Here is a 94,589-nt window from a genome sequence, read left to right as displayed (position 1 = left end):
TTCAATACTTAAAAATCCAAACTCATCTACTACTTTACCATACATACGATAAACACCTTTATGTCTAAGTTTATATTTTTCTTGTACAGGAGGAAATAACACTGTATCAAATACATCACCAAATTGGTCTAAAAAAGTTCCAAAAGCCATACGTTTACCTTTTGAAGTCTTAGTATTCTTCATAGCTATTAGATACCCATAAATATCAATTTTTTTATTTAAGTACTCTTTTAATTGATTAGCTCTGTTTTGATTTACAGGTTTAGTTACCATTATTTTATAATATCCGCATATAGGAAACCCAAAGGATTCGATTTGTTCAAAAGCATTTTCTAATTGACAAGTTTTGAATTTTGGTAATTCATATTCAGTACGTTTTTCGCAAAACAAGAATGGTTGTTGATAGTTTGGCGGAGTATTGTTTAATTTAAAATGTGCTTCCCATAATAATTCATGCTTGTTTTTTTTAGTAAAAGCAAAAGCATCTATTTTAATGAGTATACTAATTTGTTCTATACCTATAGATACTCTATTCATAAAATTATCTAACGAAGAATATCTCCCGTGTTGTTTTCGCTCTAATAGTATGAATTCTGATATTTTAGAATCTAGATTTCGTAATATACTTAAACCAAGGTATATTATTTTTTTATGTAAAATATGCTCGTGTTTACTGGTGTTTATACACGGAGTTATAATTTTTGCTCCAAGTAATTTAGCTTCGTGTAAATAAACTTCAGGTCGGTAAAACCCTCCACCATTATTTAACGTGGCTACTAAATATTCGAGAGGGAAATAAGCTTTGAGAAATAGACTCTGGTAACTTTCTACGGCATAAGATGCAGAATGCCCTTTTGGGAAAGCGTATCCGGCAAAACTTGCTACTTGATTCCATATTTCAAAAATTAATTTCTCTTCATATCCTTCAGCACGACAATTCTGAATAAACTTGTTTTGTACATCTTTAAATTCTTTTCGAGATCTAAATTTACCACTCATTCCTCGGCGTAGTACATCTGCTTCATCCAATGTTAGTTTAGCAAAAATATGTGCTACTTTGATTACATCTTCCTGATATACCATAATACCATAGGTTTCATTCATTAGCTCAAGCATGATTGGGTGTGATTTTTTTCGTCTTTCTGGATCATGTTCTCTTAAGATATATTCACGCATCATCCCACTTTTAGCAACTCCAGGTCGTATAATGGAACTTGCAGCAACTAAACCCAAATAGTTATCAGTTTTAAGTTTGCTAAGGAGCATACGCATAGCAGGGGACTCTACGTAAAAACAGGCTAGACATTTAGCTTCTCTAATAAGCGCATTAACATTAGGGTCTCTTTTAAATTTCTCTATATCGTGAATATCGAAATTGGCTTTTTCTGGTTGATTATACTGGATAATATTAATTGCTTCTTTGATTTTTGCTAAACCACGTTGTCCTAATATGTCAAACTTATATAAACCCAGATCTTCTGCAATGATCATATCAAATTGAGCAGTAGGAAAACCTTTTGGTGGTATATCTGTGGCAATATAAGAGTGAAGTGGTTTTTCGCTAATCAGTATTCCGCTGGAGTGAATACTAATATAATTGGGCATTCCTTTTATGAGTTGACTATAAATGACCACTAGTTTATGAATATGATCTAAAGAATTATAGTCATAATTACCTTCGCTTAGTTTATCAATCTCAAATTTGGGTAATCCAAATACTTTGCCTAGTTCTCTAACGGCTCCTTTATAATGAAAAGTAACATATGTTCCTAATAATGCTACATTATCAAATTCATCAAAGATAAATCGTGTAATATCTTGTCGATCTCTCCAAGAGAAATCTATATCAAAATCTGGAGGACTAGTACGATGGGAGTTTATAAATCGTTCAAAGTATAAGTCTAATTCGATCGGATCTACATCTGTGATTTTTAACAAATATGCTACAATACTATTGGCACCACTACCACGTCCTACATAATAATATCCTTTCTTTTGAGCATAGGAAATGATTCTCCAATTAATCAAAAAATAGGATACGAAATTCATCTTGATAATTAAGGCAAGTTCTTTTTCTAATCTATCGTATACTTTTTTACCTGGATTTGTATAGCGATAGGGAAGACCTTCTTTACACAGTTTTTTTAATAATTTGTTATCCTCTTTAATACTGTCAGTATACGTTCTTTTATTTAGTGAGGGTTTGTTTTTAGAAAAATCGAAGTTGATAGAACATTCGTTGATAATATTTTCAGTGTTTTTAATAATGAAATCAAATTCTCTGAATTGATGTTTGATTTCATCATCTGGAATCATTTTTTCTGAAAAACAAGCTTGCTGACCCTCAGGTAATCGGCTAAGTAAAATATTATTATCAATAGCGCGTAATAAACGATGCGCATTAAAATCTTTTTTAGTTCTAAAAGTTACAGACTGGAGTATCACCAATTTGTCTTTTAATTTTCTGTAAGGTGAAAGTCTAAGTTTTGGAATTTCTTTTATAGAAATGCCAATAAATTCATTTGATGAAAACTTGTTTTTTTTTGTTTCTATAATTTGTTTTAAAGGGTATATAATAAACACATTCTTTAATTTTGGAGCCTTTATAGGGAAATCAAGTTTATTGTGAGAATGATGAGATAAGAAAATATTTAGCTCTTTATATCCTTCATTATTTTTGGCTATACCTACATATAATTGTTGATGATTGTTTCTGAAATCAATACCTACGATCGGTTTTATCTGATAATCTTTTGCTTTTCGGATGAAATTAAGACAGGCAGTTGTACTATTAATATCAGTTAGTGAAAGACAATTAATTTTCTTTTCTTTAGCTAATTCTAATAGGTCTATTTCGGAAAAAGTTCCAAATCTTAAACTATAATATGAATGACAGTTTAGGTACATCTTTTATAATTATGAATTCAGAGTCATGAATTAGGAATTTTTTGATTGTTAGGTTTTTGCATCAGGGATAGAAACGACATCCTTTTTTATGTATCCTGAGCGTAGTCGAATGATACATAAAAAAGATATAGTGTATAGCCCGCTCGGATGCCATAATTTTTATATTTATTATTGTTTGCGATGCGCTAATACAATAGGAGGTTGGCCATTAAAAGGATTTTGCATTCTACCAATAGTTTTGGATCCCATTGCTACAGCTCTGATAACACTTCTATCTCCATATCGATCCCGAATATGATCTAAAGCTTTATATAGATTGAGTTGTTTTTCATTGTCTTCAAAGAGGTTAATCTGATAATTTCCATTTACTAAATGACTGAATCTGATTCCTATTAATCGAACTAATAACCTTTTTTGATATAGTTTTTCGAATAATCCTAGAATTTTAGGAATTAAGATATGATCAGCACTGGTATAGGGAATCTTAAGCTGTTTGGAGTAGGTATTAAAATCAGAATATCTAATTTTTACGGTAATACAAGCAGAGAGCTTGTTTCCTCTCCGTAATTGATATGATAGATTCTCTGTCATGGCAACAAGAATATTACGTAGTTTATATATATCTATGGTATCTCTATCAAATGTTCTTTCTGTGGAAATGGATTTACGTTCAGAAAAGCTAATTACTGGTGTATTATCTATTCCATTTGCCCTTTTCCAAATGGTTAATCCATTCACACCTAATACTCCTTTCATAACATCAACAGGCATCTCTTGTATGGTTTTTACCTGACGTATACCTAAGTTTCGTAGTGTCTGAAAAGTTTTATCACCAACCATAGGTATTTTTTTAATTGACAATGGAGCTAGAAAAGGTTTTTCTGTACCAAAATCAATCTTTAATTGATTATTAGGTTTGGCTTCATTGGTTGCTACTTTAGAAACTACTTTATTTTGGGCAAATCCCAGAGAAATCGGTAAACCGGTTTCTGAGATGATTTTTTGCCTGAGCTCTGATGCATATTTATATGCACCAAAAAATTTATCCATTCCTGAAAGGTCAGCATAAAATTCATCAATACTAGATTTTTCGAAGACAGGAACCTTTTCTTTAATAATTTCTGTCACCAGATCGGAGTATTTGCTATATGTTCCGGCATTTCCTTTTATGATAGTGGCTTCTGGACATAATTCTTTAGCTATTCTCATAGACATTCCTGAATGTACACCAAATATTCTGGTTTCGTAGCTACAAGCTGCTACAACACCACGATCACTAGTGCCTCCTACTAATAGAGGTGTATTCTGTAATGTGCTATCTATAAGACGTTCTACCGATACATAAAATGTATCTAGATCAAGGTGTAGTATAGTTCTCAATTTTTACTTTTTGGAATAATTCCAAATTTATGGAATAATTCCATATAGTTGATTGTAAAACCTTAAATTTTATTCACAATGGATAAAAAAAAACGGTATCTTGGATAAGATACCGTTTCTGAAAAATTTTATTTTGGGGCTACAAAATAAAATTCAATTGTATTAATTTTCTGTATATCCAGCGAATTGCTTCATAGCACTTTTAGTAAGCTCTTTAGCTCTATCCACATAGAAACTTTTCGTGTCGTTTAATGTTTCGTTTTTCAGATCATTTTCACTTCTTAGATATCCTTTCTGAGATTCAAATATTGATTCATCATCAAGAACGATACTTAATTCTTTAAGAGCACTTTCTAATTTCTGTAAGGCTTGCTCTGCTTTTACTTTTACTACTGTTTGTTCCTTTAATTCAGCTGCACGTTGTGCTTCAAATTCTGTTTGAGCTTTTTGTTGCTCGGCAATTTGCTGCTGTAATTTCTGTTGTTCGATTTCTAATTGACGTTTTTTCTCCTCTAATTCTTTTTGCTTTTGTGCTACTTCTCCTGATGCAATTGCGATTGCTTCTTCTTCTGCACTTGCAACGTCTCCAATATAAGAATCACTACTACCATTATTAGCTTGGCAATCTGTCAATTGTTCTAATAATTTAGGTCCAAGATCTTTAGCCTGCTTAGCATAATATCTACTACGCTCATAAGTATCTTGGTCTAAAGAGCTCACCATGTTTGTTTTAGCTTCGTATGCTGTTTCATTAGCTTCTGCACAACCACACTTATCTGAAAGGTTTTCTACTTTTTCAAAAGCTTCTATAGCTTTATCGGCATATTCCTGAGTATGAAATACGTTATTTGCTCCGTGTGCTTTTTTAGAATGCGAATATGCATAGCTAGCAGCTGTTAAAGCATCTTCATAAAGATCCTGAGCATTAACCTGAGCAACAAGACAAAGTAAAAATAATATTGGTGAAATTCTTTTCATTTTTATGGGGCTTTTTAATGAACAGTACAAGTATACAATATTTTCTGAGTAACCTCCAAAAATAAATGTCATTAATCGATGAAATGCGCACTTTATCTTGATTTTTATGGCTAACCCATAAATAAAGTGATAGATATCCTACTGTTTTCTAGGACATTCATCATAATGATTTTTTGATAACGAGGTTTGATCCATGGTATTGTATTCTTATACACGTAAACAATAAATTTAACGTTTTGTCAAAGTTGTTATGTAAGTTTATTATGTATATTACGTCCATATTATTTATGAAAGAACTCATTATATCTTCAATTAACCACAACCTTAATAACGCTATTGCTTTATTAGACGCAATAGATTCAGAAACTTACTGTGATACTTCTGTTGGTCCATATTATTCTAGTATAGGTTCTCATATTAGGCATACATTAGATTTTTTTGATTGTATTATTAATGGATTAGACACTAATGATATTGATCTTACTGCACGTAAAAGAGATGAAATTTTATCTACTAATATAGATGCAGCAAAGGATCATATTTATATGCTTCAGAAGACTTTAGTTTCTTATGTGGACGTAAATACGGATTATTTAATTCATGTGACAGATAACATGGGACAGGGAAAAGTAACTGTAAATTATACTCTAGAAAGCATTCTTGCACACGCTAATAGCCATGCTATACATCATTATGCGACAATAGGATACGTACTTGATCAATTAGGGATAGAATTAAAAATTCCCGGATTTGGTTATAATCCTACTACTCCTGTTAATAAAAGGGAAGGAATTTAATATCAGATATTTTCTATCTAATATATTTGCACTGTTTTTTATGTAAGATACTCTTACTTTTATATTGTATTAAATGTAGTATGTATCTTTTATCTAGGACAAGCTTATCCTAATTAAAATTTATCTTTATATTTGAGTATATTTAATAAAAAGATATGTTTTCTAGGGCTTGTGAATATGGTATTAAAGCTTCTATTTATATAGCACAGCAATCATTACAAAAAAAACTCACCAATCTAAAAGCCATAGCTAATGAGATTGATTCTTCAGAGGCTTTTACCGTAAAAATACTTCAAACATTAGTAAAAAATAAGATTTTGAGTTCTAAGAGGACCTAGAGGAGGGTTTCTGGTTGAAGAAAAAGGAATAGATCAGATAATACTAGAAGACATTGTATATGCAATTGATGGTGATTCGATATATACTAGTTGTGGATTGGGGGTTGAAAAAATGCAATGCTCGTAAGTATTGTCCAATATATGATAAAATTTAACTAGTTAGAAAGGAATTAGAAAAGATGCTTACAAATACAAGTCTATATGAATTGGCTAATGGTTTAGCGTTAGGAGTAACTTATCTGAATCGATTATAGCATATGTAAATATTAAATAACCAACTATGACTACACACAAATCATTATGTATAATTTTTATCTTTTTCATAGTCTTCAGTCTTCATTCTCAGAATGAACAAAAGTACTTTGAAGAATGGAGTGCAAAGATTGATACAATTCAAAACTTAGACATTCAAGTAAAGTTTAGTATTGCTTTTATTTCAAAAGTAAAACCTGAAGACAGAATTGATATATATTCATTTTTAGGAAATGTTTACGGAAGAAAGCTACAAATGGACTCAGCTATGTATTATTTGGATAAAGCTATTTCTTTAAGTAAAAATACAGGAGAAGAAGAAAAACTAGCTTTTGTGTATTCCAGAAAATCAAATATACATATAGCAAAAAATGAATTTGAAAAAACCAGAAACCTTTTAGAAAAAGCTAGAAACTTATTAATTAAGTATCCAGAAAGTTCGAGTTGGTCATTATACTATCAACAACTAGCTCAATTAGGATATATTGATGGGGATTTGCGTCAAGCTGTTTCATATATGGATTCTACTATCATTGCGAGGATCAGAAGTAATGATACTTTGGAGCTTTATGATTCATATGATAAACTAGGCTTTTTATGTAGTAATTTGGGAGAATATGAAATAGCAATAGAAAGTTTATCAAAAGCGCTGAATATTCTTAAAAGAATTGATGATAAAGGAGGGATAGCCGATAATTATATTTCTATGGGGCAATGCTATAATTTATGGGGACAGTATGAGACAGCAAAAAGTTATCTGGAGAAAGCAATTATTATAGCAAAAGAAAATGGATATGATTTAAGACTGTTGAGAAGCTACGTCTGTTTGTCAGAATCCAATAGATATTTAGGGCATTCTGAAGATGCAATTTCTGCCGCAGACTCCGCATTAAAATTGGCTCAAAAGCATGGCTCAAAGAGTAGGATTTCTAGATCTTTTCGTGAAAAAGGAGAAACGTATTTATATAATTATCAGGACTATGATAAAGCAGAAGAATTTTTTTTAAAGGCTTTTGAAGCCTCGAAAGATCCTAAAACCAAGTTTCATAGTATACCAAGTATACAAGGTATTGTAAAAGTGTATCACAAAAAGCAAAATTATACGAAGGTTAAAGAATATTTAAACTTATGGGAGGAGAGTATTAAAGAATCCAATCGTCCTAAGGACCTTATGGATTTTTATAAATCATACAGTGAATATTATGAAGTGATTAATCAACCTAAAAAGGAGGTGTATTATTTGAAAAAATATCATAAAATTCAAGATTCTATTTCTAAAGAAAAGGTATATTCCAAATTGGCTGATCTAGAAACAAAATATGATACCAAAAAGAAAGAGTTAGATATAGTTACTCTTAATAAGGAAAAGGAAGAGCAACAACAAATAACGAAACAGGCTAGAGCTCAACAGAATTTATATTTATTAGCAGCAGGGTTTTTATTATTCTTATTAGCAGCTGGTGCTTGGGCTTTCAGAAAGTTAAGAAAACAGCAGAAGGAACTAGTTTCTATAAATCAAGTTAAAAATCGTCTTTTTTCGATTATTGCTCATGATTTAAGAGGCATGATCATTCCATTTCAGCGATCAGGTAAAATATTGAAATATCATATAAATAAAGGAAATCATGAAAAAACAATAGAACTATCTCAAGCATTAGAACAAAACTCAGAAAGCCTTTCTAATATGTTGGATAATTTATTGAATTGGTCGTTAGGACAAATGAATGGTTATAAGATGAACCTCCAAACGATGTCAATAAGTGAAGAGTTGAATGACATTGTATTAGGATATGAACAACAAGCTGCGTATAAGAAAACTAAGATTGATTTAAAGTATGAAGAGGATTTATGGGTTAATCTGGATAAAGGAGCTTTTCATGTAATTTTCAGAAATCTGATAGGTAATGCTCTAAAATATACAGAAGGTGGAAATATTCGAATAGAATTTACAAGTGAAGACGATATGTTTTTATGCTCTATAACGGATACAGGGGTGGGAATGTCTCAGGATCAACTAGAGCATCTTTTTTCTCTGGAAGAAAAAAAATCAACTATTGGTACGCAAGGAGAAAAGGGTACAGGATTAGGATTAAATCTTGTATATCGATTCATAAAAATGCATAAAGGAACGATTCAAGTCTCTTCAGAAAAAAGAATAGGTACCCGATTTGATCTTAAGTTTCCAATGATGAATTATCAATTTAATGAAAAGAAAGAAAGAAAGTCTCTTTCTGCATAAAAGAAGAGATAATCAAATGTAAAAGCTACTACTATGACCCGATACAGATTATTACCATTACTTTTTGTTTTTATGGTTACACTGACAATGTATTCACAAACTGAAAAAGAATATTGTGAACAATGGAGAGTAGAAAGAGATACAATTTCGGATATAGATTTTTATTTAGAATATAATAAGATCATGATGACTAAGGCAGATGAAACTTGTTTGACGGATATTTATATGTCTCAAGCTAATATATATGGGATGAAAAAAAATATAGATTCTAGTTTATACTATTATGATAAGGTTGCAATATTAGCCAAAAACACAGATTCAGAAGAATTATTATTGTCTACATATTTATATAAAGCATATGTGTTGTTAAGTAATTATAGAAAAGATGAAATAATACCAATATTGCAAAAAGCCAGATCAATACTATCAAAAGACCCTGATAATAATAGTTGGCATTTTTATTATACATTAAAATCGATATCTGCAAGAGAAGATCGTGAGTTCGATAAAGCTATCAATTACATAGATTCAAGTATTGTTGTTTTGAAACGCACTAAAGATACTGTCAATTTATTAGATGCATATCAGAATAAAGGAACATATTACCTTCATTTAAATAACTATACGAAGGCAGCAGAGATTTTTCTTCAAACTATAGGAACGGATGAAAAACCATCTGATCTATTACGTTTAATAGGTACATATTATAATCTTGGTTTTTGTTATGTGAAATTGGATAAATCTGAAACTGCTATAAAATACTTCAATGAAGGTATTTTAAGGGCAAAAAAAATTGGTCATGATTATGAGATTGCTTCATTTCACTTGGCTTTGGCAGGAAGATATAGGGACTTAAAAGAATATGACAAGGCTATTGATAATGTAGACTCAGCATCCGAGATATCTCAAAAAATGAAATACAATGATTTAATAATTGAAGGTCTGCAGAAGGAGGGCATGATTTATTATGACTCTTCATTAGACTATGATAAAGCCGAAACTTGTTTTATTGAAGCTTATAAAATGTCTAAAGAACTAAATATCGGAAAAACACTACCTAGTCTTTTTGGTATAATCAAGATTTATCTTAAAAAAGGAGAATACAATAAAGTTAAAGAATATCTAAAACCTTTTGAAGAAACTGTAAATAAAAATAGAGAATTAGATTCTAAAAAAGAATTTCATAAAATATATAGTGAATATCATGAAAAAACAAAACAATTCACTTCGGCTTTGGAACACTTTAAGAAATATCACGCTATAAAAGATTCTATATCGAGCCAAGAAGTACAAACTCAAGTCGCAAATCTTGAAAAAAAATATGAAACTAAAAAGAAAGAATTAGCTATCGTTACTCTTAACCAAGAAAAAGAAGAGCAGCAACAAATAACGAAACAGGCTAGAGCTCAACAGCATCTATATTTATTAGTAGCTTGTTTATTATTACTATTATTAGCAGCTGGTGCTTGGGCTTTCAGAAAGTTAAGAAAACAGCAAAAGGAACTAGTTTCTACAAATCAAGTTAAAAATCGTCTTTTTTCGATTATTGCTCATGATTTAAGAGGCATGATCCTTCCATTTCAGCGATCAGGTAAAATATTGAAATATCATATAAATAAAGGAAATCATGAAAAAACAATAGAATTGTCTCAAGCTTTAGAACAAAATTCCGAAAGTCTGTCTAATATGTTGGATAATTTATTGAATTGGTCACTAGAACAAATGAATGGTTATAAAATGAATCCTGAAAAAATATCAGTAAGTGAACAGTTAAACGAAATTATATCAGGATATGAGCAACAAGCTACATTTAAGAAAACCAAAATTGATTTAAAATATAAAGAAGATTTGTGGGTTAATTTTGATAAAGGTGCTTTTCATGTTATTTTTAGGAACTTGCTAGGTAATGCATTAAAATATACAGAAGGTGGAAATATTCGAATAGAATTTACAAGTGAAGACAATTTATTATTATGTTCGGTAATAGATACCGGCGTGGGAATGTCTCAAGAACAATTAAATCATCTCTTTACATTAGAAGATAAAAAATCTACAATAGGAACAAAAGGTGAAAAAGGGACAGGGCTAGGACTCAATTTGGTTTATAGGTTTGTAAAAATGAATAAAGGTATTATAGAAGTTTCTTCAGAAAAGAGAATTGGTACTCGCTTTGACATACAGATACCAATTATAAAAAATATTTATCATCCTATGTTGAAAAACCAAGAATCATTATCAGCTTAATTCAAATCTAATAAATAATGGAGAAGATAAAAACATTCCTTTTTGTATTATTATTTGTTAATACGAATATACTTGCGCAAAATAATAGCGAATATTGTGAAGTATTAGATAAAGAATTGAATACTATTTTAAATTGGGATCATAAAATTACATTCTTAAAAGAAGCATTTAATGAAGCTGATTGGGGTTGTAAGGTAAATATTTTTATAGAAATTGGCTATATATATGGCCTTGAACAAAAAAATGACTCCGCTCTTTATTATTATGATAAAGCTATTAACCTAGCTAAAAGTGTAAAAAATGATAAAGTAGAATCAGAAGAATTATTGGCCAATGCGTATTCAAAAAAAGCTAAGAGGTTGTCGGAAATAAAAGAAAATGATGAAGCCGAAAACCTGCTTATAAAAGCAAGAAGATTATTTGCAAATTACCCTGACAATAGTGGATGGAACACATATTATCATACCTATGCTACTATTGCAACTAACAAAGCAGAACATGAGAAAGCGCTAAAATATATCGATTCTACCGTAATATTTTCTAAAAGAATTAATGACACGGTAAGTCTTCCTAGTAATTATCATAATAAAGGAGTTTATTTACTTAGGCTTTCTAGGCATAAAGAATCTTCAGAAAATTTATTATTAGCCCTCGAACTAAAAGAGAAACAAAAAAATCCAAGTCAATTAGCTGCGACATACTTTGTATTGGGAGTAGCCTATATTCGTTGGGATCAACCACAAATAGGAATTAAATATTTGAAAAAGGCAGTAGCAAGAGCTAGGAAAGAAAGTAACGACTATACACGATTATTAAGCTATTCTCAAATAGCACACGCACAAAGGAAACTAAAGGATATTAAAAATTCTCTTAAGTTTATAGATTCTGCTCAGGTGTTAGCCATACAACTTGATAATAAATCCCAATTGGCGCAGGCTTATATAGAAAAAGGATGGCTTTATTTGAAAAGTTATAAAGAGTATGATCAAGCGGAAAACTATTTTTTAAAAGCTTATGACCAAGCAAAATTAGGAAATAATGATCTTACCCTATATCCTTCAATAAGAGGAATCATAGAATCCTATCTCTACAAAGGAGAATATAAAAAAGCGAAAAAATATTTTACTCCATATAAAGAAGTAACAGAAAGAATAGGAAGTCTAAGATATACACAAGAGTATTTTAAAAGGTATAGTGAGTATTATGAAAAAGCAGGAAAACCGGATTCTGCTATGAAATACTTAAAAAAATATTTTAAAATCAAGGATTCTATATCTGATACTAAAGTAAAAACTCAGGTAGCTGATCTAGAAAAGAAGTATGATACCAAAAGCAAAGAATTAGATATTGTTAAGTTAACAAAAGAAAAAGAAGAACAACAGTTAGTGGTTCAAAAAGCTAAAGCGCAGCAGAATTTATATTTATTAGCAGCCAGTTTTTTATTACTTTTATTAGGAATTGGAGCGTGGGCCTTCAGGAAATTAAGGAAACAACAAAAAGAATTAACTTCTACAAATCAGGTAAAAAATCGTCTTTTTTCGATTATTGCTCATGATTTAAGAGGAATGATCATTCCTTTTCAGCGATCGGGTAAAATTTTAAAACATCATATAGATAAAGGTAATCATGAAAAAACAATAGAACTTTCTCAGGCATTGGAGCAAAACTCTGAAAGCCTTTCTAATATGTTAGATAATTTACTAAATTGGTCTTTAGAGCAAATGAATGGATATAAAATGAATCTTGAAAATCTATCTATAAAAGAAGAGTTAAGTAAGATCATATTAGGATATGAACAACAAGCTACTTACAAGAAAACGAAAATTGAATTAGAATATCAAAACGATTTTAATATTAAATTTGATAGAGGAGCTTTTCATGTTATTTTTAGAAACTTGATAGGAAATGCATTAAAATATACAGAAGAAGGGAGTATTAGGATAAAATTTACAAGTAAAAATGATATGTTTTTATGTTCAGTAATAGATACTGGAGTTGGAATGTCTAAGGACCAACTAGAAAATCTTTTTACTCTGGAAGAAAAAAAATCAACCGTTGGTACACAAGGAGAAAAAGGAACAGGGCTAGGGCTTAACCTCGTATATCGATTCGTAAAAATGTATAAAGGAACTATTCAAGTTTCCTCAGAAAAGAGAATTGGCACACGTTTTGACTTAAGTATGCCCATAACCATATCGCTGACCAAAGAAGATGGGGCAATTTCTAAACCTTTATCAGCGTAAATAAAGCATACAGATCATGAATATTTATGTAGTAGAAGATGACATGTTTCATCTAGAGGATATTAAAATCACCATAGAAGAATTAGGATACTCGTGCGTAGGTAATTCCGATGATCCTTTTGAGGCACAAGAACAAATAGGAACGCTAAGACCGGATGCTGTTATATTAGATATTCATCTTAACGGCAAGGAATCAGGTATCATGCTGGGTCATAAAATTAAGGAGTTATATGAAATCCCTGTGTTTTTTGCTACTTCAGATAATAATAAGGATATCATTAATAAAGCTGCTGATATTAATCCGGCTGCTTATCTAACAAAACCGATCGATAAAGATGATTTACAAGCAGCATTGATTCTTGCTAAGAAACAGGACATAACTTCTGAAAAGGATAGTACTGACCAACCTGGAAATATATTTGTAAAAAGTGGTAATAAGTTAGTGAAAGTAAATCTAGACACCATTCTTTTTGCACATACGGACTCTAAAAATTATTGCTCAATAGTTACTGCAGATAATAAGAAACTTTCTGTGCGGTATTCTATTTTAAAACTTTGCAAAAAACTTCATAGTTTAGAATTCGTACAGACTCACCGATCTTATATTATTAATTGGAACAAAATAGATTCATTACACGAATATGATCAAACTATAGAAATACAAGGACATCATATTCCTATTGGTAGAACTTTTAAAGATTTAGTATATAAACGCCTTAAGGTGATATAATAAGCAAACTACTCAATAAAAGTAATTACATAACTTATTGTATAAAAATACATCAATAACCATATATCATAAAGTCATTTATTACTTCTAATAAATAACAAATGAATATCTATTATGGCAAACCATCAGAGCCTACTGGTAGTGTTTTTGTAGATTGATCGCATGTGATTGAAATAGGTATTGTCGTTGGACATTGTAGACTAGTTGTGGTATTTATGTTATTAAATCCGCCTGTAATCTGCTGAGGGTTGTCTAATCTAGCAATCTTTATTTTTTCTAAGCCAAGTTTTTTCGTATTCTTATTGTTCATTTTTTTATCGTTTTACTAACGAATAATTGAATGTGATATATACAATATGTCAAGATAGAATTCTATTAATAAATAGTAAATCAATATATTATCTATTAAGGTATACCATCAGAGCCTACTGGTAGTGTTTTTGTAGAAACACTTAGCTCACATACTAGTGGGTGGGTTTTACATATTTCTGGATCAGTTGCGTTAGGCACTCTTCCTAATCCTCCCTTAAATTTATCTAGATTATCTAATTGAGCAATTTTAATTTTATCCAGACTTAGTTTTTTTATTTTTTTATTTTTCATTTCTCTAAATTTATGTTTAGCCGGTATAGCTATAGATACTTCCTTACTGTGTTTTTATAATTATTTAAACCAACCTTTTGTATATCTATAATTTTCAAAATATAGTGTTTGGTTTCAATAGTATGATCAATACTATGTTTTCTTAATCAGAAGAAGAAATTGAAATATTAAATTATAAATCATTAGGGTCGATCATACCGCTTCCAACGGGGAGCGTTTTCGTAGAAGTCGTATTTTGATCCGTAAATGTCAAAACATTAATAGATGGGAGATCTACTATATCCGGTTCTATACCAGAAAGTGAACCTCCAACAACAGCTCTCATATTGTTTAATCCGGCAATTTTAGTTTTATCCAGACTTAATTTTCCCTTATCACTTTTTTTCATTTTAATATTTCTTAAGTATTACCAGCAATTTGCAGAATCACTTGCTGGTAGCGTTTTCGTAGAATGACTTGTTTTTCTATCCTCTGTGTTTTTGGTACAAGTAATAGTTGATACATTTTGTTGTGTCGGAATTATAGAACCGCCAATGATTGTTTGTGGGTTGTCTAATTTTGCAATTCTAATTTTATCCAAACTTAATGGTTTTCTCCCTTTCTCTTTCATTGCATGAATTTAATTTGTTTCTCACAATCTACAATATTAGCAATGAAAATACACAAAAAGCTTCTTTAAATTTATAAATTTAAAGAAGTGTATAAGTGTTTTTAATTTGATTATCAGTTATTTATATGTTTTATGAAATAAGAAGGGTATATTCCTGTTTTTTTATGAAAAGCAGAAGAAAATGATTGTGCATTTTTAAAGCCTACTTCTTCCGCGATGGCTTGTATTGTATAAGACCTTAATGACTTATTGGAGCTTAGTTGATCAACAGCAAAATCAATTCTTAAATTATTAAGGTAAGTTGCAAAATTTACATTTTTGTACACATTTATGATTTTAGATAAATAAGCACTGTTTGTATTTAATTCCTTTGCTAAAGAATTAAGAGTGTAATGTTTTTTTGAAAATTGGTTTTTATCTTCAAAATCGTGAAGCTTTTTTAATATAGTTTCTATAACATCTGAAGGAATATCAATCTCTTCTTTTTTGGTGAGATCGTTACTAATTTTCGTTATAACCTCTAATTGATTTGTTTTAGGCTTTTTTTGCTGTTCGAGAAGTTTCTGAAACCGTATTTTATTTAAGTAACTTTTTCTTAGTCCATATATCGCTATTAGAACTAATATAATCGATAATATGATGAGGAATGTAATCGTATTATCTTTTAAAAAAGTGTCTTTTTCGAATTGTTTTATAAGCCGTTCTTTTTCGGAGATGAGTTCGGCAGCGTCATATTTTCTAGTAATGTTTCTGGTTAAATATACTTGATTAGCGTGCTTAATACTATCCAACTCCAGTTGCATATTGATATATTCTATTTGTAATTCGTAATCGTTTTTTGATTTTGAATATGTTCTTAAATAGTCATAAACATCAGTAATATCAGGTATTATGTCTTTTGTTTTTCTTAGAATTGTGTCTGTTTTTTTAAAGTAAGATATACTTTTTTCTTCCTCACCGAGATCTTTATAACTTCGACCAATGTAATAATCACAAGTTGCTATTCTTGTTTCTAAAGGGTCAAGTTTTTGTATTATTTTTTTTCCTTTCTGTAAACTATCTATTGCTTTCTGATAATTATTTAATAAGTATTGATGTATTCCAGAAGTTACTAGAATATATGAATAGACTACAGAATCGCCTGTTTTTATAGTTTTTTTAATTCCTTTGTCGATAGTTATTTCAGCAAGTTCTAGTTTTTTGGTATGTATATAAGAATCTGCAAGTGCAAACAATCCTCTGTTGTAATTGAGTGTATTTATATACTTCGGGTTTTGTTCTAGAAATTCTATATACTCCGCAAAAATAGTTTGTGCTTCTTCTCGATCACCAGACGTGTTTTTTAGTAGCCCAATATTGAATTTAGCGGAAAGGTATAATCTATTGTTTCCGCTTTTTTTAGCCGATTCAGAGGCTTTCACATAAAATTCTAAGGCTTCTATATAATCCCCTAATTCAAATTTTATATTGCCCTTATACAGATATCCCAGTGCAGGGTATCTAAAATAATTTTTCTTTTCTGTAAAAGCGATAATACTATCTATGTATGCTACCTTATCTTCAAGTATAATTTCGGATAAGATAAAATATGCATTTGCTCTGTTTAATGTATCGGATTTGCTGATAGCACGATCAAGATAGGTTTTCGCAATTTTCATTTTTAAAGAATCTACTTTCTCTTTAGTAACTAGTTCTTTTAATTCAATATAATTATCCTGAGCAATCACCGCATGTTTTGATAATGACAGGATAATTAAAAATATTATTGCGAAACATTTCATCTTCATCTATAGAGGACTTTTTTAGGGTATATCTGTTTGCGATATATTACATTACGAATGTAAAGATTTAATAAGTATCAATAGAAATAATCTAAGGAATTTATAAGAGTTGATATTTATAAATTTCAACATTAGATTTATAAATATGAGGAATAATACTTTGCATTGTACAATAGAACTGAGTTAGATTTGAGAAAGTGAACAATAAAAAGCAGATGACATGGATACTTATAATGTAGATGCAAATGATTCATATTTAGAGGAATTAGATATTGATATTAATGATCTCAAGAATGCATCCTTGAGTAATTTAGGTAGTTCTCTTACCGTACAAAAGCAAATAATTAAACATACTCCAGATGGGATAATTATCGGATTTTATATTCGGTCAAAACATGCTAGTTTAGGATTGACTAAAAAGGTTAATTCACTTTATAAAAATCCAATGCAGTTTCCTACCTTTCAGGAAGAAGTTAAAACAGAGAAAAAAGAAAAGAAACAACCTTCTTACTTATTTGTTAAATGCGGTAATAAGTTGATTAAAGTAGCTATGGATACTATAATTTTTGCGCATACGGATTCTAAAAATTATTGTTCCATTATTACTTCGGACGGAAAAAAACTTTCTGTTCGTCATTCCATAACTAGTCTATTAAAAGCATTAAATCGTGATTTTTTTATTCAGACACATCGGTCTTATATTATTAATTGGCATAAGATAGATTCATTTTATGAGCAGGATCAAACTATAGAGATTCAGAAGTATCATGTTCCTGTTGGCAGAACGTACAAGGAAGAATTATACAAAAGGATACGGGTGATATAATCTTGTTAAAGATTCATCAAACTTTAATATAAGTTTGATGAATCCTACTAACACACAAAATACAAACCTCCCCAATTATAGGGATACGTTAATTTCTTTTTCCGTCGAATGATACTCTCATGATTTCGCCATCTATTTCCAGGTCGTCAAATGCTATATCTACTTCTATTGCAGATGAATATTCTCCTTCTACAATTACCGAAGCGTATTCATCAAAATCATTTTTTCTTCCAAATTGTACATCGTAGATAGAAGGTATTCCATTGCTAAAATCTAAGCGATATGTTTTACATCCGGTTTTAACGATAGTGCATATCCCTTTTCTGGTTTCTGTACCATAGGTTTTTAATTTTCCTTTATAAATTCCTACCACATTTTTTGGTAGTGTACTAATTTCGCTGGAACCACAATCTATTAAGCTTCCATAGTTATGATTGTGATCAATAATACAGCTTCCGTTATGGGTATCATCATTAGAATTTATAGCAATTCCGACGTTTCCTGTTCCTAAGGATACATTTCCATTTTCTATTAGAATCCCATTATCTCCAGAGCCAATTGATATAGTGCCATTACTTGTTTGGATTCCTGCATTTCCTGTTACGATACTGGTTTGATCTCCATTAATAAAAATTCCTGTATTTCCGGTTTCTATTGTTACGTCTTCTGAATAATCAGTACCATCGTGATCAGTATCATCAAAATCACCATTCTCTATACTTCCAGAAAAAGCAAGAGCTCCTATTGATGTAGCTCCAATGGACAAGTCTCCTTCTTCATCTAGACTAACAGCAAACGTTTTTCCTTTGTAAATAATAGTAGACGTGTAAGTGTCATCATTCTTCATAAATTTTACACTTGTAATAGGAGCGATACCGTCGCTAAAATAAAAAGCATACGTTCTATACCCTCTAGTTTTGATGGTACAGCTACCATTAACATTTACTTTAGTTCTACTACCTGTACTGGTAAGCACACCTGTGTATTTGGTTATCAAGTAATCCGGTAATTTGGAAGATGCTTGTGCAGAAACAGAAGAAATTTGAAATCCGAATAAAACTATAACTATAATGGAGATTATTTTTTTAAGTGATTTAATTTTGTGTGTATTTTTCATAATTTAATTTTTGTTATTAAGTATTGTAAGCTTGGTATACGGAAAAAAACAGAATTATGTCATATCAATATGTGTAATTTGTATACTTAAAACTATACATTCGATTCTTTTTAAAAATGATCTTGTGGAGATTTGGTATATAAATGAGGACAAAAACCTGAAATATTGATGCTAACTGATTTTTTGATTGGCGCTCTAACCTAAGTACTGTTTATTTTATAATTAATTTGATTCCTAAACCTGCATAGAGCGTAAATTCTCCAATTTCACTATTAAAGTGATAAGTCTCATTTAATTTAATATTTATGGCGACTACTGGAGAAACAAAAAGATCAGCATCCAGACCTGCATATGCTCCATAAACTATGGTATTTGTTTCCACATTAAGGATTTGATTGATATCTATATTTGGATCATCATTATTGATCGTTTCGTACCCTACAGTGCCACCGGCTCCTAATGATAGAGCAAAAGTTCTGGAATTATTTCTTAAAATATCAAAAAAGAAACCAGCATTAAAAGAATAAGTATCTACAGGTATATCTATATTATTTTGTTCGAAAGTAGCATAACTAGCTTGTAGATTAAATTGAAGGTAATCAAACTCATTTACTTTATAGTCTCCGGTAATCATTCCGCCAAAACCATCTTGAACCACACCTCCGGTTAGAGAAAGTGCTATTTTATGACTTTGAGCAAACAATGTATTGGAGCATAAAAATAAAAGTAGTAATGCTATCCAGGCACTGGACACTGGATTTTTCCTTTGTATAAGATGATTCATTAATAATGCTTTTGAGTTAAATCTTTGTTTTCAAAAATTAATAGAATATTCAAAAAGACGAATTAAGCACTTATTCTAAAGTAAAATAATGGTTTGAGGATTTTGGTGAACATTTTATGGATCAATGTATTGTTTTTTGGGTTTTTCGTCTGGAAGCAGGATAGTGCTAAGGTTAAATATAAATGTGAATTCATTCCCAAAACATATTGCCAATAAAACAGATGTCAGTTAGCTAGGATTAAATATATCTACATTCATCCACAAAATATGGTCATTAGACCACTCGTGGAGTTGTATGATAAATTTTTCGGACATATTTGTAATATAAGAGATTAGTATATAATTAAATATAAGATTTATGAAGAGTTTATATTTGAGGGTTTTTATATTATGTGTAGGTTTATTAGTTTCCTGTACTAAAGAAATAGACGAGGATCTCATTACCGTTGTCATTGAGGATGATTTTGAGAATGTAAATAGTGTACTTTTAAAAATAATAGAAGATAATCCTAATAATACTTTGAATTGGGATGGTAATCTGGATAATATTAATAATTGGGAGGGACTCGTAATAGAAAATAACAAGCTAATTGGGTTAAGTATTGAAAATAAAGGTATTACCATACTTACTCCAACTATCAATCTATTAGAAGATTTAACAATATTGAGACTAAAAGATAATGGACTCACCAGTATCCCTAATGAATTGTTTGATTTAAAAAAGCTAGAAGAACTATCATTATCTGGTAATAGTGCTATCATCGAATCGGATGATTTTTTACCAGGTTTGTTTTCTTTATCGAATTTAAAAGAACTTGTTTTAGATCAGTTTGGAATTGGAGAAATAGAAGGAATTGGAGCCTTGACTAATTTAGAAAAGTTGTTTGTAGAAAACACTTCATTAGATAATATTCCTAGTGATATAGGCCAGCTTTCTTCATTAGTGGAATTAAGTTTTATCAACGGTAATTTTTTCGAGATTCCAGAAGGATTTTTTGCGTTAAATAATGTAGAATCGATTATACTAAGGGATAACGAAAACCTAACGACTCTACCTGAAGGCTTTAATTCATTAGAGAAGCTAACTTCGTTGACAATTACCGGAAGCCAAGGCATACAAACTTTTAATAGAAGTATTTTTGGTGCCAGTTCGCTTAAGAAATTAGATTTATCAAATAATAATATAGGGTTTCTAACGACTGTAGATGGCATTATACCGGACGAAATCGGTATGTTGACTCAATTAACAGATTTAAATTTAGAAAACAACCATATTAATACAATTAGCACTAGGATAGGAGAGTTAATAAATCTTAAAACGATCAACTTAAGTAATAATATGATTACAGATGTACCTAAAGAATTAGGAGCACTTACTATTTTGGACGTTTTAGACATATCCGGGAACCTACAGCTTAATGAAATTCCGGAGGAAGTCTGTACATTAGAAGATCTTGGAGCTATAATTATTAGTGAGGGTGAGTGTGGTGATCTAAGAGTAAGTTCTGAGTATAGTTATATTGAATCGGAAGTAGGAGTTATTGCTCTATTCTTTATTGATGTTACTTTAGATGCTGTTATAGATCCTATTTTTATAGAAGGAGATGGTCCATTCGACGTTGATTTTGGAGAGATAGGTTTTCAGATTCATGAAGTAAATATTTCTGATGTCTTAATAAGAGAAGATACACCAGATCAGGTGCTTGTTTTTGAAAGTGCTACGCAACAATTCATCAATGGAACTAATAATTTGTCATTCGAATTGATATCACCATCGGTTCCAAATAAAGATTTAGCAGAAGGAAGAACATACCGGGTTCGATTATTTAATACAGAATTTAGTAATGTAAAAACGTATTTGCCAGCGTATGAACTTATGGTTTTAGACTAATATTAAATATCATCAATCAATTATAAAAAACCCTCATCTATTTTTAAAAATAGATGAGGGTTTTAATCCGTTATTCTCAATTAAAAAATAACTAACTATTTTCTTTTAGTTACAAGGTCTATATGGACAGAAAAATGGCATATTGGTAACCACTCCGCAATCACATCCATCATAACCACCATTTACAGTTTTCTGAACTTCTTTTCCGAGCACTTTAACTCCTTCTAAGTTTAAAATGTTTTTTTTCATTGTGTAAAAATTTTAATTATTATAACGTTTTGTATTATCTTAAAACACATAGTCTACCGAATGGAGAACTAGGAACGGCAACACACTGATAATTATAACTAGCAGTAAGATCTTCACAATCTCTATTATTATGGCAAGGTAAGAGTAACCCTCCATTGATTGTTTTTTGTTGTTCTCTGGTTAAAGCTTTTCCTAAGTTTGATAATTTGTTAATCATAATGTAAAAAATTTAAGTTCATTTATTACACGATGTAATAAGTATATTTAAGGTATTATTTAGAAACAAGATACTATTTGTATAGTGGAACTTTGGTCTAAAATTGTGGATAAACAACAGATTGATGTGGATGTGCATAATAGGTTGTATAACTTAAATCTGGATTGTGAAATTTAGTGATGAAATGTTGAATACGAAAATTAACAATACCTCAAAGAAGTAATAGGATTTCTAATACATAAAATTAGTTAAATACTAAAAAAGCTATTATCATCAGAAGGTCTTGGTTTTTTTGAACTACTACTGTTGTTTTTAGGTTTTGATGGAGTAGGAGTGGTTGTTGATTTTTTATTTGTACCAAGTTGTTCTCCCATGACTAAAGAAGATTTATTTTCTTTCTTAGGTTTTGTTGTCTTCCCTAGATGTAGGAGGTTAGTACGACTAGTTTTATCTTTAGTTGGTTTTTTTTCAGCTGGTTTTACAATAGTTTTAGCTGTGCTAGGTTTTTGTTTTTCTGTTTTTAATTCTTCTGCCGATGTTTTAAACCGTTTAAGTGGAGAAGTAGAGATACTTGATTTTTTTTTGGCTGTAACTCTAGGAGTGGATTTTAATTTTCGTTCTTCTTTTGGAATTGAAATATCTCCAAGGATAATCGAAGGTTTTTTGGTCTTTTTTACTTTTGATACTACACTTCTATAAGAATCTACTTTTTTTACAGGAGGCTCTTCTTCTCTTAAAAGATACCCATCTTCTTCTTTAAATTCTAGGATTTCATCTAAGGTGAAGTTTTGTATTGGGACATCCTCGAAGCCTTCAAAACCAGATATGTCGTATTCTTGATATATTTTTTCTATAAAAGCTAAACATTCTTCTTTGGTGACATATCGCTGTCTGTGTAAAGTATCTGGTACGACGGGATGATCAATCAACCATTTGTCTTTTTCTAACCATTTAAAGATAACCACCTCATCATGCACATCTAGAAAACCTATGTAGGATTTAGAATCATCCGATAAAGCCTTAAAATAATCTTTCGCATCAATTAAATCTATCGATTTGTTTTCGAACGTTACTTTTCTAAGGGTATCATTATAATAGGTTTTCATTGTTTTTTCGTTTCGACTTTTCAATTTCTTATTAATAATTACTATTTGTTGGAAATTGGCTTTAATAGCTACTGGTTTTTAGAATTAACTAGAACCTATCTAAATATTAAAAATTATTCTGAGTCAATAAAAAATTTAAAGTATTCTTCAAAAGATTCAAAAACCAAATTAGGTGCTTTTAATTGAGATTTAAAGTCAATATCAACGCTAAATACCTTGCCTTTTGTTTGTCTTATATCTGATGATACTTCTAGAAGATAATAATTGTCATCCTCTGCATATTCTAAGACTGCATATTTTTTATCTAAATTATGATGTTTTCTTGCGAAAATAGTATCAGCTAAAATACTTCCTCTAGATTCCATATTATCCCATTTTAAAAACAACCCAGAAATAAATGTATCCGCATAACCACACGTACCACATTGCCTTAAAAAACTAACGTATTCATTTGGGAATTTTATCATCAATTGTTTCTCTGTTTTTTTGATTTCATCAATGTGAACTCCTCCAAAAATTTCTAAATCTTTGTTTTTTTCTTTAACGTTTAATGCAAATTCTAAATACTTCATAATTAATTTTATTTTCCAAAATCTTTAGCTCGTTCTTTCCAATAATTCTTTTTAAAATTATTATATGAATTTTTTAATTCTTTATTATTTCTAAAACTATTTCCATCTTCAATCAATCCGTGTAATTCCTTATGAAATTTTTTATGAGTTGTTGCTGTTAATTCTACCATCGCTCCAGGTTCTTCTCCTGTAATATGATGAAGGTTAATCTGCTTTCCATCTGGTCCAATAGGAGCATTTCCAGCATTCATTAAATCTAAATTTGTTTCACCATTGTTGATTCTTTCTCTAATAGAAGGATGAACACTTGAATCCACTATTTCTGGTTTTCCAGGTGTGACATCTTTATTGTTTTTATAAACCTTACGACCATTAACTGTTTCTGCTTTATATTTTTCATCAAGCCCAAAAACATCGATCCAAGTATTACTATCATGAGTATACGCATAAATATTAGGATTGTTTCCTGATAACCTGATTGGATCTTGGGAAATATATGTTCCAGAATCTGGTGAATAGTATCTAAATCTATTATAATATAGATTAGTTTCAGTGTCTTCATACTGTCCTTGATATCTATATGGGCAATCATTCAACGAACCTGTAACAAGTTTACGAACTTTTCCATATATGTCGTACTCTACAGCCCAAGTTTTTTTACCTTTACTATCGTACATTTCTATAGGGGTACCTAGGTGGTCGGTAATAATAGAATAGGTTTCATCTTTAGTTATTTTTGCTGCGGGTTTAAAAGTTCCTTGATCAAATACCCAAGTAATTAATTCTTCTACAGGTTCTTTTTTATCTTTTGAGATGTTTCCTGACTCGTCGATTATCGTTTTGGGTCGGTGTTTTAGATTGTATTTCCATTCATGTAGCGGTACATTTCCATCCCAAATCCATCTTGTAATTTTATCATCTCCTGACTCTTTTTGAGATGATAGTGTTTTTTTTGTGATTCGTCTACCCAGAGGATCGTACTCAAATACTATTTGGGTTTTGTCTGGTTTGGTAACGCTATGTAACATTCCCCCAGCTTCCCATTGGTATTTCCAGAGACCTTTTGGGGTATCTTTTTGTATTAAATTTCCTTCTTCATCATACCTATATGTTGTTCCTCCCGATCGTAGGAGTTTACCACTTTTACCATATTCTTTGTCATTCTTACCTTTGGTGCGATATAGGTTTCCAACTTCATCGGGTAGTTTATAATCGTAACTGCCATCTTCGTACTGAGCAGAAGCTAGATTGTTAAAATCATCATAACTAAATTGAACAATTCCTCTAGTTAAGTTATCTGTAATTTTTTTTAATTTATTATTGACATCCCAGTTATAAGAACGGTTTCTTTGTTCTCCGCCTTGGTTTCTTACTTTTTGTAGTAATGGTCTACCAGCGCTATCGTAATTCCAAGTACTGGTTACACCGCCAGAAAGTATACGTTCAGTTTCCATTCCTAAACTGTTATACTTATAATCGGCTTCCCAGGTTTTGCTTTTTCCGGTTTTAGCTGTTGTTTTAGTTCCTTCACCTATAGCAGAATGCCCGAAGTTGATATCAGCACCTAAACTACTCTTAATTGCTGTCCGTATTCCTAATTCTCCATAATCACTAGTTACTACATGTCCATCTTGATTTTCTGATAGTATTCTTCCTGCTTCATCTCTAAGAATTTTTAATTGACTGTTTGGATTGATAGCTTCTATTAGTAACCCTTCTTTATTATAGCTATATGTAGCCCAACTTCCATCATGATGTTCTACTCGAGAAATGCGGCTGCCTTTATCATACTCATAAATACTATATTTATTATCAGGACGCTCTACTTTTAATACTTTACCTGCTTTGTCTCTACTAAAATAGCGTGTAATATCATCATACCCTTGTTCTCTAATTATATTACCCTTGGCATCGCGTGTAAAGTTATAAGATTCTCCTTGGCGATTGATGACTCCAAGTAATTGGTCTTCATTATCATATCTAAAGTATACTTTTTTACCATTTTCTTCTCGCGTTTTGAGACTACCAACAAGTGTATATTCAAACTTTATAGTACGGTGTTTGTCTATTACTTCAACTACCTGTTCATATCCATTGTATTTTAACTTAATGGTATTGTTATCAGGTAATTTTACTTGGGTAACTCTTCCTAATATATCGTAATGAAATTGTTGTTTGTGTTTCTCCGGATTGATGGCGGCAATACATTGTCCCCATTCATCATATTCCCACGAAGAAATAGCACCATTGGGCAATTTAATTTCAATTAGATTTTTATCCTCATCATAAAATAAGTGGGTTTCATTATCTAGATTATCGAAAACTTTGGTAATTAAACCTTCTTGGTCATATTCAAAGGTTGTCATTATTCCGTCTGGAGAAATAATACAATCTAATCGGTTTTTTTTGTAAGATTTTATAAGACTTCCACCTTCAGGAAACGTTTTGAGTTGTAGGCGCCCTTTATTATCATAAGTATATCCTGAAGAAGCCCCATCGCTATACTTTACTTCTATAATATTACCTTTATCATCATAATCATAATTTGTTTGATTACCTTCTTCATTTATAAATTTAATAAGGTTTTGATTCTTATCATATTTCTTAGTGATCTCACCACCTAACGGATCTACAACTTTGGTTGCTAGATTACCTTCATAATAATATAGAGATTGATGCCCTAAAGAATTTGTAATAATATTACATTCCGGACCATATTCTATTGTATAATCCAAAACACCACCATCTCCCCAAGTATGTACACATTTCGCACCTGTTTTAAAACCATCATATTCCCAATAATAAGTTTGCCCATTACGATCCGTTTTAGAAAACATCAAATGATTTTTATAAGTTACTCTAGTTGTTTGTCCCAGAGCATCTTCAATAGCCATTATATCTTTAGCCTCATTATACGTATAACTTACTAAGGTTTTCTCTTTCCCTTTATGATGAAGTGTGATTTTTGTGATCAATTCATGCTGATCAACATGAAGTTTGATAACTCTTCCAACAGTATCAATAATTCTATGTAATCTTGTATTAATGTATTGAAAATGTATAGTAGAACCGTCACTATTATAAATTTTTGAAAGTTTTATTTGACCGGTTCTATTTTGAAATTTGTAAGTGAGTTGCGCTTCATGGTCGAATAGTTCATAAGTTTCATCCTTTGCTAAAGTCAGTGTTAGTTTTTCCTTTACATTGTAAAACTCTCTAGTGTGCGTATCTATGATGGGGAAAAAAGCAGGTCTTCCATCCGGTAATATCACTTTTAAATTATGTTTTAATTGTTTTATTCTTATATCATAGCTATGATGAACACCATGACCAAGAGGTCCTAAGTATTCAGAATCTGAATACCAATTACGTTCCCATTTTAAAGGTATTATTCCCGGAATTTCAAAATCTACATAATCATATACCACGACTCCTGTTACAATATCCACAGGATCACCGCAACTTTGATTCTTTTGTTTGTTTTTATCGCATATAGCGGTCTCTTTTTGTTTTTTTGCCTCCTCAGCTTTTTTAGCTTCTTCCGCTTCTTTCTTTTTTCTAGCCTCTTCTGCTTCTTTCTTTTTTTTTCTTGCAGCTTCTTCTTCAACTGATGCGGCTTTTCCTTTTTTGGGCTTAATTATGTTGTTAATTGTTTTTACAGGTCTTTTTAGACCTTCAGGAATTATTTTACTAACATTTGTAGAAAGTATAGACCCATTAAGGGCCGATGGGTCTGCTGCAAAATCTTTTGTAGCTCCCCAAGCATTTTTCACATCATCAGCTTTACTTTTTAACCAACCTCCTGCTGCTTGTCCTATACTACTACCTACTTTTCCTGGTAGATTCTTTAAATTATCAAACATGTCGCTACCCATTTGTTTGTAATCTTCAAAACTAGCGTTAGAAAGTGTTTCAAAAGTATCTGGAGCTGCATCCCAGGCTTCTCCAGCCTTTTCAATACCCAAAACACCTATGTCTTTAACAGTTACTCCCAAATCATAAATGTCTGTAGTGCCTGAGGCAACTATATCTTGTCCTCTATTAATAATAAAATCTCTAGGAATAGCAATAAGGCCATCAATAATTTTAGGAGGAGGAAAACAACCCCTCATAAAATCTATACCTGGGATTGCATGTGTAGGATTTTCTACTAAACATTGAAAACCAATATCAGAAAAGGTTTTGTTGTTATTCTCTCTAATATAATCTTGATTGCTAGCAATATCAAGTCGTAACTCATCATCGACAAGATATCTAAATCCTTTTTCATCCGTTTTATCTATTATTGTTTGGGGTAAATTCGATAGATCTTCTTCTGGTTTCGACTTGTTATTACCAGAACCATTTCCACTTGACTTTCCGCCAGCTCCAGAGCCTGATCCATTAGAACCTGTTTCGCCTGAACTTTTGTCATTACCGGACAACATACTATCCTTTTCTTTAGTAAAAGTCACATTTAGATCTATCTCAATTTTTCCTCCTTGACCACACATTGAGAAACTATCACTTAGTAAATAGTTACTTCCAGAAACCGTAGTTAATGACGATACATTCTCCCATTTTGAAGGAGCAGGCACACACGTTTTTAGTCCATTTTTACATTGTCCAAAGCATGGGATATTTATTTCTGGAGCAATGTCAGCCATTGAAGCCATTTTTTCTCCATAAAGTTTTACATTTTTATTGTTGGTCACTTTGATTTCTGCAGGAACACAAGAAACTGCATTGCTACATTTCAAAGAGGTACCTTCTGGTACATATTCTAATGCGCTCATCTCTCTTTTTTTATAAGGTTCGTCTTTATAGCGTGCCTGATAAGATATTCTGGTCCTATTTGAATTTCCTGACAATTAACTTTTTCAATCATCAAAAAAGAAGAATTTAACTCACAAGTTTCAAAAATATTTAAGTTGATTTCGACGGGCATATTAGGGATATCATATATTTCTCTTAATTCTTTTTTTATTGGTTGTCCATCAAATTTTTCATCGTTTAATTTCCCCATTTGAAGTATTTTCACTAGACTTTTATTTTTATCTAAGGTCATTGTTCCTGTCATTTGTATGGGCATTTCAATACTAGTCATAGGTTCTCTAACTTTATTATTATTAATTAGTTGCTTCCCAAATTCTAGATGATATATATCTGGAAACAGTGCTTTCATTAAATAATGATTTTTGATATATTCTAAAAAATGCTTCTTTTCAGAAAGCATATTTTTTATATTAAGAATAGTTTCTTTTGAAGAAAGGTCCTTTTTATACTTTGAAATCAATTTATCCATAGCTGTATCCCATTCTTGTTTAATAAATGCACTATTTACTACATCTATTATTTGTCCATGAATATTTGTATATAAAACTAAGTTATGATGTATAATAGAAAGCTCTTTCACTTGTGTAATATTTGGATTACTATTTGTGTAGGTATCTTCTTCTACTTTAATACTATATAAAAAACCAATCTCATCAACCTTAATTAATTCTTTAGTAGTCTTGTATGAAAAAAGTTGACTACTACTATTTCCTCCAATAATCACCTCTTCTGCTATTTGGATATCATAACGAAGTAGTATAGGAGTTTTAGGTAGCGAAATACTTTGTTTTTCTATTACTTCCATAATGATATTTTTTGTTAATTGATCTCAACATTTCCTCCTTTTACTTTAACATTACCTCCAAAAAACTTAGCAGTAGCGCCAGCTACAATACCTATACCTAACGACGCAAGAGACATTGCTACTCCGGCCTGTATATTCGCCATTACTGATGCAGTAATAGAAATTCGTTTTCCACTAATAGAAGTAGTTTTTCCTTTAAGTGAGGCTTTAGAACCCCCACTAGCACTAAAATTAGAACCTCCATCCAAGCTCATATTGCTTGAAGCACTAGCAGCAATATTACTACCTGCATTCATCGTTAAGTTATTGCTAGCTTCTATAGCAATATCAGTAGAGGTGAAGGTGATTTTATTTGGTGCATTAATCGTGATTTCTCCATTGCCACCCATGACAATTGTATTTCCGCTTGGGTCTGCTATGGTTACACTACCATCTGCATCATTTAATGTTACTTGATTCCCACTTCGGGTTTTGATTGCTTTAAGGTGATTATTCCCACTCTTAAAACTCTCAGGTACAGAAGAGGCATTGGTTACACTACCTTTTACAATCGGTGTTTCTGCATTTCCTCCTTCGTGATCAACAATAACTTCATCTCCTTTTTCTGGTACAAAATACATTCCTTGCCCTGGACCTCCTGCAAGACTGGCTTGTCTGATCCAAGGCGAAGTTTCTCCTGTTTCTTTTTGCCAGGCATATTGTATTTTTACGCGTCCCATTCCTTCAGGATCTACATTATCAACTATAACAGCTGTCTGAGATTTACCTTTCGGGAATGCTTTGATAGACGTTTTAGGATAGGCATCAGTTTCTGCGGTAACGGCTTCAAAAGTGTTTTCGTATCTGCCATTTTCAGTACAACTGTGTTTTATTTTTGTAATTCTGTAACCACCATAGGATGAGGTTTCTCCGTCTATTACTATAGTACTACCTACTGTAATACTTGGGTTGCTACTTTTTCCTGTTACCTTTATCTGATTAACTTCGTTAGCTTGTTTTTGATGTAATATCTGATCATCAATTCTGGATTTCATTTGTGGATCATCATGAGCACTTACAAAAACCTGGGTTTCCTTCCGAAATAGTTTATCGCTTTTTTGACTAACAGTGGATATAAATCCTTTTGTGTTAGAATTTAGTTCTTTTGTTTTCACTTCATGATACCCATCTGTTAGGTAATCATTGGTGAAATATTTGAAATTATTAGGAATGGCTTCTAGCTTCATTGATAATTCAAGAAGGTCATATCCATAACGCAACTTTACGGGATCTTTACCTTCAGGTTTGCCAAAAACTAATTTAGTACCATTATAATAAAACCATTCTCCATATTGAGCTGCTAATCTACTTGCATATTGGAAAGCACTCTCTTCTTGTTGTACACTATAGTGAATAGGAGTTGCTTTTTTTGGAGAAATATTACATTGCAAAACCCCTTTATCGTATCCTGAGAATGTTTTTTCTAAAATTTCTGATATTCCAATGTCTTGATGAGAAGTATAATGAGGTCCGTCATCAGCAATGATACTGCAACTTTTACCTAAGATATGGACAAGGTCTCCCGTTTTTTGATAGAATCCCTTAACAGTATTTACAGTAGTTACAATCCCTTTAAATTCTAATATTTCATCATCAGAAAAACCATTAACTGACTGAATTTTCAAAAGAAAAACTGCTCCTAAAAAATTAGCGCTCTCTCCGGTTATATTATCTGTGACATTTTCTAATACATCTTTTCGGCAGGTTAACTCAAAACTATGATGTGCATCAATTTCTTGATGTAACGATAGATTTTGAAACGCCGGAATTTGTTCTCCGTCTATAAATATTTGTACTTGTGTATCTGTTGCCATAGTATTTTTGTGTTGACATAGAGCATACTCTATTTGTTCCATTAAATTAATATTAAGTATTATTCTAAACTAAGGAGTGGGGACGAATGGTAATTATCTAAGGATGTTTGTAGGGGATTTTGTGGTCTTTAACGAAATGAATACTTAAAGATTTAGCTTGTAATAGGATGATCGACTTCTTACAAGGTCGTTGTTCAGTCATAATCAAAAAATATATAGAGAAATTGCATTGCTCCTTTCAAATTAGCTGTTAGTCAACAAAATTGGTTCGAATGTCCTCAGTAAGATTTTATTTGAGGATAAGACTTCTAAGTTTACAGCTGATTTAACAATTTATTTCAAAACAAAAAAGTAATGAAAAACCAAAACAATTTTTTTAAAAACTTAGGAAAAGCAACATTAGTAGCATCTGTTTTATTCATAACCTCTTGTGGTAGTGATGATGCTCAAGATTTGATAGATGACGTGGCTTGCGAAAATCAGACTTTGGCTTCTAAACTAAATGTTGAAGCTGCAATTACTGCATATAATGCGAATCAAAATCAAGGTACTTGTGAATCTCTTAGACAACTTATTGAAGTGTATAGAGATTTTGACTGTATTGCCGATGATGTATTTGCAACAGAGTATGATGCTTTACCAGATGATTGTGCAGATGCAGGAGCAGGGAACTAATACAGATAGTTCTTATATTAAATAATATTTTGAGAAAGGGTGGTTTTGGAATAAGATCACTCTTTTCACATTTTTAATAAGTATCGTATTAAAAATAGCATTTATTTCTTACCAAATATGGAATCCATAATTGTTTTTAACCCTCTAAACGCCATAAATATGGCAAAAGCCGCTCCAGTCAGACCTAAAATTAAAATAGGAATATAGTAAGGATGATCTTGATTCTTAAATGCAGAGTGTATAACAACTGGACTAATAAACATAAATATCAATGCAATTGCCATACGCTGCACTCCTTTACCAAGTAATTCTTTATCCGTTCTTTTAGGCTCCATAATTGTTTATTGCGTTACGAACACTACCATATTTTTCTAATAGTTCTGAAGCTACTGCTCTTTCAATTTTCAATTCTTCCATGATCATCCGTGTACCACGATCGACCAGTTTATTATTGCTGAGTTGCATATCGACCATTTTATTGCCTTTTACTCTTCCTAATTGAATCATAGTAGCAGTTGATATCATATTCAGCACTAATTTTTGAGCAGTACCAGCTTTCATACGTGAACTTCCAGTAACAAATTCTGGTCCAACAGTAACCACAATTGGATATTGCGCGGTTGTTGCTAATGGACTTCCTTCATTACAGGTAATACAACCAGTAATTATATTAGATTCATTACATTTTTTAAGAGCTCCGATGACATAAGGTGTTGTACCAGAAGCTGCGATACCGATAACAATATCTTTTTCGGAAATTTTATAAGTATCTAGGTCTTTCCATCCTTGCTCTGTATTATCTTCAGCGAACTCTACTGCTTTCCTAATAGCAGGATCACCACCTGCAATTAAACCGATCACTAACTCATGAGGAACTCCAAAAGTAGGAGGGCATTCACTAGCATCTACTACACCTAATCTACCACTAGTTCCTGCTCCCATATAGAAAAGTCTACCACCATTTTTTAGTTTCTCAACAATTTGGGAGACTAATGCTTCGATTTGAGGAATAGATTCTTCTACAGCTTCAGGAACCGTTTTATCTTCTTTATTAATATTAGATAATAATTGTGAAATGGTCATCTTTTCCAGATGATCATAGTTTGAAGCTTGTTCTGTGATCTTGGTAAATGTCATGCTTCAAAAATACTGATTTTCATGATTACTCTTCTATAGTAAATTGAAAACGATTTGCTTCCGATAAATTAAAGTATCCTAATGCAAAATTATTAGGATTCGTGGTATTAATAATATTTCCTCGTATTTGTACAGGAGGTGTCTGAAAAGGATTTCCTCCTTCTTGTTCGCTTTGTTCTATTAGTATGTTAGAATAGTTATAGTATCGCTCGTCAATGCCGAGAATTTTGATAGTCACTTCTTCGCCTCCTACCATATCTTCATAAAAATAAGAGAAATTAAAAGCCTCGCCTTGATAGAATCGATCTTCACTAGGGAGGTATAAATTAAAATCAAAATCGAATAAATAAAAATCATCTCTGTTACCATCATCTGTAAAGAAAACTATGATTTCAGTTTCATCTCCTTCGAACAATGTTCCGTCTCCTTGCTCTATATTATCTATAGCGGTAGTTGGGATAAGCTGAGTTATAGCTTTATATGTTTCTCCTTCATAAATAACGGTTAGTTCATAATCTGTATCAAATTCGGGGATAATATTAAAGTCTTCCGGAATAAAAAGTCCAGGTTCTGCTAATGATTCTACAAAATTAAAGATATTGTTATCAGAAAGATTAGTAATGAACACAGTGGCATTGCTTACTGTTGGGACATCATCATCAAAAAAAGGAGCAGATAACGTAAGTCGTACACCTCCTAATGCATCGATTGGGGTTTCATCTAAATAAATTTCAAAAGAAGCGTCAATAACTAATCTTGGTTCACCATTAGGAACATCCACATCAATAACATCTTCACAACTCGTAAATATGGCAAGTCCGATTATAATATATATTAGTTTTTTCATCTTACTAAAATTTAAAGTTATAAGTTACTGCAGGTACAATTCCGAAAATAGAAGTCCTTACCGCCTCATTAACCCGAGTTTCTGTGTTTTGACTAAAGGTTATTGAGGCAGCGTTTCTACGATTATATAAATTATAAATACTAAAAACCCATTCTCCTTGCCATTTCCTATTTTTATTTTTTCTTGGTGTTAATGTAGCTGAAACATCCATACGATGATAAGCTGGTAAACGTTGGTCATTACGTAAGCCATCAAAAATAGGTACCACTAACCCTTGAAACTCAAACTGTCCAGACGGATAATTCGTAGGCTGTCCTGTTTGAAATAGGAAATTTGCATTAAATTTCCATTTTTCATTCAATTCATAACTCCCATTAAAAGAAATATCGTGAGTTTTATCAAAAGGAGTATTATACCATTCTCCATCGTTAATACCTGTTTCTACAGGTGTTCTTCCTGGAGTTCGTTGTTCTGATTTAGATAATGTGTATGCTAACCATCCTTTAAACTTGCCCTGATTCTTTCGGATTAATAATTCTAAACCATAAGCTCGCGCTTCTCCATTAAGGATCTCTTGTTCGATTGCATCGTTTGCAATAAGCTCTGCGCCATCGATATAATCAATTCTGTTTTCTATATCTTTATAAAACACTTCAGCTTCTAAAGAATAGGCATCATCTTTAATACTTTTGAAGTATCCTAACGCATATTGGTTTAATAATTGAGGCTTAACATACTTCCCACTTGGTGTCCAAACGTCTAGTGGAGTAGGAGAGCTGGTATTAGATAATAGATGCAGATATTGAGCCATTCTATTATAGCTTGCTTTTATAGAAGTGTTATCGTTAAAAGCATAAGCTAATGCCACTCTAGGCTCTAGATTAGTGAAATTTTCTATTTGATCACTTCTACTAATTCTCTCGGTTCCGATTGGATCTGCAGCCTCATAAATTTGAAGTTCCTCATCAAATAAAAGTGGATTATCATTTTCGTAGATATTCAATTCATCTTGCCCTAATCTGGTGAAGTTACTAAGTCTCACTCCGTATTGTAAAGAGAGGTTATTTGAAATTTTATGTTCAGCATCTATATAAACTCCTAATTCATTTGCATATTTATCAATAAGTTTATCCCTTGTGATTCCAGAATCATCACGATTTGGTTTTATCTCACCCGGATTGAAACGGTAGTAGATATCATTAATACCATAATTAAGCTGAAAATTATCACTTAAGTAATGTTTTAAGTCATATTTTACATTTAAGTTTCTAATACCAGAGTCCCATTCGAACCCTACAAAATCAAGTTCTAACCCATAGAAGTAATCTGAATATATTAAAGATAAGTTGGAGAATAGTTTGTCTGAGAACAGATGATTCCATCTTAGATTTAAAACTCTGTTTCCATAAGTGTTTCTAAAACTTTCGCTAATAGAGAATACATCACGCCCGAAATAACCGGATATAAATATATTGTTATTCTCATTAATCTTATAATTGAATTTTGCATTTAGATCATAAAAATAAGCTACGTTATCGTTACCATCATCTAATATAGGGAGAAAAAGATGGGCATAAGATGCTCGGCCTCCAACAAGAAAGGCTCCTTTATTTCTTTTTATAAAAGGTCCTTCAGCCAATAATCTACTAGATACTAACCCAAGACCTCCGTTGAAATGAAAATCTTTGCTATTTCCTTCTTTTTGATAGATATCTAGAACCGAAGACACTCGGCCTCCATATTTTGCAGGGATGCCTCCTTTATAAAGTTTGATATCCTTAATAGCATCTGGATTGAAAACCGAAAAGAATCCAAAAAGGTGAGAAGAATTAAATATTGTAGCTTCATCTAATAGTATTAGGTTTTGATCCGCCGCACCACCACGAACGTTAAACCCTGAAGCGCCTTCACCACCGCTAGTTACACCTGGCAGTAGTATGATAGATTTAATAACATCTGCTTCCCCCAGAACTACCGGAATTTGTTTAATAGTTCCCGCTGTTAGTTTGTTAAGACTCATCTGCGGATTCTTAATATTTACTTTTTCAACGTTTTCGGTGATTACTACTTCGTCTAACATTTCTGAAGCTTCCGATAATTGAAAATTCAGTTTTTTATCTTCATTCAAGGTGATTTCCTGAATAATGTCTTTAAATCCTAAGTAGCTAATTTGCAGTTTATAAGTTCCTTCGGGTAAGGTGATAGAGTAAAATCCATATTCATTGGTGACGACTCCTTTACCGATTTCTGGAAAAAGGACATTAACACCGATTAGAGTTTCATTACTGGATTGCTCAGTTATAGTACCGTTAATAGTGAATTTTTCTTGCCCAATAGAGGAATAATGAACTAGCGTGCATAGCATTACTAGCAGTGTGTGAATAGATATATGTTTTTTCAAAAGATATGTTTTTCAGATAGGTGTATAAAGGAGACTGTAAAAGTACGAGACTTGTTACAGCATTTTTTATTTTATAAATCTACAGACAATTTGGATATACAGATGTTATTTAATTATTAAAATAAATACTTTGAAAACCAAAGAGTGTTTTTCCTAATTAAGATTTCCAGCAAAAATTAACGGGATACCATTCTTGGGAGTGTAAAGAATTACTATTTGCGGATTTAGTACTTGATTTGCGTTTAAGATATACTTGGCTGTTGTCTGAAAATACATAGTTAGTATCAATTTTTTTGGTTTTTATAATAACTTTAGTTTTCATTTGGGGCTTTGGTAACATTTCTTTTTTATACAAATTCATTGTATCAATTTTTATGCCTAATTATATTTTATTTAATTTACAGATATTTTAAAATGACTGTTATTTTTTGTAATCATTTGATAATAAGTATTTAATAGATCTTTTTTAGAGATTTATTTTTTTGGAGCTTTTTTCTTATATCTGTTTCTACCAAGATTAAAAACTCCTACTTTGACCCCGAACCCCGCAGAAAATCCATTGATTCGATCTATACCACTAGGATGGATATTAAATTTACTCGAGAATCTATATTTTACACCGGCTTCTAGTTGTAGAAATCTAGACACATTAAATAGTAGATTTATTCCAGGTTCTGCTACGAACAATGCATCCGAGTCATAATCATTCTCGTCAAATTCATCGTTATCGTTGAATTGACGATCTATATAACCAGCAACACCAAATCCAATTAGTAAAGGAAATGATAGATTAACTCTAGATTTACTGAATAATATGGGTTCTAAGTGCATACCTGCATATGCTCCAATTAAGTCTTCATCATTAGAAATAGATATCCCGGGCAGGTTTTGTTGAGAGTAAAAACTTTTCATACCAAAACCTACTTCGAATTGTCTGTTGGCTACATATGCCAACTTAAAGCCAATTAATGCTGTATTTCCCCCATCAATTTCTCCATAACTCGCACTAAAACCAAGGTAAACTCCGTGTACAATATTTTTACGATCATTAAATTCTATATAATCTTCATCTTTTGGTTCTTGAGCACTGATTTGATATATACTAATCAATAGAAAAGTAATTAGTAATTTGATTGATTTTTTCATGAGTATTGATTTGATTATTGATTTGATAAATGGTTTTGATTGTCTTTTATTCTTCTTTTAGGATGATAACTCCTTTTATACCAGTTATATGAAAGGCACCTTTGTTAGAATCTATTCCATAATTAGCTTTGATCTCTCGTATTCTTTTTTTAGTATCTATTACCGTGTTTTTAATGTTTTTAAATGTCTTAGGGATTCTCAATAGCCCTTGTTCCAACGAAGCACTGAAATCAAAATTAAGATCAGATATGTTGATGCTTAGTTCAGAAGATTTTTGGTTAATATTAATATTTGCATTCGGTTTTAGAATGTTTTTAATCTTAAAATCTGCTACATCCATTATGAGATCTACCTCATTTCTTAAGTTTTCCAATATGATATTTGAAAACTTTAGTTCTCCTTTTATCTCTTCAATATTTTCTATGGTGATTTTATCTTTACTAGAATAAATTTCAAGATCAGTAACTTGGTCAATCATAATGGTAGATCCACTACTTATAATTCTAAGGTTTTTAGAAGTTTGATGATCAAATTCGCTATTTTTTAATGCTATCTTTCCATATGAGATAGACTTGGTTTGTAATTTGCCAAATTTCATTTCGATATTAGCATTAATAATGTCGTTATTAATCCACATATCGCCGTGTTGTAAATTTGTTTTTAGCTTTCCATTCCAATCATTGATAACAATATCCCCAAATTTATTTGTTACTTGAATCTCTGCATTACTAGGTAGACTTATTCGGTAATCTATCTGGATGCTTCCTTTGTCAAAATCAAAAGGGTTTACACGATTAAATACTTTGGAGAAAAAGCTGTCACTTTTCTCTTCAATGTTAGAGAATATGATTATAGACTGATCTAAAGTTGTTATGGATGGTTTTATCCTCGCTAAAAGATCTTCGGCATCATCTTTATCTTTTTTGTTAACTACAATGTCTATAGAAACTTTTATCTTGTTCTGGCTCCATCCGTTAATAATAATGTTACCGTATTTATTTTCTAGTTGTAGTTCTCCAGCATTAGTAAAATCATAAATCTTTTCAATCGATTTCGATAGTTCTTCTTGTGCATTTATAGAATGTACAGTGAAGATTATCAAAAAGGAGAGTATTAATTTTTTATAAAATATATCCTTCATTATCATCGGATTTTTTTGAATCTTTAATTTGCTCTAAAAGATTTTCTATTAATTCAATTCTTTTTTTATAGTTCTGAACTATGGCTTCCAAGATGTATTCATTATTAAGGTTGGCGACCATTTCTTCTTTTAACAATAGATATTCTTTGTCCAACTCGTCCATAAAAGAGAGAAATTCTTCTTTATCTTCTAAGGATAGTTTAGCATTGTTTTTTACTAATTCTACTTGAAATGAAACAAGACCTTTATAATAAGTGTCAATATCGTTTAACTCTTGATTAGCGAAATCATTTGACTCATTTGAAGCTGTGAAAATAGTTGTCAAAGAAAATACCCCAATTAGAATGATAATTGTAGCGGCCATTTTAATAAATGGAGATAGCCAAAGCTTCGCAATTTTTTCTTTAGAAGTAACGTTAAGTTCTGCATCAATATGTCGCCAAAGTTTTGCTCTATCTGGCTTATGATCATCAAAAAGAAGTTTATTTTCTTTAATATATTTTTCAAAATCATCCATCTTATTCTAGTGTATTTATAATCTGAATTAGTTTTTTCTTTGCTCTATGATATTGTGATTTAGATGTAGAACTAGAAATTTCTAGTATCTCGGAAATCTCAATGTGATCGTATCCTTCAATTAGGTATAGATTAATAATCTGTTTATATCCATCTGGTAACTGTGCTATGCCTTTTTTGATTTTAGTTATATCCATTGTTTTAACAGATTCATTAACTTCTTCACCTACATAATATTCATGTTGATCTAATGGTGTGACGGGTACTTTTTTTAGTTTTAAATGATTTATACTTTTATTGATTACTATTCTTTTTAACCAGGAACCAAACGTACTTTCATATCTAAAAGAGGTTAGGTTTTTAAAAGCGTCAACAAAACTATCCTGAATGATATCCTCTGCATCTTCCCTGATACCTAATATCCTTATGCTTACGTTATACATAGCATCTACATATAGTTCATATAGCTTATATTGCGAATTCCGATCACCAGATTTGCTTTTTTCTATAAGATCCTTATGTGTATAAAGAATATTAGTTTTCAATTATTTATTGTTGATTGTAAGTTTCTTTAAAGTTACTTTTCTTTTCTAGTTATTACTATTGACAAAACAAAAAGTAAAGGGTTGCATCATGTTTGCATTTTTTTATTTATGGCAATAAAAAAAACCTATAAAGATGGCGTTTTATAGGGGTATGCATATGCTAAAGATGTACTTTATGATTTACTTATGGGTGAAGCATTGAAGGTTTCCCTCGTTACATATGGTTAGAATTAATGTCTCATTTTTTTTCTGTAACGTTGTGGTGCCGCGAGTATCTCCAATTACCGAAAAACCACTTTTACTTACTGGAATAGTTTCAAAATCACCTGTTCCATCACCTAATAATACGGTACCGATACTTGCATCACTTTGTCCCATTTCCACATCAGTGTGGTAATTGTTTCCGGTTAAAATAAGATCTAGGTTTCCATCTTTATTCATATCTAAGGGTAAAATACCGCGAACTTCAGAGAATTGTGCTGATTTGGGTAAGTTGTGAGTCTCAAATGTTCCATTGCCTTTGTTTTCAAAATAAGCACTACTAAATGTATGTACTGAAAATTGCAATGCATCTTCCATTTCCTTTTTAGAAAACATGGAATCCAGCGTTGCTTGCGAATACTTATGATATCTTCTAAATTTCTTTTTGATATCTGGATACTGCGTCGCTACTTCATCTAAAACGTGTTTTGGATAACTCTTTCCATCACTGAAATAATAAAAAGGAAATGCATCGATGCGCCCATTATTGTCAAAATCTTTAGCATAGATAATCGCAGGTTGATCTTCTGAAGCTTTATAAAATGAATTTTCACCGCGATTTCCAGCAATCAAATCGAGATCACCATCCTTATCTATATCTGCTGCCTCAATTGTATTCCACCATCCCGCTGTTTTTAAAAGACCAGCTTGCTCTGTAATCTCAGTGAATTTCGAGTTATTATTCTTTAAAACAGTGATTGGCATCCATTCTCCAGCCAGAATCAAGTCTTTATTTCCATCATTATCATAATCCATCCAAAGTGCGTCATTTACTATTCCAAGATTTCCATTATTTGGTAGAAGATCAGTTGCATTCGTAAAATTACCTCCATTATTTATAAGGAATTGGCTTTGCTCTCCAAGCGGGTAGGATAGAGGTTTAGTTCCACCACCAATAAAAAGATCTAGATCGCCATCTCCATCAATATCATGTGCTGCAATACAAGTTCCGTTTTGAAAATTATTTGGTACCGCATTTTCAGCTTTACTAAAATTACCTTGTCCATCATTTAAGTATAATCGGTCTTGATATAATGAAGAACTAGATGTTAAGGCATAGCCACCACTTATTACAAACAAATCAAGATCTTGATCGTTATCAATATCAAAAAAAAGAGCTTCTGCGTCTTCATAAGCTTTATCTATTTCAAAAGCAGTACTCTTCTTTTGTATAAATTTTCCTTGATTATTTTGAACATACAAAGTTCCAGAATATCCGTTTGCGCCCCCAATATATAGATCTTCTAGTCCGTCATTATCGATGTCTGCTTTAGAGATGAAAGGACCTTTATTAGATAATTTATGTTCTAGTAAGGGTTCTTGCTTAAAATCTATATAATCATTTTCTTGATGTTGGAATTCAGGAGAAAAAATGTTTTTAACTTTGGTTAGGAAAGCTTTTTCAGCCTTTGCTATAGGAGCTTTATCAATTGCATCCTTAATATTTAATTGTATGCGTTGATTGGCAGTAACGTTATTAAGTTGTTGGTATTTCCCATTTGGCCATACTACAGATACAGAAGTAATTCTTTTGTTTAATCCTACTCCAAAATGTAAAATGGATTCTCCAGAGCTAAGGTATCCTCTATATGGAGAACATTCTTGATATTGTATACCATCTGCTGTGGTAACTGTTACTTTAGCTCCGATACCAGAAGCGTTATTTTTGTCGCCATTTAACTGAATAGATAAATATTGATGATTAGATTTTAGTTCTCTACTATTGTTTTTGTATAAAAACGCCTCTTGATTAAAATTGTTAGTAATCAGATCCAGATCACCATCCTGATCTAAATCTGCGTATACAGCACCATTAGAAAACGAAGGTTTGTCAAATCCCCATGAAATAGACTTTTTGGTAAATGAAAGATCGCCATTATTTTTATAAATATAGTTTGCTACTGGAGTTGAAGATATTAAGTTTAATAAACTCATGTTGTTAACCTTTTTAGAACCTCCTCCAGATGCAATAGCATTATTAGAATCATATTTTAAAAAATCCATATCGGTTATATTCCTATAGAACCCATTAGATATGAATAGATCTTTAAAACCATCGTTGTCATAATCAGCAAGTAAAGGTGTCCAACTCCAATCTGTATGTGATACTCCGGATAACTGACCAATCTCACTAAAGGTGCCATTACCATTGTTTAGTTGTAATGTGTTACGCATCACTTGATGACCTAAACCAAACTTTACAGCGATATGATATAAATCATAAGGACTTTGCCCTTTTAGTTGTTTTTGGCGATAGTTATGTTCTGCCATCATATCCAGATTAATTACATCTAAGTGGCCGTCATTATTAAAATCAGCTATATCTGATCCCATAGAGTTTCTACTCATATGAAAAAACATGTCGTCTATAGTATCCGTGAATGATCCGTCTCCATTGTTTATATAAAAATGATCTTTGTCCAAGTAATCATTTGCCACATATAAATCGGTCCATCCATCCTTATTAATATCAGTAGGAGTAACACTTAACCCAAAAGCTTTATTGAGTAAGCCTGCTTTTTTGGTAACATCCGAAAATGTTCCGTTTCCATTATTTCGGTATAAACGATCACTAACATCTTTGTAATTAGTGTCTTTATATAATATTGTATTGCCTTCTTTGTCTTTAGTTGTTTTTATATTTTGAGCATCTATAAAATCTACACGATGGTTAAGCAAGTACATATCCAGATCTCCATCATTATCATAATCAAAAAAAGTAGCCTGGTTCGAAAAGCTTTGATCATTTAATCCATATTCAGCCGCTTTATTTGTGAAAGTGAGATCTTGGTTATTAATAAGCAAAATGTTTTCTCGTAGTTCAGGTTCTCCAGCTAGAGAACGGCAGATATATATATCTTGATAGCCATCATTATTGATATCTATCATAGAAGTACCAGTGCTAAAACCAGTATGTGATACACCCGCAGTTTTAGAGATTTGTTGAAATTTCAGATCACCTTTATTTAAGAAAAGGCCTCCACCAGATAGATTTCCCGAAAGAAAAACATCAGGTAATCCATCATTATTAATATCGCCAACAGAAACACCGCCACCACCATAGATATATTCATAGGTTATAATATTAAACGTTTCATTTTCTTTAAGCTTGTTAACAAAATATAAGCCAGTTTCTTTAGGATCTGTTAATGTGAATAAGGTTTCTTCTTGTTCTATTTCTTTATTAGTACTGTCAATAGCATCTGTTTTCTTTTCATTACAAGATATTATGACTATTAAAAAGATGAAACTAAAAAGTCTGAATGATTTAACAAGTTGCAACATGGGTTTTTGGTCTATAAAAGTTCTGGTCTGTGTTGAAAGTTGGTGATACTTTCTTTGGTAAAACTAAACAATTTTAAATCTCTTGTTTGTTTAGTAGCGTATCTTTTTTAATATTTTGAACATATAACTTTATAAAAAAGCGCCATATAAAATTTATTATATGGCGCTTTTCTTATATAAGAAGATTCGTTTATCCTATAATCTTATTCAATGTTTGGCTAGGACGCATTGCCTTAGCTACTTTAGTAACATCTGGCCAGTAGTAACCACCCATATCCACTGCATTTCCTTGAGCATCATTTAATTCTTGGATTATTGTAGTTTCATTATCCGCTAATTGCTTTGCGATTGAACTAAACTCCGTTTGAAGATCTGCATCTTTATTTTGTTCTGCAAGTGCTTGAGCCCAATACAAAGCAAGATAGAAGTGACTACCTCTATTATCTAATTCGTTCACCTTTCGAGAAGGGGATTTTTTGTTTTCTAAAAATGCTTCTGTAGCTTGATCTAATGCTTCGGCTATTATTAAAGCTTTCTGATTATCATTAGTTTCTCCTAAATGTTCTAAAGAAACAGCTAGTGCTAGAAACTCTCCTAAAGAATCCCAGCGTAAGTGGCCTTCTTTGTTAAACTGTTGTACGTGCTTAGGAGCAGATCCACCAGCACCAGTTTCGAATAAACCTCCACCGTTCATCAAAGGAACAATAGAAAGCATTTTGGCACTGGTTCCGAGTTCTAGAATAGGGAAGAGGTCTGTGTTATAATCACGTAATACATTTCCTGTTACCGAAATTGTATCTTTTCCATCTTTTATTCTTTCTAAAGAGAACCTAGTAGCCTCTACAGGAGACATGATTCTAATATCAAGTCCCGTTGTGTCATGTTCTGGTAAATACTTATTTACTTTCTCTATTAAACTAGCATCGTGTGCTCTATTTTCATCTAACCAGAATATTGCAGGAGTACCTGTAGCTCGAGCTCTGCTTACCGCTAATTTTACCCAGTCTTTTACTGGAGCATCTTTGGTTTGACACATTCTCCAGATATCGCCTTCTTCTACTGCATGTTCAATTAAAACAGTGCCTGTTGCATTTACCACACGTACTGATCCATTTGCTTTAATTTCAAAAGTTTTATCGTGAGAACCATATTCTTCAGCCTTTTTAGCCATTAAGCCTACATTGGGTACAGTTCCCATAGTAGTTGGATCAAAAGCCCCGTGTTTTTTACAAAAATCTATCGTTTCTTGATATATACCAGCATAACTACTATCAGGAATAACCGCTTTAGTATCTTGTGTATTACCATTTGCATCCCACATCTGACCCGAAGTACGAATCATAGCGGGCATAGAAGCATCGATAATCACATCACTAGGAACGTGAAGATTAGTAATTCCTTGATCAGAATTTACCATAGCTAATTCAGGTCCGTTTTCGTAACAAGCTTTTATGTCAGCTTCGATCTCAGTTCTTTTAGCGGCATCTGGTATTTTCTTCAATTTATTAACAAGATCTCCGAAACCATTATTTACTTCTACACCAATTTCTTCAAGTATTTCGCTATGTTTTGCAAAAACATCCTTAAAGAAAACTTCTACAGCGTGTCCAAAGATAATAGGATCTGACACCTTCATCATGGTAGCTTTCATATGTAATGAAAATAATACATTTTTCTCCTTAGCATCTGCAATTTGCTCTTCTAGAAAGGAAATCAATGCTTTTTTACTCATAACAGATGCATCAATGATTTCACTAGCAAGTAATGCAGTTTTTTCTTTTAAAACCGTAGTATTTCCATTAATATCTACAAATTCGATTTTTACATCACCGGCATCAGCAACTGTGACAGACTTTTCATTAGAACGAAAATCACCACTAGCCATTGTTGCTACGTGTGTTTTAGAATCACTACTCCAAGCACCCATAGAGTGCGGGTTCTTTCTGGCGTATTGCTTTACAGGTTTAGGAGCTCTACGATCAGAGTTTCCTTCTCTTAAAACTGGATTTACAGCACTACCTTTAATTTTATCATATCTGCCTTTAATTTCTTTTTCGGCATCATTCTTAGGTTCTTCTGGGTAATTGGGAATATTAAAACCTTGTAATTGTAACTCTGCTATTGCAGCTTTTAACTGAGGAACAGAAGCACTAATATTAGGAAGTTTGATGATGTTAGCTTCGGGTTTTAGCGCTAATTCACCAAGTTCTGCTAACGCATTAGCCTGGCTTTGTTTGTCTGAAAGATTCTCTGGGAAAACTGCTAGAATTCTCGCTGCAAGAGATATGTCTTTAGTCTCTATTTCTATACTGGCAGCTTTTGTGAATTTTTTTACAATAGGTAAAAAAGAATAGGTAGCTAATGCAGGTGCTTCATCAGTTTTTGTGTAAACAATTTTAGAGGATTCAATTCCCATATTTTTTGATTTTTGATAAGATATTCTTTTGAGCTTAATATCTTATGTATTATACGATATATTAAGGAAATAATTAGTCGTTTAACTTTTCTTGGACAAATAATATTACCTCTTCTTATTTATACTAGCGGAACACTTTATGTTATCTAATATTATTTGCTGTAAGATTTTCCGAGCGCGAAGATACAAATATAGGGAAGCAAATGCAACCTGTATATTGTTAGTTTTGCGTTAAAGGAATTGAATTATAAATCTTTAAAAAAGAGAGGGTAGAAAAAACGGTAGTCGTAAAAAAAAGCGCTTCATTTAGGAATAGTTGTAAAAAATAAAAAGCCATATCATAATACGAATACCTTGATATGGCTTTTGTTCAGAAATAATAAGATTGTTAGCTGTTTTACCCGCTATGAAATAATAACTTTCGTTGATTTATACCAATATTTTTATTTCTGTTTTGAGTAGATTTAAATTTGTAAAAGAAAATACGATGTTAACCTAAATACTACTCGGAAAGACTATTGCGAACACTTTTGTATCTAAATTACGAATGTAATTTTTCGTTTTTTTATCCGAATAGTCAAATGCCACTTAAAATTAAAAAGTTGTCAAAACTTAATTTTTTCTTTTGAATTTCATTCTGAAACGATTTTAAAGAGAACCCTTAAATTTATTTCAACGATGTACTCAAAAAAATAACTTTCGTTTTATATTTATCCTAATCTTAAGATGGTTTATGTAAATGTTCAAAGAACGTGTTTAGAAAAAAAATATACCCAGAATCCTTGTGTCATCTCGAAATTGATATATCATTTCTTATATAAAAATAAGTAAAATGAATAGATAGATCAATTTTTTATATAACTTTAGTTATCAACTGGTTATGAACTAGAGTTGTTAACTTTTGTTCATAAAAAAAAGTTGTCATTCGACAACCTTTTTTTATGATATAAGAAGTAAGAATTAGCTTCTCTTTTCTTTGATACGTGCTTTCTTACCAGTAAGTTCTCTAAAGTAGAATATACGTGCTCTACGAACTTTACCTCTTTTGTTAACTTCAATTTTCTGAAGTGCAGGTAAATTTACTGGAAAAATACGCTCTACACCTACAGTTCCAGACATTTTTCTAATTGTGAAAGTTTCACTAGAACCAGAACCTCTTCTTTGGATTACAACTCCTCTAAAGAACTGTGTACGTGTCTTGTTTCCTTCTTTAATTTCGTAATATACTGTGATTGTATCACCTGCAGCGAATTCAGGTAAATCTTTTCTTGTAACAAATTCGTCTTGTACGAATTTTACTAAATCTTCCATTTTTGAGATAGTTTACTTATTTTTTATTAAAGCAACGTTCACGATTCTCGCCAGAGGTTGTTTTAATCAGGCTGCAAAAATAAGTATTATTTAGTGATTTGCAAGTATTTTTTATAATTATTCTTTTTAGGTAATAAAGGCTTCTTATGTTATTGAATTTCAGTTAAATAAAATTGGTTTTAGACTAAGTGTTATCTGAATAAATAAGTAGAAAGAATAGCGTTTAATCATCCAATAAATCAGGTCTGCGTTCTTTAGTTCTTTGATATGCTTGTTCCTCTCGCCAAGCTTCGATTTTTGGGAAATTCCCAGATGTAAGTACTTCCGGAACTTTCCATCCTTTATAGTCCGCCGGCCTTGTATATATGGGAGGTGCTAGTAGATCATCCTGAAACGAGTCTGTTAATGCGGAAGTTTCATTACCTAGAACCCCTGGAATTAGTCTTATAATTGCATCACACAAAATCAGAGCACCTAATTCTCCTCCAGAAAGGACATAATCTCCAACCGATATTTCTTTTGTAATAAAGTGGTCTCGAACTCGCTGATCTACGCCTTTGTAATGACCACATAAAATAATCAGGTTACCTTTTAGTGATAGTTGATTTGCGATACTTTGATTTAGGGTTTCTCCGTCTGGAGTCATATAGATGATTTCATCATATGTCCTTTTAGCTTTTAATCCAGAGATACATTTATCGATTGGTTCCACCATCATTACCATACCGGCACCACCACCAAATTGATAATCGTCCACTTGCTTATAATTGTCAGTGGTATAATCTCTAAGATTATGAAAATGCACTTCTACTAGTCCTTTTTCTATAGAACGCTTCATAATGGAAGCTTCAAAAGGGCTTTTTAAAATGTCCGGTACTACCGTTATTATATCTATTCGCATCTTTTTTAATTAAGATTTGCAAAGATGCAAAACAATACATTAATATTCCAGAAAATTGATATTACTTCGCTCCGGTTTTACGTTGTTTGTTGATTTCATCCTGAAGCTTACGCATTACTTTTTGTTCTCTTTCTAAAGCTCTACGTCTGTGATCTTCAAATTCTGCTTCGGTCTCCGCTAACGCTTTTTTAGCTTGAATGGTAACAGAGTTACTATTCTTAAATTTAAAAACAAAGAAGGCGAGTAGTGCTAACAGTCCTCCAACGATGGTCCACATCATCGTTTTGTAACTACCTTTGGTAAATGATATCCCAAGAAAAGTCATACTATCTTTTTCTTCGGTAACAGCAGAAAGATCTCCATTTGTTTTTGCCAACGAAGTTTCTAGATTTGATATAGAGGTTTGTTGTTCAGCAATTTTTTGATTAGAGCTATTTAATTTAGCTTCTAATGTTTTAAGAGAATCTATGGTATTTCCTTTTAACTTATCAAGCCAAATCCGTTTTACCACCTTGTATTCTTGATACCTTCCGGATTTCTTGATTACGACATCAAATTGCGTCTGAATATTTTCTTTCTGTAACGCTTGTTCTGCCGTTAGGTTTTCTTCTTGTGCCTGAATGGTTTCAAAAAAGGGGAATAGAGCTATTAAAACTAATAGGTACTTTGATAATTTCATGTGTGAATTTTAATTGTTTTTAATGGTCGATTAAAACCTTAAGTTTGATGAAATAAACTTCACGGTACTTGCTGAATGAAGTTGTTCATTATTCTAAAAGCTTTATTCTTTTTACGTCAGTCTTTAATTAATTTTAACGTTAATAAAGATACGATATTGTGAATAATTTAAAAGATTTAATGTGTGATATCTTAGTTTTCTAAAAATTTAAGATTGAACATTGATTAACTAGTTTGCTGTGTTGAAATTAAAAAGACTGTCTTTTTTTGACAGCCTTTTTAATTTTCTATATATAATTATGTTCTCTAGTAATAAGTGTAACGTCTTACTTTGGCAATATATTTTGATAATCTAATTACCTGATGACTATATCCATATTCATTATCATACCATACATATAAGATTGCGTTATTACCCTTAGCATCTACAATGGTTGCATTACTATCATATATGGATGGTGCAGATGAACCTACAATATCACTTGAAACTAATTCATTATCCAAAGAATACTTGATTTGTTCTACCAAATTCCCTTCTAAAGCATATTTTTTTATAATAGCATTCATACTTTCTTTAGAAGCTTTTTTATCCAAATTAAGATTAAGAATTGCTAGAGATCCGTTTGGTACCGGTACTCTAATAGCATTGGAGGTTAATTTTCCTTCGAAACTTGGTAATGCTTTTGAAACTGCTTTTCCTGCTCCTGTTTCTGTGATCACCATATTTAAGGCAGCAGCGCGACCTCTTCGGTATTTGTTGTGCATATTATCTACCAGATTCTGGTCGTTGGTATATGCGTGTATGGTTTCTAGGTGACCATTTATAACTCCAAAGCTTTCATCTACTGCTTGTAAAATTGGGGTAATTGCATTGGTAGTACAAGATGCCGCAGAAAAGATATTTACTTTATCAGGATCATTTTCTTTATGGTTTACTCCGTGTACAATATTTGGAATTCCTTTTCCTGGTGCGGTAAGCAAAACTTTATCAATTCCTTTGGCAATCAAATGTCTGCTTAAAGCTTCTTTGTCTCTAAATGCTCCAGTGTTATCAATTAATAGTGCATTGTCAATTCCGAAAGAAGTATAATCTATATCTTCAGGATTATTAGCGCTAATGATTTTTACTGTAGTTCCGTTTATGATCAAAGAACTGTTTGCTATATCGGTTTCTACTAAACCAGAAAATTCGCCATGAACAGAGTCATTTCTTAATAATGAAGCTCTTTTTTCTAAAATTTCTTCTGTAATAGATCCTCTGGTTACGATAGCTCTTAATCTTAATTGACTTCCTTTTCCGGTAATAGTCATAAGTTCTCTCGCTACTAAACGTCCAATGCGTCCGAAACCATAAAGAACCACATCTTTAGGAGAAATGTTTTTAAACTTCTTTGCATCTTTTAATTTGTTCATCACAAAACTAGTGGCAGAATCAAATTCATTCCCAGCAAGATGATACTCATAAGTAAGTTTACCAATATCTAATTTGGCAGGAGGTAAATCCATTAACTTAATAGCCTGGGCAATTTCTACAGAGTCAAAAATCGAAATTGGTTTTTGAACAAACTCACCGGCGTATTCGTGTAAATTAAGAATTTCACTTACGTTTTTATCAATTAACTGGTTACGGAATAGTACTAATTCGATAGAATTGTCGTACCATAGATCACTTACAGTTTTAATGAAAGCCACTGTTGCGCGGCGTCTGTCTGCCTGAAAGGCAAGTTCTTTCTCATAAACTTCGTTAGAACTCATAATGTGTTGTGTTTTACAATCTTGAAATTTCGCGCAAAATTATGAATTTCAAACGTTTTCGTAAAGCTTTTTGAATAAAAAAATCCCATTACTTTTTATGAGTAATGGGATCATTGATTTTATATGGTATTATATCTAATTCTGGAAAACAAACTCACGTTTTTCTCCATCTCGATCTATTAAGCTAATAGTGATATCTTCTTCAGGATATTTATTTTCTATAATCTGTTTTACTTGTAAAACATTTTTAACTTTTTTGCCATCAATTTCACTGATGATTAATCCTTCTAGATTGTAGCGTTGCATTTTTTGACTTAGAGCTTTGCTAATTATTACACCGTGATCCAGATTAAATTTCTTTAGGTATTCTGGATTAGGATTAGCTACTTCTACACCGACATCTTCGATATTATATCGTTGGATTACATATTTAGATAAAGTAACAGGTAAATTTAATTCACTGCTGTTACGTTTAATTTTTACATTAATTACATCATTAGGATTTTTGGTATTTACATAACCAGTTAGATCAGAGAATTTTTTGATTCTTATACCATCTATTTCTTTAATAATATCTCCGACTTTAAGTCCAGCTTTTTTAGCACCACTCTCTTCTCCTACATTCGTGATAACTACACCTTGAGTCTCATTTAGATTATACTTTGCTTTAATTTCTGATGTTAGGTTGCCTCCATTTATTCCAAGGATTCCTTTCTGTACATCTCCGAATTCTAAAATATCCTCTACAATCTTACGAGTATTATTAGAGGGTACTGCAAAAGCATAACCTACGTAACTACCGGTTTGAGAGGTGATCGCGGTATTAATTCCGATTAGTTCTCCTTTAATATTAACCAAAGCACCCCCACTATTTCCAGGGTTTATAGCTGCATCTGTTTGGATAAAAGACTGAAAATTACCGTCATATTCATTTAGATCCCTAGATTTTGCACTAATGATACCAGCTGTTACTGTAGAAGTTAAATTAAAAGGATTACCTACAGCTAATACCCATTCTCCTATTTTAGCGTTGTTAGAATCACCAAAAGGGATATAGGTTAATTTTTCGTTAGTATCGATTTTAATTAAAGCAATGTCGGATTGCGGTGCGGTACCTATTACTTCTGCTTTATAGGATTTGTTATTGTTTAGGGTTACCTCCAGATCGGTTGCACCATCAATTACGTGATTATTAGTTACGATATATCCATCTTCTGTTATAATTACTCCAGAACCGGCTCCTTGAATTCTTCTTTCCGTTGTTCCACCGTTCCTAAAATACTCCATAAGATTTCTTGGGCTTTTAGTAATCCCATATTGTTTGACGTGTACTACAGCGTTTACTGTTTTTTCTGCAGCGATCGTAAAGTCTGTATTCGTATCTGCAGTATTTAAATTTGTAGTGGTATAAGTTGCTGGAATTAATGATGTTTTTGGTGTAGTTTCATTTTCTGTAAAAACAATAGCTTCCGGTTCTAAAAAAGTCTTGTAAGCTCCTAATGTAATAACACCTGCTAAAATAGCGACAACCAATAAGTTCAAAAATCTTTTCATCTTCTTTTCTTTTTTTTCGTTTAATTTGACTAGTACTATAATATAGACTCTTAATAACTATTAAAATTACAACTATAGTATATTTTTTTCTGATATTTAACGCTCTATTAACAACAATAATATGGTAACTTTCTTTGTACCTTTGTCCTCTATAATTGAACAAGAATAATGAATCTTACTTTTTATAAATACCAAGGAACAGGTAATGATTTTGTAATCATTGATAATAGACAATCAATTTTAACCAAAAATAATACCAAAATTTTTTCGAGACTTTGTGACAGAAAATTTGGAATAGGAGCAGACGGATTAATGTTGTTAGAGCTTCCTGAAAATGATGAAGATGATTTTACAATGGTGTATTTTAATGCTGATGGGAATGAGAGTTCTATGTGTGGTAATGGTGGAAGATGTCTTGTGGCATTTGCGGCATTTCTTGGTGTTATTGAAGACAAGGCCGCATTTACAGCAATAGACGGAAAACACAAAGCAGAAATTAAAAATGGACTTGTTTATTTACAAATGCAGAATGTTTCAAAGATAGAGCAATATGATTCGCATCTATTCTTAGATACGGGTTCTCCTCATCACGTAACTATGGTGGATAATTTGATTAACTATGATGTTGAAAATATAGGTCGCGAAATTAGGAATGGAGCACCTTATTTCGAAACAGGAAGTAATGTTAATTTTGTAGAGAAAGCAGGAGAAGATTTGTTTACAGTAAGAACATACGAAAGAGGAGTAGAAGATGAAACCTTATCTTGTGGTACTGGAGTTACCGCAGTAGCATTGTCTATGCATACAACAAAGATGACTGATAAAGAAGAGGTGAATATCAAAACTCTTGGGGGAAAATTAAAAGTTACTTTTAGACAGACTGCTAATGGATACGAAGATATATTTCTTATAGGTCCTGCAGAACAAGTTTTTAAAGGAGAGATTACATGTTGACACTTAAAGGTGAACATATTTATTTAAGGGCATTAGAGCCAGAAGATCTTGATTTTGTTTATCTGATAGAGAATGATGAACGAATATGGGAGATGAGTACTACGCAGACACCATATTCTAGGTTTTTGATAAAACAATATTTAGAGAATGCGCATCAAGATATTTATGATGCTAAACAATTACGACTTGTAATATGTTCTTACGATGAAGCTGCAATAGGACTTATTGATTTATTTGATTTTAACCCAACCCACAATAGGGCAGGTGTTGGTATTCTTATTGCTGAAGAAGAACATCGAGGTAAAGGCTATGGAAAAGAAGCTTTAACTCTTATTAAGAATTATGGGAAAACTCATCTTCGTCTACATCAATTATATGCTAATATTGCGGAAGATAATTTAGCAAGCATTAAATTGTTTGAAAAAGAAGGTTTTGAAAAAATAGGAATAAAAAAAGAATGGAACCTTGTAGATGGTATCTATAAGGATGAACTTTTATATCAACTCATATATGTACATTAAGAAATTATTATTGTTAATAGCCGTAATAGGTTTAATTGTAGGTGGATTGTTTGCATATTTTGTGTATCAAGCAGTTTTTTCTCCGAATACAAATTTCGAAACCGAAACAACTACGGTATACATTCCTTCAGGGACGACATATTCTGAATTGCGAGGGATTATATATCCACTAATTAAAAACACTTCAAGTTTTGATAAAATAGCTAGTAAAAAGGGATACACTAATAAGGTAAAGGCCGGAAGGTATATTTTAAAGAAAGGTTTAAATAATAACGAACTTGTTGATCTTTTGAGAAGTAAAAATACCCCGATTCAGTTGAGTTTTAATAATCAAGAAAGATTGGAGAACCTAGCAGGTAGGATTGCGCAACAGATAGAAGCAGATAGTGTATCACTACTTAATGCTTTTAAAGATGAGGCTTTTGTTAAAGAGAAAGGTTTTACGATTGATAATGCTTTAGCAATGTATATTCCAAATAAATATGAGTTTTTTTGGAACACATCAGCAGAACAGTTTAGAAGTCGTATGCTAAAAGAATATAATCGTTTTTGGAATGACGAAAGAAAGGAAAAAGCAAAGAATATTGGTTTGACTTTTAATGAGGTGACCACAGTTGCTTCGATTGTTCAAAAAGAAACTGCCAAGGTCGATGAACGTCCAAGAGTAGCGGGAGTGTATATGAACCGCTATAAAAATGGATGGAAATTGGATGCAGATCCCACGGTTATCTATGCGCTCAAAAAACATAAAAATGATTGGGATATTGTTATAAAAAGAGTGCTGTATAAAGACCTTGAGCTGGATAGTCCTTATAATACTTATAAATATAAAGAATTGCCGCCAGGACCTATTACTATGCCCGATATTTCTTCTATTGATGCTGTTTTAAATTATGAAAAGCATGACTATTATTTCTTCGTAGCTAATGTAGAAAACTTTGGGTATCACAAATTTGCTAAGACTTTAGCCCAACACGGAAGAAACAAAAAACAATATGTGGATTGGATCAATAAACAAGGTGTAAATCGTTAGGATTTACATGATCTTTTTGTAGGAAAAAAAAGGAGTTTTTTCTGATTCGAGAAATATTTCCCATTAATTTATTAACAATATTGTTTGAAATTCTGTGAATTACTTGTGATGTATGCTTTTTACTTTTTATCGACTAAAACTATCTATTTGACGTTCAAATACAAGTTTTAAGACTTTTTATATGTTTTTATGTTAATTTTTAACGTTTTTTTTAGTCTAAAATACTGTTTTTCAGCGTTATAATAAATTTAACATCAGATAGTGTGTTCTTTAAAAGAAAGGCGTATATTTGCACCGCAAAAATTTAAGTAGAGGGGAACGTCTTTTTGATGTCTACTTAGAAATTTTTTATATGATAAAAAGGATAATTGGACTTTTTGTAATTCTTACAATCGGGGGAATCGTTTTAGTAAGTTTTACACCAAAAAATCGCACAGATTTAAGCGCATACAGCACTGCTGGTTTAGATCTTTATTATATCGCTCCTAACTTTAACGAGATAGAAGACGATTTGTTAGACAATTTTATTTACCCGGAATTGGGTAAATCTTATGTTGGTTTTAAAGAAGCTTTAGCTTTTAAAGAGTCACGTGGAGATTATGGAGTTGTAAATCAGTTTGGATATATGGGTAAATATCAATTTGGTATTGGAACCCTTGCGATGATCGGAATAAAAAACAAAAATACTTTTCTTAGTAGTCCTGAGCTTCAAGAAAGAGCTTTTTACGCGAATCTTTCTAGAAACAAATGGATTTTACGCAGAGACTTAAAATGGTTTGTAGGTAAGCGAATGAATGGTATTGTGGTTACTGAGTCAGGAGTATTGGCCGCTGCACATCTTGCAGGACCCGGTGCTGTGAAAAAATATTTACGTAGTGGAGGAGTAGATGGCTTTGCAGATGCATTTGGTACTACAATTCGTTATTATATGAAGCGTTTTTCTGGATTTGATACTTCATTTGTTGTTCCAGATAGAAAAGCAAAAGCTTAATTTTATTCATTGTTTTAAAGATCTCTTTGGATAATAAAGATTGTAGGTTTTTTATGTAACTCTATTTCTTCGTTTTTCCATTCTCCAACAGTTTTAGTAACAATGTATTCTGTGGTTAATGTGATGTCACTGGCAATGCATAATCTGGTATTGGGGTTAAGGATAGTAATAAGGTCTGCGAGCATTTTGTCATTTCTGTATGGAGTCTCAATAAAAATTTGTGCTTGATTCTTTTCTAAAGAATTCTTTTCAAGAGATTTTATTGTAGATTTTCTTTCGCTTTTGTCAATTGGAAGGTATCCGTTAAAACAAAAATTCTGACCATTCATACCGCTACTCATCATTGCTAGAAATATAGAAGATGGTCCTACTAATGGAGTTACTTGAATTCCTTTCTCGTGAGCTAGTCTTACTACTTCTGCACCAGGATCTGCAATTCCGGGACATCCGGCATCAGAAAGAAGCCCTATTGATTCACCATTAAGACAGGGTGCTAGATAGTTAGGTATTTCTGAGGCGTCAGTGTATTTGTTTACAGAATGGATGATAAGAGAGCGTTGAGATTTGCTAGGGCTAACTTTTTTTATAAATCTTCTTGCCGGTTTTTCGTTTTCTACTATGTAGTGATTAACCTGTTCTAAAACTTTTTTTATCGATATAGGTAATACTTCCAGAGGGACATCATCACCTAATCTGGTTGGTATTAAATATAATTTTCCTTTTGGATCTAGGGGTTTGGATTCCATAGTGTTTATATGATGACTAGTTTTTGATTAAATGAATTTTGCTCTATGTCTATTATAATATTGCTAACTGTGATTTCAAATAGCTCAATCCAAATGGATTTATAATTGTTTTTAAGATGCGTCGAATTTGAATAAAAAGTTAAAGTCTTTTTCAATGAATAGTATATTTAAGCTAGATTAACTGTTACTAAATATACAAAAACTTTGTTTTTTATGTTTAATCTATCTTATAGCTTTTTAATTATGTTGTCGCATGCGTTGTTAAGCATGTTATATACATCTTCAAAACCTTGCTCTCCTCCGTAATATGGATCTGGAACATCTAAATTTTCATTAGGTGTTAATTCGTTTAGAATAAGTTTTACCTTTTCTTTGTCATTGTTATTACGAGCAAGTTTTATAATGTCATTATAATTAGATTGATCCATAGGGTAAATAAAATCATAAGTATCGAAATCACTTACTTTAAACTGTGCAGCTCTTTGATTGGTGATGTCAATTCCATGTTTTCTTGCAGTTTCTATAGACCTTCTATCAGGTTTCTCTCCAATATGATAATTACTAGTACCACAAGAGTCTACCTGAAATTTTTCAGAATCCAGTTTAGATGCTAAAATTCCTTCAGCTAATGGTGACCTACAGATATTTCCAAGGCACACCATTAAAATTTTAATCTTCATGTGAATCAAAAAAAATTAAAGGGTAAGTTTTTTGCCAAGATCTTCCACGTATTTTCTAAATTGTTTATCTGTAGAGGATAGGTTATCTACAGTTTTACAAGCGTGAAGTACTGTTGCGTGGTCTCTTTTTCCAATTTGAGTACCAATACTTGCTAAAGAAGCTTTGGTTAGTTTTTTAGCAAAAAACATAGCTAGCTGACGAGCTTGTACAATATGACGTTTACGTGTTTTGGATTGTAATGTTTCTACATCCATTTGGAAATAATCACTAACTACTTTTTGTATATAATCAATGGATACTTCTCTTTTGGTGTTCTTTACATAATTGTCTACAATCGCTTTAGCAAGATCAATAGTAATATCTTTTTTATTGAAAGAAGAATGGGCGATTAATGAAATGATAGCTCCTTCTAATTCGCGAATATTAGTTTTAATGTTATTTGCTAAGAACTCTACAATATCTTCTGGCATTTCAACACCGTCGCGATATAGCTTGTTTTTTATAATAGAAATTCTAGTTTCGAAATCTGGTTGATGCAATTCTGCTGATAATCCCCATTTAAAACGAGAAAGCAATCGCTGTTCTATGTCTTGCATGTCTACAGGAGCCTTGTCACTAGTAAGTATTACTTGTTTTCCGTTTTGATGTAAATGATTAAATATATGGAAGAATACATCTTGTGTTCCTGCTTTTCCAGATAACAACTGAATATCATCAACAATTAATACATCGATAATCTGATAGAAATGTATAAAGTCATTTCTATTATTCTTTTTTACAGACTCTATGTATTGCTGCGTGAATTTTTCAGCAGAAATATATAGTACTGTTTTCTCTGGATAATTGTCTTTTATGTTTACACCAATTGCATGTGCAAGATGTGTTTTTCCTAATCCCACTCCTCCGAATATCAATAAAGGATTAAAGGAAGTTCCTCCTGGTTTATTAGCTACAGCCATTCCTGCTGATCGCGCTAATCTATTAGAATCTCCTTCTAAGAAGTTATCAAAATTATAGCTTGGGTTTAGTTGAGATTCTATTTTTACATTTCTAATTCCAGGGATTACAAATGGATTTTTAAGTTCAGGATTTTTACTCTTAATAGGGACATCTACTTCCTGAGAGCTTACAGCTGTTCTGTTAGAACTTGGTATTTTTTCAGTAAATGGTTTTTTATTACCGTAGGTGTTTTCCATTTTAATGATGTATACCAACTTAGCGGTTTCTCCTAATTCTCTAGTAAGAGATACTTTAAGAAGGTTCACATAATGCTCTTCTAGCCACTCATAGAAAAATTTACTAGGTACTTGAATACTTAAAGCGCTATCCGTAAGCTTTACAGCTTTAATAGGTTCAAACCAGGTTTTAAAAGCTTGAGGGGTAATATTGTCTTCTATGAAAGACAGACAATTATCCCAAACTGATTGCGCAGTTATATTCATTAGAGTGGTTAGATTACTTTTATTAGGTTATTAACGGAAAATTGTTGAAAAAGTTCCTTCTTTTTTTGCTTGACAAATATGTGAACAAAAAATGTAAAAAAAAAACGATTTGGGGGTTGAATTTTAATTATTTTTTTCGCATACTTGAATAGATGTAATTTTACACACTTCACCTTTTTTTTATACAAATACATGTCAATCACTTCCGAAACTTTATTAAAAGTTAGATATTCTGAAACAGATCAAATGGGGGTCGTCCATCACGGCAATTACGCACAATATCTGGAGTTATCCCGTATTGACTGGTTGTCTAGATTAGGTGTCTCTTATAAATCTATGGAAGAAAGCGGTGTTATGCTCCCCGTTTTTGCTTTAGATTTTAAATTTAAGAAATCTGCATTCTTTGACGATGAATTAACTGTTAAAACTTTCCTCAGGAAAATTCCTACAGTTCGAATAGTTTTTGACTATGAAATTTATAATCAAAATCAAGAATTATTAACAATTGCCTCATCTACTTTGGTTTTTGTTGATGCTCAAAGTAGAAAGCCTATTTTATGTCCCCCTTATTTATTGAAAATAATCGAAAAAGAATTTAATGCTCTAATCGTTTAATATCTATTTCGTACAACGTAGAGAAAAGATCATTTATTTCATCTGCTATCGTTTTTCTTACGGAAATAAATAATTTACAGTCTAATTCTAATTTTTGATCAGTAATTTTTAGTTGGCGTTCTTTAATAATGCGCATTACTTTATTCATATTTTTATATTCAAAAGTGATGCAGAATTTAATGTTAATGGTTTTTTCTAGAATATTAGAAGCTTCTAAAGATAATTGTGCAGCGGTTCTATATGCGTTGATTAGTCCGCCAACACCAAGTTTAACACCTCCAAAATATCGGACTACTATAATTAGAATGTTTGTTGTTTCATAAGACTGAATTTGTCCATAAATAGGTTGTCCTGCGGAGTTAGAGGGTTCTCCATCATCATTGCTGCGATATCGAATATTTTCTGTTCCTAATTGCCACGCATAACACCAATGCCGTGCAGCATGATGTTGTTTTTTTAGTAAATCAATAATGGGTTTCACCTCTTCTTCTGAAGTAATAGGAAAAGAATATCCAAAGAATTTACTGTTTTTGTCTTTAAACAGTACTTCTTCTCCAGGAATATCAATAGTCTTATAAGTATCTGTAGTGTTCAAGTGTTTAACAGTTAAATAGAAAAAGTAACCAGCAAGATACTGATTATCGCTAGTATAATTCCAATCCAGTTTTTCAGAATCAACCTTTCTTTGAAAAAAAGGATTCCAACAAATGTAGAAACTAGTAGTATAGCCACGTTATTAATAATAAATACTGTAGAGCTATCTAAATTTTCATTTCGTAATGCTTGAATTAGAAAGTAAATGGAAAAGTAGTTAGGAATGCCTAAGCAAATTCCTGCGATGATATTTTTAGGGGTTATGTTTAGTGTTCCCTTTATGGCGTTATAAGCTAATAAGGGAATTCCTAAAATAGCAGCAAAACCAAAAATAGTTGCAGAAAATATAGGGATATCCAGTTTTGCCACATAATTAGTTTCCATAAATTTTAGACTGGTGTCTATGATACCACCTCCAATGAAAACAAGTAAAGGGTAAATTAGATTCTCTTTTTTTATAGAAATTCCTCCAACTGTTTTCATGGAAGTCATATAGACAGCAATCAATGCTATGATAATTCCTATAATTTTTAGAATTCCGGTACTTTCTTTATAAACAATAATTCCGAATATAACGGGTATCGCAACACTCATTTTACTAGCTACAGCTGCTACAGAAAGGCCATTTTTCTGAGTAGTGATTGCCATAAAATTAAATACTAAAATAAAAATGAACCCTAAAATAATGGTTCCATAAAACCAGCTAGAGTTTGTTATAGAAGTGATGTCTATAGGTTCGGTATATGCAATTAACCCCGAAATACAAGCGACTATGTAATTAACAATAATGGCTTGTAAGGTGTTTACGTTATATTTTGCGAATAACTTGAATGTAATTAAGATCCAACTTGAAGCTAATATACTTAATAATAGATGTGTCAAAATAAGTCAGATTTTATAGCGAACAGCTTTGTGATATCATCTGTTTTTGGATTGTTATTCCATATGTGGATCCCCAGTTGTTTAGCTGCGTTTGTATTTACAAGTGTATCATCAATAAAAATAGTTTCTGAAGGTTTTATCCGATGATTGTCTAAAACAAACTGAAAAATATCCAGATTTGGTTTTCTTAAGTTGATTTCGTGTGATAAGTAAAAAGTGTCAAAACAAGATTTAAAATCATAATAAAAAGATATATTTTCTTTAATCCAATCAATATGTAATTCATTCGTATTACTCAGTAAGATTAATTTATATTCTTTTTCAGTAGCTAATTTTTGAATGAACTCTAAACGATGTTTAGGGAAATCTTTTAGAATAGCATTCCAAGCATCTATTATTTGTTTTTCAAAAGCGTCTGGCAATAGCTTTTGATAATGATTGATGAATTCTACTGTAGTGATTTTTCCAATTTCATAGAGATTATTAATAGATTCTAATTCTTTTGTTAGTGGGAACAAACCTAATTTGGAAAGTTCTGTTTTGGTTGCTGTTTTATCTAGATTGATAAAGACATCCCCAAAATCAAAAATAATGGTTTTAATCATTTTGATATATTCTTAAGGTATCATCCATAATTTTTTCTTCAGAAATTATTGTCCCTTTAATTGCTGGAGCTTCTATTCCTTTTGCAAAAGTGTTTTTTCCAGTAAAAACTCGTGCTTCATCCCAAAGGTTTGTGTCAATAAAAGATTGAATCGTATAGCTACCACCTTCAATAATTATGGATTGAATTTCATGTTTAAAGAGAATGTCGCAGATCTCTTGAACTGTATTGTCTCTTGAGGCGATAGCTTTATATATTGTGTTGTCATTGCTCTGTTTTTTATGGTTGTCAGAGGTGATTACAATTGTTTTTACACTATTATCTACAATTGCCGAATCTTCTGGGGTTTTATTAGAAAAGTCAATCAGAATTCTAATAGGATTTGTGCCAGACCAATCTCGTAAGGTAAGTTTTGGATTGTCTTCTATAACGGTTTTATTTCCTACCAAAATGGCATGCTCTTCTGCTCGCCATTTATGGACTAGTTGTCTGGAGTAGGTATTAGTAATCCATACTGGTGCTCTTTCTGTAGTTTTTTCTGGAGCAATAAAATTATCAGATGTTTGTGCCCATTTTAGGATAATATAAGGTCTTTTTTTATTATGAAATGTAAAGAAGCGTTTATGATGTTTCTGACATTCGTTTTCTAAAACGCCAACGATAACATTGCATCCTGCATTTTTTAGTTTTTCGATGCCTTTTCCAGCAACTTTACTATGAGTATCGATGGTTCCAATTACTACATTAGGTATTTTGTGTTTTATGATAAGGTCGCTACAAGGAGGGGTTTTTCCAAAATGCGAACAAGGTTCTAGAGTCACATATATCGTGGCTTCTTTTAAAATCGACTTGTCTTTTACAGAGTTTACAGCATTTACTTCGGCATGATGACCGCCATAAGCACTTGTGTATCCTTCACCAATGATACTTTGATTATGAACTATGACGCTACCAACCATTGGGTTTGGTCTTGCGCTACCCAATGCATTTGTAGCAATTTGTAGACAACGCCTTATATATGTTTCGTGTATACTCATCCTATTGATTTAGACTTACTTTTTGTTCTTTATCAATTTTGTATGGATAAGAAAAATTCCCAAAATGGTATTTGATATTACCTTTGTACTGAATAAGAAGTGAATCGGTTTGCATCATTTTTAGTACACTGCTCAAAAGATTATTTTTATTCTCTTCATAGATTTTGGATAAAGAAAATGTACCTTCTAATGGAATTGTAAATTCTTTTTTTGAAGGAACATCAAACTCTTTAGAAGATGTAGTGCCTACATCTATGTTATCAACAAAAATATGGATGTCGTCGATAGAAAGTTTTCCTTTTAGATTATTTGGGTTGTTAAAAACAGCATCAGCTTTAATAGTTACATTGCGTATACTGATATTTTTAACATCAATATTTGTTATATATTTAAACTCTGGTTTTTTAGATGTAGAGCAGCTTATTATCACTGCGAATATTGTTGATAATAATAAAAGCTTCTTCATTGATTACTGTATAGATTTAATGTATATTTCATCTGATTAAAAAGATAAAAGATCATTAGTTTTTAGATTAACAAAAGTAGTATTTATATTATAATGAGTGCCATAAAAATTCGTTCAGTTGTTCCGGAAGATAATAAAGCTTTAGCTCAAGTTCTTAGAGATGTTTTAATAGAAATGGGGGTTCCTAAAGTTGGAACCGCATATGAGGATGAAGCTCTAGATATGATGTACGAAACGTACGATGCTCCAAGAAAAAGATATTATGTAGTAGAAAATAATGGAAGGATTATTGGAGGAGCCGGGATTGCTCAATTAGAAAATGAAAGTTCAGAAATCTGTGAGCTACAAAAAATGTATTTTCTTCCAGAAGCAAGAGGAAAAGGGTTAGGTTCTCAAATGATGAACAAGTGCTTGGAATTTGCCAAAGAACAAGGGTTTACTAAATGTTATTTAGAAACAATGCCTTATATGGAAGATGCCAGAAAATTATACGGTAAAGTTGGATTTACATCTCTTGATGCTCCTATGGGTAATACCGGACACTATAGCTGTCAGGCTTGGATGATAAAAGAATTGTAGGTTTTGAAGATTAAAGACCTTAGAAAAGATTTTATAGATGCACTATCAGAATTGTATGAGCCAGAAGAAGTACTATCTTTTTTTTATATGCTTTCTGAGAAAATTCTTGGATTGAGACGTGTTGATGTGGCAATGGCTTTGGATACCGTGATTAGTGGTGATAAATTGTCAGACTTTATGAATGCGAGAAACCGACTAGAGAATCAGGATCCAATTCAATATATTATCGGTGACACAGAATTTTATGGACTATTATTTAAAGTTGATCAAAATGTATTGATCCCAAGGCCAGAAACCGAAGAATTAGTCGATTGGATTATAAAAGATTATAAAAATAAAGAACAAAGCAAGAAGCTAAAGATTTTAGATATTGGAACCGGTAGCGGATGTATTGCTATTTCGTTAGCTAAAAATTTACCTAAAGCAGATGTCTATGCAATTGATGTTTCTGAAGAAGCGCTTAAAATTGCTAAAGCAAATGCAGTTTATAATAATGTTGAAATAAATTTTCTAAAAGAAGATATACTTAGATTGGGTGAGTTAGATGATGTTTTTGATATTATAGTTTCTAATCCACCATATGTTCGAGAGCTCGAAAAACAAGAAATGAAACCTAATGTGTTAGAAAATGAACCTCATGTAGCACTTTTTGTGTCAGATCAAGATCCATTAATTTTTTACAGAACAATTACAGCATTGGCAGAAAAGAGTCTGGCGGATGAAGGTTTGTTATATTTTGAAATTAATCAATATCTTGGAATCGAAACAAAAAATATGATTAAAAAATATGGATTCCAGTCTGTGACCTTACGTAAGGATTTGTATAACAATGATCGTATGATACGAGCTGATTTAATTTAAAAATATACATAGTTTATGAATAAGTTGACTTCTATTTGTGTCTTTTGCGGAAGCAGTGAAGGTAATGATATCAAAGTGATTGATGATGCATTCCTGTTGGGAGAAAAAATGGCTCAGCAAGATATTGCATTGGTTTATGGAGCAGCAAAAATTGGTATTATGGGAAAGGTGGCAGAAGGTGCAATTACCCATAAAGGAAAGGTGATAGGGGTGATCCCTGATTTTTTAAAATTAAAGGAAGTGGTTCATCTAGGACTTACGGAATTGATTACCACAGAGAATATGCACCAGCGGAAAATGAAAATGCAAGAACTTAGTGATGGATTTATTACATTACCAGGAGGTTTTGGGACGTTAGAAGAGTTGTTTGAGATTATAACATGGTCACAATTAGGATTACATCAAAAACCTATTGGTTTGCTTAATATTAATGGGTTTTATGACCATTTGCTACAATTGTTAGAAAATATGGTACGTAATGGTTTTCTGAAAATGGAGAACTATGAATTATTGTTAGTTGATGATGATATAGATCATTTACTGCAAAAAATGCGAGAATTTAAACCTGCTCAAGTACCAAAATGGCTAAAGTCTGATAGAACATAAAACAAGATATAAATAAAAAATACTGATAGCAGAAAACTGATACCAGAACAATGAGTATAGAACAACAGATCAATCAATTAAGAGAGGAGTTAAGACAACATAACTATAATTATTATGTATTAGATGCAGCTACCATAAGTGATTATGAGTTTGATATGAAACTTAAAGATCTTCAAGCTTTAGAAGAAAAGCATCCTGAGTTTTATGATGCAAATTCACCTACTTTAAGGGTAGGAGGAGAGGTTACTAAGAATTTTAATACTGTAGTTCACGAACAGCGTATGTATTCTTTGGATAATTCGTATTCTAAAGAAGATTTATTAGACTGGGAAACCAGAATTAAAAAGTTAGTAGATGGTGATGTAAATTATACATGTGAACTTAAATACGATGGAGCATCTATAAGTCTTACTTATGAAAACGGAGAATTAGTTAGAGCTGTAACCAGAGGAGATGGAATTCAGGGAGATGATGTTACTACAAATGTAAAAACAATTAAATCGGTACCTTTAAAACTGAAAGGGGATTATCCTCCAAAGTTTGATATACGAGGAGAAATTGTGTTACCATATGAAGGTTTTGCAAAGATGAATCAGGAACGAATTGCCGCCGGAGAAGAACCTTACGCAAATCCTAGAAATACAGCTTCAGGTAGTTTAAAACTTCAGGATAGTAGTGAAACAGCTAAACGTCCTTTGGATTGTTTGTTGTATAACCTTGCCGGAGATCGATTAGGGATTTCTTCTCAGTATGAAAGTCTGGAGAAAGCGAGAGAATGGGGGTTTAAAGTACCACAAGAATCACGTTTAGTTACATCTATTGATGGAGTTCTTGATTTTGTTAATATGTGGGATGAAAAAAGAAGAGAGTTGCCTTATGAGACAGATGGGGTAGTTATTAAAGTTAATGATTTACAACAACAAGAAGAGTTAGGTTTTACTTCCAAAGCGCCAAGATGGGCAATGGCTTATAAGTTTAAAGCAGAACAGGTTGTTACTAAACTTAATGAAATTACGTATCAGGTCGGTAGAACCGGAGCTATAACACCGGTAGCAAATTTAGAGCCCGTGCAATTAGCAGGAACAACAGTAAAAAGAGCTTCATTGCACAATGCAGATCAGATTGCTAAGCTTGATATAAGAGAAGGGGATACCGTTTTTGTAGAAAAAGGAGGAGAGATTATTCCAAAAATCATAAGTGTTGATTTTACTAAAAGAAATAAAGATTCTGTTCCTACTCAATACATAACATCCTGTCCTGAATGTAATACTGAATTAATAAGAAAAGAAGGCGAAGCTCAACATTATTGCCCTAATGTTTATGGTTGTCCTCCTCAGATTATTGGTAGAATACAACATTATATTTCCCGTAAAGCTTTGGATATAGAAGGTTTAGGAGGAGAAACTGTTGCTTTATTGGTGAAAGAAGGTTTGATTACGAATTATGCAGATTTGTATGATCTAAAGAAGGAACAAGTGATTCCGCTGGAGAGAATGGCAGAAAAAAGCGCGGATAATTTAATAGAAGGAATAGCTAAGTCTAAGCAAATTCCTTTCGAAAGAGTTTTATTTGGCTTGGGTATCAGATATGTAGGAGAAACTGTAGCAAAGAAACTAGCCAAACATTATAAATCTATCGAATCTATTGTTTCTGCTACAGAAGAAGAACTGGTGAATGTGGATGAAATAGGGATTAAAATAGCACAAAGTGTTCGAGAATTTTTTGATACAGAATATAATAGAGAGTTAGTAAATAGACTTACGCAATATGGAATTCAATTACAAATTTCTGCAGATAAACTTGCTAATCAAACAGATACATTAAAAGGTCAAATCTTTGTAGTTTCTGGTGTTTTTGAAAAAGTATCTCGTAATGAACTTAAGAAATTGATAGAAGATAATGGCGGCAAAGTATCTAGTTCAATTTCTTCTAAAACTTCATACGTCGTAGCTGGAGCTAATATGGGACCTAGTAAATTAGAAAAAGCAAGCAAATTGGAAGTTACAATTATAAGTGAAGATGATTTTCTTAACTTGATTGGTTAATGAAGGTAAGGACACTTATAAAAATATTGTTATTAATCACTGGAGGCTTGTGTGTTCTAAGTACAATATTGCAAAACCCAACCATTGAGTTTTACGTCAAACCAATGACTGTACCTTTGTTTTTCATGTTGTATTGGTTTAATGTTGATAAAGTTGATCCTTTGTTTGTAGTCGTCTTATCGCTTTGCTTTCTGGGAGATATATTCTTGTTAACGGGAATAGAAAATGGTTTTAGGTATGTTTTACTTAGTTATACTCTGTGTTACTTTGTTCTGTTTTATTTTTTATATAAAAATCATAAACCTATAGATTATAGTAGTACAGATGTGATTTATCTGGTTGTCTTCTTTATATTTTGGACTATTATCACTTATGCGATATTTGTAGTTACAAATCAAAATATGGGGGATATAAAACCTTTTGGGATAGCTTATTTAATAATTCTTTACGCTTTGTTAATTGGAGCCATCTTTCAATATATAAATATAAGATCGCCCAAGTCTCTTTGGTTTGCTATTGCGATTTTAAATTTTGTGATTAGTGATGCGTGTTTTGCGTTGGATCGATTTTATGTTCCTTCATTAGAGTTAAGAATTATAAATTCCATATATCAATTATTAGCAGTGTTTTTCTTAGTGAAGTTTAAAATTTCAAGCGCAGATCCCTTAAAAATCAAGAATTAGAAGTTGTTGGTTAGGGTAATTTGATTTATTTGATTGAAATTTAGTATATTAACAAAAGGGAAAATTGTTTAACTCGGCATTTTTAGGGGTATATTCCCTCTATTTTATGCAATCTAAATTTGATGAATGAAGGGAAACTACTAAAATTTTTAATTTCTTTTTTGATTGTATTACAGGTACTAGGGTTTGTGTTTCGAATTCCTTTTTTAAGTACTTACAGTACACCAATGTTATTTGTATTAATCACTTTACACTATCTATGGAGTAGTAAGAAAATAAAGACACTCCATATTGTTGTTCTTTGTGTGTTTTTTATTTCAGAATTGATCTATTCGATTGGTGATATAATTACGGTAAAGCACAAGATGTTGATTAGTATAATCGGTTATATATTGTTGTTTTATTTTTTGTATTATAATCATAAGTCTTTTAAATATAATCGTAGAGATGTTTTTACATTGGTACTGGGAAGTTCTTTGTATACGGTTATATTTTTTATTACATATTCGGTTATAAGGGAGCCGATGGGGGATTTAAATTTGATAGGATTTCTTCATTTGCTATTGCTCTACGGTTTGTTAATTGTCGGAGCAATGCACTATATGAATATTAGATCAGAGAAGTCACTATGGTTTTTTTTGGCAATGCTAAATTTTGCTTTTAGTGATTTTATTTTATTGATAGATGCATTTTATCTTGAGTCAAACGAGTTAAAAGTGATTAGACTAATTTGTTTACCTCTTGCGATGATTTTTTTAGTGAATTATATGATTACTAAATATAAATATCTTAAGTCTGAAGAATTTGAAGGGTTTTAGATTATAAATAAAATACTATTGAGTAAAAGAAAACTTGCATATCAATTATTGTTTATTTCAGGAGCTTTACTGTTGTTAACTGCCATTTTTAAAGAAGAGTGGTTGATCTATACTAAGACCTTGATTGTTTGTTCGGTTTCTTTTTTTTATGTTGTAGAGGTAGAAAAAATAAACTATTTGGTGTTAGTAGCTTTACTACTAATTTTATCAGCAGAAATTCTATCTGTTATAGATTTCAAAAAACATTTTAGGGTAATAAATATTCTTAGCTCATTATATTATATCTTAAATATGATTTTATTATGGAAGAGTCTTCAGAAAGTTAAAATACAGTTTAAGAAAATTTTCACGCTTCAATTGGCAATAACAATGTGTTTGATTACATATGTTGTTTATTCTGTAGCCGATATGATTTCTTTAAATGTTAATGATGACCAAGTGTATCTTAATATTTTGATTGTACTATTTATACTGTTTATTGGTTTTTGTTATTATATATATCTGAACAGTAGGACAGTGGTTAGTTCATCCTTGATGATTGCTGCGTCTTGTTTTCTTATCGTTAATATTCTTACCGTACTCAATAAGTTATATGTTTATCTCGATATTTTTGTTGTTATTACTAACGTTTTACAAGTTTTTGGTCATTACTTTTTAATTAAATTCTTTATCGAACAAAAAGATTTACAACCTAATAATGTGGAGTTTTTTTAGTTTAATTGTTGATTTTTAATATCTTAATCGAGTATTAGGTTATATCAGAAAACTTTTATTGACATTGAGAGGTATTAAGGGGACGCACATATTGTTTTATTTTTCTTTTTTGATTGTTACCTTAGTTGCTATATTTTTAGAAGAAAAGTATTTGGTTTATACTAAGCCTTTGATACCAATATCTTTAATTCTTATTCATATTTTTAATGTTAAATCGATAAGCCTGTATTACGTGGCAAGCATGTTAGTGCTTCTGGTTAATGATACCTTAATTTATATTGATTTTGCTAAGTATTTTGATCTAGTTGCTATTACGGTAATAATATTTTATTTGTTATGTGTTTTTTTGCTAAGAAAATATATAGTTCTAACAGATTTACAAGTAAAAAAAATAGTAACTTTTCCTATAGTAATTAGTTTAGCTCTTATATCATATTTAATTTTTTCAATATCCGAATTGGTACTTCCCAGTCTGATAGATTCTATTTTTTCCTTTTTTGTGATTCTAATAGTGCTTTTGATTTTTGTAGCGGCTTGTTTCTTTATATATATTGTAGATAAGTATGAAGGTAATTTTCGACTATTTATTTCAGCAAGTTGTTGTCTTTTTGTTAATGCCTTATTATTAATCAATTATTTTTATTTTCATACCAGAGTGTTTACGATACTCATTAATATTGCGGAAATAGCAGGACTGTACTTTTTTCTGAGATTTTTGATAGAGGCAAAGCCAATTGATTTAGAATACGAAAAGGAGAAGTATTTTTAGGATATAAGTTATATGCTAATCGCATAATAAAACAGATTGCGCTTGTATTGTTAATTAAATAACTAAAAGTTAAATACTTTCTTGTTTTTCTGTTTTTCTTAGTATTTACAACATACTTTTAAAATGTAAAATAGCTACATTTGTGTCTTAATCTTTATTTATAAATGATTTTAAAGGGTCTTAAAAAAAATGCGCTAAAAAAAAGCATTGAATCTCATATAAAAAAAAGAAAGTCTCTTGCAAAAGAGGTTTCTGGTATAAAAAGTTTGGCAGTTCTAATAGATGCTTCGCAATCTGTGAATGTGCTATCAGTAGTTAAACTGGCTAATGAATTAGGAGTTAAATCAGAACGACTAAAAGTAATGGGATATAAAGAAGATCAGAAAGAAATTTCTGATGATAAGGATGCAGCATATTATAATGATAAGAGTTTTGGTGTAAATGGATCTGTTAAAAGTAATTCGCTAAATGACTTTATAAATAATGATTATGATGTTTTGATTAGCTTCTATTCAGAAAGTAAGTTAGAACTGGATTATGTGGCTGCAGCGTCAAAAGCCAAGTTCAAAGTTGGCTTTGCAGAAATTGATAATCGCATTAATGATTTAGTGATAGGTGCTGCTAACCAAAATATAAATCTTTTTATTTCCGAATTAAAAAAATATTTAAAAATTTTACAGATAATATAATATGAGTGCTTTTCTGAAAGGAACTGGCGTAGCTTTGGCAACGCCTTTTAATAGTGATGGATCAATTGATTTTGCAGGAGTTGGATCGTTAGTTGAATTTTGTATTGATGGTGGAGTAGAGTATCTGGTAGTTTTGGGGACTACCGCAGAGTCCGTAACACTAACAAAAGAAGAAAAAAAGAGTTTAGTAGCACATATTGTAAAAATAAATAATAAAAGGTTGCCACTTATGATAGGTATTGGTGGCAATAATACTGCAGCTATTCTTCAGGAGATGAAGGATACAGATTTGTCTGATTTTGATGCTGTATTATCGGTAGTTCCTATGTATAATAGACCAAGTCAGGAAGGTATTTATCAGCATTACAAGACGATTAATGATCAAGCTTCATTACCGATTTTGTTATATAATGTTCCATCAAGAACCGGTACTAATATGACTGCCGAAACTACACTTAGACTTGCACAATTGGATAAGATTGTAGGAATCAAAGAAGCAACAGGAGATTTTACTCAGGTGCTTAAGATTCTTAAAGATCGACCAAAAGACTTTCTCGTTATTTCTGGAGATGATGCTTTGGCATTGCCCGCTGTCGCAGCTGGAGGAGATGGAGTGATTAGTGTTGTCGGTCAAGGTTTTCCAAAAGAATTTTCTGAAATGATCCGTTTAGGACTTTCTGGAGAAACAAAAAAAGCATTTGAAATACTTTATAAAATGCTGCCAATTTTGGATTACGCTTTTGAAGAAGGTAATCCAGCCGGAATCAAGAATATTTTAAAGGTAAAAGGAATTTGTGAAGATTATTTACGATTACCTTTAATTTCAGTTTCTAAGAATTTGGCTTACAAGATAGAAGAATTCGTAAATAATAACTAATAGGCTTTTATGGCTAAAAGAATTAAAGACCCTGGAATTGGTTTATCTTCTGATGAACAAGCTAAACGGTTTATTAATTCAGATGGTTCTTTTAATATTAAACATGTTAATAGACGTACTTCTATTTCCAGAAGTTATAACTATTTAATTAGTATTACCTGGACACAGTTTTTTGGTTGGGTTCTATTAGGATATGTATTGATAAATTCCTTTTTTGCAATAATATATACCCTGATAGGAATCTCTGCGATTGCAGAACCTACAGGAAGCTTATTTAGAGATTTCCTAAAGGCATTCTTCTTTTCAGCTCAGACGGTAACTACTGTAGGATATGGTGCTATGGCACCGACGGGAGTTATTTTTGGTGTGATTTCTTCTTTTGAAGCTTTAATTGGATTATTAAGTTTTTCCTTTATTACCGGTTTACTGTATGGAAGGTTTTCTAAGCCTAAATCGAGTATTAGGTTTAGTGATATTATGGTGGTTAGAGAACATAAAGGAGTGGATTGTATTATGTTTAGATTAATGAGTAGAAGTACGAATGTGATGATTCGTCCCAAAGTGGAAATGACGTTAGCGTTATCTCAGAAGTCTAAAGACAAAAAGTATATCAATAATTTTTATAATCTAAAATTAGAAAGAAACGAAATTACATATTTACCAACCACTTGGACAGTGGTTCACCCAATTAATGAATCCAGCCCTCTAAATGAGTTTCGTAGAGAAGATTTATCTAGGTTACATGGAGAAATCTTAATATTGGTGACCTATTATGACGAGTCTTTTGCACAAGAACTCCATCAGGTACATTCATATATATTAAGTAATTTAAAATTGGATGAGGCATTTGTTCCGGCATTTCATTATGATGAAGATGGATTCACTATTTTAGATCATGATAAAATTGGTAAAACAAAAAATTATAAATCAGATAGTTAAGCTTGATTCTTTTTTCTTTTTTATTTTGCAACAAGCAGCCATTTATTTAGTTATTTAATAGATGAATTAAAGTTTTTGTAATACGGTAGAAATATCTATTTTTGCCAGATGTTTTTTTAAGATATGAAGAGATTATTGTTTTTGCTGATTTTTGTGTTAACCCTTGGTTCTTGTAGTGAATACCAAAGAGTGCTAAAAGAGGAAGAAGTTGGCCCTAAATATAAGTTAGCAGAGGAATTATATAAAGAAGGGAAGTATAAAAAGGCATTACGTCTTTTTGAACAAATAGTTCCTCAGTTTAGAGGTAAGCCTCAAGCGGAAAGAGTAATGTATTATTATTCTGATACATATTATAATTTAGAAGATTATTATCTAGCTGGATATCAGTTTGAAAGATTTGCTAAATCTTATCCTAATAGTGAGAAAAGAGAAGAAGCTTCATATAAAGGAGCGAAGAGCTATTATTATTTATCACCTAGATATAGTTTAGATCAAAAAGAAACAGATGAAGCTTTAGAGAAACTCCAAACCTATATCAATACGTTTCCAGAAAGTGAAAACCTTGATGAGGCGAATAAACTAGTAGCGGAACTAAGAAATAAAAAAGAGAAGAAGGCTTTCGAGATTGCAAAGCAATATCATCATAGAGAAAATTATAAAGTAGCGATTAATGCTTTCGATAATTACTTAATTGATTATCCTGGATCTGCTTTTAGAGAAAAAGCATTATATTACAAGCTAGAATCACAGTACTTATTGGCTATTGGTAGTTATGAGGTTTTTGTAAAAGAAAGATTAGAAGTAGCTAATGATTTTTACAATAATTATAAGAAATATTTTAAAGAAGGTGAGTTTACTGCCAATGCTGAAGAAATATCAGAAGATATAAAAACAAGATTAGAAAAATATAAATAGAAAATATAGGAGAAGATGGATTTGAAAAAAAGTAATGCCCCAGTAAATACTACTACTATTGATAAGAATTTAGTAGATCAACCTACAGATAATATTTATGAGGCTATTTCTGTAATATCTAAGAGAGCTAATCAAATTAATACAGATATTAAAAAAGAGCTTTTAGAGAAATTAGATGAATTCGCAACATATAATGATAGTCTTGAAGAGATCTTTGAAAACAAAGAACAAATCGAAGTTTCTAAGTTCTATGAAAGATTACCTAAGCCTCATTCTTTAGCTGCTCAAGAGTGGTTAGATGGTAAGATATATTACAGAAATACTAAGACAGATTCAGAATCTCTATAAGTATCTATAAGCATGTCATCGATATTAGGCGGTAAAAAGATTTTAATAGGTGTTACCGCTGGTATTGCTGCGTATAAAACAGCTGCCTTGGTGCGTCTTTTTATTAAAAATGGCGCAGAAGTAAAGGTAGTAATGACTCCTAAGGCAAAAGATTTTGTAACTCCACTTACGCTTTCTACTTTATCCAAGAATCCTGTTTATTCTTCTTTTTATGATGAAGAAGATGAGAATGCAGAATGGAATAATCATGTAGAACTCGGACTTTGGGCAGACTTAATGGTAATAGCTCCAGCTACAGCCAATACATTATCCAAAATGTCAACAGGAAATAGTGATAATTTATTGTTGGCAACGTATTTATCGGCTAAATGTCCAGTTTATTTTGCACCTGCAATGGATTTGGATATGTATAAACATCCATCTACTCACGAAACCTTTAGTAAACTTCTAGCGTTCGGAAATATAATGATCCCTGCAGAATCTGGCGAACTGGCAAGTGGATTAGTGGGACAAGGAAGAATGGCCGAACCTTCTACTATTGTTAGTTTTATAGAAAAAGATATTCTAGGAAAACTTCCTTTAAAAGGGCAGAGGGTATTGATAACTGCAGGTCCTACATATGAAGCCATTGATCCTGTAAGATTTATTGGAAATCATTCTAGTGGAAGAATGGGAATAGAGTTGGCTACATCTGCAGCTAATTTGGGAGCACAAGTAACATTGGTTTTAGGACCATCTTCATTAAAAGTAACACACGATTTTATTACAGTTGTACCTGTTGTCAGTGCAGCATCTATGTACGAAGCTGTCGCAAAAGAATTTGATGATTGCGATATTGCAATTGCATCAGCTGCAGTTGCTGATTATAGACCAAAAGTTATATCGAATCAGAAAATAAAAAAATCAGATACTAGTTTTTCTATAGAATTAGAGCGTACCACGGATATTCTTAAATGGATGGGGTCTGTGAAAAAAGATCAATTTTTAGTTGGATTTGCCCTGGAAACAGAAAATGAAGAAGAAAACGCAAAAAACAAACTAGAAAAGAAAAATTTGGATCTCATTGTTCTTAATTCGCTTAATGATAAAGGAGCAGGATTTAAAGGACAAACTAATAAAGTAACTCTGATTAATCATAAATTAGAAATTAAAGCGTTTGAACTAAAAACCAAGACAGAGGTTGCACTAGATATTTTTAATGAAATTAATGAACTACGCAATGCATAAACTTATTCTTTTTATTACAATTTTATGTGGTATTGGACTTAGTGCCCAAGAATTTAATGCTACTGTAGTAGTTAATGCTGAGCAAACAGGAAATCCTAATTTGCAAGTTTTTAAAACGTTAGAAAGATCTGTAACAGAGTTTGTTAATAATACCAAGTGGACTGAATTAGAGTACCGAACAGAAGAAAGAATAGATTGTAGTTTTTTTATTAATATTCTAAGTAATACCAACGATAATTTCTCTGCTACCATACAAGTGCAAGCATCACGACCTGTATATGGCTCAAGTTATAAGACAACGATTTTAAATATTAACGATAAGCAGTTTAATTTTAATTATCTGGAGTTTCAGCCTTTGAATTATAATCCTAACAATTATGAATCTAATCTTATTTCTGTAGTTGCTTTTTATTTGTATACTATTTTAGGAGTGGATGCAGATACTTATGAATTGAATTCAGGAACTGATTATTATCAAGAGGCTAAAAATATAGTGAATAATGCCCAGGGAAGTAATACCTTAGGATGGAATGGGCAAGACGGTGCACAAACGCGATTTAGGCTTAATGATGATTTATTATCAGGTACTTTTGATGGATATAGATCAGCGTTGTACACATATCACAGAGAAGGTCTTGATATTATGAATAACGATCTAAAAAAAGGAAAAGAGTCTATTCTAGAATCAATGAAAACATTAGAGGGTATGCATAGAACCAGGCCTAATTCTTATATAATGAGAGTGTTTTTTGATGCTAAAGCTGATGAGGTGTCTGGAATTCTTTCAGGAGGTCCTTCACTTAATATTGCCGAGACGATGGCAATACTCGGAAGAATAGCTCCAACCTATACAAGTAACTGGTCAGAGATAAAGTTTTAAGATTTTCTTTTGTGTAATCTTTTTAAAAACTATAGTATATTTACTTCCTTTAATAATAACAAAATATCATCATCTTTTGCTTAGAAGTCTTTCGATAAAAAACTTCGCCTTAATTGAACAATTACAAGTTTCTTTTGATACTGGTTTGATTACAATTACCGGAGAAACAGGAGCAGGTAAATCTTTGCTATTAGGTGCTTTGGGTCTTTTACTTGGTAAAAGAGCTGATCTTAGTAGTGTAAAAGATAATTCCGTAAAATGTAGTATTGAGGGAGTTTTTGATATAAAAAAATATGATCTAGAATCACTTTTCGAAGAAGAGGATTTAGACTACGAGGTAGAAACCATCATTAGAAGAGAAATTTTACCTTCTGGAAAATCTAGAGCATTTATTAATGATACACCTGTTACGCTACATTCTTTAAATAGATTAGGTCTTCGTTTAATTGATATTCATAGTCAGCATCAAACATTAGAAGTAACGACCAATGATTTTCAATTCGATGTATTAGATGCACTGTCAGAATCTAATAGAGAAATACAATCTTATAAACGAGGTTTGTCGCTGTTAAAACAAAAAGAAAAAGAAGAAAAAGTGTTGTTAGATAGTCAACAAGAATTGACTAAAGAGCATGATTATAATTCCTTTTTGTTAAATGAGTTGGAAGAGGCAAAGCTCAAACCTGGAGAATTATCTGAGCTGGAAGAGCGTTATGAAACACTCATTAATATTGAAGAAATACAGGAACGATTATCTGGTTCTGTTTCTTTAATTTCTTCAGAAGAGGTTGGAGCTGGTGATCTTTTGAATACCATAAAAACTAATATTTCTAAAGTAGCTCCATATTCTGGAACATTAAAAGAACTGTCCGATAGAATTCAGAGTGTATACATCGAGATAGAAGATATTAATGATTCATTACAGAATGAGTTAGAGCGATTAGAAGCAGATCCTGAACAATTAGAAGAAGTTGGTCAACGGTTACAGATGATACATAATCTTCAGACTAAACATACGGTCTCATCGGTAGAGGAACTTATAAAAATTAAAGAAGAGCTTCAGGGAAAAGTTTCAAAAACAGAGTCTCTGTCAGGAGATATTGAAAATGTAAGACGAGAGATAGAAACAACAAAAGCTCAATTAGATGAAGTTGCTATCAAAATTCATAAGAAAAGGACGAAAGCATTACCAAAATTAGTGTCGGAATTAGAAGATATTCTAAAATCACTAGGCATGGTTAATGCCAGTTTTAAAACCTCATTAACGTTACAAGAAAAGTATCTTTCTAATGGGAAAGAAGTGTTGGAATTTTTGTTCTCGGCAAATAAAGGGGGGGCTTTTGGAGAATTAAAGAAAGTTGCTTCTGGTGGAGAGCTTTCTAGAATTATGATCGGTATAAAGGCAATACTCTCTAGGTATACGCAATTACCAACTATTATTTTTGATGAAATAGATACAGGAGTTTCTGGAGAGATAGCACATAAGATGGCAGATTTGATGATGGCGATGAGTAAAAATTTACAGGTTTTCAGTATCACGCATTTACCGCAGATAGCTGCTAATGGGCAGAGTCAGTATAAGGTTTTTAAGGAAGACATAAATAATACTACTGTTACTAGATTGAAGTTATTAAATAATGAAGATAGAATTCGAGAAATTGCAGAAATGATAGGAGGTAAGAATATTTCTGATTCTGCTTTGACTCACGCAAAATCATTATTACATTATCAAAAGTAAAATTGGTTTAGGTCGTTTTATTATCTTTACCATTCATAAAATCATTTATAATTTACTATTAAATGTCATATAATTTATTAAAAGGTAAAAGAGGTATAATTTTCGGTGCGCTTGATGAAAATTCGATAGCCTGGAAAACAGCAGAACGTGTTTTTGAAGAGGGAGGTACTTTTGTACTTACGAATGCTCCCGTTGCCATGCGAATGGGAACTATTAAGGAGTTAGCAGAAAAAACCAATTCTCAGATAATACCAGCGGATGCTACCTCTTTAGAAGATCTGGAAAATCTTGTTGAAAAATCAGTGGAGATATTAGGCGGAAAACTTGATTTTGTACTACATTCTATTGGGATGTCTGTTAATGTTAGAAAAGGTCGTCACTACACGGACTTAAATTATGATTGGAGTGAAAAAGGATGGGATGTATCTGCATTATCATTTCATAAAACAATGCAAACATTGTATAAGAAGGAAGCAATGAATGAATGGGGAAGTATTGTTGCTCTTACCTATATGGCTGCTCAGCGAGTATTTCCTGATTACAATGATATGGCAGATAACAAAGCATATCTAGAATCGATAGCACGTAGTTTTGGGTATTTCTTTGGTCGTGATAAGAAAGTGAGAGTTAATACCATTTCTCAATCTCCCACAGCTACAACTGCAGGGAAAGGAGTAAAAGGATTTGATGGATTTATAGAATATGCCGATAAAATGTCTCCATTAGGTAATGCTTCTGCAGATGATTGTGCAGATTATACAATCACATTGTTTTCGGATTTAACCAAAAAAGTAACACTACAAAATCTATATCATGATGGAGGATTCTCTAATATGGGAGTTAGTCAGATGGTTATGGAAAAGTTTGTAGACGAAGAATAGTAGTTTACTGGGAATATATTTTATAAAAAGCTCAACTCTGGCAGAATTGAGCTTTTTAATTTTAATCTTTTGTATGTGATAGTACTTCGTTATGAAGCTTTGAGATGCAATAACTACTGGCTTTTTCTTGATTTTATCATAACATAACTACGGTGAAATCAAAAAAATAGATAACGAAGTAATAGTATTGGCAGTAACTCACAGATGAAATAGATTTTCTATTACATACAATAGGTTTAATACGGTTATTATTTATAAGTTACTAAAACCTTGTTATAATACGATGTTAGGATTCTTTCGTTTATTTACCTTTGCTCTATGAATATCTCTTTTTCTTTTATTATTCCGGTATTTAATAGACCCAATGAAATACAGGAGTTGTTAGATAGTATGATATCCTTGGATTATGAGGAGCCATATGAAATAGTGATTATAGAAGATGGTTCATCGGAAACATCGGAACATGTGATTAAAAAATATGATGATAAATTAGATATTAGTTATTATCAGAAGTTAAATACAGGTCCTGGAGATTCTCGTAATTACGGCATGGGTAAGGCAAAAGGGAACTACTTTTTGATTCTGGATAGTGATGTGCTATTACCTTCTGATTATCTTAATAAGGTAGAAGATTTTTTATCAAAAAACTTTGTTCATTGTTTTGGAGGTCCGGATGATGCGCACAAGGATTTTTCTGATTTGCAAAAAGCTATAAGCTTTAGTATGACTTCATATCTTACCACTGGCGGTATTAGAGGAAGAAAGAATACATTAGGTAAATTTCAACCTCGAAGTTTTAATATGGGGATATCCAAAGAAGCTTTTGAGGTGTCTAATGGTTTTGGAAATATTCATCCTGGCGAAGACCCTGATCTCACTATAAGGCTTTGGAAACTTGGTTATAAAACTGCATTGATACCAAATGCTAAAGTTTTTCATAAGCGAAGAATTTCTTGGGATAAATTTTATGTACAGGTTAATAAATTTGGATTGGTTAGGCCAATTCTTAATTTATGGCATCCTGAGACAGCAAAAATTACATATTGGTTTCCTACGCTGTTTATGGGGTATACATTATTTTCTTTGATTACTGTTTTTATAGGATATTGGTATTTTTTAGCATTATGGTTGCTCTATTTTGTTGTTATTTTTGTGAATGCGACAATATATTACGGTAGTTTGTCCATAGGTTTAAAGTCGGTTATGGCAGTGTTGGTGCAATTTTATGGATATGGGAAAGGATTCCTAAAATCTTATTATTATATTCATCTATTGAAAAAGGTTCCTGAACAGAAATTTAAAAAACTGTTTTTTTCAAAGTAATGCCTATGTCTAAAACTAAATTGAGTAGATTTTCTTTAAAAAGAAATAATGTCAAAACGTTTCTGTTTTTTTTGGCATTCACCTCTGTTCTATGGCTTTTTATACAGTTTTCTAAAAATTATACGAAAGAAGTAGCGTTTGATGTTCAGTATATCAATTTACCAGACGATAGAATTTTGGACGAGAATAGTGATCAAGATCTAAAACTAACACTTAATGGTAATGGTTTTAGGTTGATGAACTATACTTGGAGTAAGCCTTCATTAAAATTTGATATAGCAAATGCGACGGGTGCTAAAGTAAATGACTATTACTTTTATTTAGGCGAAGCAAACCAATCACTAAAAGATAAATTAAATTTTAAAGGCAGGGTACTTTCTGTCCAAAAAGATACCTTAAGGGCGATATTAGATATTAATTTAAAAAAGAAAATTCCAATACGATTAACAAAAGAAATCCAATATGCTCCTGGATATGGTAGTGATGAAGGAGTTGTTCTTTCTCCGGATTCAATTATGATTAGTGGGCCTAAAAGAATCATAGATACAATACATCAAGTAACGACCGAAAATCTTGAACTCGATGGAGTAAATACAGATTACAAAAAAATATTATCAATTAAGATCGATAGTTTACCTCCAAGAATTCAAGTCGTTCCAAAAGAAGTAGAAGCAAATATTTTAGTCAGTAAGTTTACTGAAGGAAGTCAGGAAATCCCAATTACATTAATAAATATTCCTGATGGTAGGGAGATTAAGATTTTCCCTAAAGAAGTAAAAGTAGTGTATAGAGTGGGACTTGACAAGTATAATGAAATTAATCAAAGAGATTTTAAGGTAATAGCAGACTATAATAAGTTGGCAGAGGATAGTTCTTTCTTAATTCTGGAATTAATAGATATGCCAACATCGATTCATGATGTGCGCTTACAAGATAAACAGGTACAATTCGTAATTCTAAATTAAGTGTGAAAGTAATAGGGCTGACAGGAGGAATAGGAAGCGGTAAATCAACGGTTGCGAAGATGTTTGCCGAACTCGGAGTGCCTATATATATAGCGGATGATGAAGCTAAAAAATTGATGAATGAAGACGTTGGGGTAAAGAACCATATTATAGATCTGTTAGGCGTGAATTCATATACTGAACAAGAATTAAATCGCTCATTTATTGCAGATAAAGTTTTTAATAATAAGGAACTTCTAGAAAAACTAAATGCTATAGTACATCCGGCAGTGGCTACCCATTTTACTAAATGGAAGAGTAAGCAAAAGTCTGAGTATGTAATAAAAGAAGCGGCTATACTATTCGAAAATGACAGTTATAGACAATGTGATTATACAATTCTCGTAACTGCTCCTAAAGAAATAAGAATAGAAAGAGTTTTAAAAAGAGATAATACGACAAGATTGCAGGTTCTTGCAAGAATGAAGAATCAATGGGAAGACTCTAAAAAGACCCCATTAGCAGATTTTGTAATTATTAATACGAATTTAGAGGAAACTTGGCTTCAAATTAAAAAAATCCATAATAAACTCACCCTTTAATTGTGTTATTTTTCCAATCTTTCATTTTGTTAACATTTGGTTAAACCCTAAAGTAGCTAAATGTTAAAGTCTTACTTTTGACCTATGAATAAAAGGTTATTCGCATTGCTGATCCTCTTGATGAGTTTGTCATTAATAGGGATTATTTTTGTTCAGGGTTATTGGATTCAGAATACGGTAGAGAATAACAGAGAGCAGTTTTCTTTTAACGCAAAACAAATATTGATTTCTGTTTCTAATAAGATTGAGTATAGGGAGTTTGAAGAAATGTATTATCCCTTACAGGAGATTTTGGATAGTATTAAGGAACCTGATAATAAAACAATACAGCAGCTCTTAGACATAGGTTTTGATAAAGGGTCATTTGCTTTTGGAGATGGTGTTCTAGAAGAAGATTCTAAACTGTTTTCTTCTTTTATAGACTTTAATATTGATACTGTAAGATTAAAAGATATACTGAATCGAAATGCAGAATTAGTAGAGGATAAGGAGCAGAGTAATCAGACGAAACAAAGATCAAAATCAAAACTAGATAGATTGAGTGCTCTTACCGATTTGCATAGACGTGACTATGAAATTGTTATTGATCAACTGGCAAATTTTATTCCTATACATCGTAGGGTAAAAAAAGAAGAGGTTGAAAGGTTACTCAAAAAAGAATTGGCTGAGAGGGATATGAAGGTTGATTTCGAGTATGCTATATATAGTAATGCTTTAGCTACTCGAGTACGTTCTGATGATTTTAGTGCAAACGAAAGTGATGGTAATACATTTGCTGTACCTCTTTTTGTGAATAATGAAGATGGTTCGAGTCTGTATCAGTTATATGTAAACTTTACAGGTAAGAATAGATATATATTATCGACTATAAAAGGAATGGCAATTTTGTCAATTATTTTTACGTTGGTTATAGTAGTAGCATATTCAAGTGCTTTATCTCAATTGTTACAACAAAGACAGATATCGCAAATAAAGACAGATTTCATTAATAATATGACTCATGAGCTTAAAACGCCAATCGCTACAATTAATCTTGCATTAGATGCTGTTAAAAACCCTAAAATAGCTAACGATCAAGAAAAAGTGAACCGTTACATGACCATGATTCGTGAAGAGAATAAGAGGATGCTGACGCAGGTAGAAAATGTATTGAGGATATCGCAACTCGAAAAAAATGAATTAAATATAAAGAAGGAACGTTTAGAATTGCATGATATAATAGAAGATGCAATAACACATGTTTCTCTAATTGTAGAAGATAGAGAAGGTTATATAAAGACACATTTAGGAGCGCTTAAATCTAGTATATTGGCTAATGATAGTCATATGACTAATGTGATAGTTAATGTATTAGACAATGCAATAAAATACTCAGAAGGTGCGCCTAAAATAGATATATATACAGAAAATGTAAAAAATAGTATTGTTTTAAAGATACGTGACCAAGGAGTTGGAATGAGTAAAGTAGCCCAGAAAAAGATTTTCGAGAAGTTCTTTAGAGAACATACCGGAGATTTACATAACGTTAAAGGTCACGGACTGGGTTTGACATACGTAAAAAGAATTATAGACGACCATCATGGTCAAATATGGGTGGAGAGTGAACGGGGAAAAGGCTCCACATTTATTACTAAATTACCGTTAATATCTTAAAATATGGAAACAGAGAACAAAAAGATTTTGCTTGTCGAAGATGATCCGAATTTTGGTACAGTACTAAAGGATTATCTTGTTATGAATGACTATGATGTTGTACATGCTAAAAATGGGATGGAAGGCTTCGAAAAATTCAAAAAGGATGATTACGATATGTGCATCCTGGATGTAATGATGCCTTACAAGGATGGATTTACGTTAGCAAAAGAAATTAGGGATAAAAATGAGGAAGTTCCTATCATCTTCTTAACGGCAAAAGCTATGAAGGAAGATGTACTTAAAGGATATAAAGTAGGAGCTGATGACTATCTAAATAAGCCATTTGATAGCGAAGTCTTATTGATGAAAATACAGGCAATCATGCAACGTAAGAGTACAGAATCTGTTGCTGATAGTAAACAATTTGAGTTTAAAATAGGAGGATTCCATCTTAATTCTAAACTTAGATTTCTAACTTTTAGAGAAGAGGATCCTATAAAACTATCTCCTAAAGAGAATGAATTATTACGCCTTTTAGCATTACATCTTAATGATCTGATGCCTAGAGAGCTAGCGCTAACCAAAATATGGAGAGATGATAATTATTTTACTTCTCGAAGTATGGATGTATATATTGCTAAGCTTAGAAAGTATTTAAAGAAAGATGAAAATGTGGAAATTCTAAATATCCACGGAGAAGGGTTTAGGCTTGTTGTACGAAGTGACGAATCTTAGATAACAAACGGTAACTAATTATAGATAAAATCGCTATGAATTTTCTTCATAGCGATTTTTTGATATATGATAGTACCGATTCGAGATTGTATAAATAATCAAACCATTCTATTTCTAGATCTTTTCTAAACCAGGTTAGTTGTCTCTTGGCAAAACGTCTGGTGTTTTTCTTGATTTCAGAAATTGCAAAATCTAGATCCCAGGTTCCTTCTATGAAATTAAAGATTTCTTTATACCCTACAGTGTTTAAGGCGTTTAATGATTTGTATGAATATAGCTGCTTTACTTCATCAAGTAATCCTTCTTTGACCATTATATCTACTCTTTCATTTATTCTGTCATAAATAATCGACCTTTCTGCAGTAATGCCTATTTTGATAACATTAAACGGACGCTTTTTTGGAGTTTTAGTAATAAACGAAGAGTAGGGCTTGCCACTGCTAATACAAACTTCTAAGGCTCTCATAACCCTATGTGTGTTGTGGATGTCTACTCTTTCGAAATATAAAGGATCTAATGTTTTTAATTGTTGTTGTAAACTTTCGATTCCTTCAGTGTCATATTGCTTTTTCAAAGTTTTTCTAACATCTTCGTATATTTCTGGAAAGCTATCCAGTCCTTTAGTGACTGCATCTACATATAACCCAGAGCCACCAACTAAGATTACAAATTCATTTTTTTCGAAAAGTGTATTCAGTGTATCTAAAGCATCTTTTTCAAAATCACCAACAGAGTAGAGTTCCTCTACGCTTTTATGTTGAATAAAATGATGTTTGGCTTGTTGTAGCTCATTAAGACTGGGAACAGCTGTACCAATACACATTTCTTTATAAAATTGTCTACTATCTGCAGAAACAATTTCACATTTTAGATGATTCGCTAGTTGGATACTTAAGCTTGTTTTTCCTATCGCAGTAGGGCCTACAATTACAATTAATGTATTAGTCATTAAATAAAGTATGTCCGCAATTATGACAATATTTAGCTCCATCTTGATGTTTACTAGCGTTACAACTAGAACAAACTTGAGAGTTAATATTAACGATTGTTGCCTTTTGTCCTGCAGCATATTCTGCACTTACTATTCCTGTTGGTACCGCAATAATTCCATATCCCATAATCATAATAAGAGCAGCGAGTAATTGACCAACGGGAGTAACAGGTGCAATATCTCCATAACCTACAGTAGTTAGTGTTACAATGCACCAATAAACACTTATAGGGATGCTTTTAAAACCACTTTCTTCTCCTTCTATAATATACATTAGTGTGCCTGCGATAATACAAACAACGACCACAGCGAATAAAAAAACTAAGATCTTAGCTCTACTGTCTCTAATTGCTTTTGCTAAATTATTTGAAGCACCTAAGTATCTAGAAATTTTTAATATTCTGAATATTCTAAGTAATCTTAACGCTCTTACTGTCAAAAGGGCACTGGATCCAACAATAAAAAATGAAAGGTAAAGAGGTATGGTCGATAAGAGATCAATAATTCCATAGAAACTAAATATATATTTAGAAGGCCTTTTTATTGATATGATTCTAGCTATATATTCGAATGAAAAAAATATAGTAATAACCCATTCTGCATAGTATAGAAAATCATAAGTCTTTTCGGGAAGACCTTTTACACTTTCTATCATTACAAAAATGATACTCAGTAGAATAAGCATTAAAAGAACCACATCAAAAATTTTACCTAATGGTGTGTCGGCTTCATAAATAACTTCGTGCAGCCTGTCTTTCCAGTTTCTCATCTGTAGCTTCTGATTCAAAATTTATTATTTCAACGAAAATACTAAAAAATTAGCTAGTTTTTTTTATCGTGATTACAGTGTTATTTTCCATATCTACTATTAAATTGAAGAATTCTTTCAAAGAACCATAGTAGTCCACAGGGTAATAAGAAGATAAAAATGAAATGATATGATTAATCTGCAGCTTGTTACCTAGTAATTTAAAGTTTAAACTTAGTTTTCCTGATTTTCCTTGAAGTACATAATTTTGATTTTTGGGAATATCTAGAAACTGATAGTTATCAGGAATTTCAATTTGAACCATATAGGAATAAGAATCTTTATATCCGAAGTCAACAGGATAGGTTCTATCATTTAGTTTAAAAGGGTTTTCTTTAAAAAATGATTTCGTAAATGGTTTTAGATAAATGATATCTTCAATCTGTTCTATCGATTTGGTAAAATTAACTTCCTCAATGAACGGTTTTTCTAAATCATCCTCGTTTTGTAATGATGCTTCTGATACCATAAGATTTTCATCATCGTTTAGAATCTTATCCAAGTATTTTTCTTTAGGTACTTTATCAAATGCTCTTCTTTTAGAATTTGCGTGATATCCGTTATACGTATATTTTGCTTCACCTTTTAATTTCGACTCATTAGTCAATGTGAGTCTTTCTCTGTAATAATGAGATGAACGACCTTTGGGTTTTATATCTATCCATGAGCTTCCTTTTTTGAAATCTAAAAGTCTAGCATATTGATTTAAACATCTAAAAGGAATTTGACCAAATGCTAAGGTTTTTTCTGTCGCATCTAGTAAATGAGTTTCCTGATCGATTGTTAATTGAATAATTAAGTAATTAAAATCGGTAAGTACTGGATGAATTTTGGTAGCATATCCGTTACTTCTGGTTGATAATAAAACTGGTTTCACACTAAAACCTTGTTCCTTGTATACGTTATGTAACAAGATGTTCATTTCTGCTACATTTCCAACTTTAGATTTTAGTATTTCTTTTATTTCAACATCTCTGAAAATACGATATTTGTCATTCCAGGTATAGTTATCGGTAATGTGTTTATAAATAGCCCTGGCTTTTTCTAAGCCAATTGGCATGGCTTTTATAGTTTCGGGGAGTACATTTTTAGTGGCATTTACTTTTTTAAGTTGTATTCCTATTGTTTTTTCGGTTCTTAGCTCTTTGTCTACATTTTTCCAAGTTTCAGTATATTTTTTATTAACTCCATCAAAACCTTTATATTCTTTAAGTTCATATTCTATGCGAGAAAAGTAATTCTTTTTGGCAGTCATATATTTCTCCTTTTTAAAGGCAGGAATATTCTTCATAATATATTGATTATGAGAGCAATCTGCTGTAGCGGTATTGCTTAGTTCAATACATTCCTTTTTTATAGAACTGTCTTCTGCATCTAGTTTTAGTGGACCGACTAATCTAATGTTGTAGACGTAATTTCCCGGAAGATCTGCAATACATTCGCTATACATTTTAGGGATGTCATCCTGAAAATCCCACCCATTGAAATTAAAAATAAAAGGAGATTCTGTTTGATAAGAATACGTAATAACAGAACCTGGTTTCACATTAGGAAAAGTGAATTTCACTAACGTATAACGCTCATTATATTTTTCTCTATATACTTTGTCTTCTTCTAGTTTCGTTTTTACGATTTTACCATTTTCTAGATTATGAGTAAATGCAATAAGATTTCTAAAGATTTCTTTCTTACTCTTATTCCTATATAAAAGCACTTCTATTGTACTCTTCTCGAACCCTTCTTTATTAAGAATTTTAATTTTCCCACTATAATCAGTTAATAAATTATAGTTCCCACCATTTTCTATTCTACTAAACCCTTTTTCATATATATAAAAAGCATTCGCTGTGGTGTCTTTTTCGTAGCGAGTTCCTTTTAAATCAGCTTGACTTACTACCAAGCTTTTGTAGTTATAGTTTTCCTGAGAGAAGCTTAAAAAGGAGATGGAGAGAAACAAAATTGATAAAAAGTACTTATGCATTAATTGTATTTTTGGTATATAATATTTAGTAGCTTTTAAGAGAGAAATGTTACTGCTTTGGATCTATTTTAATTTTATCTAATGAAACTACCTTTAGCTTTTTATGCTGTCTTACGTAACTTTGAATAATATGTTGAGCATTAGGATTGTGACCCATAGGAGTAATAATAGATCTTAAGATGTCAATATTATTAATCTGATGGTTAAGATTAAAATATCCAATTCCTTTAAATTCACCATCTTCTATTAGTATTACACTTTGTTCATCAATATCACGACCACGATCAATCACGATCATGTCCTTATTCTCAAAGGAATGATCAGAAATAAGTTCTTGTACACGTTTATTATATTCTACAATAGATTCGTCTTGAATACACGCACCATTACATTGTTTAATGGTATGATTAAAACAATTTTCTTTTCCTTTATCTAAGCCCATTAACTTTAGACATAGATTATATTCTTCGGTCCATCGATACATTAAAGATTTAGCCTGCTGTCTATTCGTAAATGTTGTAATACTGGGTTTACGTCCATCGATTTTGTTAACTTGTAGATTTACATAACCATTAGTGTCAGTAAATTGATACAAAGCCTGATCAAATTTGGTTCTTTTAAGTGATCGGTTATATTTGGGTCTATTAAGTTTTATCTCTTCATTTTCTTTTAACAGCGCTAATAGTTCACTTCCAGTAATCTCGTAAGTTACATTTGCTACTTCTTCCTGAATATTTTTTGATTTTCTGTTATCGTTAGTGAAATGCTGAGTAACTCGTTTTTTAATGTTTTTACTTTTTCCAATATATATAATGGTACCATCTTCTCGATGCATATAATAGACACCTGTTGTTGATGGAACATTTTCGATAAGTTTAAGTAGTTTGTCGTCTACTTTTTTCTTAGTATCCAAGCGGACAGTTTCTTTAAGAATATTTTTTTCTACATCCTTAGATAATAATAGTTTAAAGAGTTTTACAGTGGCCTGCGCATCTCCTGTAGCTCTATGTCTATCCGAAATAGCAATTCCTAAACTACGAACTAGTTTTCCGAGACTATAGGATTTTTGATCTGGAATCAGTTTTTGAGAAAGTTCTACCGTACAGAGTGACTGGCGTTCAAAATCAAAACCTAGTCTATCAAATTCGGTTCTTAAGATTCTATAGTCGAAAGATGCATTATGCGCCACGATAATACAATCTGTAGTGATTTCAACAATCCTTTTAGCTACTTCGTAAAATTTAGGAGCGTTACGAAGCATTTTATTATTTATCCCTGTTAAGTTAACAACAAATGGCTGTATTGGCTTTTCTGGATTAATCAAACTAATAAATTGATCAACTACTTTATGACCGTCAAATTTGTAGATCGCAATTTCTGTGATTCCTTCTTCATTATATTTTCCTCCTGTAGTTTCTATATCTAAAATTGCGTACATCATTCTTTTCTGGTGGGGTAGTCTTTATGTATTAGTTTATTTCTCGACCTAAAGTAACATTTTTTAATGACTATAATTTCTTGCACCAAAAATAGAACTTCCTATTCGTACCATAGTACTACCACATTCTATTGCAAGTTGGTAGTCTCCACTCATTCCAATTGATAGTGTTTTTAATGTAGGATGATCAGTTTTAAGTTTTTCAAAAAAGGATTGTATGTTGTTAAATTCGTTTTTGATTTGTTCTTTATTATCAGTAAAAGTAGCCATTCCCATTAAGCCTGTAATATTAATGTTAGCAAGCGATTTAACCTCTTGAGAGTTTAATAAACTTTCGGCTTCAGAAATATCGAGTCCAAATTTACTTTCTTCCTGAGCTATTTTGATCTGTAATAAACAATTGATTGTCCTATCATTTTTAACAGCTTGTTTATTGATTTCTTTTAAAAGCTTAAAACTATCAACAGCGTGAATAGTATCTACATACGGTGCCATGAATTTTACTTTATTAGTTTGTACATGACCGATCATATGCCAGGAAATATCTTTAGGCATTTCTTCCCATTTATTAGTCATTTCCTGAATCTTATTTTCTCCAAAAATTCTTTGTCCGGATTGATAAGCTTCCAGTATATCAGAAATAGGCTTCGTTTTAGATACAGCTACGAGAGTTACCTCTTCAGGAATTGTTTTGCGTATGTGTTTTAGGTTTTCCTTGATAGAATTCATAAGGGGCAAAGATACCTAAATTTACAAAAACTGAATTGTAATATAAGTTTTAGAAAGTATTAATTATAATTTAATTTCAAAATTCATAAATGGTAATACCACTTCTTAATTTTGGTTCTATATAAGTACTTTTAGGAGGCATCTTTAATCCTTCATCGGCTATTTTTTTGATTTGCTCTACGGCTGCGGGAAATAATCCGAAACCAACTTGGAATTCTCCTTGATCAATTTTACTTTTTACGTACACAATATCATTCTTCCCATGAGAATATTCAATTCGATTGTCGGTTCTAAGATCTTTGATGCCAAGAATAGGGTCTAATACAGTTTTAAATAGAATTTGTGCATCTAATTCTTCTAAGGCATCTGTAAATTCATAGATTGTTTTTCTAAGGTATAAAGAGTAAAACTCACCATCCAGATACATGCTGAAATGATGTGGTTGTGAGGGTTTGTACACTTCGATTCCTCGATTTTCTATTCTAAACCATTCATCTAACTGGATTAAAAACTCTTCTTTGGATAAGCCATTAAGATCTTTAATTAATCTATTAAATTCGTAAATTCTAAGGTCAGATTCAGGGATCAGATAACTCATAAAAAAGTTATAGGGTTCTGTTCCTTGATGTTCTGAATTGTCAGATGCTAGATCCTTTGCTAATAAATAAGAAGAGGCAGATCTATGATGTCCATCTGCGATATAAATAGTTTTCATCGTATCAAAAGCTGATTGAATTTTTTCAATACTTTCTTTATCATCCACTTTCCATACATAATGTGTGTCACGATAGGTAGTTGTAAATTCATATTCAGCTCTTTCTTGAGCAATTTTTTTAATTATTTGTGCAATTGTATCATTATCTGGATAGGTAAGAAGTACAGGTTCTGCATTGAATCCTACCGTTTTTAGGTATTGTTTGAAAGTGGTCTCTCGATCTGCTAAAGTATCTTCATGTTTTTTGATGATATCATTTTCATAATCTTCTGCACTTGCGGCTGCAATAATACCAGAGAAGGATTCTTTTTCACGATTCACAATCTTGTATATATAGAAACAGGGAGTTTCATCTTGCATAAAAATCTCATCCTCTTTAAATTCTAAATATCGATTGCGAACCAATTTATAACGCTCTTCTCCCGAAATTTCTTTGTGATACTTATAACCTGGATTGACAATGTGCAAAAAAGAGTAGGGGTTATAATCCATTCTAGAATCTCTTTCTACAGGAGTATAACTTTGATAGGAACGTGAAGCGATTAAGCTTACTTTATCTCTTGTAGGACGAACCGCTCTGAATGGATTTATTTTAGCCATTAATTCTCATTTATAAATTCTGTAGGATCTAAATATCCCTCTCTGTTTTCTGAATATCCGCCACCAATATCCATAAAGATATTATCTCTAAGCTCTAGATGTAAGTGTGCTAAATAAATACCATTAGCATTCCCTATAGTTGCTATCGACATTCCTTTTTTAACAAAATCTCCTTGTTTTACTTTTATGGTTTGACAATGAGCATACAAGGATTCATAATAGTTACCTTTATATTGATGAATGATACGTATTACGTTTCCCCAGCCACCACCAATATCTTCGGCAAAATATATATAGCCATTAGCTATTGAATAAATAGTATCGCCAAGATCAGAGTTACCACCACCAACACCGTTCCAGTCATCACCTAAATGATTATTGGTTCTAAACTTTTGAGCGTTATAATAACCACGTCCATTTGGTTTGCCTACCGGAAAGTCAAAATCTATGGCAATAAACTCGTTATAGTCGTTAAAAAGAGCGTTGTATTTGGCGTACTTATCTTGGGTGTCTATTGAAATTTTATTTTTCAACAAGAGTGTGTCTTCTGGCTTACAGAATAGAGAAAATAATACTATTATTGTAATAGAGAGAAACACTTTCATATAGTAAATTTACGTCAACCAACAACTAAAAATACGCTACACAAACTGCTTCGCTACTTTCTCAGCTTTTCTGCTTTCTGAATAGTCATAAAAACCTTCACTACTTTTTACACCTAATTTACCAGCCATTACCATGTTTACTAATAGAGGGCAAGGAGCGTATTTAGGATTTTTGAAACCATCATACATTACGTTAAGGATGGAAAGACATACGTCTAATCCAATAAAATCTGCTAATTGTAATGGTCCCATAGGATGCGCCATCCCTAGTTTCATTACCGTATCAATCTCAGAAACTCCAGCAACTCCATTGTATAACGTTTCAATAGATTCATTGATCATTGGCATTAGGATTCTGTTAGCTACAAATCCAGGATAGTCATTTACTTCCACAGGAACTTTTCCTAAAGTTTTAGACATTTCCATGATCGTATTAGTAACTTCATCCGATGTGTTGTATCCTCTAATGATCTCTACTAATTTCATAATAGGAACTGGGTTCATAAAATGCATACCAATTACCATATCAGGTCTTTTAGTAACTGCGGCGATCTGTGTGATAGAGATAGAAGAAGTGTTTGTAGCCAGAATTGTATCTTCCGAACAAGCTTCACTTAAGTCCTTAAATATTTTTAGTTTTAAATCAACATTTTCGGTTGCTGCTTCGACTACTAATCCAGCATATTCAACACCTTCTTTGATACTGGTGTAAGTAGAAATATTTCCGAGTGTTGCTTCTTTATCAGCTTCAGAAATTTTTTCTTTGGCAATCATCCTGTTCAGATTCTTTGTGATGGTTGCTAATCCTTTGTCCAGGGATTGCTGAGAAATATCAATTAATTGAACTTTAAAACCTTTTTGTGCAAAAGTATGAGCAATACCATTTCCCATGGTTCCAGCTCCAATTACTGCTATGTTTTTCATTAGTAAATTTATAATTTATGTCATTTCCGCGTAGGCGGAAATCTATTGTTGTTTATTGTTTAAAAATAAATTCTCCTTCGTTATTTATTTTAGGAAATTCAAAATCCTTTTCTACGTCAAAAGCACTGTAAATAGCCCTACAAGATGCATAACAAACAGTCATCAAATTCGTATCCACATCCATCCATTTAAACTCTTTTACAGATATAGAATAGTTAGAATGTATTTTTCCAGATATATGTTGTTCAAAAGCCAGTCGAACTCCTAACTCAATAGCAACATTCCAATAAGTTGCTTCATTTTTTTCATAAAAGAACTCTAATCCTTTATTTGAAGGAACGATTTCTAATGTAATCATACAAAAATAACCTCTTCCGTTAATTTGCTTTTTGATTGTATGACTTCCCTGCTTTCTGATATCTTTATTTTTGCCTAAAACACCCTATAATCTGTAACGCTACTTCTAATGCTTTTTTACCTTGAGTTAAGGATACGATTGGAGTAGTATTATTATTAATAGCATCCGCAAAAGTATCTAATTCATCTAGTATCGCATTATTAGACGGAACTTCGGGGTTATCAAAATAGATTTGTTTTTTTACACCTTCCGCATTTTGTAAAATCATATCAAAATCACCAGGTTGTTCCGGAGCATCTTTCATCTTTACAACTTCACATTTTTTCTCAAAGAAATCTACAGAGATATAGGCATCTTTCTGAAAAAACCTTGCTTTTCGCATGTTTTTTAATGAAATACGACTTGCAGTAAGGTTTGCGACACATCCATTTTCGAATTCAATTCTAGCATTTGCGATATCTGGTGTTTCACTAATTACAGAAACTCCACTTGCGCTAATATGTTTTACATTAGAATGTACTACACTAAGAATCGCATCGATGTCGTGAATCATTAGATCTAATACTACAGGAACATCGGTTCCACGAGGATTAAATTCTGCCAGTCTATGCGCTTCAATAAACATAGGGTTATCGATCTTATTTGCAACAGCTGTATATGCAGGATTAAAACGCTCTACATGACCTACCTGACCTTTTACTTTATGTGCATTGGCTAATTCTATAAGCTTTTCTGCTTCTGTTACGGTATTGGTGATTGGTTTTTCTATAAAAACGTGTTTTCCAGCTTCTATAGCTTGTTTTGCAACTTCAAAATGTGCGAAAGTTGGTGTTACGATATCTACAACATCCACAGCATTAATTAATTCTTCAACAGAATTAAATAGTTGGTAACCAAACTCTTCTGCAATAGCTTTTGCTTGTTTGTCACTGGCATCATAGAAACCAATGAGTTCATATTTTTCGGATTGTTCCAGGAGACGTAGGTGAATTTTTCCAAGGTGTCCTGCGCCAAGTACTCCGGCTTTGAGCATAATTCAAGATTTTACACAAAAATAGTATTATTTATAAATTCTAAATCTTAATTCTATCTAAAATGTAAAATAATCAGTTTAATGCTAAAATTGTTCTTTATTCTTTAAAATCTTTATGTAATTTTAGCCTGTTAATCTACCCTAATGAAATCTAAAGATACATTAAAACACGCTGGTAAAAGAAAACAGCTCGTCGATGTGCTAACCGACAAAGGAATTAAAGATTCATCCGTTCTTGCGGCTATCAATAAGATTCCTAGGCATTTATTTATGGATTCCGGTTTTGATGACCATGCATATCAAGATAAAGCATTCCCAATTGGTGCGGATCAAACGATTTCTCAACCTTATACCGTTGCCTTTCAGTCAGAATTGTTAGAAATAGAGCGAGGAGATAACGTATTAGAAATAGGAACAGGTTCAGGATATCAAACAGCTGTTTTATGTGAGTTAGGCTGCAAGGTATATAGTATAGAAAGACAACAAGAACTTTTTAAAAAGACAAAGTTGTTTTTACCTAAATTAGGATATCGTCCTAAGCATCTATCTTTTGGAGATGGTTATAAAGGGTTGCCAGAATACGCACCGTATAAAGGTATTATTGTCACGGCAGGAGCTCCATATGTTCCAAAACCATTACTTGCTCAATTGGAAATAGGAGGTAGGTTAGTGATTCCTGTGGGCAACGATCCACAAGTAATGACTTTGTTTATTCGTAAAAGTGAAACTAAATTCGAAAAGCACGAGTTTGGAGAGTTTCGCTTTGTTCCTTTGTTAGAGGATAAGAATTAGATTATTTGTAATGAGAAAATTAGAACTTTATATCCTTCCAATTGTTACCGTAGTAGGTTTGCTTATTTATTTTTTGGATTGGCCTTATGGAAATGAATTGATTATAATATCATTATTCGGATTATCTTGTTTATACTTTTATTTCGGTTTTGCGATCTTTAATAAAATATCTTTCCGAAAAATTTTTAAAAAAGAATCGTATAAAGGAATTTCAGTTTGGAGAATAATTGGAGCTATATGCACTGGAATTTCTATTTCTATTCTATTATTGGGTGTGATGTTTAAAATATTTCGTTGGCCATTTGGAAATCAGTTACTGATTATTGGAGTTAATT

Annotated in this window: 87 protein-coding genes (2 of these 87 cut by a window edge); 36 read left to right on the top strand and 51 right to left on the bottom strand. The window is 31.7% G+C overall.

Going from position 1 to position 94,589, the window contains the following annotated elements; genetic code table 11:
- The 3 genes from D1818_RS04785 to D1818_RS04775 form a co-directional block, all read right to left on the bottom strand.
- Positions 1 to 2,907, bottom strand: partial view of a DNA polymerase III subunit alpha gene (locus tag D1818_RS04785; protein WP_118456656.1) — the 5' portion only. It extends 51 nt beyond the left edge of the window; only the first 2,907 of its 2,958 coding nucleotides appear in the window; it begins with the start codon at positions 2,905 to 2,907; its stop codon lies off the left edge, out of view.
- A 168-nt stretch (positions 2,908 to 3,075) separates the two neighbouring features.
- Entirely contained in the window at positions 3,076 to 4,287 is a 1,212-nt protein-coding gene (dinB, locus tag D1818_RS04780) for a DNA polymerase IV (RefSeq protein WP_118456655.1), read from the bottom strand.
- 162 nt (positions 4,288 to 4,449) lie between these two features.
- On the bottom strand, positions 4,450 to 5,265 hold the full coding sequence (locus tag D1818_RS04775) for a hypothetical protein (RefSeq protein WP_118456654.1): 816 nt from the start codon (positions 5,263 to 5,265) through the stop codon (positions 4,450 to 4,452).
- A gap of 287 nt (positions 5,266 to 5,552) precedes the next feature.
- On the opposite strand from D1818_RS04775, the gene D1818_RS04770 reads away from it, so the two are divergent.
- The 6 genes from D1818_RS04770 to D1818_RS04745 all read left to right on the top strand — a co-directional run bounded on the left by D1818_RS04770 (position 5,553) and on the right by D1818_RS04745 (position 14,108).
- The gene (locus tag D1818_RS04770) at positions 5,553 to 6,062 is read left to right on the top strand and encodes a DinB family protein (RefSeq protein ID WP_118463505.1); all 510 of its coding nucleotides are present in this window, start codon (positions 5,553 to 5,555) and stop codon (positions 6,060 to 6,062) included.
- A gap of 155 nt (positions 6,063 to 6,217) precedes the next feature.
- Entirely contained in the window at positions 6,218 to 6,400 is a 183-nt protein-coding gene (locus D1818_RS25890; protein WP_370449470.1) for an Rrf2 family transcriptional regulator, read from the top strand.
- A 280-nt stretch (positions 6,401 to 6,680) separates the two neighbouring features.
- Entirely contained in the window at positions 6,681 to 8,891 is a 2,211-nt protein-coding gene (locus D1818_RS04760; RefSeq protein WP_118456653.1) for an ATP-binding protein, read from the top strand.
- Positions 8,892 to 8,924: 33 nt separating this feature from the next.
- Positions 8,925 to 11,135, top strand: coding sequence for an ATP-binding protein (locus D1818_RS04755; RefSeq protein WP_118456652.1), 2,211 nt, complete (start codon positions 8,925 to 8,927; stop codon positions 11,133 to 11,135).
- A 17-nt stretch (positions 11,136 to 11,152) separates the two neighbouring features.
- Entirely contained in the window at positions 11,153 to 13,378 is a 2,226-nt protein-coding gene (locus D1818_RS04750) for an ATP-binding protein (RefSeq protein WP_118456651.1), read from the top strand.
- Between the two features lie 16 nt (positions 13,379 to 13,394).
- A complete protein-coding gene (locus D1818_RS04745) occupies positions 13,395 to 14,108 on the top strand; it encodes a LytTR family DNA-binding domain-containing protein (protein ID WP_118456650.1) in 714 nt (237 codons plus the stop codon).
- Between the two features lie 112 nt (positions 14,109 to 14,220).
- Here D1818_RS04745 and D1818_RS04740 read toward each other — a convergent pair whose 3' ends face one another.
- The 5 genes from D1818_RS04740 to D1818_RS04720 form a co-directional block, all read right to left on the bottom strand.
- The gene (locus tag D1818_RS04740) at positions 14,221 to 14,418 is read right to left on the bottom strand and encodes a hypothetical protein (RefSeq protein ID WP_118456649.1); all 198 of its coding nucleotides are present in this window, start codon (positions 14,416 to 14,418) and stop codon (positions 14,221 to 14,223) included.
- A gap of 95 nt (positions 14,419 to 14,513) precedes the next feature.
- Positions 14,514 to 14,711 carry a hypothetical protein gene (locus tag D1818_RS04735; protein ID WP_118456648.1) on the bottom strand — a complete coding sequence of 66 codons (198 nt, stop codon included), beginning with the start codon at positions 14,709 to 14,711 and terminating at the stop codon, positions 14,514 to 14,516.
- 172 nt (positions 14,712 to 14,883) lie between these two features.
- Positions 14,884 to 15,099: a hypothetical protein gene (locus D1818_RS04730; RefSeq protein ID WP_118456647.1), complete on the bottom strand. Its 216-nt coding sequence runs from the start codon at positions 15,097 to 15,099 to the stop codon at positions 14,884 to 14,886.
- Positions 15,100 to 15,117: 18 nt separating this feature from the next.
- Positions 15,118 to 15,321 (bottom strand): hypothetical protein, encoded by a 204-nt coding sequence (locus D1818_RS04725; protein WP_118456646.1) that lies wholly within the window; start codon positions 15,319 to 15,321, stop codon positions 15,118 to 15,120.
- Between the two features lie 113 nt (positions 15,322 to 15,434).
- Positions 15,435 to 17,108 carry a tetratricopeptide repeat protein gene (locus D1818_RS04720; RefSeq protein ID WP_118456645.1) on the bottom strand — a complete coding sequence of 558 codons (1,674 nt, stop codon included), beginning with the start codon at positions 17,106 to 17,108 and terminating at the stop codon, positions 15,435 to 15,437.
- Between the two features lie 214 nt (positions 17,109 to 17,322).
- Here D1818_RS04720 and D1818_RS04715 point away from each other — a divergent pair, with 214 nt between their 5' ends.
- Positions 17,323 to 17,928 (top strand): LytTR family DNA-binding domain-containing protein, encoded by a 606-nt coding sequence (locus D1818_RS04715; protein ID WP_118456644.1) that lies wholly within the window; start codon positions 17,323 to 17,325, stop codon positions 17,926 to 17,928.
- Positions 17,929 to 18,016: 88 nt separating this feature from the next.
- On the opposite strand, the gene D1818_RS04710 is transcribed toward D1818_RS04715, so the two are convergent.
- Entirely contained in the window at positions 18,017 to 19,045 is a 1,029-nt protein-coding gene (locus D1818_RS04710; RefSeq protein ID WP_118456643.1) for a hypothetical protein, read from the bottom strand.
- A 211-nt stretch (positions 19,046 to 19,256) separates the two neighbouring features.
- Positions 19,257 to 19,829: a conjugal transfer protein TraO gene (locus D1818_RS04705; protein WP_118456642.1), complete on the bottom strand. Its 573-nt coding sequence runs from the start codon at positions 19,827 to 19,829 to the stop codon at positions 19,257 to 19,259.
- Between the two features lie 358 nt (positions 19,830 to 20,187).
- Between D1818_RS04705 and D1818_RS04700 the strand changes: the two genes are divergently transcribed.
- A complete protein-coding gene (locus D1818_RS04700; protein WP_118456641.1) occupies positions 20,188 to 21,720 on the top strand; it encodes a leucine-rich repeat domain-containing protein in 1,533 nt (510 codons plus the stop codon).
- A gap of 105 nt (positions 21,721 to 21,825) precedes the next feature.
- Here D1818_RS04700 and D1818_RS25225 read toward each other — a convergent pair whose 3' ends face one another.
- From D1818_RS25225 to D1818_RS04670, 7 genes are all read right to left on the bottom strand, one after another.
- A complete protein-coding gene (locus tag D1818_RS25225) occupies positions 21,826 to 21,969 on the bottom strand; it encodes a hypothetical protein (protein ID WP_158596989.1) in 144 nt (47 codons plus the stop codon).
- A gap of 34 nt (positions 21,970 to 22,003) precedes the next feature.
- Positions 22,004 to 22,186, bottom strand: a complete 183-nt coding sequence (locus D1818_RS04695; protein WP_118456640.1) for a hypothetical protein — start codon at positions 22,184 to 22,186, stop codon at positions 22,004 to 22,006.
- Between the two features lie 248 nt (positions 22,187 to 22,434).
- The gene (locus tag D1818_RS04690; protein WP_118456639.1) at positions 22,435 to 23,292 is read right to left on the bottom strand and encodes a hypothetical protein; all 858 of its coding nucleotides are present in this window, start codon (positions 23,290 to 23,292) and stop codon (positions 22,435 to 22,437) included.
- Positions 23,293 to 23,405: 113 nt separating this feature from the next.
- Positions 23,406 to 23,864, bottom strand: coding sequence for an SMI1/KNR4 family protein (locus tag D1818_RS04685; protein ID WP_118456638.1), 459 nt, complete (start codon positions 23,862 to 23,864; stop codon positions 23,406 to 23,408).
- Between the two features lie 8 nt (positions 23,865 to 23,872).
- Positions 23,873 to 28,639: an HNH/ENDO VII family nuclease gene (locus tag D1818_RS04680; RefSeq protein WP_118456637.1), complete on the bottom strand. Its 4,767-nt coding sequence runs from the start codon at positions 28,637 to 28,639 to the stop codon at positions 23,873 to 23,875.
- Positions 28,636 to 29,484, bottom strand: coding sequence for a hypothetical protein (locus D1818_RS04675; RefSeq protein ID WP_118456636.1), 849 nt, complete (start codon positions 29,482 to 29,484; stop codon positions 28,636 to 28,638). Before D1818_RS04675 ends, D1818_RS04680 begins: the two co-directional genes overlap by 4 nt.
- A 14-nt stretch (positions 29,485 to 29,498) precedes the next feature.
- Positions 29,499 to 31,337, bottom strand: a complete 1,839-nt coding sequence (locus tag D1818_RS04670; protein ID WP_162897260.1) for a type VI secretion system Vgr family protein — start codon at positions 31,335 to 31,337, stop codon at positions 29,499 to 29,501.
- Positions 31,338 to 31,691: 354 nt separating this feature from the next.
- Here D1818_RS04670 and D1818_RS04665 point away from each other — a divergent pair, with 354 nt between their 5' ends.
- Positions 31,692 to 32,012 (top strand): hypothetical protein, encoded by a 321-nt coding sequence (locus D1818_RS04665; protein ID WP_118456634.1) that lies wholly within the window; start codon positions 31,692 to 31,694, stop codon positions 32,010 to 32,012.
- Between the two features lie 101 nt (positions 32,013 to 32,113).
- Here the strand turns inward: D1818_RS04665 and D1818_RS04660 are convergent, their stop codons facing one another.
- The 15 genes from D1818_RS04660 to D1818_RS04585 form a co-directional block, all read right to left on the bottom strand.
- Positions 32,114 to 32,347, bottom strand: a complete 234-nt coding sequence (locus D1818_RS04660) for a DUF6095 family protein (protein WP_118456633.1) — start codon at positions 32,345 to 32,347, stop codon at positions 32,114 to 32,116.
- Positions 32,337 to 33,149: an N-acetylmuramic acid 6-phosphate etherase gene (gene murQ, locus D1818_RS04655; RefSeq protein ID WP_118456632.1), complete on the bottom strand. Its 813-nt coding sequence runs from the start codon at positions 33,147 to 33,149 to the stop codon at positions 32,337 to 32,339. Before murQ ends, D1818_RS04660 begins: the two co-directional genes overlap by 11 nt.
- A gap of 25 nt (positions 33,150 to 33,174) precedes the next feature.
- Positions 33,175 to 33,996: a DUF4249 family protein gene (locus D1818_RS04650; protein ID WP_118456631.1), complete on the bottom strand. Its 822-nt coding sequence runs from the start codon at positions 33,994 to 33,996 to the stop codon at positions 33,175 to 33,177.
- A gap of 4 nt (positions 33,997 to 34,000) precedes the next feature.
- Positions 34,001 to 36,361, bottom strand: coding sequence for a TonB-dependent receptor (locus tag D1818_RS04645; RefSeq protein ID WP_118456630.1), 2,361 nt, complete (start codon positions 36,359 to 36,361; stop codon positions 34,001 to 34,003).
- 510 nt (positions 36,362 to 36,871) lie between these two features.
- A complete protein-coding gene (locus D1818_RS04635) occupies positions 36,872 to 37,543 on the bottom strand; it encodes a hypothetical protein (protein ID WP_118456628.1) in 672 nt (223 codons plus the stop codon).
- Positions 37,544 to 37,589: 46 nt separating this feature from the next.
- Entirely contained in the window at positions 37,590 to 38,684 is a 1,095-nt protein-coding gene (locus tag D1818_RS04630; RefSeq protein ID WP_118456627.1) for a hypothetical protein, read from the bottom strand.
- Positions 38,665 to 39,201, bottom strand: coding sequence for a hypothetical protein (locus D1818_RS04625; RefSeq protein ID WP_118456626.1), 537 nt, complete (start codon positions 39,199 to 39,201; stop codon positions 38,665 to 38,667). Before D1818_RS04625 ends, D1818_RS04630 begins: the two co-directional genes overlap by 20 nt.
- 1 nt (position 39,202) lies before the next feature.
- Positions 39,203 to 39,745 carry an RNA polymerase sigma factor gene (locus tag D1818_RS04620; protein ID WP_233558652.1) on the bottom strand — a complete coding sequence of 181 codons (543 nt, stop codon included), beginning with the start codon at positions 39,743 to 39,745 and terminating at the stop codon, positions 39,203 to 39,205.
- A gap of 180 nt (positions 39,746 to 39,925) precedes the next feature.
- Positions 39,926 to 43,291 carry a VCBS repeat-containing protein gene (locus tag D1818_RS04615; protein WP_118456625.1) on the bottom strand — a complete coding sequence of 1,122 codons (3,366 nt, stop codon included), beginning with the start codon at positions 43,289 to 43,291 and terminating at the stop codon, positions 39,926 to 39,928.
- Between the two features lie 190 nt (positions 43,292 to 43,481).
- On the bottom strand, positions 43,482 to 45,707 hold the full coding sequence (locus D1818_RS04610; protein WP_118456624.1) for an NADP-dependent isocitrate dehydrogenase: 2,226 nt from the start codon (positions 45,705 to 45,707) through the stop codon (positions 43,482 to 43,484).
- Positions 45,708 to 46,667: 960 nt separating this feature from the next.
- On the bottom strand, positions 46,668 to 47,018 hold the full coding sequence (gene rplS / locus D1818_RS04605; RefSeq protein ID WP_118456623.1) for a 50S ribosomal protein L19: 351 nt from the start codon (positions 47,016 to 47,018) through the stop codon (positions 46,668 to 46,670).
- 223 nt (positions 47,019 to 47,241) lie between these two features.
- Positions 47,242 to 47,919, bottom strand: coding sequence for a tRNA (guanosine(37)-N1)-methyltransferase TrmD (trmD, locus tag D1818_RS04600; protein WP_118456622.1), 678 nt, complete (start codon positions 47,917 to 47,919; stop codon positions 47,242 to 47,244).
- 61 nt (positions 47,920 to 47,980) lie between these two features.
- Positions 47,981 to 48,598 carry a tRNA (guanine-N1)-methyltransferase gene (locus D1818_RS04595; protein ID WP_118456621.1) on the bottom strand — a complete coding sequence of 206 codons (618 nt, stop codon included), beginning with the start codon at positions 48,596 to 48,598 and terminating at the stop codon, positions 47,981 to 47,983.
- 305 nt (positions 48,599 to 48,903) lie between these two features.
- The gene (locus D1818_RS04590; protein WP_118456620.1) at positions 48,904 to 50,352 is read right to left on the bottom strand and encodes a glyceraldehyde-3-phosphate dehydrogenase; all 1,449 of its coding nucleotides are present in this window, start codon (positions 50,350 to 50,352) and stop codon (positions 48,904 to 48,906) included.
- A gap of 135 nt (positions 50,353 to 50,487) precedes the next feature.
- Positions 50,488 to 51,906 carry a trypsin-like peptidase domain-containing protein gene (locus tag D1818_RS04585; RefSeq protein ID WP_118456619.1) on the bottom strand — a complete coding sequence of 473 codons (1,419 nt, stop codon included), beginning with the start codon at positions 51,904 to 51,906 and terminating at the stop codon, positions 50,488 to 50,490.
- Between the two features lie 168 nt (positions 51,907 to 52,074).
- On the opposite strand from D1818_RS04585, the gene dapF reads away from it, so the two are divergent.
- The 4 genes from dapF to D1818_RS04565 all read left to right on the top strand — a co-directional run bounded on the left by dapF (position 52,075) and on the right by D1818_RS04565 (position 55,405).
- Entirely contained in the window at positions 52,075 to 52,860 is a 786-nt protein-coding gene (gene dapF, locus D1818_RS04580) for a diaminopimelate epimerase (RefSeq protein WP_118456618.1), read from the top strand.
- On the top strand, positions 52,854 to 53,381 hold the full coding sequence (locus tag D1818_RS04575; protein WP_118456617.1) for a GNAT family N-acetyltransferase: 528 nt from the start codon (positions 52,854 to 52,856) through the stop codon (positions 53,379 to 53,381). The genes dapF and D1818_RS04575 overlap by 7 nt, the downstream gene beginning before the upstream one ends.
- Positions 53,371 to 54,414: an endolytic transglycosylase MltG gene (gene mltG / locus D1818_RS04570; protein ID WP_118463499.1), complete on the top strand. Its 1,044-nt coding sequence runs from the start codon at positions 53,371 to 53,373 to the stop codon at positions 54,412 to 54,414. The genes D1818_RS04575 and mltG overlap by 11 nt, the downstream gene beginning before the upstream one ends.
- 352 nt (positions 54,415 to 54,766) lie before the next feature.
- On the top strand, positions 54,767 to 55,405 hold the full coding sequence (locus tag D1818_RS04565) for a peptidoglycan-binding protein LysM (protein WP_118456616.1): 639 nt from the start codon (positions 54,767 to 54,769) through the stop codon (positions 55,403 to 55,405).
- Positions 55,406 to 55,419: 14 nt separating this feature from the next.
- Here D1818_RS04565 and D1818_RS04560 read toward each other — a convergent pair whose 3' ends face one another.
- The 3 genes from D1818_RS04560 to dnaA all read right to left on the bottom strand — a co-directional run bounded on the left by D1818_RS04560 (position 55,420) and on the right by dnaA (position 58,274).
- The gene (locus D1818_RS04560; protein WP_118456615.1) at positions 55,420 to 56,151 is read right to left on the bottom strand and encodes an SAM-dependent methyltransferase; all 732 of its coding nucleotides are present in this window, start codon (positions 56,149 to 56,151) and stop codon (positions 55,420 to 55,422) included.
- Positions 56,152 to 56,378: 227 nt separating this feature from the next.
- Positions 56,379 to 56,831, bottom strand: coding sequence for a low molecular weight protein-tyrosine-phosphatase (locus tag D1818_RS04555; RefSeq protein ID WP_118456614.1), 453 nt, complete (start codon positions 56,829 to 56,831; stop codon positions 56,379 to 56,381).
- A gap of 15 nt (positions 56,832 to 56,846) precedes the next feature.
- The gene (gene dnaA / locus D1818_RS04550; RefSeq protein ID WP_118456613.1) at positions 56,847 to 58,274 is read right to left on the bottom strand and encodes a chromosomal replication initiator protein DnaA; all 1,428 of its coding nucleotides are present in this window, start codon (positions 58,272 to 58,274) and stop codon (positions 56,847 to 56,849) included.
- A 192-nt stretch (positions 58,275 to 58,466) separates the two neighbouring features.
- On the opposite strand from dnaA, the gene D1818_RS04540 reads away from it, so the two are divergent.
- A complete protein-coding gene (locus tag D1818_RS04540) occupies positions 58,467 to 58,889 on the top strand; it encodes a thioesterase family protein (RefSeq protein WP_118456611.1) in 423 nt (140 codons plus the stop codon).
- Here D1818_RS04540 and D1818_RS04535 read toward each other — a convergent pair.
- From D1818_RS04535 to D1818_RS04515, 5 genes are read right to left on the bottom strand one after another with little or no spacing between them, the layout of a single operon-like run.
- Complete coding sequence (locus D1818_RS04535) at positions 58,870 to 59,484, bottom strand: YigZ family protein (RefSeq protein ID WP_118456610.1); 615 nt, start codon at positions 59,482 to 59,484, stop codon at positions 58,870 to 58,872. The two genes, D1818_RS04540 and D1818_RS04535, sit on opposite strands and share 20 nt — an antisense overlap.
- Positions 59,485 to 59,495: 11 nt before the next feature.
- Positions 59,496 to 60,365 carry an EamA family transporter gene (locus D1818_RS04530; RefSeq protein ID WP_118456609.1) on the bottom strand — a complete coding sequence of 290 codons (870 nt, stop codon included), beginning with the start codon at positions 60,363 to 60,365 and terminating at the stop codon, positions 59,496 to 59,498.
- Positions 60,362 to 60,970 carry an HAD family phosphatase gene (locus D1818_RS04525; RefSeq protein WP_118456608.1) on the bottom strand — a complete coding sequence of 203 codons (609 nt, stop codon included), beginning with the start codon at positions 60,968 to 60,970 and terminating at the stop codon, positions 60,362 to 60,364. Before D1818_RS04525 ends, D1818_RS04530 begins: the two co-directional genes overlap by 4 nt.
- Positions 60,963 to 62,006 (bottom strand): bifunctional diaminohydroxyphosphoribosylaminopyrimidine deaminase/5-amino-6-(5-phosphoribosylamino)uracil reductase RibD, encoded by a 1,044-nt coding sequence (gene ribD, locus D1818_RS04520; RefSeq protein ID WP_118456607.1) that lies wholly within the window; start codon positions 62,004 to 62,006, stop codon positions 60,963 to 60,965. Before ribD ends, D1818_RS04525 begins: the two co-directional genes overlap by 8 nt.
- Before the next feature lies 1 nt (position 62,007).
- A complete protein-coding gene (locus tag D1818_RS04515) occupies positions 62,008 to 62,472 on the bottom strand; it encodes a hypothetical protein (RefSeq protein ID WP_118456606.1) in 465 nt (154 codons plus the stop codon).
- Between the two features lie 93 nt (positions 62,473 to 62,565).
- Here D1818_RS04515 and D1818_RS04510 point away from each other — a divergent pair, with 93 nt between their 5' ends.
- The 6 genes from D1818_RS04510 to D1818_RS04485 all read left to right on the top strand — a co-directional run bounded on the left by D1818_RS04510 (position 62,566) and on the right by D1818_RS04485 (position 68,778).
- Complete coding sequence (locus D1818_RS04510) at positions 62,566 to 63,051, top strand: GNAT family N-acetyltransferase (RefSeq protein WP_118456605.1); 486 nt, start codon at positions 62,566 to 62,568, stop codon at positions 63,049 to 63,051.
- 3 nt (positions 63,052 to 63,054) lie between these two features.
- A complete protein-coding gene (gene prmC, locus D1818_RS25690; RefSeq protein ID WP_120752495.1) occupies positions 63,055 to 63,912 on the top strand; it encodes a peptide chain release factor N(5)-glutamine methyltransferase in 858 nt (285 codons plus the stop codon).
- Positions 63,913 to 63,927: 15 nt separating this feature from the next.
- Positions 63,928 to 64,518 carry a TIGR00730 family Rossman fold protein gene (locus tag D1818_RS25685; protein ID WP_120752496.1) on the top strand — a complete coding sequence of 197 codons (591 nt, stop codon included), beginning with the start codon at positions 63,928 to 63,930 and terminating at the stop codon, positions 64,516 to 64,518.
- A gap of 50 nt (positions 64,519 to 64,568) precedes the next feature.
- On the top strand, positions 64,569 to 66,563 hold the full coding sequence (gene ligA, locus D1818_RS04500; RefSeq protein ID WP_118456604.1) for an NAD-dependent DNA ligase LigA: 1,995 nt from the start codon (positions 64,569 to 64,571) through the stop codon (positions 66,561 to 66,563).
- Positions 66,564 to 66,631: 68 nt separating this feature from the next.
- On the top strand, positions 66,632 to 67,246 hold the full coding sequence (locus tag D1818_RS04495; protein WP_158596973.1) for a lysoplasmalogenase family protein: 615 nt from the start codon (positions 66,632 to 66,634) through the stop codon (positions 67,244 to 67,246).
- Positions 67,247 to 68,082: 836 nt separating this feature from the next.
- Positions 68,083 to 68,778, top strand: a complete 696-nt coding sequence (locus D1818_RS04485) for a hypothetical protein (RefSeq protein WP_118456601.1) — start codon at positions 68,083 to 68,085, stop codon at positions 68,776 to 68,778.
- Positions 68,779 to 69,105: 327 nt separating this feature from the next.
- Here the strand turns inward: D1818_RS04485 and D1818_RS25220 are convergent, their stop codons facing one another.
- Positions 69,106 to 69,411, bottom strand: a complete 306-nt coding sequence (locus D1818_RS25220; protein WP_147406160.1) for a hypothetical protein — start codon at positions 69,409 to 69,411, stop codon at positions 69,106 to 69,108.
- Positions 69,412 to 69,711: 300 nt separating this feature from the next.
- On the opposite strand from D1818_RS25220, the gene D1818_RS04475 reads away from it, so the two are divergent.
- The 14 genes from D1818_RS04475 (at position 69,712) to D1818_RS04410 (ending at position 83,280) form a co-directional block, all read left to right on the top strand.
- The gene (locus tag D1818_RS04475) at positions 69,712 to 70,236 is read left to right on the top strand and encodes a hypothetical protein (RefSeq protein WP_233558586.1); all 525 of its coding nucleotides are present in this window, start codon (positions 69,712 to 69,714) and stop codon (positions 70,234 to 70,236) included.
- A 1-nt stretch (position 70,237) separates the two neighbouring features.
- Positions 70,238 to 71,113: a 4-hydroxy-tetrahydrodipicolinate synthase gene (dapA, locus tag D1818_RS04470; protein WP_118456599.1), complete on the top strand. Its 876-nt coding sequence runs from the start codon at positions 70,238 to 70,240 to the stop codon at positions 71,111 to 71,113.
- A gap of 9 nt (positions 71,114 to 71,122) precedes the next feature.
- Positions 71,123 to 72,052: an ion channel gene (locus D1818_RS04465; protein ID WP_118456598.1), complete on the top strand. Its 930-nt coding sequence runs from the start codon at positions 71,123 to 71,125 to the stop codon at positions 72,050 to 72,052.
- A 123-nt stretch (positions 72,053 to 72,175) separates the two neighbouring features.
- A complete protein-coding gene (locus tag D1818_RS04460; RefSeq protein ID WP_118456597.1) occupies positions 72,176 to 72,967 on the top strand; it encodes an outer membrane protein assembly factor BamD in 792 nt (263 codons plus the stop codon).
- A 15-nt stretch (positions 72,968 to 72,982) separates the two neighbouring features.
- A complete protein-coding gene (locus tag D1818_RS04455; RefSeq protein WP_118456596.1) occupies positions 72,983 to 73,315 on the top strand; it encodes a DNA-directed RNA polymerase subunit omega in 333 nt (110 codons plus the stop codon).
- Positions 73,316 to 73,327: 12 nt separating this feature from the next.
- Positions 73,328 to 74,542 carry a bifunctional phosphopantothenoylcysteine decarboxylase/phosphopantothenate--cysteine ligase CoaBC gene (gene coaBC / locus D1818_RS04450; protein WP_118456595.1) on the top strand — a complete coding sequence of 405 codons (1,215 nt, stop codon included), beginning with the start codon at positions 73,328 to 73,330 and terminating at the stop codon, positions 74,540 to 74,542.
- The gene (locus D1818_RS04445) at positions 74,535 to 75,422 is read left to right on the top strand and encodes a DUF4835 family protein (RefSeq protein WP_118463492.1); all 888 of its coding nucleotides are present in this window, start codon (positions 74,535 to 74,537) and stop codon (positions 75,420 to 75,422) included. Before coaBC ends, D1818_RS04445 begins: the two co-directional genes overlap by 8 nt.
- A gap of 76 nt (positions 75,423 to 75,498) precedes the next feature.
- Positions 75,499 to 77,160, top strand: a complete 1,662-nt coding sequence (gene recN, locus D1818_RS04440) for a DNA repair protein RecN (RefSeq protein WP_118456594.1) — start codon at positions 75,499 to 75,501, stop codon at positions 77,158 to 77,160.
- A gap of 62 nt (positions 77,161 to 77,222) precedes the next feature.
- Complete coding sequence (locus D1818_RS04435) at positions 77,223 to 78,041, top strand: enoyl-ACP reductase (RefSeq protein WP_118456593.1); 819 nt, start codon at positions 77,223 to 77,225, stop codon at positions 78,039 to 78,041.
- Positions 78,042 to 78,359: 318 nt separating this feature from the next.
- The gene (locus D1818_RS04430; RefSeq protein ID WP_118456592.1) at positions 78,360 to 79,364 is read left to right on the top strand and encodes a glycosyltransferase family 2 protein; all 1,005 of its coding nucleotides are present in this window, start codon (positions 78,360 to 78,362) and stop codon (positions 79,362 to 79,364) included.
- A gap of 5 nt (positions 79,365 to 79,369) precedes the next feature.
- Positions 79,370 to 80,329, top strand: coding sequence for a YbbR-like domain-containing protein (locus tag D1818_RS04425; protein ID WP_158596966.1), 960 nt, complete (start codon positions 79,370 to 79,372; stop codon positions 80,327 to 80,329).
- A 2-nt stretch (positions 80,330 to 80,331) separates the two neighbouring features.
- Complete coding sequence (gene coaE, locus D1818_RS04420) at positions 80,332 to 80,910, top strand: dephospho-CoA kinase (protein WP_118456590.1); 579 nt, start codon at positions 80,332 to 80,334, stop codon at positions 80,908 to 80,910.
- Between the two features lie 84 nt (positions 80,911 to 80,994).
- Positions 80,995 to 82,563: a sensor histidine kinase KdpD gene (locus D1818_RS04415; RefSeq protein WP_118456589.1), complete on the top strand. Its 1,569-nt coding sequence runs from the start codon at positions 80,995 to 80,997 to the stop codon at positions 82,561 to 82,563.
- A gap of 3 nt (positions 82,564 to 82,566) precedes the next feature.
- On the top strand, positions 82,567 to 83,280 hold the full coding sequence (locus D1818_RS04410) for a response regulator transcription factor (RefSeq protein ID WP_027393600.1): 714 nt from the start codon (positions 82,567 to 82,569) through the stop codon (positions 83,278 to 83,280).
- 46 nt (positions 83,281 to 83,326) lie between these two features.
- On the opposite strand, the gene miaA is transcribed toward D1818_RS04410, so the two are convergent.
- From miaA to D1818_RS04360, 10 genes are all read right to left on the bottom strand, one after another.
- Positions 83,327 to 84,229: a tRNA (adenosine(37)-N6)-dimethylallyltransferase MiaA gene (gene miaA / locus D1818_RS04405; protein WP_118456588.1), complete on the bottom strand. Its 903-nt coding sequence runs from the start codon at positions 84,227 to 84,229 to the stop codon at positions 83,327 to 83,329.
- Positions 84,222 to 85,040, bottom strand: coding sequence for an ion transporter (locus tag D1818_RS04400; RefSeq protein WP_118456587.1), 819 nt, complete (start codon positions 85,038 to 85,040; stop codon positions 84,222 to 84,224). The genes miaA and D1818_RS04400 overlap by 8 nt, the downstream gene beginning before the upstream one ends.
- A 49-nt stretch (positions 85,041 to 85,089) precedes the next feature.
- A complete protein-coding gene (locus D1818_RS04395; protein ID WP_118456586.1) occupies positions 85,090 to 87,060 on the bottom strand; it encodes a DUF3857 domain-containing protein in 1,971 nt (656 codons plus the stop codon).
- Between the two features lie 49 nt (positions 87,061 to 87,109).
- Entirely contained in the window at positions 87,110 to 88,498 is a 1,389-nt protein-coding gene (locus D1818_RS04390) for an exonuclease domain-containing protein (protein ID WP_118463489.1), read from the bottom strand.
- A gap of 63 nt (positions 88,499 to 88,561) precedes the next feature.
- On the bottom strand, positions 88,562 to 89,227 hold the full coding sequence (locus tag D1818_RS04385; protein WP_118456585.1) for a YggS family pyridoxal phosphate-dependent enzyme: 666 nt from the start codon (positions 89,225 to 89,227) through the stop codon (positions 88,562 to 88,564).
- Between the two features lie 76 nt (positions 89,228 to 89,303).
- Positions 89,304 to 90,542 carry a DUF1015 domain-containing protein gene (locus tag D1818_RS04380; protein ID WP_118456584.1) on the bottom strand — a complete coding sequence of 413 codons (1,239 nt, stop codon included), beginning with the start codon at positions 90,540 to 90,542 and terminating at the stop codon, positions 89,304 to 89,306.
- Complete coding sequence (locus D1818_RS04375) at positions 90,542 to 91,147, bottom strand: M23 family metallopeptidase (RefSeq protein ID WP_118456583.1); 606 nt, start codon at positions 91,145 to 91,147, stop codon at positions 90,542 to 90,544. The genes D1818_RS04380 and D1818_RS04375 overlap by 1 nt, the downstream gene beginning before the upstream one ends.
- A gap of 36 nt (positions 91,148 to 91,183) precedes the next feature.
- Positions 91,184 to 92,071, bottom strand: a complete 888-nt coding sequence (locus D1818_RS04370; protein ID WP_118456582.1) for a 3-hydroxybutyryl-CoA dehydrogenase — start codon at positions 92,069 to 92,071, stop codon at positions 91,184 to 91,186.
- Positions 92,072 to 92,123: 52 nt separating this feature from the next.
- Positions 92,124 to 92,429 (bottom strand): hypothetical protein, encoded by a 306-nt coding sequence (locus D1818_RS04365; protein ID WP_118456581.1) that lies wholly within the window; start codon positions 92,427 to 92,429, stop codon positions 92,124 to 92,126.
- A 64-nt stretch (positions 92,430 to 92,493) separates the two neighbouring features.
- On the bottom strand, positions 92,494 to 93,462 hold the full coding sequence (locus D1818_RS04360) for a Gfo/Idh/MocA family protein (RefSeq protein WP_118456580.1): 969 nt from the start codon (positions 93,460 to 93,462) through the stop codon (positions 92,494 to 92,496).
- A 144-nt stretch (positions 93,463 to 93,606) separates the two neighbouring features.
- Here D1818_RS04360 and D1818_RS04355 point away from each other — a divergent pair, with 144 nt between their 5' ends.
- Together D1818_RS04355 and D1818_RS04350 are read left to right on the top strand one after the other, a co-directional pair.
- Positions 93,607 to 94,254: a protein-L-isoaspartate(D-aspartate) O-methyltransferase gene (locus D1818_RS04355; protein WP_118456579.1), complete on the top strand. Its 648-nt coding sequence runs from the start codon at positions 93,607 to 93,609 to the stop codon at positions 94,252 to 94,254.
- Between the two features lie 10 nt (positions 94,255 to 94,264).
- Positions 94,265 to 94,589, top strand: the 5' portion of a protein-coding gene (locus tag D1818_RS04350; RefSeq protein ID WP_118456578.1) for a hypothetical protein. The gene runs 263 nt beyond the window's last position; 325 of the gene's 588 nt are visible here — the first part of the coding sequence; it begins with the start codon at positions 94,265 to 94,267; its stop codon lies off the right edge, out of view.

It is taken from the genome of Aquimarina sp. BL5 (assembly GCF_003443675.1).
In the GTDB taxonomy this organism is placed as follows: Bacteria; Bacteroidota; Bacteroidia; order Flavobacteriales; family Flavobacteriaceae; genus Aquimarina.
This window is presented reverse-complemented; position numbering and strand designations above follow the sequence as displayed.

Excerpts from the sequence above, each read along its gene's own strand:
- D1818_RS04760 (WP_118456653.1), top strand. The coding sequence starts at position 6,681 with ATGACTACACACAAATCATTATGTATAATTTTTATCTTTTTCATAGTC.
- D1818_RS04355 (WP_118456579.1), top strand. The coding sequence starts at position 93,607 with ATGAAATCTAAAGATACATTAAAACACGCTGGTAAAAGAAAACAGCTC.
- D1818_RS04715 (WP_118456644.1), top strand. The coding sequence starts at position 17,323 with ATGGATACTTATAATGTAGATGCAAATGATTCATATTTAGAGGAATTA.
- D1818_RS04745 (WP_118456650.1), top strand. The coding sequence starts at position 13,395 with ATGAATATTTATGTAGTAGAAGATGACATGTTTCATCTAGAGGATATT.
- D1818_RS04630 (WP_118456627.1), bottom strand. The coding sequence starts at position 38,684 with ATGAAGGATATATTTTATAAAAAATTAATACTCTCCTTTTTGATAATC.
- D1818_RS04430 (WP_118456592.1), top strand. The coding sequence starts at position 78,360 with ATGAATATCTCTTTTTCTTTTATTATTCCGGTATTTAATAGACCCAAT.
- D1818_RS04575 (WP_118456617.1), top strand. The coding sequence starts at position 52,854 with ATGTTGACACTTAAAGGTGAACATATTTATTTAAGGGCATTAGAGCCA.
- D1818_RS04375 (WP_118456583.1), bottom strand. The coding sequence starts at position 91,147 with ATGAAAGTGTTTCTCTCTATTACAATAATAGTATTATTTTCTCTATTC.
- D1818_RS04680 (WP_118456637.1), bottom strand. The coding sequence starts at position 28,639 with ATGAGCGCATTAGAATATGTACCAGAAGGTACCTCTTTGAAATGTAGC.
- D1818_RS25685 (WP_120752496.1), top strand. The coding sequence starts at position 63,928 with ATGAATAAGTTGACTTCTATTTGTGTCTTTTGCGGAAGCAGTGAAGGT.
- D1818_RS04740 (WP_118456649.1), bottom strand. The coding sequence starts at position 14,418 with ATGAACAATAAGAATACGAAAAAACTTGGCTTAGAAAAAATAAAGATT.
- D1818_RS04770 (WP_118463505.1), top strand. The coding sequence starts at position 5,553 with ATGAAAGAACTCATTATATCTTCAATTAACCACAACCTTAATAACGCT.
- dapF (WP_118456618.1), top strand. The coding sequence starts at position 52,075 with ATGAATCTTACTTTTTATAAATACCAAGGAACAGGTAATGATTTTGTA.
- D1818_RS04455 (WP_118456596.1), top strand. The coding sequence starts at position 72,983 with ATGGATTTGAAAAAAAGTAATGCCCCAGTAAATACTACTACTATTGAT.
- D1818_RS04465 (WP_118456598.1), top strand. The coding sequence starts at position 71,123 with ATGGCTAAAAGAATTAAAGACCCTGGAATTGGTTTATCTTCTGATGAA.
- D1818_RS04540 (WP_118456611.1), top strand. The coding sequence starts at position 58,467 with ATGTCAATCACTTCCGAAACTTTATTAAAAGTTAGATATTCTGAAACA.
- D1818_RS04610 (WP_118456624.1), bottom strand. The coding sequence starts at position 45,707 with ATGGGAATTGAATCCTCTAAAATTGTTTACACAAAAACTGATGAAGCA.
- D1818_RS04670 (WP_162897260.1), bottom strand. The coding sequence starts at position 31,337 with ATGGCAACAGATACACAAGTACAAATATTTATAGACGGAGAACAAATT.
- D1818_RS04555 (WP_118456614.1), bottom strand. The coding sequence starts at position 56,831 with ATGAAGATTAAAATTTTAATGGTGTGCCTTGGAAATATCTGTAGGTCA.
- D1818_RS04730 (WP_118456647.1), bottom strand. The coding sequence starts at position 15,099 with ATGAAAAAAAGTGATAAGGGAAAATTAAGTCTGGATAAAACTAAAATT.
- D1818_RS04360 (WP_118456580.1), bottom strand. The coding sequence starts at position 93,462 with ATGCTCAAAGCCGGAGTACTTGGCGCAGGACACCTTGGAAAAATTCAC.
- D1818_RS04435 (WP_118456593.1), top strand. The coding sequence starts at position 77,223 with ATGTCATATAATTTATTAAAAGGTAAAAGAGGTATAATTTTCGGTGCG.
- D1818_RS04395 (WP_118456586.1), bottom strand. The coding sequence starts at position 87,060 with ATGCATAAGTACTTTTTATCAATTTTGTTTCTCTCCATCTCCTTTTTA.
- D1818_RS04595 (WP_118456621.1), bottom strand. The coding sequence starts at position 48,598 with ATGAAATTATCAAAGTACCTATTAGTTTTAATAGCTCTATTCCCCTTT.
- D1818_RS04400 (WP_118456587.1), bottom strand. The coding sequence starts at position 85,040 with ATGAGAAACTGGAAAGACAGGCTGCACGAAGTTATTTATGAAGCCGAC.
- D1818_RS04370 (WP_118456582.1), bottom strand. The coding sequence starts at position 92,071 with ATGAAAAACATAGCAGTAATTGGAGCTGGAACCATGGGAAATGGTATT.
- D1818_RS04720 (WP_118456645.1), bottom strand. The coding sequence starts at position 17,108 with ATGAAGATGAAATGTTTCGCAATAATATTTTTAATTATCCTGTCATTA.
- D1818_RS04775 (WP_118456654.1), bottom strand. The coding sequence starts at position 5,265 with ATGAAAAGAATTTCACCAATATTATTTTTACTTTGTCTTGTTGCTCAG.
- D1818_RS04735 (WP_118456648.1), bottom strand. The coding sequence starts at position 14,711 with ATGAAAAATAAAAAAATAAAAAAACTAAGTCTGGATAAAATTAAAATT.
- D1818_RS04700 (WP_118456641.1), top strand. The coding sequence starts at position 20,188 with ATGAAGAGTTTATATTTGAGGGTTTTTATATTATGTGTAGGTTTATTA.
- D1818_RS04685 (WP_118456638.1), bottom strand. The coding sequence starts at position 23,864 with ATGAAGTATTTAGAATTTGCATTAAACGTTAAAGAAAAAAACAAAGAT.
- D1818_RS04750 (WP_118456651.1), top strand. The coding sequence starts at position 11,153 with ATGGAGAAGATAAAAACATTCCTTTTTGTATTATTATTTGTTAATACG.
- D1818_RS04565 (WP_118456616.1), top strand. The coding sequence starts at position 54,767 with ATGATAAAAAGGATAATTGGACTTTTTGTAATTCTTACAATCGGGGGA.
- D1818_RS04625 (WP_118456626.1), bottom strand. The coding sequence starts at position 39,201 with ATGGATGATTTTGAAAAATATATTAAAGAAAATAAACTTCTTTTTGAT.
- D1818_RS04675 (WP_118456636.1), bottom strand. The coding sequence starts at position 29,484 with ATGGAAGTAATAGAAAAACAAAGTATTTCGCTACCTAAAACTCCTATA.
- D1818_RS04585 (WP_118456619.1), bottom strand. The coding sequence starts at position 51,906 with ATGAAAAGATTTTTGAACTTATTGGTTGTCGCTATTTTAGCAGGTGTT.
- D1818_RS04645 (WP_118456630.1), bottom strand. The coding sequence starts at position 36,361 with ATGCTATGCACGCTAGTTCATTATTCCTCTATTGGGCAAGAAAAATTC.
- dnaA (WP_118456613.1), bottom strand. The coding sequence starts at position 58,274 with ATGAATATAACTGCGCAATCAGTTTGGGATAATTGTCTGTCTTTCATA.
- dapA (WP_118456599.1), top strand. The coding sequence starts at position 70,238 with ATGAGTGCTTTTCTGAAAGGAACTGGCGTAGCTTTGGCAACGCCTTTT.
- D1818_RS04365 (WP_118456581.1), bottom strand. The coding sequence starts at position 92,429 with ATGATTACATTAGAAATCGTTCCTTCAAATAAAGGATTAGAGTTCTTT.
- trmD (WP_118456622.1), bottom strand. The coding sequence starts at position 47,919 with ATGCGAATAGATATAATAACGGTAGTACCGGACATTTTAAAAAGCCCT.
- D1818_RS25890 (WP_370449470.1), top strand. The coding sequence starts at position 6,218 with ATGTTTTCTAGGGCTTGTGAATATGGTATTAAAGCTTCTATTTATATA.
- miaA (WP_118456588.1), bottom strand. The coding sequence starts at position 84,229 with ATGACTAATACATTAATTGTAATTGTAGGCCCTACTGCGATAGGAAAA.
- D1818_RS04660 (WP_118456633.1), bottom strand. The coding sequence starts at position 32,347 with ATGGAGCCTAAAAGAACGGATAAAGAATTACTTGGTAAAGGAGTGCAG.
- D1818_RS04515 (WP_118456606.1), bottom strand. The coding sequence starts at position 62,472 with ATGAAGAAGCTTTTATTATTATCAACAATATTCGCAGTGATAATAAGC.
- coaBC (WP_118456595.1), top strand. The coding sequence starts at position 73,328 with ATGTCATCGATATTAGGCGGTAAAAAGATTTTAATAGGTGTTACCGCT.
- D1818_RS25225 (WP_158596989.1), bottom strand. The coding sequence starts at position 21,969 with ATGAAAAAAAACATTTTAAACTTAGAAGGAGTTAAAGTGCTCGGAAAA.
- D1818_RS04475 (WP_233558586.1), top strand. The coding sequence starts at position 69,712 with ATGATTTTAAAGGGTCTTAAAAAAAATGCGCTAAAAAAAAGCATTGAA.
- D1818_RS04690 (WP_118456639.1), bottom strand. The coding sequence starts at position 23,292 with ATGAAAACCTATTATAATGATACCCTTAGAAAAGTAACGTTCGAAAAC.
- D1818_RS04415 (WP_118456589.1), top strand. The coding sequence starts at position 80,995 with ATGAATAAAAGGTTATTCGCATTGCTGATCCTCTTGATGAGTTTGTCA.
- ribD (WP_118456607.1), bottom strand. The coding sequence starts at position 62,006 with ATGAGTATACACGAAACATATATAAGGCGTTGTCTACAAATTGCTACA.
- D1818_RS04525 (WP_118456608.1), bottom strand. The coding sequence starts at position 60,970 with ATGATTAAAACCATTATTTTTGATTTTGGGGATGTCTTTATCAATCTA.
- D1818_RS04390 (WP_118463489.1), bottom strand. The coding sequence starts at position 88,498 with ATGTACGCAATTTTAGATATAGAAACTACAGGAGGAAAATATAATGAA.
- D1818_RS04635 (WP_118456628.1), bottom strand. The coding sequence starts at position 37,543 with ATGAAAAAATCAATCAAATTACTAATTACTTTTCTATTGATTAGTATA.
- D1818_RS04615 (WP_118456625.1), bottom strand. The coding sequence starts at position 43,291 with ATGTTGCAACTTGTTAAATCATTCAGACTTTTTAGTTTCATCTTTTTA.
- D1818_RS04445 (WP_118463492.1), top strand. The coding sequence starts at position 74,535 with ATGCATAAACTTATTCTTTTTATTACAATTTTATGTGGTATTGGACTT.
- D1818_RS04510 (WP_118456605.1), top strand. The coding sequence starts at position 62,566 with ATGAGTGCCATAAAAATTCGTTCAGTTGTTCCGGAAGATAATAAAGCT.
- D1818_RS04590 (WP_118456620.1), bottom strand. The coding sequence starts at position 50,352 with ATGAGTTCTAACGAAGTTTATGAGAAAGAACTTGCCTTTCAGGCAGAC.
- D1818_RS04695 (WP_118456640.1), bottom strand. The coding sequence starts at position 22,186 with ATGATTAACAAATTATCAAACTTAGGAAAAGCTTTAACCAGAGAACAA.
- D1818_RS04650 (WP_118456631.1), bottom strand. The coding sequence starts at position 33,996 with ATGAAAAAACTAATATATATTATAATCGGACTTGCCATATTTACGAGT.
- ligA (WP_118456604.1), top strand. The coding sequence starts at position 64,569 with ATGAGTATAGAACAACAGATCAATCAATTAAGAGAGGAGTTAAGACAA.
- rplS (WP_118456623.1), bottom strand. The coding sequence starts at position 47,018 with ATGGAAGATTTAGTAAAATTCGTACAAGACGAATTTGTTACAAGAAAA.
- D1818_RS04385 (WP_118456585.1), bottom strand. The coding sequence starts at position 89,227 with ATGAATTCTATCAAGGAAAACCTAAAACACATACGCAAAACAATTCCT.
- mltG (WP_118463499.1), top strand. The coding sequence starts at position 53,371 with ATGTACATTAAGAAATTATTATTGTTAATAGCCGTAATAGGTTTAATT.
- D1818_RS04380 (WP_118456584.1), bottom strand. The coding sequence starts at position 90,542 with ATGGCTAAAATAAATCCATTCAGAGCGGTTCGTCCTACAAGAGATAAA.
- D1818_RS04410 (WP_027393600.1), top strand. The coding sequence starts at position 82,567 with ATGGAAACAGAGAACAAAAAGATTTTGCTTGTCGAAGATGATCCGAAT.
- D1818_RS04460 (WP_118456597.1), top strand. The coding sequence starts at position 72,176 with ATGAAGAGATTATTGTTTTTGCTGATTTTTGTGTTAACCCTTGGTTCT.
- D1818_RS04560 (WP_118456615.1), bottom strand. The coding sequence starts at position 56,151 with ATGGAATCCAAACCCCTAGATCCAAAAGGAAAATTATATTTAATACCA.
- D1818_RS04705 (WP_118456642.1), bottom strand. The coding sequence starts at position 19,829 with ATGAATCATCTTATACAAAGGAAAAATCCAGTGTCCAGTGCCTGGATA.
- D1818_RS04725 (WP_118456646.1), bottom strand. The coding sequence starts at position 15,321 with ATGAAAGAGAAAGGGAGAAAACCATTAAGTTTGGATAAAATTAGAATT.
- D1818_RS04710 (WP_118456643.1), bottom strand. The coding sequence starts at position 19,045 with ATGAAAAATACACACAAAATTAAATCACTTAAAAAAATAATCTCCATT.
- D1818_RS04425 (WP_158596966.1), top strand. The coding sequence starts at position 79,370 with ATGTCTAAAACTAAATTGAGTAGATTTTCTTTAAAAAGAAATAATGTC.
- murQ (WP_118456632.1), bottom strand. The coding sequence starts at position 33,149 with ATGACATTTACCAAGATCACAGAACAAGCTTCAAACTATGATCATCTG.
- D1818_RS04665 (WP_118456634.1), top strand. The coding sequence starts at position 31,692 with ATGAAAAACCAAAACAATTTTTTTAAAAACTTAGGAAAAGCAACATTA.
- D1818_RS04755 (WP_118456652.1), top strand. The coding sequence starts at position 8,925 with ATGACCCGATACAGATTATTACCATTACTTTTTGTTTTTATGGTTACA.